107 protein-coding genes and 7 pseudogenes (1 of these 114 cut by a window edge) are annotated in these 112,822 nt (G+C 61.6%); 43 read left to right on the top strand and 71 right to left on the bottom strand.

Annotated features, from left to right (window positions below):
• A partial coding sequence (locus tag CIT26_RS21465) for an ATP-dependent DNA ligase (protein WP_483423509.1) occupies nt 1-285 on the bottom strand: 285 nt, incomplete at its 3' end.
• 1,726 nt (nt 286-2,011) lie between these two features.
• On the opposite strand from CIT26_RS21465, the pseudogene CIT26_RS21470 reads away from it, so the two are divergent.
• From CIT26_RS21470 to CIT26_RS21480, 4 genes and pseudogenes are all read left to right on the top strand, one after another.
• Nucleotides 2,012-2,221: pseudogene (locus tag CIT26_RS21470) on the top strand (VOC family protein); the annotation flags it as partial.
• A 158-nt stretch (nt 2,222-2,379) separates the two neighbouring features.
• A pseudogene (locus CIT26_RS36045) lies at nt 2,380-2,547 on the top strand (ribbon-helix-helix domain-containing protein); the annotation flags it as partial.
• Nucleotides 2,548-2,749: 202 nt separating this feature from the next.
• A complete protein-coding gene (locus CIT26_RS21475) occupies nt 2,750-3,223 on the top strand; it encodes a hypothetical protein (RefSeq protein WP_095494436.1) in 474 nt (157 codons plus the stop codon).
• A gap of 103 nt (nt 3,224-3,326) precedes the next feature.
• On the top strand, nt 3,327-5,408 hold the full coding sequence (locus tag CIT26_RS21480; RefSeq protein ID WP_095494437.1) for a sigma-54-dependent Fis family transcriptional regulator: 2,082 nt from the start codon (nt 3,327-3,329) through the stop codon (nt 5,406-5,408).
• Nucleotides 5,409-5,495: 87 nt separating this feature from the next.
• On the opposite strand, the gene CIT26_RS21485 is transcribed toward CIT26_RS21480, so the two are convergent.
• From CIT26_RS21485 to CIT26_RS21525, 9 genes are all read right to left on the bottom strand, one after another.
• Nucleotides 5,496-5,993: a DUF1097 domain-containing protein gene (locus CIT26_RS21485; RefSeq protein WP_167391500.1), complete on the bottom strand. Its 498-nt coding sequence runs from the start codon at nt 5,991-5,993 to the stop codon at nt 5,496-5,498.
• Nucleotides 5,994-6,173: 180 nt separating this feature from the next.
• A complete protein-coding gene (locus CIT26_RS21490) occupies nt 6,174-7,217 on the bottom strand; it encodes an NAD(P)-dependent alcohol dehydrogenase (RefSeq protein ID WP_095494439.1) in 1,044 nt (347 codons plus the stop codon).
• Between the two features lie 49 nt (nt 7,218-7,266).
• Nucleotides 7,267-8,898 carry a molecular chaperone GroEL gene (gene groEL / locus CIT26_RS21495; protein WP_095494440.1) on the bottom strand — a complete coding sequence of 544 codons (1,632 nt, stop codon included), beginning with the start codon at nt 8,896-8,898 and terminating at the stop codon, nt 7,267-7,269.
• Between the two features lie 76 nt (nt 8,899-8,974).
• Entirely contained in the window at nt 8,975-9,769 is a 795-nt protein-coding gene (locus CIT26_RS21500) for an iron-sulfur cluster assembly protein (RefSeq protein WP_095494441.1), read from the bottom strand.
• 5 nt (nt 9,770-9,774) lie between these two features.
• Nucleotides 9,775-10,797, bottom strand: a complete 1,023-nt coding sequence (locus CIT26_RS21505; RefSeq protein WP_095494442.1) for an amidohydrolase family protein — start codon at nt 10,795-10,797, stop codon at nt 9,775-9,777.
• Nucleotides 10,798-10,872: 75 nt separating this feature from the next.
• Complete coding sequence (locus CIT26_RS21510; RefSeq protein WP_006206781.1) at nt 10,873-11,244, bottom strand: MmoB/DmpM family protein; 372 nt, start codon at nt 11,242-11,244, stop codon at nt 10,873-10,875.
• Nucleotides 11,245-11,260: 16 nt separating this feature from the next.
• Entirely contained in the window at nt 11,261-12,319 is a 1,059-nt protein-coding gene (locus tag CIT26_RS21515) for an aromatic/alkene monooxygenase hydroxylase subunit beta (RefSeq protein ID WP_095494443.1), read from the bottom strand.
• Nucleotides 12,320-12,369: 50 nt separating this feature from the next.
• Nucleotides 12,370-13,431 carry an NADH:ubiquinone reductase (Na(+)-transporting) subunit F gene (locus CIT26_RS21520; protein WP_095494444.1) on the bottom strand — a complete coding sequence of 354 codons (1,062 nt, stop codon included), beginning with the start codon at nt 13,429-13,431 and terminating at the stop codon, nt 12,370-12,372.
• A gap of 51 nt (nt 13,432-13,482) precedes the next feature.
• Entirely contained in the window at nt 13,483-15,156 is a 1,674-nt protein-coding gene (locus CIT26_RS21525) for an aromatic/alkene/methane monooxygenase hydroxylase/oxygenase subunit alpha (protein WP_206072795.1), read from the bottom strand.
• A gap of 571 nt (nt 15,157-15,727) precedes the next feature.
• Here CIT26_RS21525 and CIT26_RS21530 point away from each other — a divergent pair.
• The 5 genes from CIT26_RS21530 to CIT26_RS21550 all read left to right on the top strand — a co-directional run bounded on the left by CIT26_RS21530 (nt 15,728) and on the right by CIT26_RS21550 (nt 18,822).
• Nucleotides 15,728-16,204 (top strand): hypothetical protein, encoded by a 477-nt coding sequence (locus CIT26_RS21530; protein WP_095494445.1) that lies wholly within the window; start codon nt 15,728-15,730, stop codon nt 16,202-16,204.
• Nucleotides 16,205-16,216: 12 nt separating this feature from the next.
• Nucleotides 16,217-16,546, top strand: a complete 330-nt coding sequence (locus CIT26_RS21535) for a hypothetical protein (protein ID WP_095494446.1) — start codon at nt 16,217-16,219, stop codon at nt 16,544-16,546.
• Nucleotides 16,543-17,670: a WD40 repeat domain-containing protein gene (locus CIT26_RS21540; RefSeq protein ID WP_095494447.1), complete on the top strand. Its 1,128-nt coding sequence runs from the start codon at nt 16,543-16,545 to the stop codon at nt 17,668-17,670. Before CIT26_RS21535 ends, CIT26_RS21540 begins: the two co-directional genes overlap by 4 nt.
• A gap of 25 nt (nt 17,671-17,695) precedes the next feature.
• On the top strand, nt 17,696-17,869 hold the full coding sequence (locus CIT26_RS36735) for a hypothetical protein (protein WP_167391501.1): 174 nt from the start codon (nt 17,696-17,698) through the stop codon (nt 17,867-17,869).
• Between the two features lie 773 nt (nt 17,870-18,642).
• Nucleotides 18,643-18,822 carry a hypothetical protein gene (locus CIT26_RS21550; protein WP_095494448.1) on the top strand — a complete coding sequence of 60 codons (180 nt, stop codon included), beginning with the start codon at nt 18,643-18,645 and terminating at the stop codon, nt 18,820-18,822.
• Nucleotides 18,823-18,862: 40 nt separating this feature from the next.
• On the opposite strand, the gene CIT26_RS37835 is transcribed toward CIT26_RS21550, so the two are convergent.
• Nucleotides 18,863-19,345 carry a hypothetical protein gene (locus CIT26_RS37835; RefSeq protein ID WP_245319512.1) on the bottom strand — a complete coding sequence of 161 codons (483 nt, stop codon included), beginning with the start codon at nt 19,343-19,345 and terminating at the stop codon, nt 18,863-18,865.
• A 204-nt stretch (nt 19,346-19,549) separates the two neighbouring features.
• Between CIT26_RS37835 and CIT26_RS21565 the strand changes: the two genes are divergently transcribed.
• Complete coding sequence (locus CIT26_RS21565) at nt 19,550-19,891, top strand: low affinity iron permease family protein (RefSeq protein WP_095494451.1); 342 nt, start codon at nt 19,550-19,552, stop codon at nt 19,889-19,891.
• 37 nt (nt 19,892-19,928) lie between these two features.
• On the opposite strand, the gene CIT26_RS21570 is transcribed toward CIT26_RS21565, so the two are convergent.
• Nucleotides 19,929-20,162, bottom strand: coding sequence for a KTSC domain-containing protein (locus tag CIT26_RS21570; RefSeq protein WP_095494452.1), 234 nt, complete (start codon nt 20,160-20,162; stop codon nt 19,929-19,931).
• Between the two features lie 845 nt (nt 20,163-21,007).
• Between CIT26_RS21570 and CIT26_RS21585 the strand changes: the two genes are divergently transcribed.
• A complete protein-coding gene (locus CIT26_RS21585; RefSeq protein WP_095494453.1) occupies nt 21,008-21,244 on the top strand; it encodes a hypothetical protein in 237 nt (78 codons plus the stop codon).
• Between the two features lie 524 nt (nt 21,245-21,768).
• Here CIT26_RS21585 and CIT26_RS21595 read toward each other — a convergent pair.
• Nucleotides 21,769-22,071 (bottom strand): DUF982 domain-containing protein, encoded by a 303-nt coding sequence (locus tag CIT26_RS21595; RefSeq protein WP_095494454.1) that lies wholly within the window; start codon nt 22,069-22,071, stop codon nt 21,769-21,771.
• A 1,068-nt stretch (nt 22,072-23,139) separates the two neighbouring features.
• Between CIT26_RS21595 and CIT26_RS21600 the strand changes: the two genes are divergently transcribed.
• Both CIT26_RS21600 and CIT26_RS37840 read left to right on the top strand, forming a co-directional pair.
• Complete coding sequence (locus CIT26_RS21600) at nt 23,140-23,790, top strand: DUF1236 domain-containing protein (protein WP_095494455.1); 651 nt, start codon at nt 23,140-23,142, stop codon at nt 23,788-23,790.
• Between the two features lie 1,135 nt (nt 23,791-24,925).
• Nucleotides 24,926-25,081, top strand: a complete 156-nt coding sequence (locus CIT26_RS37840) for a hypothetical protein (RefSeq protein WP_245319513.1) — start codon at nt 24,926-24,928, stop codon at nt 25,079-25,081.
• Between the two features lie 33 nt (nt 25,082-25,114).
• On the opposite strand, the gene CIT26_RS21610 is transcribed toward CIT26_RS37840, so the two are convergent.
• The 3 genes from CIT26_RS21610 to CIT26_RS21620 all read right to left on the bottom strand — a co-directional run bounded on the left by CIT26_RS21610 (nt 25,115) and on the right by CIT26_RS21620 (nt 27,684).
• Nucleotides 25,115-25,789, bottom strand: a complete 675-nt coding sequence (locus CIT26_RS21610; RefSeq protein WP_095494456.1) for a LuxR C-terminal-related transcriptional regulator — start codon at nt 25,787-25,789, stop codon at nt 25,115-25,117.
• The gene (locus tag CIT26_RS21615; protein ID WP_342587028.1) at nt 25,789-27,285 is read right to left on the bottom strand and encodes a sensor histidine kinase; all 1,497 of its coding nucleotides are present in this window, start codon (nt 27,283-27,285) and stop codon (nt 25,789-25,791) included. Before CIT26_RS21615 ends, CIT26_RS21610 begins: the two co-directional genes overlap by 1 nt.
• 207 nt (nt 27,286-27,492) lie before the next feature.
• Nucleotides 27,493-27,684: a DUF3606 domain-containing protein gene (locus CIT26_RS21620; protein WP_095494457.1), complete on the bottom strand. Its 192-nt coding sequence runs from the start codon at nt 27,682-27,684 to the stop codon at nt 27,493-27,495.
• Between the two features lie 312 nt (nt 27,685-27,996).
• Between CIT26_RS21620 and CIT26_RS21625 the strand changes: the two genes are divergently transcribed.
• The gene (locus CIT26_RS21625; RefSeq protein ID WP_095494458.1) at nt 27,997-28,296 is read left to right on the top strand and encodes a DUF1236 domain-containing protein; all 300 of its coding nucleotides are present in this window, start codon (nt 27,997-27,999) and stop codon (nt 28,294-28,296) included.
• Between the two features lie 253 nt (nt 28,297-28,549).
• On the opposite strand, the gene CIT26_RS36745 is transcribed toward CIT26_RS21625, so the two are convergent.
• Nucleotides 28,550-28,786 (bottom strand): hypothetical protein, encoded by a 237-nt coding sequence (locus CIT26_RS36745; protein ID WP_167391502.1) that lies wholly within the window; start codon nt 28,784-28,786, stop codon nt 28,550-28,552.
• Between the two features lie 135 nt (nt 28,787-28,921).
• Nucleotides 28,922-30,094: an amidohydrolase gene (locus tag CIT26_RS21635; RefSeq protein ID WP_095494460.1), complete on the bottom strand. Its 1,173-nt coding sequence runs from the start codon at nt 30,092-30,094 to the stop codon at nt 28,922-28,924.
• Between the two features lie 106 nt (nt 30,095-30,200).
• On the opposite strand from CIT26_RS21635, the gene CIT26_RS21640 reads away from it, so the two are divergent.
• Both CIT26_RS21640 and CIT26_RS21645 read left to right on the top strand, forming a co-directional pair.
• Nucleotides 30,201-31,019: an AraC family transcriptional regulator gene (locus CIT26_RS21640; RefSeq protein WP_095494461.1), complete on the top strand. Its 819-nt coding sequence runs from the start codon at nt 30,201-30,203 to the stop codon at nt 31,017-31,019.
• Nucleotides 31,020-31,090: 71 nt separating this feature from the next.
• Complete coding sequence (locus CIT26_RS21645; RefSeq protein ID WP_095494780.1) at nt 31,091-31,525, top strand: cupin domain-containing protein; 435 nt, start codon at nt 31,091-31,093, stop codon at nt 31,523-31,525.
• 31 nt (nt 31,526-31,556) lie between these two features.
• Here the strand turns inward: CIT26_RS21645 and CIT26_RS21650 are convergent, their stop codons facing one another.
• The 3 genes from CIT26_RS21650 to CIT26_RS21660 all read right to left on the bottom strand — a co-directional run bounded on the left by CIT26_RS21650 (nt 31,557) and on the right by CIT26_RS21660 (nt 33,660).
• Nucleotides 31,557-32,117 (bottom strand): nuclear transport factor 2 family protein, encoded by a 561-nt coding sequence (locus CIT26_RS21650; protein WP_095494462.1) that lies wholly within the window; start codon nt 32,115-32,117, stop codon nt 31,557-31,559.
• Nucleotides 32,114-33,094: an alpha/beta hydrolase gene (locus CIT26_RS21655; RefSeq protein ID WP_095494463.1), complete on the bottom strand. Its 981-nt coding sequence runs from the start codon at nt 33,092-33,094 to the stop codon at nt 32,114-32,116. The genes CIT26_RS21650 and CIT26_RS21655 overlap by 4 nt, the downstream gene beginning before the upstream one ends.
• Before the next feature lie 62 nt (nt 33,095-33,156).
• Complete coding sequence (locus CIT26_RS21660) at nt 33,157-33,660, bottom strand: nuclear transport factor 2 family protein (RefSeq protein ID WP_095494781.1); 504 nt, start codon at nt 33,658-33,660, stop codon at nt 33,157-33,159.
• Between the two features lie 127 nt (nt 33,661-33,787).
• On the opposite strand from CIT26_RS21660, the gene CIT26_RS21665 reads away from it, so the two are divergent.
• Nucleotides 33,788-34,696 carry a LysR family transcriptional regulator gene (locus CIT26_RS21665; protein WP_095494464.1) on the top strand — a complete coding sequence of 303 codons (909 nt, stop codon included), beginning with the start codon at nt 33,788-33,790 and terminating at the stop codon, nt 34,694-34,696.
• Between the two features lie 51 nt (nt 34,697-34,747).
• Here CIT26_RS21665 and CIT26_RS21670 read toward each other — a convergent pair whose 3' ends face one another.
• Nucleotides 34,748-35,203 (bottom strand): carboxymuconolactone decarboxylase family protein, encoded by a 456-nt coding sequence (locus tag CIT26_RS21670; RefSeq protein ID WP_095494782.1) that lies wholly within the window; start codon nt 35,201-35,203, stop codon nt 34,748-34,750.
• 307 nt (nt 35,204-35,510) lie between these two features.
• On the opposite strand from CIT26_RS21670, the gene CIT26_RS21675 reads away from it, so the two are divergent.
• The gene (locus tag CIT26_RS21675; RefSeq protein WP_095494465.1) at nt 35,511-36,275 is read left to right on the top strand and encodes a copper homeostasis protein CutC; all 765 of its coding nucleotides are present in this window, start codon (nt 35,511-35,513) and stop codon (nt 36,273-36,275) included.
• A gap of 19 nt (nt 36,276-36,294) precedes the next feature.
• Nucleotides 36,295-36,792 (top strand): GNAT family N-acetyltransferase, encoded by a 498-nt coding sequence (locus tag CIT26_RS21680; RefSeq protein ID WP_095494466.1) that lies wholly within the window; start codon nt 36,295-36,297, stop codon nt 36,790-36,792.
• 64 nt (nt 36,793-36,856) lie between these two features.
• On the opposite strand, the gene CIT26_RS21685 is transcribed toward CIT26_RS21680, so the two are convergent.
• The 4 genes from CIT26_RS21685 to CIT26_RS21700 all read right to left on the bottom strand — a co-directional run bounded on the left by CIT26_RS21685 (nt 36,857) and on the right by CIT26_RS21700 (nt 41,436).
• Nucleotides 36,857-37,654 (bottom strand): FAD binding domain-containing protein, encoded by a 798-nt coding sequence (locus CIT26_RS21685; protein WP_095494467.1) that lies wholly within the window; start codon nt 37,652-37,654, stop codon nt 36,857-36,859.
• Nucleotides 37,655-37,778: 124 nt separating this feature from the next.
• On the bottom strand, nt 37,779-40,127 hold the full coding sequence (locus tag CIT26_RS21690; RefSeq protein WP_095494468.1) for a xanthine dehydrogenase family protein molybdopterin-binding subunit: 2,349 nt from the start codon (nt 40,125-40,127) through the stop codon (nt 37,779-37,781).
• 118 nt (nt 40,128-40,245) lie between these two features.
• Nucleotides 40,246-40,746: a (2Fe-2S)-binding protein gene (locus tag CIT26_RS21695; protein WP_095494469.1), complete on the bottom strand. Its 501-nt coding sequence runs from the start codon at nt 40,744-40,746 to the stop codon at nt 40,246-40,248.
• A gap of 258 nt (nt 40,747-41,004) precedes the next feature.
• Nucleotides 41,005-41,436, bottom strand: a complete 432-nt coding sequence (locus CIT26_RS21700) for a hypothetical protein (RefSeq protein WP_095494470.1) — start codon at nt 41,434-41,436, stop codon at nt 41,005-41,007.
• Nucleotides 41,437-41,559: 123 nt separating this feature from the next.
• Here CIT26_RS21700 and CIT26_RS21705 point away from each other — a divergent pair, with 123 nt between their 5' ends.
• Both CIT26_RS21705 and CIT26_RS21710 read left to right on the top strand, forming a co-directional pair.
• Entirely contained in the window at nt 41,560-42,795 is a 1,236-nt protein-coding gene (locus CIT26_RS21705; RefSeq protein ID WP_095494471.1) for an FIST signal transduction protein, read from the top strand.
• Nucleotides 42,796-42,804: 9 nt separating this feature from the next.
• Complete coding sequence (locus CIT26_RS21710) at nt 42,805-44,145, top strand: ATP-binding response regulator (RefSeq protein ID WP_095494472.1); 1,341 nt, start codon at nt 42,805-42,807, stop codon at nt 44,143-44,145.
• A 113-nt stretch (nt 44,146-44,258) separates the two neighbouring features.
• Here the strand turns inward: CIT26_RS21710 and CIT26_RS21715 are convergent, their stop codons facing one another.
• From CIT26_RS21715 to CIT26_RS21725, 3 genes are all read right to left on the bottom strand, one after another.
• On the bottom strand, nt 44,259-44,804 hold the full coding sequence (locus tag CIT26_RS21715; RefSeq protein WP_095494473.1) for a hypothetical protein: 546 nt from the start codon (nt 44,802-44,804) through the stop codon (nt 44,259-44,261).
• A gap of 358 nt (nt 44,805-45,162) precedes the next feature.
• On the bottom strand, nt 45,163-45,429 hold the full coding sequence (locus tag CIT26_RS21720) for a hypothetical protein (RefSeq protein ID WP_095494474.1): 267 nt from the start codon (nt 45,427-45,429) through the stop codon (nt 45,163-45,165).
• Nucleotides 45,430-45,590: 161 nt separating this feature from the next.
• The gene (locus CIT26_RS21725; RefSeq protein ID WP_095494475.1) at nt 45,591-46,274 is read right to left on the bottom strand and encodes a response regulator; all 684 of its coding nucleotides are present in this window, start codon (nt 46,272-46,274) and stop codon (nt 45,591-45,593) included.
• Nucleotides 46,275-46,430: 156 nt separating this feature from the next.
• Between CIT26_RS21725 and maiA the strand changes: the two genes are divergently transcribed.
• Nucleotides 46,431-47,081 (top strand): maleylacetoacetate isomerase, encoded by a 651-nt coding sequence (maiA, locus tag CIT26_RS21730; protein ID WP_095494783.1) that lies wholly within the window; start codon nt 46,431-46,433, stop codon nt 47,079-47,081.
• Between the two features lie 32 nt (nt 47,082-47,113).
• Entirely contained in the window at nt 47,114-48,154 is a 1,041-nt protein-coding gene (locus tag CIT26_RS21735; RefSeq protein ID WP_095494476.1) for a zinc-dependent alcohol dehydrogenase family protein, read from the top strand.
• A 169-nt stretch (nt 48,155-48,323) separates the two neighbouring features.
• On the opposite strand, the gene CIT26_RS38895 is transcribed toward CIT26_RS21735, so the two are convergent.
• From CIT26_RS38895 to CIT26_RS21745, 3 genes are all read right to left on the bottom strand, one after another.
• Nucleotides 48,324-48,425, bottom strand: coding sequence for a hypothetical protein (locus CIT26_RS38895; protein ID WP_425350372.1), 102 nt, complete (start codon nt 48,423-48,425; stop codon nt 48,324-48,326).
• A gap of 83 nt (nt 48,426-48,508) precedes the next feature.
• Complete coding sequence (locus CIT26_RS37850) at nt 48,509-48,796, bottom strand: DUF559 domain-containing protein (RefSeq protein ID WP_167391503.1); 288 nt, start codon at nt 48,794-48,796, stop codon at nt 48,509-48,511.
• Nucleotides 48,797-49,055: 259 nt separating this feature from the next.
• Entirely contained in the window at nt 49,056-49,919 is an 864-nt protein-coding gene (locus CIT26_RS21745; RefSeq protein WP_095494477.1) for a DMT family transporter, read from the bottom strand.
• Nucleotides 49,920-50,025: 106 nt separating this feature from the next.
• Between CIT26_RS21745 and CIT26_RS21750 the strand changes: the two genes are divergently transcribed.
• Complete coding sequence (locus CIT26_RS21750; protein WP_095494478.1) at nt 50,026-51,429, top strand: aminotransferase-like domain-containing protein; 1,404 nt, start codon at nt 50,026-50,028, stop codon at nt 51,427-51,429.
• 41 nt (nt 51,430-51,470) lie between these two features.
• Here the strand turns inward: CIT26_RS21750 and CIT26_RS21755 are convergent, their stop codons facing one another.
• The 4 genes and pseudogenes from CIT26_RS21755 to CIT26_RS21770 all read right to left on the bottom strand — a co-directional run bounded on the left by CIT26_RS21755 (nt 51,471) and on the right by CIT26_RS21770 (nt 53,531).
• On the bottom strand, nt 51,471-51,971 hold the full coding sequence (locus CIT26_RS21755; RefSeq protein WP_095494479.1) for a MaoC family dehydratase: 501 nt from the start codon (nt 51,969-51,971) through the stop codon (nt 51,471-51,473).
• Nucleotides 51,972-52,217: 246 nt separating this feature from the next.
• Nucleotides 52,218-52,646: a phasin family protein gene (locus CIT26_RS21760; RefSeq protein WP_095494480.1), complete on the bottom strand. Its 429-nt coding sequence runs from the start codon at nt 52,644-52,646 to the stop codon at nt 52,218-52,220.
• A gap of 96 nt (nt 52,647-52,742) precedes the next feature.
• Nucleotides 52,743-52,901: pseudogene (locus tag CIT26_RS21765) on the bottom strand (DUF445 family protein); the annotation flags it as partial.
• Nucleotides 52,902-52,907: 6 nt separating this feature from the next.
• The gene (locus CIT26_RS21770) at nt 52,908-53,531 is read right to left on the bottom strand and encodes a hypothetical protein (protein WP_095494481.1); all 624 of its coding nucleotides are present in this window, start codon (nt 53,529-53,531) and stop codon (nt 52,908-52,910) included.
• A 143-nt stretch (nt 53,532-53,674) separates the two neighbouring features.
• On the opposite strand from CIT26_RS21770, the gene CIT26_RS21775 reads away from it, so the two are divergent.
• Both CIT26_RS21775 and CIT26_RS21780 read left to right on the top strand, forming a co-directional pair.
• Entirely contained in the window at nt 53,675-54,967 is a 1,293-nt protein-coding gene (locus CIT26_RS21775) for a DUF445 domain-containing protein (protein ID WP_095494482.1), read from the top strand.
• 45 nt (nt 54,968-55,012) lie between these two features.
• The gene (locus CIT26_RS21780) at nt 55,013-55,564 is read left to right on the top strand and encodes a hypothetical protein (RefSeq protein ID WP_095494483.1); all 552 of its coding nucleotides are present in this window, start codon (nt 55,013-55,015) and stop codon (nt 55,562-55,564) included.
• A gap of 13 nt (nt 55,565-55,577) precedes the next feature.
• Here the strand turns inward: CIT26_RS21780 and CIT26_RS21785 are convergent, their stop codons facing one another.
• The 4 genes from CIT26_RS21785 to CIT26_RS21800 form a co-directional block, all read right to left on the bottom strand.
• Nucleotides 55,578-58,412 carry a cation-translocating P-type ATPase gene (locus CIT26_RS21785; protein ID WP_167391505.1) on the bottom strand — a complete coding sequence of 945 codons (2,835 nt, stop codon included), beginning with the start codon at nt 58,410-58,412 and terminating at the stop codon, nt 55,578-55,580.
• 333 nt (nt 58,413-58,745) lie between these two features.
• Nucleotides 58,746-59,066 carry a DUF5132 domain-containing protein gene (locus CIT26_RS21790; RefSeq protein ID WP_095494485.1) on the bottom strand — a complete coding sequence of 107 codons (321 nt, stop codon included), beginning with the start codon at nt 59,064-59,066 and terminating at the stop codon, nt 58,746-58,748.
• Between the two features lie 118 nt (nt 59,067-59,184).
• Nucleotides 59,185-59,448 carry a DUF5132 domain-containing protein gene (locus CIT26_RS21795; RefSeq protein WP_095494486.1) on the bottom strand — a complete coding sequence of 88 codons (264 nt, stop codon included), beginning with the start codon at nt 59,446-59,448 and terminating at the stop codon, nt 59,185-59,187.
• Between the two features lie 127 nt (nt 59,449-59,575).
• Entirely contained in the window at nt 59,576-59,791 is a 216-nt protein-coding gene (locus tag CIT26_RS21800; protein ID WP_425350367.1) for a hypothetical protein, read from the bottom strand.
• Between the two features lie 198 nt (nt 59,792-59,989).
• Here CIT26_RS21800 and rirA point away from each other — a divergent pair, with 198 nt between their 5' ends.
• Entirely contained in the window at nt 59,990-60,451 is a 462-nt protein-coding gene (rirA, locus tag CIT26_RS21805) for an iron-responsive transcriptional regulator RirA (RefSeq protein WP_027156154.1), read from the top strand.
• A gap of 226 nt (nt 60,452-60,677) precedes the next feature.
• Here rirA and CIT26_RS21815 read toward each other — a convergent pair whose 3' ends face one another.
• Genes CIT26_RS21815 through hemP form a run of 5 tightly spaced genes read right to left on the bottom strand, consistent with a single transcriptional unit; the run spans nt 60,678 to nt 64,819 of the window.
• Nucleotides 60,678-61,466: a heme ABC transporter ATP-binding protein gene (locus CIT26_RS21815; protein WP_095494487.1), complete on the bottom strand. Its 789-nt coding sequence runs from the start codon at nt 61,464-61,466 to the stop codon at nt 60,678-60,680.
• 27 nt (nt 61,467-61,493) lie between these two features.
• Nucleotides 61,494-62,591 carry a FecCD family ABC transporter permease gene (locus tag CIT26_RS21820; protein WP_095494488.1) on the bottom strand — a complete coding sequence of 366 codons (1,098 nt, stop codon included), beginning with the start codon at nt 62,589-62,591 and terminating at the stop codon, nt 61,494-61,496.
• A gap of 11 nt (nt 62,592-62,602) precedes the next feature.
• On the bottom strand, nt 62,603-63,511 hold the full coding sequence (locus CIT26_RS21825) for a heme/hemin ABC transporter substrate-binding protein (RefSeq protein ID WP_095494489.1): 909 nt from the start codon (nt 63,509-63,511) through the stop codon (nt 62,603-62,605).
• A gap of 11 nt (nt 63,512-63,522) precedes the next feature.
• On the bottom strand, nt 63,523-64,602 hold the full coding sequence (locus CIT26_RS21830; RefSeq protein WP_095494490.1) for a hemin-degrading factor: 1,080 nt from the start codon (nt 64,600-64,602) through the stop codon (nt 63,523-63,525).
• 10 nt (nt 64,603-64,612) lie between these two features.
• On the bottom strand, nt 64,613-64,819 hold the full coding sequence (hemP, locus tag CIT26_RS21835; RefSeq protein ID WP_095494491.1) for a hemin uptake protein HemP: 207 nt from the start codon (nt 64,817-64,819) through the stop codon (nt 64,613-64,615).
• 201 nt (nt 64,820-65,020) lie between these two features.
• On the opposite strand from hemP, the gene CIT26_RS21840 reads away from it, so the two are divergent.
• The 4 genes from CIT26_RS21840 (at nt 65,021) to hmuQ (ending at nt 69,191) form a co-directional block, all read left to right on the top strand.
• Nucleotides 65,021-67,261, top strand: coding sequence for a TonB-dependent hemoglobin/transferrin/lactoferrin family receptor (locus CIT26_RS21840; protein ID WP_095494492.1), 2,241 nt, complete (start codon nt 65,021-65,023; stop codon nt 67,259-67,261).
• A 5-nt stretch (nt 67,262-67,266) separates the two neighbouring features.
• On the top strand, nt 67,267-67,710 hold the full coding sequence (locus CIT26_RS21845; protein WP_095494493.1) for a hypothetical protein: 444 nt from the start codon (nt 67,267-67,269) through the stop codon (nt 67,708-67,710).
• Between the two features lie 145 nt (nt 67,711-67,855).
• Complete coding sequence (locus tag CIT26_RS21850) at nt 67,856-68,815, top strand: energy transducer TonB family protein (RefSeq protein WP_245319515.1); 960 nt, start codon at nt 67,856-67,858, stop codon at nt 68,813-68,815.
• A gap of 61 nt (nt 68,816-68,876) precedes the next feature.
• Complete coding sequence (gene hmuQ, locus CIT26_RS21855; RefSeq protein WP_095494495.1) at nt 68,877-69,191, top strand: heme-degrading protein HmuQ; 315 nt, start codon at nt 68,877-68,879, stop codon at nt 69,189-69,191.
• Between the two features lie 240 nt (nt 69,192-69,431).
• On the opposite strand, the gene putA is transcribed toward hmuQ, so the two are convergent.
• Nucleotides 69,432-73,043 (bottom strand): bifunctional proline dehydrogenase/L-glutamate gamma-semialdehyde dehydrogenase PutA, encoded by a 3,612-nt coding sequence (gene putA / locus CIT26_RS21860; RefSeq protein ID WP_095494784.1) that lies wholly within the window; start codon nt 73,041-73,043, stop codon nt 69,432-69,434.
• A 164-nt stretch (nt 73,044-73,207) separates the two neighbouring features.
• Between putA and CIT26_RS21865 the strand changes: the two genes are divergently transcribed.
• On the top strand, nt 73,208-73,660 hold the full coding sequence (locus CIT26_RS21865) for an Lrp/AsnC family transcriptional regulator (protein WP_095494496.1): 453 nt from the start codon (nt 73,208-73,210) through the stop codon (nt 73,658-73,660).
• A 21-nt stretch (nt 73,661-73,681) separates the two neighbouring features.
• Here the strand turns inward: CIT26_RS21865 and CIT26_RS21870 are convergent.
• The 3 genes and pseudogenes from CIT26_RS21870 to CIT26_RS21880 all read right to left on the bottom strand — a co-directional run bounded on the left by CIT26_RS21870 (nt 73,682) and on the right by CIT26_RS21880 (nt 76,215).
• Nucleotides 73,682-74,411 (bottom strand): annotated as a pseudogene (locus tag CIT26_RS21870) (cysteine hydrolase family protein).
• Between the two features lie 144 nt (nt 74,412-74,555).
• Nucleotides 74,556-75,758, bottom strand: a complete 1,203-nt coding sequence (locus CIT26_RS21875) for a cytochrome-c peroxidase (RefSeq protein ID WP_095494497.1) — start codon at nt 75,756-75,758, stop codon at nt 74,556-74,558.
• Nucleotides 75,759-75,771: 13 nt separating this feature from the next.
• A complete protein-coding gene (locus CIT26_RS21880; protein WP_095494498.1) occupies nt 75,772-76,215 on the bottom strand; it encodes a FixH family protein in 444 nt (147 codons plus the stop codon).
• A 209-nt stretch (nt 76,216-76,424) separates the two neighbouring features.
• Here CIT26_RS21880 and CIT26_RS21885 point away from each other — a divergent pair, with 209 nt between their 5' ends.
• Nucleotides 76,425-77,345 carry a sugar kinase gene (locus tag CIT26_RS21885; protein ID WP_095494499.1) on the top strand — a complete coding sequence of 307 codons (921 nt, stop codon included), beginning with the start codon at nt 76,425-76,427 and terminating at the stop codon, nt 77,343-77,345.
• A 63-nt stretch (nt 77,346-77,408) separates the two neighbouring features.
• On the opposite strand, the gene CIT26_RS21890 is transcribed toward CIT26_RS21885, so the two are convergent.
• Nucleotides 77,409-78,443, bottom strand: coding sequence for a class I SAM-dependent methyltransferase (locus CIT26_RS21890; RefSeq protein ID WP_095494500.1), 1,035 nt, complete (start codon nt 78,441-78,443; stop codon nt 77,409-77,411).
• A 287-nt stretch (nt 78,444-78,730) separates the two neighbouring features.
• Between CIT26_RS21890 and CIT26_RS21895 the strand changes: the two genes are divergently transcribed.
• Nucleotides 78,731-80,752 (top strand): putative bifunctional diguanylate cyclase/phosphodiesterase, encoded by a 2,022-nt coding sequence (locus CIT26_RS21895; RefSeq protein ID WP_095494501.1) that lies wholly within the window; start codon nt 78,731-78,733, stop codon nt 80,750-80,752.
• Between the two features lie 21 nt (nt 80,753-80,773).
• Here CIT26_RS21895 and CIT26_RS21900 read toward each other — a convergent pair whose 3' ends face one another.
• Nucleotides 80,774-81,802, bottom strand: coding sequence for a helix-turn-helix domain-containing protein (locus tag CIT26_RS21900; protein WP_095494785.1), 1,029 nt, complete (start codon nt 81,800-81,802; stop codon nt 80,774-80,776).
• 141 nt (nt 81,803-81,943) lie between these two features.
• Here CIT26_RS21900 and CIT26_RS21905 point away from each other — a divergent pair, with 141 nt between their 5' ends.
• Nucleotides 81,944-83,011 carry an alpha/beta hydrolase family protein gene (locus CIT26_RS21905; protein ID WP_095494502.1) on the top strand — a complete coding sequence of 356 codons (1,068 nt, stop codon included), beginning with the start codon at nt 81,944-81,946 and terminating at the stop codon, nt 83,009-83,011.
• Nucleotides 83,012-83,120: 109 nt separating this feature from the next.
• On the opposite strand, the gene CIT26_RS21910 is transcribed toward CIT26_RS21905, so the two are convergent.
• The 11 genes and pseudogenes from CIT26_RS21910 to CIT26_RS21960 all read right to left on the bottom strand — a co-directional run.
• Nucleotides 83,121-83,909: a DUF899 domain-containing protein gene (locus tag CIT26_RS21910; RefSeq protein ID WP_167391506.1), complete on the bottom strand. Its 789-nt coding sequence runs from the start codon at nt 83,907-83,909 to the stop codon at nt 83,121-83,123.
• Nucleotides 83,910-84,395: 486 nt separating this feature from the next.
• Complete coding sequence (locus CIT26_RS21915; protein WP_095494504.1) at nt 84,396-86,375, bottom strand: D-apionate lactonase family protein; 1,980 nt, start codon at nt 86,373-86,375, stop codon at nt 84,396-84,398.
• Nucleotides 86,372-87,466, bottom strand: a complete 1,095-nt coding sequence (locus tag CIT26_RS21920; protein ID WP_095494505.1) for an ABC transporter ATP-binding protein — start codon at nt 87,464-87,466, stop codon at nt 86,372-86,374. Before CIT26_RS21920 ends, CIT26_RS21915 begins: the two co-directional genes overlap by 4 nt.
• Before the next feature lie 11 nt (nt 87,467-87,477).
• Nucleotides 87,478-88,326 carry a carbohydrate ABC transporter permease gene (locus CIT26_RS21925; protein WP_029351805.1) on the bottom strand — a complete coding sequence of 283 codons (849 nt, stop codon included), beginning with the start codon at nt 88,324-88,326 and terminating at the stop codon, nt 87,478-87,480.
• Nucleotides 88,326-89,267, bottom strand: a complete 942-nt coding sequence (locus CIT26_RS21930; RefSeq protein ID WP_095494506.1) for a carbohydrate ABC transporter permease — start codon at nt 89,265-89,267, stop codon at nt 88,326-88,328. Before CIT26_RS21930 ends, CIT26_RS21925 begins: the two co-directional genes overlap by 1 nt.
• Before the next feature lie 112 nt (nt 89,268-89,379).
• On the bottom strand, nt 89,380-91,035 hold the full coding sequence (locus CIT26_RS21935) for an extracellular solute-binding protein (RefSeq protein WP_095494507.1): 1,656 nt from the start codon (nt 91,033-91,035) through the stop codon (nt 89,380-89,382).
• 113 nt (nt 91,036-91,148) lie between these two features.
• A complete protein-coding gene (locus CIT26_RS21940) occupies nt 91,149-92,201 on the bottom strand; it encodes an NAD(P)-dependent oxidoreductase (RefSeq protein ID WP_095494508.1) in 1,053 nt (350 codons plus the stop codon).
• A gap of 13 nt (nt 92,202-92,214) precedes the next feature.
• Nucleotides 92,215-92,991, bottom strand: a complete 777-nt coding sequence (locus CIT26_RS21945; RefSeq protein ID WP_095494509.1) for an HpcH/HpaI aldolase family protein — start codon at nt 92,989-92,991, stop codon at nt 92,215-92,217.
• A gap of 47 nt (nt 92,992-93,038) precedes the next feature.
• A complete protein-coding gene (locus CIT26_RS21950) occupies nt 93,039-93,344 on the bottom strand; it encodes a putative quinol monooxygenase (RefSeq protein ID WP_095494510.1) in 306 nt (101 codons plus the stop codon).
• Nucleotides 93,344-94,051: a transcriptional regulator NanR gene (nanR, locus tag CIT26_RS21955; protein ID WP_095494511.1), complete on the bottom strand. Its 708-nt coding sequence runs from the start codon at nt 94,049-94,051 to the stop codon at nt 93,344-93,346. The genes CIT26_RS21950 and nanR overlap by 1 nt, the downstream gene beginning before the upstream one ends.
• Nucleotides 94,052-94,548: 497 nt before the next feature.
• Nucleotides 94,549-94,864, bottom strand: a pseudogene (locus CIT26_RS21960) (aldose epimerase family protein); the annotation flags it as partial.
• A gap of 544 nt (nt 94,865-95,408) precedes the next feature.
• Between CIT26_RS21960 and CIT26_RS21965 the strand changes: the two are divergent.
• Entirely contained in the window at nt 95,409-95,990 is a 582-nt protein-coding gene (locus CIT26_RS21965) for a glutathione S-transferase N-terminal domain-containing protein (protein WP_095494512.1), read from the top strand.
• Nucleotides 95,987-96,850, top strand: coding sequence for an alpha/beta fold hydrolase (locus tag CIT26_RS21970; RefSeq protein ID WP_095494513.1), 864 nt, complete (start codon nt 95,987-95,989; stop codon nt 96,848-96,850). Before CIT26_RS21965 ends, CIT26_RS21970 begins: the two co-directional genes overlap by 4 nt.
• 375 nt (nt 96,851-97,225) lie before the next feature.
• Here CIT26_RS21970 and CIT26_RS21975 read toward each other — a convergent pair whose 3' ends face one another.
• The 6 genes and pseudogenes from CIT26_RS21975 to CIT26_RS22000 form a co-directional block, all read right to left on the bottom strand.
• Nucleotides 97,226-98,944 carry an adenylate/guanylate cyclase domain-containing protein gene (locus CIT26_RS21975; RefSeq protein ID WP_167391507.1) on the bottom strand — a complete coding sequence of 573 codons (1,719 nt, stop codon included), beginning with the start codon at nt 98,942-98,944 and terminating at the stop codon, nt 97,226-97,228.
• 212 nt (nt 98,945-99,156) lie between these two features.
• A pseudogene (locus tag CIT26_RS21980) lies at nt 99,157-99,700 on the bottom strand (IS91 family transposase); the annotation flags it as partial.
• A gap of 12 nt (nt 99,701-99,712) precedes the next feature.
• Nucleotides 99,713-100,595 (bottom strand): annotated as a pseudogene (locus CIT26_RS21985) (tyrosine-type recombinase/integrase).
• Between the two features lie 396 nt (nt 100,596-100,991).
• Entirely contained in the window at nt 100,992-102,023 is a 1,032-nt protein-coding gene (locus CIT26_RS21990) for an aldose epimerase family protein (protein WP_095494515.1), read from the bottom strand.
• Between the two features lie 85 nt (nt 102,024-102,108).
• Nucleotides 102,109-103,566, bottom strand: a complete 1,458-nt coding sequence (locus CIT26_RS21995; RefSeq protein ID WP_095494516.1) for an NAD-dependent succinate-semialdehyde dehydrogenase — start codon at nt 103,564-103,566, stop codon at nt 102,109-102,111.
• Between the two features lie 328 nt (nt 103,567-103,894).
• On the bottom strand, nt 103,895-104,842 hold the full coding sequence (locus CIT26_RS22000) for an AEC family transporter (RefSeq protein ID WP_095494517.1): 948 nt from the start codon (nt 104,840-104,842) through the stop codon (nt 103,895-103,897).
• Nucleotides 104,843-105,008: 166 nt separating this feature from the next.
• Between CIT26_RS22000 and CIT26_RS22005 the strand changes: the two genes are divergently transcribed.
• Entirely contained in the window at nt 105,009-105,557 is a 549-nt protein-coding gene (locus tag CIT26_RS22005) for a histidine phosphatase family protein (protein ID WP_095494518.1), read from the top strand.
• 804 nt (nt 105,558-106,361) lie between these two features.
• On the opposite strand, the gene CIT26_RS22010 is transcribed toward CIT26_RS22005, so the two are convergent.
• A complete protein-coding gene (locus CIT26_RS22010; protein WP_095494519.1) occupies nt 106,362-106,805 on the bottom strand; it encodes a hypothetical protein in 444 nt (147 codons plus the stop codon).
• Nucleotides 106,789-107,055, bottom strand: coding sequence for a hypothetical protein (locus CIT26_RS22015; protein WP_206072797.1), 267 nt, complete (start codon nt 107,053-107,055; stop codon nt 106,789-106,791). The genes CIT26_RS22010 and CIT26_RS22015 overlap by 17 nt, the downstream gene beginning before the upstream one ends.
• Before the next feature lie 216 nt (nt 107,056-107,271).
• Here CIT26_RS22015 and CIT26_RS22020 point away from each other — a divergent pair, with 216 nt between their 5' ends.
• The 5 genes from CIT26_RS22020 to CIT26_RS22040 are packed head-to-tail and all read left to right on the top strand — an operon-like array spanning nt 107,272 to nt 112,184.
• Nucleotides 107,272-107,553 carry an acyl carrier protein gene (locus CIT26_RS22020; RefSeq protein WP_095494520.1) on the top strand — a complete coding sequence of 94 codons (282 nt, stop codon included), beginning with the start codon at nt 107,272-107,274 and terminating at the stop codon, nt 107,551-107,553.
• Between the two features lie 53 nt (nt 107,554-107,606).
• The gene (locus CIT26_RS22025) at nt 107,607-108,794 is read left to right on the top strand and encodes a beta-ketoacyl-ACP synthase (RefSeq protein WP_095494521.1); all 1,188 of its coding nucleotides are present in this window, start codon (nt 107,607-107,609) and stop codon (nt 108,792-108,794) included.
• A gap of 19 nt (nt 108,795-108,813) precedes the next feature.
• Nucleotides 108,814-110,085, top strand: coding sequence for a beta-ketoacyl-ACP synthase (locus tag CIT26_RS22030; protein WP_095494522.1), 1,272 nt, complete (start codon nt 108,814-108,816; stop codon nt 110,083-110,085).
• Nucleotides 110,086-110,122: 37 nt separating this feature from the next.
• Nucleotides 110,123-111,151 (top strand): zinc-binding dehydrogenase, encoded by a 1,029-nt coding sequence (locus tag CIT26_RS22035; protein WP_095494523.1) that lies wholly within the window; start codon nt 110,123-110,125, stop codon nt 111,149-111,151.
• A 37-nt stretch (nt 111,152-111,188) separates the two neighbouring features.
• Nucleotides 111,189-112,184: a lipid A biosynthesis lauroyl acyltransferase gene (locus CIT26_RS22040; RefSeq protein WP_095494524.1), complete on the top strand. Its 996-nt coding sequence runs from the start codon at nt 111,189-111,191 to the stop codon at nt 112,182-112,184.
• A gap of 220 nt (nt 112,185-112,404) precedes the next feature.
• Here the strand turns inward: CIT26_RS22040 and CIT26_RS22045 are convergent, their stop codons facing one another.
• Nucleotides 112,405-112,822: the 3' portion of an SMP-30/gluconolactonase/LRE family protein gene (locus tag CIT26_RS22045; protein ID WP_167391508.1), read on the bottom strand. Its footprint extends 449 nt past the window's final position; 418 of the gene's 867 nt are visible here — the last part of the coding sequence; its start codon lies off the right edge, out of view; it ends in the stop codon at nt 112,405-112,407.

Below are 112,822 nucleotides of genomic sequence, written 5' to 3' on the forward strand. Positions count from 1 at the left end.
CAGGTCGTGGCCGTTGAGGTGCAGCAGATCGAAGGCAACAAAGTAGAGATCGTGCTGGCGCCGCGTGAAGGCCTTACGCAAAGCCGTGAAATCCGACAGGCCGGCATCATTGAGCACGATGATCTCACCGTCGATGATGGCGCCGTCCACATCGAGCGACTTCGATGCGGCGGCCAGGTCGCGGTATTTCGCCGTCCAGTCCAAGCCACGGCGGGTGAAAATGCGCGTTCCGCTTTCGTCAACGCCGGTAGCCGTCGAACTTGACCTCGTGAATCCAGTTGTCACCCTCGGGAGGCTTCTCAACCAAAGTCGGCATTGGTGGCGGGACAAACTTCAAACGCATGCATTGACTCGCAAAACCGCGATTCAATTAGCATGCTCTTAATTAGTTCCGGAACATTTTAACGAATCGTTGACCGTGCTGTCCCAGAATAGGACGGCGCGGTCTAACCCCAAACGGGCTGCGCTGGCGGCTCCGGCAATTCGCCTTCCCGCGCCACTGTCGGAGCCGCTACCACACTCCTCCAAAATACCAGTAATGGTTGAATCAACTGTTACCGCACGTGCTTTACAGTGCGCTTTCCCAGTCGTTAGACTTTGATGGAACAGGGCCNCCTCCAAAATACCAGTAATGGTTGAATCAACTGTTACCGCACGTGCTTTACAGTGCGCTTTCCCAGTCGTTAGACTTTGATGGAACAGGGCCCCGCCTACACGGTTGACGCTGAGACAGTCCATCTCAGCGAGGAACCAGGAAGCCCAAGAGAACATCAGCAACGCCTGGGCCGCCCTCAAATCGAGGTGGGAAGGTCGCGCATCTTTTTCCGCCCGAAGACGGTGAGTAGGTGAGGAATCGACCGTCTGGCGACCGAAGAAGTCGCAGCCCATAGATTCGGATGTCTGGCGTCAGCTCCGCGTCGAACCTAGCGACGCATGGAAATCGCCCGTCACCCGCATGGGCGGCCGGCTCAATAGAAAGGATACGCATTGATCGTGTCCCAGGGAGTGGTGTAGCTGACGGCTTGGTCGCCGCGCTCTCCGGCATGGGGGCCGGGCTGATCAGCGTGCCANTCGCCTCGTCCGGGCCCCCCTGCCTTTACGGTTGACGCTGAGACAGTCCACCTGGTGAAAAGTTCCGCCGACCGAAAGGACTGCGCCGTTGATCAACGAGCTTGGCCGAGGGCTCCTAGTCCTCTATCGGAGCAGGCACACCCGCTTCTGGCACATCAGTTCCAACACTGGGGAGCGCATCTATCACCTTCCCGACCATGAGCCGCTGCCGACCTTACAATAGGGCTCCCTCAGCCCATCGACATCGGGCGCGAAGTGCGGTTGTTCGTAACGCTGGCCTCCCCGCTACGATAGATATGGGACCCACTGGTGACGGTCGACATCGACAAGCTCAGGCTGGTCGAGAAGTACAGGCCGCCAAACGCAAGAAGCCGCTGCGTGACATGGTGGACTAGGCTGGGCGATCATCGCCCGTCGTTTGCGTTGCCATGCTTGATGGGTCGGGACATGAAAAAAGCCACCTTCCCGTATGCGGCTCCCTCTAGGCCGGCAAGTGTATGGGTCATGTCGTCCGCATGGCCAAGTTTAAGCTCGAAGTTTCCTGACTAGCATGCATCAGGAGATCGGAACCACGGCCGTTGCGCCACGCACGACCAGGCCGACGCCATGACAATGGGCAGCATGATTGTGTTCATGAACGGCGGCAAGATCCAGTAAGCGGCGGCGCCGCTTGAAGTCTACAACCGGCCAGCCAACCAGTGAAACGCTTCGCAGAACGCGTCGCCTGCCCGGTCGTATCTACGACTCGTGTTGCCAACGGCGGCATCCTCATGATGACTTCTTCCGTTGCCGCTACATGCGCGCAACGCTGGGGTGGATCGTCATCAGGCCATGCCCGATGAACTTCGTCCTAGCCGGGCAGAAGACACCGCGCAAATCGTCAAGTCGATAATTTCGGGTGGCACGACTTCAGCGCCGTTTGCCGTGGCGCGCTCACATTCCCTACGCGCTTGGCGACGGCTATGGCCACATGGCTCTTTGCGTTGATGATCTCGAGGCAGAACACGAGCGCTTGGCGGTAGCAGGTTTCAATCCGCGGAAAATTGTCGAGTTCAATCACCAAGGCGCGTTGCTTGCGCGTTTCTTTTTCGTGGCCGACCCCGACGGCTATCAGATCGAGGTGCTGCAGCGCCACGGACGCTACACGTAGGCTTTGCGCGCCTCAATGGCGGTCGATGACGCAAACGTTCGATGGTGCGCCCTCACGGATCTTGCCCGAAGCTCGATTCCGAACCAGCTGAGTTGTTGTCCGGCGCCGCAATGATGTACGTATCTGTCCAGCACTGACAACTACGCAACGAGTAATCCTCGCTGTTGGATGAGATCGCCCATGGACAGGGGATGACGGCGCCTAAGTTCCTATCGACGTTTTACGACGAAGCGCTGGAGATCAACGGCCATATCCCAAACTTTGCCTCCATGCTGCGCACTACCTGCGCGACAGGCGACCACTCGACGGCGAAGCCGCGGAATTGAAGAGCAAGGCAGCCTGATCCGCGGGCATTGCTCAAACGCGCCCAGTACCGGAAAAACCCGTGTAGCAGCCGCCTGCTACCAGCGACCTGAATTTTAGCGCTATGTGATATCAATGGCGAACTTTGCGGAGGCGGTGTAAGGTTCACTTCAAGAGAAGAATGAGCCGTATCGACGGCGACGCTGAGCGAATCTGGGAGGATTCATGGTCGAAATCATCTCGAAGCGGGATGACCCGCGGCGCGAGGACATGCAGGTCAAACGACTGATTGAGCAGAACCGCTCGACAATCGTCCGCCTTGCCGACCAGATCAGCGGCGGCGGCTATTCAGCTTCGCGAAAGCCACGCCAGCAACCGAAGGCGGAAGGCCTGATCATCCATGTCGGTGGCGGCGCGGCACCGGTGGCCGAGGCCAAGCCGTCCATCCAGGTCACCATGAACGGCCGCGTAATTTCGAAGGATCAGAACACAGGGCGTCAACTTCATCACATCGGCGATATCCGCTACCGCGGCGGCGACGAGGTCTTCGTGCTGGCAACAAAGCAGAATGGCTTCTTCTCGCCGGTCGACGAAACCGTTGCCGAGGCGCTTGCGGACCTGGACGGGTCCCGCCTCGCTGCCACCTATACCGAAGAACAGCTTGCCTTCGACATCGGCGCGAAACTCGGCATCAACTGATCAGGCAGACGCCTGGGCCTGCTTCTTCACGTCCAACTCGCGGCAGCATACGAACGCGACAGCATACAGAAATGGCATACCTCAAAGGTTCTGTGATGACTGAATGAAACGCGAGATAGGCCCCAATCAGATGAAGATCGATGCCCTTCCGGCGCGTGCCTCGCTGGCCACCGGCCAAATGGCTTTGAGCAACATCGACTATGACGAGCGTGCCACCATGCGCGCCTGGGAAAGTTTTCTGGCTGACGAGCCCAAATGCGCCCGCGATCCTGTCCACCCAAGCCACGTTCGCTCCCTCATTCACGATTCCTGGTATCGCAGTGCCACCGGCGGCATCAACGCTCAAGGCATTGAAGCGCCGCTGAGCAGTGATCGCGACGAAATCGAATATCTGACCCGGGCCAATGCAGAACTGCTTTCGGCGGCACGGCGGTCGTTCGCCTCCCTTGGCCAGTTATTGGACGGGACCGGCGCGATGCTGGTTTTGGCCGACAGCGATGGCGTGCTGATCGACGCCATCGGCGACAAGAAGACGCTGCATGACGGCATGGATATTCACCTCGCCATCGGCGGCAAATGGAACGAGGATGCCGTCGGGACGAACGGCATCGGTACGGCGCTGTGGACCGGTGAGCCGACTTTCGTGCATGCGGCCGAGCATTTCTGCGCCGGGATCAAATCCTGGACCTGCGCCGGCGCGCCGATCCGCGACCCGCTGGACGGCAAGATCATCGGTGTCGTCGACCTGTCAGGCTATTCGCCGATCTTCAGGCCGCACAACACCGCGCTCGTCGCCGCCACAGCCCGGCAGATCGAAAAGGCATTGGCCGAACAGCAGCAGGAACAGCGCACGCGCCTGCTCGAAGCTTTCATTTCATCGGCTCCCAGCTACCGCCGAAAAGACGGGCTGGTAATCGTCGACCATCGTGGCCGCGCCATCTTCTGCAACAATGTGCCTGACGGCGAGACCACCGAGATGATGGACGGCCCGATGGAGCCAGGCCGTGGCCGCTGGCTGATGAACCTTCCGTCCTCCGGCTCCGAAGCCGATCTTGCCAGAGCGCTGCCGGCCCATCTGCGATCCTGCCACATCACGCCGCTCAAGCTCGACGGCGACCTCCGCGGCGCGGCGCTGGTGTTCCCCTCCGTGCCGGCAGTCTCCAGCGCGGCGGTGCTCCACCGGGAAGTGAACAAGCATCTTCAGGATGCTGTCGCCATGATCGTCGGCGAAAGCGAAGCGCTGCAGGCCGCCATCGACGTCGCCTGCCGCGTCGCCCGGTCGGGCAGCGTACCATCGCTGTTGGTCGAAGGTGAGACAGGGGTCGGGAAAGAGCTGTTTGCGCGGCTTGTCCATGCCGGCAGCCGGCGCACGGCAAACGATCCGTTCATTGCGATGAATTGCGGGGCGATTAGCAGAGACCTGTTCGGCAGCGAATTGTTCGGCCATGTCGCCGGCGCCTTTACCGGCGCCTCGCGGGAAGGCAAACCGGGCGTTTTCGAGCTCGCCAATGGTGGCGTCCTCAGTCTCGACGAGATCGGCGAATTGCCCCTTGAGATCCAGCCGTTCCTGCTGCGTGTGCTGGAAGAGCGTGTGGTCCACCGCATTGGCGACAGCCGGGGTCGCCCGGTGGATGTACGCCTGGTCGCCTCGACCAATCGCGATCTCAAGCAGGAAATTGCCGCAGGCCGCTTCCGCCGCGATCTCTACTATCGAATTGGCGCGGTCTCGATCACCGTTCCACCGCTGCGCGAGCGCGGCGAAGATGTGCTGCTGCTGATCGAGCATTTCAACCGGCAGATCGCCACCGCAGCGGGCGAGGAGCCGCTGGAATTCTCGCACGAAGCACTCGAGGCCCTGCTCGCCTATGGTTGGCCAGGCAATGTACGCGAACTGAAGAACCTCATCGGGCGGCTGCATGTCCTGACGCGCGGCCGCGATGTCAGGCTTCACGACCTTCCCGAGGAGATCACCGCGTCCGGCTCTGGATCGGAAGCCGGATCGAACAGCAGTGCAGCGACCCCGCAGGACGGAGGCACGCTCGTCGAGGCGGAACGCCAGGCGATGAAGAAGGCCTTGGCCGCGGAAGGCGGCAACCTCAGCCGGGTCGCGCGACGGCTCGGCATCTCCCGGCCAACGCTCTACCGCAAGCTCGAGCAATACGGCATCCGCCGCGGTTTCCTCTAGAGCCTGTCACCGGCACGAAAGAAGCCCGCGGCATTCGCGCCACGGGGTTGGAATAAGTCAATCACTGAAGCGGTAGCGGGGGTTAGATCAGCTCTTCACGACAGCAGCTGTCACTTTCTCGGAGACGTAGCCGAGACTGTTGCCAATGATCAGCGAAATCACCACAGCTGCCGCGACTTTGCTGATGCCGCTTGGACCCTCGCCATAGGCGGCAGCGCCAAGCAGAAAAAGTGCCGCAGTCGTTGCGTAGCCATAGACCGCTGATGGAATCGCACTCAGCAATGGCAGCTTGGCAGCGAGAATCAGGACTACGATTGAAACGCCGACGCAAATGCCGGCCGTGAGAGCCGTAACACCAATAGACGTCAGTGCTATCAATGCGCCGGCGGCGCAGATCGCTCCCCAAAGGTTTGCAAGCGCCGAATTCTTGAACCCGGCTTCCTTGCCGCCACAGTGATAGAAACTCCCCCAGCCCACAAATACCGCCCAGATCAGCAGATAGGGGTTGCCGATCGTGATCGCTGCCCACGTTGCAATGCCGCCCATAATGCCGATGACGACGGCCAGTCCTGTAATAAGATCCATATTGTCCTCCCATTTTTCCAAACTGTGAAGCAAAGAACTCGTTTCAGGGCCACGCTTCGCTGACGTCCCGATACGGAAAAGCCATGGCATCAGCCGCGGCGCCCAAGAAAGAAAGGCTTGCCGGGACCGGCAAGCGAACCAAAACGTCGGGCTCGCTCCGTGCAGGCCCGACCAGATGCTTCAGGGCACGATGACGCCGCGGCCGGTGAACCGCCGGTTCTTGAAATCGTCGAGTGCGGTGTTGATGCTGGCGAGGTTGTATTCGGTGTAGTGCATCTTCACCTTGCCGTCGGCGTTGAGCTCCATCAGTTCGACAAGCTCGGTAAAATTGCCGACCAGGCTGCCGCCGATGTTGATCTCCTCGATGACGAGATGGGCAGTCGGCACATTGATATTGCCGCCATAGCCGACGACGAATAGCTGGCCGCCCTTGCGCACCATCTTCCAGCAGATGTTCTCGACGCCGAGTTCGCCGACGAAATCGATCACCACATGGGCGCCGCCGCCGGTGATCTGGCTGACCTCCTCGACGATGTTCGGCCCGCCATCAAGGACGTAGTCGGCGCCAAGATCCTTGGCCAGCACCTGTGCCGCCGGTTCGCGATCGACGGCGATGATGCGGCAACCCGAAATCGCATGCAGCGACTGCAGTGCGATGTGGCCGAGCCCGCCTATGCCGAGCAGGACGCAGTAACTCCCCGGCCTTAGCAGCTTGGCCGCCCGCTTGGCGGCGCGGTAGGCGGTGATGCCGGCGTCAGCCAAGGGCGCCACTTCGATCGGCGTGACATTGGCGTTCAGCTTGATCAGCGAGCGCTCGCTGGTGATGAAATATTCGGCGAAGCCGCCATTCATGCCAAGGCCGGGAAACTGGCCGTTGTCGCAGTACATGTCCTCGCCATGCCGGCAGTTGAGGCAGATCCCGCACGAGCGGAAGGGATGGCAGATCACGGCGTCGCCGCGCTTGACCGACTTGACGCCGCTGCCAACTTCCTCGACCCAGCCAGCATTCTCGTGACCCATGATGTAGGGCAACAGCGTGCCTTCGGGATCCATGGTCGGCTTCCACACACCCTCGATGATATGCAGGTCGGTGCGGCAAAGGCCGGCAGCACCGACCCGCACGATCACTTCGTCGGGGGCGGTGATTGTCGGCGCCTTGACCTCTTCGATCCTGAGCTGGACATTCATTTGCGGATCGTATTCGTACAGTCTGGCAGCTTTCATCGTCGTATCCTTTCAACGTCGAGATTTGTTCGGATCGCTTTCGGATTGCTTAGGCGCGGCCGAGCTTTTCGGAGCCGCCGCCGCGAGCCGGTCCGGCCGTCGGATCCTCGTCCTCGGCGAGATGGCCAATCAGCGTTTCAGTGGTCAGGATCAGCGTGGCCACCGAAGCCGCATTGGCGAGTGCTGTGTAGGTGACACGAACCGGATCGATGATCCCTGCCTCGAACATGTTTTGATAGCTGCCGGCAGACGCGTTGTAGCCGTAGCCGCCATTGATGCGCGTAACTTCCGCCACAACTGCTTCGGGATCGGCGCCGGCATTGGCGGCGATGCGCCAGAGTGGCCGCGACAGCACCGACCGCACCAGGCGCACGCCTTCGGCGACATCGCCGTCGACGCCGGCCGACACCTTGTCGAGCAGCGGCGCGATCTGGGCAAGCGCCGAACCGCCGCCGGCGACCACGCCCTCTTCGGATGCGGCGCGTACTGCATTCAGCGAATCCTCGATGAGCTGAATGGTTCGCTTCTGCTCGACGGGTGTGACACCGCCGGCATAAAGGATCGCGGTGCCGCCAGAAAGCTTGGCCAGACGTTCGCGCAGCTTGTCCTGGTCGATGTTCGGCGGCGAAGCTTCATACTGCCGCTGCACCTGGGCGCGACGCGACGCGATTGCCGCATGATCGCCACCACCGCGGATGATCGAGGTGTAGGACGAACTGGTCTTGACCCGGTCGGCTGTTCCGAGATCGTCGGCGGTGATGTCCTCCAGCCGGCCGCCGAGGTCGCGCGCGATCACCTTGCCGCCGGTGATGATCGCCAGATCCTCCATCATCGCCTTGCGCCAATGGCCATATTCCGGCGGATGGACGACGAGGTATTTTCCAGGTCCCTGCTTGCCGAGCAGCGTCACCACAACTTCCGGCGACATTTCCTCGGACACAATAAGCAGCGGCCGACCATCCTCGTCGGCAATGCGGCGAACCGCATTCAGCGCCTCAGGCTCCTTGATCTTGAGATCGGTCATCAGGATGTAGGGCCGTTCGAGAACCGCCTCCATCTTCTCTTGGTCAGTCACCATGTGATGAGAAAGATAGCCGCGTTCGAAGGACATGCCCTCGACCACATCGAGCGTGGTCTCGGTGGTGACGCTGAAGTCCGTGGTGATGACACCTTCGGCTCCCACGCGCTGATGGGCTTCGGCAACCAGCGCGCCAAGCTTCGTGTTTGTCGCAGCGATATTGGCGACCGAAGCCAGGATGCCGTTCCCCTTTGCCAGCTTGGCCGAGGCTTTGAGCGCGGCCACCACCGCCGCAACGGCAAGGTCGATGCCCTTGCACAGATCGACGGATTTCACGCCGCGTTCATTCGCCTCTACACCGCCTTGGATGAGAGCGTTGGCGAGCACGATGGCAGTCGTGGTGCCGTCGCCGGCGACCTCGTTGGTCTGCATCGACACCTCGCGGACCACCTGCGCGCCCATGTTTTCGAAACGATCATGCAGCTCGATTTCTGAGGCGATGCTGACACCGTCACGGGTCACCATCGGCGTGCCGATCGGCCGGTCGATCATGGCGTTCATACCCTTGGGGCCGAGCGTCGGCTCGACGGCAGCGGCCAGGCGAAAGACACCACGGGCGAGAGCACGGCGGGCTTCCGAGTTGTGAAGCATTATTTTGGGCATGATTCCTCCTTCCGCCTTACGGGCGGGTTGTTGGTTAGGGGCCTCGTGCGAGGGAGGCCGTTGTTTCAGCTCTGCTTCAGGCGGTCGGCGCGGCTCGTGCCGGCACGCGGTTCATGATGAAATCGACCAGCGTCGGTTCGCCGTCGACCACATCCAGTTCCTTGTATCTCGTCTGCTTGAGTCCACGGCACAGCGCGCCGTTGAACTCCATGTTGACGCGCACACCGCGCAGTTCGGCGAGATGGGCCCCGAGTGCGGCGGGCGGAATGCGTTGCCCTTCCCATGTCACGAAGACAGGATCATCCGTGCGGCGGTCGGGGTAGCGCTCGAGCAAAGCCGCCCTGTACCTCGGCTTCTGGTTGGCCGCCTCGCCCGGTTCGAACCGGGCGACGTCGTATGCCGGAAGGTCCATGGCGAGGATTTCCCGATCTGTCAGACCGTGCTGCCTGAGGCCGCGCAAGACTGCCTCCTGGCGGCGCTTGAATGCCTTCATCCTGAAGGTTTCGCGCAAAGCGCCGAGATCCTGATCCTCGGCAAGCTCGGCGAATATATCGCCGAATGTCTTGCCGGCTTCCATGCCACGATTGACCTCTTCCGCGAACATGTGATCGTGCAGCTTGACGCGATAGGCTGGTGACCACGATAGCTGGTCGAGCGCCTTGCGGACGCCGTCCAGCATGAGGAACGCGAAGTTGGGCGAGCACCAGTAGGTCGGCAGGCGGAAGTCTATCTCCACGCTGCCATCGCTCGTAACCTCGGCCCGCTCGACAAAGCCCATCTCGGTCACCGGTTCGTCGAGTTCCGGGTCATTGACCTCAGTTAGCCGCCGCCATACTTCTGCTTGGCGGCTAGGTATTCTGGCGGCGCCCATCGTGGCTACTCCGCTGCTATGCTGAAGGGGGAGCCCGCGAGTGCCTTCTTCTTGGAATCGACATCGATGTCGTAAAGACGCGCGGCGTTGAGGCCGAGGATCTTCTCCTTGATCTCGTCGGTGAGTTGCACTCCGCGTTCGGCAGCGATGTCGTCGGGGATCTGATAGGCCCAGAATTTCTCGACCAGCCAGCGCGGCGTCCAAATCGCGTAGTCGGAACCGAACAGGATCTTCTCCGGCCCGAGCCAGAAGAGCAGTTCGGCGATGACTTCGCCGAAATAGCGCGGGCGGGAATGGATGAAGGGCAGCGCTACCGCAAGTCCACCATAGACGTTGGTTTCCTGCGTCGCGATCCAGCAGAAATCGTCGAGGCGTGGCAGGCCGCAATGCTCGATGATCCAGTTGAGGCCTTGGAAATCCGTCGCCGCGTGGTCCACGTCATGCACGTCGAACGCATCCTTCGAGAGCGGCAGGATCGTCGGGCCCTTGTGGACGTGGATGTTGCTGATGCCGAGTTTGTCGCAGAGCTCGAAGCACTTGTAGGCATCGGGATCGGTGAGCTTCCAGCCCTTGGAAGCGCCGTTCCATTCGGCCGTGTACATCTTCACGCCCTTGACGTTGTAGGTCTCCTTGAGGAAGTGGATGTATTCGAGAGCCTTCTCACCGTCGCGGGGGTCAAAGGCGCCGTTGACGATGAAACGCTCCGGATAGCGCTTGGCCACTTCGGCGTTGCGCTCGATCGTGTTGAAGCCGTTCTTGTAGAAGTCCTTGAGATAGGTCGACTGGACGATCGCCACATCATCGGGACCGTCGATGAACAGGTCGCGATAGAGATCGTCGGCGCTGTATTTCTCGAATTTGCTCTTCTCCCAAAGCTGGTCCTTGGGGCTCAGCCCGGTGTGATAGGCGTAGAAGCAATCGATGAACTGCTTGCCGTGGACATTTTTCTGGTTGTCCGGGCTGCCGTCCCAGAAATGGGTGTGGCCGTCGACCACGAAGATATCCTTGCCTTCCGGTGTCCTAAACATTCTTCCCTCCGCGAGATGGGCGTTGATCGGTTCGGCACGCCGCAACCAGGGCGGCGCGCCCGGTTTTTTTGGCGGCTATTCGATGTATTCGAACATCTCATCCATGTTGCCGAACAGGATCACGGTGTTGTCGTCGACGCGAACCATGCGGCCGTAGTGGGTGGAGGTGTTGACCTCGAAGGTCTCCGCTGAAATCTCACGGCCGAGATATTCACCGATCGCGTCCATCTTGAAGATCAGCTTGCCGTCACCGTCGATGCGGATCAGTGCCGGCTGGTAGGTGATGGTCACCCCCGGCTTCTGGCCCATGAATTCGGCGATGGCCCTGGCCTCGACCGAGTCATTCATGGTGACGCCGCATTGATGCGAAATCGTCTGTTCGAAGGTGATGTCCTTCATCTCCTTGAAGATGTTGGAATGCGTTGCGTCGCGTGCTGCTAGTGACATGGCATTTCTCCCTGTGTCAGCGCTTGAGGCCGAGTTCGCCGAGGATCTGGCCAATCCGTTCCTCGGATTTGGCGCGGACATCCGCGAACGCGACTGGCTTGGAATGCGGCATCGACCAGATCGGCTGCAGGCCGATGGCTGCCTTGTCGGCGAGCGCGCCGTGTTTCTTGACCCAGCCCTGGAAGAGCTTCTTGTTCGTCGCGCCGTGTTTCTCATCGTTGGCGAGCAAGTGCATGAGGTCGATCGTGTTGGCGAGGTTGCGCTCGTAGTCGGCCTCGGCCGCCGAGATCACTGCAGGCGTGATGAAGTCATGGTTGGCGGCTGCGATCTGCATCAGGAACCCTGAGCGGAATGCTTCCCCGACCAGCGGTTCGAAGACGATGTTGATGGCGAAATACTGTTCGAGATAGTCGGTCGCGCCCATGATGGTCTCGACCGCTTCGCGGGTGCCTTGCCAGTTCTTGTCTTCGAGCCAGGTCTTCTTGCCGAGTTCGTCGTCCCAGCCGGAAAGGTCCATGCCGATCTCGGCAAGGTAGAGCGTAATGTCCTGCGCAAGCCGGAGCTTGTAGGACGAGTTGGTCAACGTCGCGTTGTTGATCATCTGGGTATAGCCGTAGCGCTGTGCCTGCATCAGCGAGGTGCCGAGCCCGAATTCGGCATGTTTCCACGCGCCGAGCTGCGTCTGCAGGATCTTGACCCAGGCTTTGTCGAAAGTCTTGGGCGCGCCCGATTTGCGGGCATTGTTGATGACGCTCTGCACCATCGTCTCGATCTTCGACTGACGCTGGTAGTGCGTACGCTCCCATTCCTGGTCCGGAGCGCGGAAGGCATGCCAGTTGGAGCTCTGCGCGGCGGTGTTCTGCTTGACATAGGCGCCCTTGCCGTCGGCAAAGGAGATGATCCAGTCCTGGATCAGGTAACGCTCGGGATCGGGCTGCACGTCGACCGTCATGTCCTCGTAGTGGGTCGCACGCTGGCCCTTCGGGTCGAAATACCGGTACTTCCGGCTGTCGGAGTCGGCAAAAAGCGCCGCGCCGGCGGCTCCGGATCCGACTGAACTCGAGGTAGCTGGCATAGTCTTCACTCCCTTGTTGCAGTTGTGGTTACAGTTGCGCGGCCGCCCTCTTAGTGGGCCGGCGTTGCACCTGCCGATGTGGTGAACTTGTCGAAGAAGATCCGCTCCGTCTCGAACCCATTCATGAACAGAACCGGCTGAAGCGCATCGATCATTGGCGGCGGACCACAGGCATGAACATCGCCCTGCCCGTCGACCGCCAGTTGCTTGAGCTTGGCGTCGACACTCTGGTGGACGAAACCGCGCTCGCCTTGCCATTCAGCGTCGTCATTCGCGTGCGACAGCACGGGAATGAAGGTGACGTCGGAATGATTGCCGACGAGTTCAGCGATCCTGTCGAGATAGAACAGGTCGTTGCGGGTGCGGGCGCCGTAGAAGAAGTAGACCGGACGTTTCTCGCCGCTCTTCAGATGGTCGTTGAGGATAGACCAGATCGGTGACATGCCCGATCCGGCCCCGACCAGGATCAGGGGTCCTTGCCGTTCGTCCCGGCGGAAACAGGTTCCGTAGGGTCCGACGACAGTGACCTCTGCTCCGACCTTGATTCCTCCGGAATCGAGTTCTCCGGAGAACTTTCCCTCAGGGTATTTTTTGATGATGAAGCAGAGTTTTTCGGTTTGGTCCGGCGTATTTGCCATGGAGAACGAGCGCGTAATCGTCTCCCCTTTTTGCGTGATAACCGTGATGTCGACATATTGTCCCGCCCAGAACTTTATCGGCGAGCCGAGTTCGATCTCGATGCCGCGAATGTCGTGGGTCAGGTGCTCGATCCGAGCAATCCGGCCCTTGAACGTCTTCACAGCGATCGCTTTCGCCAAAATCTCCTCGTCGTAGTTGAGAAGCTCGACTTCCAGATCGGAGTAGGCGATGCAGCGGCACAAAAGGACGTGGCCGCTCTCCTTCTCCATGTCGTTCAGCGCGAAGGTCGAGTATTTGAGCATGTCGACTTCGCCGTCGAGCAACACGCTCTTGCAGGCTGAGCATTGCCCTTCCTTGCAGCCGTGCGGCAGCGCGATGCCCTGGCGGAACGCGGCGTTGAGCACCGTTTCGCCATTTTCGACATCGAATTCGACGCCGACCGGGCTAAGCCTGACCGTGTGGGTTTCCGACATACGGACCTCCAGTAAAGAGAAGGGGCGGGACGAACCCGCCCCTTGGCCTGATCAGTTGCAGGGATTGATCGTGAAGCCGGCCCGGTATTCCGCCAGGTGCTTCTCACGGTCCGCGGGCGACATGGCACGCAGCGCGTTGAGCGGCGACCCGAGCTTGTTGCCTCGCACGTCGTCCAGCGTCCACATCTCCGTGTCGTCGAAGCGCATATGCGGCTGCGGGACGAGCGTCTTGCCGTCAGAGCGGACGAAGTTCAGGTCCTTGATCGCATCGGCCAGATCCCAGCCGTCATAGAGCGTCTCCCACTCGCGCTTGCCGCTGAAGCGGCCCATCGCGGGCGTCGGCCGGCCCTGATACTCGTCGGCGAACGCCACGGTGGCAGTCCACTTGTCGAGTTCGTGGGCGAAGGTGTGCAGCTGGCCGTCGATCTCGCCGACAACCATATCCTCACGGATCAGGCAGGGAACGAGGCAGGACCAGCAGCGGTGCGGATAGACGTAACCGACGTCGCTGTTGAACAGCAACACCTTCTCGCCCTTGTGGCTGAGCTTGGCGTACCATTTCCAGAAGTCGCCGAATTCGGCGTACCAGCCCGGATACTTGTGCTCGAACCACTCGAAGTCCTTGTCGGTCTGGGCTTCGATGCGCCAGAAGTTGACCGGCCAGCCGACCGCGAAGAACTGTCCGACCTTGTGGACGTAATTCTTCTTGGTAATGCGTTCCCAGGCCGCCTGGACGTCGTCGTGATGGACCTTGATGCCGTATTTCTCGAGCGGCAGCATGTAGGTGCGGTAGTAGTCCTCGTAGATCCAGCGGTGCCACATTTCCGCGTAGGACTCCTTGTTCTTGTCGCGGTTGGTGGTGCCGTATTCGATGAAGGTGCCGATGGCCGCGTCGACGATCGCGTGGTTCTGCCAGAAGGCGTAGCGAAGGTCGCGCTCGAGCAAGAGGTGATTTTCCGGCTCCTTGAGCGCCGCCATCAGCAGCGAATGGCCATTGCCGATATGCCGGCTCTCATCGGACTGCACCGACAGGAAGACGGTGGGCAGCGCATAGTCACCATTGCGGGCGGCTTCCGATGGCATGGCGACGAACAGCGTGTTGGTGAAGGCGGTCTCGGCGACCACGGTCAGGTACATGCAGGCGGCGGTCATCGTGTCGCCGGTGATGAAGCCTTCCGCGAACTGCCGACCGATGGTCGTGGCGTAGCATTTTCCGAAGGCTTCCTCGGTGATGTCGAAGCCGGCCGGATCGATGTAGTTCTCCATGTACCATTTCTTCAAATTCATCTGAATCGTCGAGTGACGGAACTCGTCGATCATCTGCATGGTGAAGCCGGTCCTGAGCTCCTCGCCGGGCGCGATGCGGGCGACCATCGCCATCGAGCGAGCGGCGGAGATTTCCGGGAAGGGAATGATGGCCAGGAAGAGCTTCATCCACTCGACCCAGCGCGGCTCGACGTTGCGGAACATGTCGCCGCGCAATGCCGCATCCAGCGCACCGTAGACGCGGTTGTCCTTCTCTTCCTGCATGGGGAAATAGGACCGCAGAACCTGCTTCATCGGGTCGCGCGGCGTCTTGTTGATCTTATAGTCCGTCGGAAACGTCATCGCTTCCTGCACGTAGGAAGGATTCCAGCCGAGATCGGCAATCTTCTTGGTCGCCTCGCCGACGGAGATTCCGCGTTGCGAGGTAATCTTGTTGAGCGTCAGAGACGTCATGGTCATAAGCCTCCACCAGGTTTGAGCCGCAGGTCCCTCGACCCCGGCATGAAGCGGCGCACAGCACCGCCAGTGAGAGTGCGAACGGCACGACAAAGGGTTGCGCATTCAGGCGCGACTCATGGTCCGGCCATTCAAGTGGATCGCGGCAAAGGTTTTAGAGGCGTCTGGCAGGGATCCTCGGAGCCAACCGCATGTGCGATAGGCGTGTCGAGGCGGACGTGACTAGTTCCCTGCTCCTCCATTCCTTCGTTCTTTTGGCACCGCGTCAAAAAGCGCGATGGGCTTCTTATGGAAGTGTACAAGCAAGCGCCGTGCCAATTTGAAAACAGCACCCATGGCTGGCGCTCAAAAACAAAATCGCCGCTCTTTCGGCATATGAGCTGATAGCCAACTGTAACGTTCTTTTACAGTTGTAACGTACGCCTGTAATATTTAGCATCTATTCGCAATTGCAACATACTTAGTTAGCAAGTGCAGCAAATCCGACAAAAAATATTATCTATTCATTTGTTACTCTTTCTCTACTATTTGACGGCGATGGCCCCATGGACGGGCGTCGCGCCGGAGAGAGACCATGCCGAACAACAAAGACAGCCGAGGGCCGCACGAGCCGATGCCCAGCCAGGCCGATGGCGTCACCGGCGATCTTGTCAGGCTGATGCCCCGCGATCTGGTCTTTGTCATGCGCTTCATGGGCGAGAGCCAACATCGCCTCCAGAGCCACTTCCAGGATTTCATCCGGGCCGAGCTTGCCGCCGGCGGCGTCACCACGGAAACCCATCCGATGATCCATCTGTTCATCGAGAACCACGCGATCCTGTTGCGCGACTTCGTGTTTTCCGGCGTTTCGCTGTCGCGTCAGTTCCGCGTCGACGAGATCGAGCACCTCACCGGCGATACGACATCGATGATCCGCGTCGACATCTGGGATCAGCTCAAGAGCCACATCGAAACGGCTGAAAAACAGTTCCATTCGCAGGCGGGCACGTTGCCCAGGTTGCTGTCAGCTTTTGAAAAACCGCACGGACCGATGGCTGGAAGCGAAAAATGACAGGAGGATCCGATGGGGCAACCTGACAGGCGTGACGCGCTGCTCGCTCGCCGGCTCGATCTGATCGCCAATGTCTCCGCGCTTACTGCCGAGGCGCTGCGGCTAAATCAGAAGCGCGCCGGCATCGAGATGGATGTGTTGCGCCTGGAACTCGAAATCGGCAGGAGCGGCGCGAACGCGCAACTGGTGCAGGACTTGCATGAAGCGGAGGAGAGAGCCGCGGCAATCATGCTCGCATGTGCGGCGTGCGAGGGGCGCATCGTCGCCGCGGAAGCCGACGTCGAGGACGTCGACCGCAGCCTCGCGGCACCGGATGAGAATTACGATGGGAGCCAGCCATGAACCAGCACGCGATACAGAACCTGACCTTGTTCGACCTGCTGGCGCGGAGCTGGCGTCGCCCGTCGGCGATCGCCGATCTGCGCTTCAGCACCGATGACTCGACAGTCGCCTTCACGTGCATGGACGGAACGGTCGCAATAGCCGCGGTCGCGGACCAGGAGTCGCCGGAGTCGCGGATCAGAGTGAGCGGCGATCTCGGCCAGACGACGATCCGCCCAAGGGAAAAGTTACCAGCGCCATTGATTGCCACTGCTGCATTAGGAGATGGCGATATCCCGCTCGCCAGCTATCTTCGGTCCAGCTTCCTCGTCGGAACAGCGACCGGCGAGGCGGTGCATCTGACCGCGGACGGCAGCGTGATGGAGACGCTGGTGAAGATCGACGGACCGATCGTCGCTATCGACCACAGCCGCCAGCCGGCAATGACAGCCGTCAGCAACGGGCAGGATGTCTTTCTGTCACGCGGCCACGGCGACGCGGTGAGACTGCGACATGGTGCGGCACCGTCCACGGACGCGCTTGCCTTTTCGCCGGGTGGACGGCGCCTCGCTTATGGTCTGGAGGACGGATTGTCGATTTGGATTGTCGAAGGCGACGCGACCTTGATAAGCGATATCAGTTTTTCAGCGCGCCCCGTGTCGATCCGCTGGAGTGGCGACGGCACCTGGCTGGCCTGCGGGCTCGAAACCGGAGGCTTTGCTTTGGTCAGCGTGACCGATGGCCGAGCTGACATCGTCGAAGGATTTCCATCGCCGGTCCGGACAGTATGCTGGAGCCTGCCGGAGAATGCGCTGTTCACATCGGGCGCATTCCGGATCGCCGGCTGGTCAATGACCGCCCCGCCGCTTCACGGCGATGCCTCCGGCGCGTTGGAGACTGGCCGCGCCGGGCTGGTGCCGGTCAAGACGGTGGCTGCGCACCCGGAAAAGAAACTGATTGCAGCCGGCTATACCAATGGCCGGATCGCCATAGCCCAGATCGGCGCGCGGGACGAACTGCTGGTCAGACCGTTGGGCGGTGAGATCGCGGCGCTTGCCTGGTCGGGCGACGGACGGCACTTGGCGGTAGGTTCGGTAGACGGCACCGCCGCGATCGTCACTTTTCCCGCGCAGATGTTCAAATAGTGGTTGCATGCAACAGGAGGAAAAGATGCAAACGGAACCCACACCCGAGGACGAGAGCAAGGACGAATTTTTCGAACGGCTCGCCAACCTGTCGGAAGAAATGGTGGCCAAGCATGGCAAGGATTTCAGTATGGGCGCATTGGTGCTCGCCGCCCGCTGGATCGCCGAAAACCGCGTCGGCCAGTTGAAAACGAACTAGGGTTCGGATCGCAGGCAGGTGCTTCATAGAACGGCAAGGCGTTCGAAGGAACTTACACTGCGACACGCTCTTGAATCGCCAGGCGCTTCCGCCGTGGGTCCGGATGTCGATTGCTAGGGCGTCACCCGCTTTGCTGCGCATGAAAGATCAGTAGCGCGGCATACGGCGGATCGTGGATACACCGACGAAGGCCGGTTGGGGTAGCCAGCCGACATGGATCTCATGGCCGCGTCGCCGATTCCTCGCCAAAGTTTCCATTCGCGCGATCGAACCGCTGCAGACATTGCCATTCTCCGGGGATTGGCCAAGATCGGATCATACCGCCTCTTGTTCGGTGGCTCGATAAATGCCCGTAGCCGACCTTGATGAGCAGAGCCTCGTCGCACATGCGGGCCAGATAACAGCGGGAATTCCAATGTCAGTTAGGTCGCACGTTCGTACTTCACCATTTTCGCGGGCGAGTGCGACAGCGCGTTCTCTGAGGCTGGCTTCGGCCCGCCGGCCAATCGGATGCGCTCGGCGCGCTCACGATCGCGCTTTCGAATCTTGATGGCTGTGGCGTAGTTTCGAGGGGGATCGGCACACATCGTTCGCTGGTTCGAATCCGGCCCGGGGAGCCAATATTTTCAAACGCTTAGGTACCGATGCAGGGTACGCCAATCGGCGTATGCTCACTGCTGGGTTACATACCGGGCGACAGATGCTGAGTCAGGAGAAGTCGCAGATGTCGACGACAAGATCGCCGCGTCCCCCCACCGCCCCTGGGAAAACTCTTGCGATTCACACGCAAAGAAGCGGCTTTAAACCAAATCAATCTCGCGATCAGACTTTTTCATGAGGGGGAATTCGCTGGCGGGGCGACGATCCTATTCATGGCCAGCTCAATCGTGCCGCTGTCGGTCTCCAGCAGTTCGATCAACGGCACGGCCGATAGCAGTGTGGTGTCGGCGTAAGGCTGCGGAAGATTAGCGTCTAGCGCCGTTGTTGCTCCGGCTACCGGCCCAAAGTGATTATCTGGGAAAGCTCGGCGATGTCGCCATAGATCATCGAACCCTTGACGAGAAAACACTTGTCACCGAGGACTTCGAAGAGTGAGCTCGACGCGGTGCAAACCGGCAGGTTCTTCGAATTGGCGTACGTCCCGAGGGGCGCGGTTTCGACCTTACGGTCCGCGGCTTCGGCATAGCCGACGCTGATCGCGATAGCGATAGCAATGAGAGTCGTCTTGCTCATATTTAGCCCGTAGAGCCAGCGGGCTTCTTGCCCTTGGCCTTGCCATGCGCAGGGGTAAGTCGCGCCATGCATCAAAGTAGCACCGGGCCATATGGGCTTCATCCATCGATTGGATGAAGCGGGCTCATCTATATTAGCCAACGCTTGACGATGCCGCTTGCGCTCCAAAATCTTCTGCATGGCGCGGGGAATTGGCATTGGTGACGAGGTGGTGATAACGGCCACGGCGCGAAGGCGGGTCACCGAGGATCGCGTCCGCGTCGCCATTCCGGCGAAGCCACTGGATGCCCGGGCAGAGGTCACGATCGGCCGATCAAGCCCGATGCAGAGCACTTTTAGAGTGCCCCATATGCGGCCAGGACTTCGACATGCGCGATCTTGACCAGGTATCACTACTCCCCGGACCACCAGCCGCTATCCTATGGAGATACATAGGAGGCCTTGCACATGGCAAACCACCAGGTCCGAAGCACTATCACACACATTGGCACGCTGACGTCGCGCCCGCAGGCATTTCTGATCTTTTTTGCCTATGCCGGCCTCTGGCTAATTTTCGATCGGGATAGCCTCGATTGGCACGCCATTGCGACACTGGCGACGTGGGCGATGACGCTGTTCATCCAGCGCGCCGAGCATCGCGATACGCAGGCGCTGCACGCCAAACTGGACGAACTGCTTCGCGCGGCCAGTGAGGCCGACAGCGAGACCGCGACAGTCGACAAGAAAGAACCAGAGGAAATCGAGGTCCAACGCGAGTGGAAACAGCAAGGCGATTCACCAAAGCGTTGAACACGATGAATACCGATCGGCAGGTCACGCAGCATCGTTATCGGTCGCAACCAAATGATACCGGAAGTGATTGCGGGATGTGCTCGTTGAAATATTGGCCCTTGGCAAACGCGGCTTTGAACTCGGCGAAGGTCTCCGCCGGCACATCCTCAACTCGTACCGTTTGTTGCTGGCGACGAACCATACCGAGATCTCGATAGCTGGAGGCGGCAACCGAGGGCGCACTCAACTCCATTGCTGGTGAAATAAAGATCGGCCGATCGGACCTCATTCAGATCGTGCTGCGCGAGTGGCTGGACACCAATGCCCTATCTGCCGGTCCGGGCGACCAATGAGGAAAGCGAGACCGACGGCAGTGCACAGGGACTTCCGCGATCGCGGAATTACTTGAATCGCCAAATTCGGCAGTATCCAACGGCGGCGGACCCCCAAAGCCGCCGGCCGGCGCCCTACAGGCAATCTACCCCAACGCCCCCCAAGTGGCGCCGGCCACCCCGCAAGCGACTGACAATCGCTCACCAAATCAAAGCGGGGCTGTAGGTTGCGGACCTTTCCCCTGAAGGCGTCCTTCAGCCGCCGTCAGCAGGTGCTGCCGGAGCGGGCGCGGCTGGCGCAGGTGCGGCTGGGGCAGGTGCGGCCGGCTCTGCCGGAGCGGGCGCGGCTGGCGCTTCGACCTTCGGCGCTTCGCCCGTGGGTGCCTCAACCTTGGGCGCTTCAACCTTTACATCGAGGTCCTTTCCGTCGCCCCCGCCTTGGATGTTGATAACGCCGGTGAACAACAGCAGGATCACGATTGCGATAATTTCCGCCTGAGTTAACAACCGTTGGACCGTCAGCCATGGCTACCTCTCCTATCTCTGAATTATCACTGGTCGGCAAATGGGACCGGCGGTACTTAGTTCCGCCGCAGGCTATGGTCCCACATGCGGTAAGACCGAAGTCTTTGCGTCAAAGACAGAGGGCTGAGGGCCGCAACCAAGACCTTACCAATGCATTGGTATGGTGCATTGGTATGGGCTGCCGAGCAAAGTCCCTTCATCGGTGGTCACCGGGGTGGCCGCTGTTTGTCCCCATCGGCGGGCACCCGATATGAGATCCCTAACAGCGGAAAGAACTGTGACCCTTATCCAGAGCAGACAGAATGTCGATGAGGTCGCAAGCCGACCCGCAAATGACAATCAAACTCCTAACCCAACAGATTTCTCGGTGGTTGATCTCATTTCGTCGAGCGACGATGAGGTCGCTGCCATTGTCAGGCGAGCAGAGAACCTGGCCCTTACCGTTATTATAGTAATGGCGATCTTCCTGATCCTTGCACCGGTGGTCTTCATTGCCATGAGGTATGGGGTCTGAGATGTCCCGCTTTAGCCCTCGTCCCAGTAATCCTGCAGCGAAGCGTGCCGAAGATCGTCCTCGCCCCTGAGATACTTCACACGGGCTTTGATTCCTGGTTTGACCCGCTGCGTCGCCGGCCGCTTTGGCATGTCCTTGGGCGGTGGGCCGGCATGTTCCTGGACTCCAAAGCCGCTCCCGACGCCAAGGGGGGAGCGTGCTGGAGGTAAAGCCCATCGAAGCAAATAACGTCGGAAGGGAAAGCCTCGGAGGCATAGAGGAGCGCCGCTATCGGCAGGCCCGGCCAACTTCCGCGATCACGCCATAATCAATCCGGCGAACTTCTTCCTTCGTGGCGAACCCCAACGCCGCTTGGCTGGCGCCAATCTAGGCAACCCCACCTCCCCCGCTCCCTGCGGCGCTGGCCATCTTTTCGCTAATGCATGTCGCGCAAAAGTGCGCGGCGGTTTTGCGATAACGACATGCATAAAAACAAGAACCTAAAGCGCGTCGCAAACGCGACGCGCTTTAGGTAACTACATCGGTCATGCCGTCACGCCACCGCGACCGGTTTTCGGTGCCGTCATCCAGGGCATAGCTGCAGAGACGTCCTCGAGGATCTTGGCCGATCTGGCGAAGCCGGCGAAAGCCTCGCGTGCAACTGAAATGGGAACTTGGCCATCATAGGCGCGCTGGCAAGCTCGGAGCGCCGTGTCGAAGATTGGCCCTCTGCGATTCTTCGGCCATTCCTGCAGGAACTCGAAAGCATCAGCCAAGCATTCGACTTCCTCCACCATGAACTCCCCTTTCCTGACGAAAACAGGCCGGTCGAAAGTCCTGTCGTTCATTACAACCTCCATTCAACTGAACGAGTGTTTGAGCTTCCACGAGAGCCGTGAGCGACGGCTGCGGGAAAATATGTGAAGAGCACTTTTTGCTGTCAAGGAGGGACCAATTCGGGACTGAAGCAAAACTCATCGCAGGACCGAGACCGCAGCGGAATGTCGCTGTGTACCGCTGCAACCTGCAGCCGAGGGCGCTTTGAACTCCATTGCTCCCGATGAAAACCGAACACTCGCAAAGACCGCCCGGCGGCACCATAGGCGGCCCGGAAAGACCGTGACAACAGCAGAAAGCCCGCGGCCTCGGGGAGAGGACGCGGGCTAATCGGGGCCACCGATCTCGCAGCATTTGTATGTGGGACAATACTACGCTGCTGGCACTAAACTTTCGTCGCAGGACAGTGTTCCATCCTCAAAGGAAAAAAACCGCAGGTTTGTGTTCGCCGCTATAGAAACTCCTCCGAACGAAGGACCGCGTACACTGCCCCGCCCACTATCGAGAGTACAGAAAGAACCAGGAGCAAGGCGACCGTGTATGGCTCGCTGACGACGGCGTCTCGTTCAAATTCTCGTTTCGATCGCCCTTCCTGATGACGCTGCGGCCAAGCCCAGTTTTGCCCTGGGCCTCTGTCGAAATCTTGGTAGCGATATCCCATGCGATCACCGGATCATCGGGCAGATGCCTCTGAAGCCATTCAGGGAGACTGCGGCCAGTGTTTTTAAGCAAGATGGCCCGGTCCGACCATTTTCGGCTGCTTTCGGTTTCAAGGCTCAGTAGCAACGCCCTGGTCCTTGGACCGCTTCAGCAGCGCGCGCGACGCCTGCACCAAGCGTTGTGACAGGGCCAGTGTGTAGCGAAGGTCCTCGCGCCCCTGCCGAAACAAAGGCACGAGCCTGTTCGGAGCCATTGGCTGAGCATGCACCATGGCTCAGCACGCGCCCGGAAGGCGGCTGGATGCGGAGGTTGTTCCAATAGGCTCCGATCGCTTCCGCCCGGTCAATTCGCCTGGAACAAAACATTCCAGAGGTGGTTTTTCCCTGTGAAGGGACAGACTTTTCGAAGGAGATTATCTCATGAAAAAAGTTCTGATCACCAGTATGCTGGCCATCGGCGTTGGCTGTGGATCAGCGCTCGCTCAGGAACAGCAGCCGGCCGAAAGCCAACCGGGCGCCGGCACCGCTTGCGAACCGGGCACGGCTAATTGCCCGGACGGTTCGAAGATGGGCGAACAAGCCGAGGGCGAGGCCGGCACCACCACTGACGAGCAGGCTCAAGGCAAGGCGAAGATGAAGACCGATGAGCAAGCCCAGGGCAAGGCCGGTGTAACCACCGACCAGCAGGCCGAGGGCAAGGCCAAGGTCCAGACAGAGCAGCAGACCCAGGGCGAGGCCGGTGCCACAACCGAGCAGCAAACTCAGGGCACGACCTCTGATCAGCCACAGGACGAGACTTCGACCGGCGCGATCAGCAATGTGACGGTTGAACAGAAAACGGAAATCACCCAGATACTCAAGCAGGAAAAGGTCGAACCGGTTGTCGACGTCGATTTTGACATCTCCGTGGGCGTCGAGGTCCCGCGGCAGAAGGTCAGATTGCGTCGTCTGCCACCGCGAATCATCGAGATCGTCCCAGCTTACGAATCCTACGAGTATTTCGTATTGGCTGATGGCCGAATCGTCATCGTCGACCCGGATACGCTCACGATCGTGCTTATCCTGACCTAAACGCCCCTGCTCGGCGTGAAGGGTCCGCCGCAGCCAAGGCGGGCCCCTCAACATGCTCGGACAGCAATCTCCTGCGTCCTCCAGCCGATACCCTCATGGCCCCCTCGACGAGTGCCCCTCATGTTCGAAAAGGGGCCCGAGATTAGGACTTCAGTCTGCCCGCTAGCCGACCATTGGCTGGCGCAAGCAGTGCTTTGGTCCGGGACTGCTATCGCAAAAGCCCAGATGGGAGAGTTTTCAGGAACCGAGCTCCTGCAGGCGTCGTTGCGGTGCCAACCCGTGACAGGAGGCTGCTATGGACCCCAGCATTCACCAGGCACGTTGGCTGCTTTTTCCGGTATTTGGCTTGGTATTCGGGGTCGCAGCCGTCGGGCTTATTGTCGGCTGATGGGGTCGACCAATGAAGGCAACACACTTGCGCAGTAATGAGTCCCTTCCTGCGCCAGCGAGACCCACCGGTTTCTCCCCTTGAGACTGGTGGGTCTTGACACCGCTTGATGATGGCAAAAGCGTGATATGGTGAAGAGCACAGAGGATTGGCTCGGGCGAATTCGAAACAGGTAGAAATGCAACGCAGACCAAGACGGTCAGAGGATATTCTAGCGTGCTATTGGCAAATTCATTGATCACAGACGCGATACGGCCGCAACGCCTGAGGCTCCGTGAGACAAGAGTGATCGCCAGGATGAATGCGCGGCCTGCGTGCCCTCAATCGCAGCGCAGGCTCAAATCTCTTCGAAGGCTTCGCGTCGCCATCTGCCTCACCGCATCGACCTTGGTTCTCGTCGTGAGCCCCTACCGTGTGGCACAGGACGGCCTGTCCCTGACGCTTAGCCCGCAGGCCGCCCAGGCACAAGGGAACTCTGGGAATGCTGGGAACTCCGGAAACTCTGGGAACTCCGGAAACTCCGGGAACGCTGGAAACTCCGGGGACGCTGGAAGCCCCGGGAACGCTGGAAGCCCCGGGAACTCTGGAAACGCTGGAACTCCCGGGAGCTCGAACTCCAATGCCAACGCGGGCAAGGGCAAATCAAAATCACCGAAAGGCAATCCCCCGGCAAATCCAGTTGCCGCGATAAACCCCGGCAACAAGCCAAAAGTTTATGTCAACGCGACCACTGGAGACCGGATCGAAGTGCGCGGGCCAAGTGTGGGTGTGGTGCATTCCAACGGGCTCAGCGAGCGCATCGACGGTGGCCATTATGAAATGCGGGATGCCATGGGCCGCACCATCATTCGGCGGCAGGCAACGAACTCCGATCGGGCAAGACTGCTCGCCATGATCGAGTGATGGCGAGTTCACAGGCCGCAAGGCTACCTTGCTTCACGCAGGATGGCGGGCGGGCGGATGCTGATGCTCGGTCGCGTCGCGCAGTGTCATCGCGGCTTCGGTTCGGTTGCTCACATTGAGCTTGGCGAGAATTCGCGTCATGTGATGCTTTATGGTTTTCTCGTGCAGGTTCAGCTGAAGACCGATCCGCTTGTTGCTCAATCCCGCGGCAACGAGCGTCAGGATCTCTCTTTCGCGACTGGTGAGTTCGGCCAGCACGTCGGCTTTCGCGGTCGCGGTTGATTGGGTAGACAAGTCGACCAATACGCGCGCCGACAATTGCGGGCAAACATACCGTTCGCCCATCGCCACCGTGCGCAGTATGGCGGCCAGGGTTCGCGACCCGACACCCTTCAGGACATAGCCTCTTGCCCCGCTCTGCAATGCGGTCATGACGTGCTGGTTTTCCTCCGAAACGGTCAGCATCACGATTTTCAGATCCGGATGCCGCTCCAGAGCCGGTTCGATCGCGCTAAGGCCCCCTCCAGGCACCGAGATGTCCATCAGGAGAATATCGAGCTGCTGGTCTTCCGATATCCGCAAGGCGTCATCTCTACTGCTGCCTTGGGCAACGATCTCGAACCCGCCGATCTGCTCGAGAGTGCGCACGACGCCCTCCCTGAACAGCGGATGGTCGTCGATGACGGCGAGCTTTATGGCGGCTGCCATCACGCCTGTCCTATTTCAACTATGTTGAGAACCATTTTCACCACCGTGCCATTCTGTGAAGATGTTACAGCAAATTGGCCGCCGATGCTTTCTACCCGCTCACGCAGCCCGATGAGCCCCAGCCGTTCAGGGTGGATGATCTTCGGGTCGAAACCTGGGCCGGTGTCGGAAACATCGATAGAAACGCGCTCCCCGTCGAAATGTTTCGCGACCGATTGACCGGCACCCCCGGCGTGGCGGAAGCCGTTGTTCAGCGCCTCCTGAATGAAGCGAAAGATGCAGATCTTGGCCGCTGGTGACAAGGGTGCGTGCCCCCCCGTCATGGACAGCATCACTTTGACGCCGGTTCGCTCTTCGTGCGCTCGCACGGCAAGCTCGAGGATTTCCGTCAACTCGGCATTCTCGACATGCGGCAGCATAAGGCCCTTGCTGACATTCCTGATTTCTCGCATCGCATCGTCCAAATTGGCTTTGACTGCCTGCAATTCCCGTGCGCGCGCCGCAGCCGGCGTGGCAGAATCGGCAAGCACGGGGCTGTCGATCCCCAGCGCCGCGAGGGCAACCAGTTGCGCCGGCCCGTCGTGCAGGTCCGCGCCGATCCGCCTGAGGTAACGTTCGTTAAGCGCCGTGGCGCGTTGCGAAGCACGCTGCACCCGCAGTCTCAACATTCTGTTTTGAGCAACCAGGTCGGAAAGCTCGGCAATGCGCCGCTTCAACGAGTGGCTCTGGGAACGAATCGTGCGGCTGCCACGAAAAACGATTGCCGAAAGCCCAAGGAAAAAAATTGCGGTAACGGCAGCGACATCGAACCAGGTTCGAACGAGTGCCTGCCGCAGGTCCTTTTCAAAATCGGTGGCGATCTCGTCGAATTGCAAAACAGCCACGACTTCGCCCGACCACGGCTGAAGCATCGGATTAAAGATTTCAAGAAGACGCAAGCCGCTGTCCCTCTCAGCCTGGTTATCATAGTGCCTGTCCAATTCAGCAACTATGTCGCCTGCGAATGCGGCCCGCAGATTGTCGCTGAGTGGAAAGCGCTTCCCGACCAAATTTTTATTGGTTGAATAGAGGATGGTGCCGTCGCGGCGCCAGAGCTTGAAGGATTCGAGCCTTGTGCCGAGTGCGCCTTGTCCCAGCGTTTCATCCAGCGCGTGGGCAACGCTCTCGTCGAGCACTTCGCTCCTGCGCATGTCGGGGAGCAGCGGCGCGATAACGCTGTCGACGTAAAGAGCGGTCGCAGAAGCCGAGTTCCGGGTGACCGCGGCTTCTATCTGGCTTGTCACGGAAATTCCCACCACGATCATCGCCGACAGCGAGAATAACCCGCCGGCGAGCAGAAACTGAGTGGCCAGCGACAGTGCATTCCATCGATCGATCAGTCTTGTCGCTCTGTATGGCGCCATATCCCCAACGGCCTGGTCGGCGGCGCGTCGCGCCAGCGGCATGATTCGAGAGAACCGGCCAATCTGTCGTCGAACGACGCTAAGCGACGCCATCTTTGATCTGCAACTGATCAATCGCTAGGGAACTTAGGGCTTTATGGGCTGGACGGAAACCGCACCGGCGGGTTTTTTCGCATAAACTCCACTGCCCTCGTTGAGCGAGGCAGCAAGCCATGACGCGCCAACTCCGACGCTTTCGATCCTTCGGCACAGATGGTGCAACGCCTGATCGCCCGCGCGGCAGACGATGCGGCGGGTTTTTCACTTCCGTTCGCGCAAGGCTCTCACTGCTTGAGTAAGGGTCATCCGATCGTTGCCGTTCTTTTTGATCAGCTTACTGACCTGGCTGGGCGAAACGCCATTTTCTCGTGCGAAATGTTCCACCTCGTAATACTCGTCCACTGACAGGCGGTCGTGGTCGAGGAAGTCTCGATTGCACTTGTTGTCGGCCATTTCCTTTCTCCTGGCGAAGCCTAACAGTGGTCTGAATGTCGGTTAGAAACAGGCTGGATGAGGGTGGTGGACACTCCTCTCCATGAGATCCTCCCGTAAACTTGCGGCGAACGAATGCGAGCGGTCGCGGTTCCGGGCGGATCGATAGCCGGACCCATGCGCGCGGCAGGTCAGACTTAAGTCCAATGGCAAGGTCTCTCGGATCGGACTGAAGCCCAGCCAAGGAACATTTGCAGCGGCCTGATGTTTCGATGAGTCTGGCGCGAAGATGATGCCAAAAGAGCTCAGCTAAAGTCACATAAGGAGGCAACTATGAAAATGCGACTTTCCACTGTAGCCGCGGGATTTCTGCTATTGGCAGGTGTCGGCGACGCTGCCGCTCAGGACGTGATCATCGCGCCTGAGCAGGAGACCGTCATCAGGGAATATGTGGAAAAGCAGCCGCTCGCATCGGTGGAACTCCCTGGGGTGGAGCTCAATATCGGCTCAACGCTGCCCGACACGGTCGAGCTTCATGAAGTTCCCGACGTCGAATACCGCTACGTCGTCGTCGACAATCAGACCGTTATCGTTGATCCAGGCACACGCAAGATCGTCAAAATCATTCGGTGACCTGAACGACTTGGGGAGGAGACGCCCGCCGCTTCGAAATTGAGCGGCGGGCGACTGTGCTATAGGCAGTGTCAAAATGCGAACAATCAGCAAACTTTTCGATTCTCACGACCAGGCAGCGCGTGCCGTTGCCGCGCTTCAGGCGGCAGGAGTTTCTCACGAACAGATCAGCGTCATCGGACCTTACGACGACGAAATCGGCGCTGTCTTGCGCGGTCCGGGCGGTGCCGCCCTTGGCGCGGCAGCTGGACTGTTAATCGGCCTGAGTGCCTTTGGAACCACCGGCATTGATCCTGTCGGATCGGTGGCTGGCATGGTCCTCGTCGGTGGAGCCTGCGGCGGCTTTGCTGGTGGGCTTCTCCAGGCATTCGCCGATGTTGCCAAGAAACCGGGTGAGCCGAACGTTGTACAAGGCGTCATTTTGGTGATGGCGCATGTCGATGAAAAGCAGGCCGATACCGCGCAGGCAGTGCTCGAAAATCCCGTTCACGTAACGCAACTCGTGGCCACAGCCGGGTGAGCTGCGTCGGGTTGGTGTCGCGCAAGACTGTTTCCCGGCTTATGGCCCACGAATCGCATTCAGATCGGCACTTCTCGCTGAACCATCAGTTTTCCCTCTGATGGTTCACGAGGCGGGAAGCGTCTGCTCGACCAGATTGACGTAGTAGCGCAACACTATCGGCACGATCTCGTCATTGAAGACGTAGCGATCGCCATGCAGCCCCTCGCCGGGACCGACATCGCCGACGCCAATCCACGCGTAGCAGCCGCCTGCCTCGCGGATCATGAAGGCGAAATCCTCGCAGCCGAGGCTCGGGCTGAACTCGGTCGTGACGTTCTCCCTCCCGACGGCGGCGGCGGCCGCCTCGACCGCGCGGGCCGTGGCAATCGCCGTGTTGATGAGCGGCGGATAGCCCTTCTTGTAGTCGAGCGTGGCCTTGAGCGAATGGGCTGCGGCAATGCCCCCGGCGATCTCGCCGATCAGCTTCTCGCAATGATCGGAATGACCGGGCTCGAAAAAGCGGCAGGTGCCTTGCAGCCAGACCTTGCCAGGCACGATGTTGCCGACATTGCCGCCATGGATCTGAGTGAGGCTGACGACCAGCGCGCTTTGCGGATCGACCGAGCGGCTGACAATGCGCTGGACGGCCTGGACAAAGGCGCCCGCGGCCAGGATCGGGTCGTCGCCGAGCTGCGGCATGGCGGCATGCGCGCCAATGCCCTCGAAGGTCAGCTCGAAATTGTCGACGGCGGCCATCTGCGCTCCAACGCGAGCCGCGATCGCCCCCAGTCTGACGCCCGGCCAGTTGTGGACGGCATACATCGCCTCGACTGGGAAACGCCTCAACAGGCCGTCTTCGATCATGCGCAAGCTGCCGCCTTCGTTTTCTTCGGCTGGCTGGAAGATGAAGTAGACGATGCCGTCGAAGGCGCGGGATTGGCTGAGCAGCCTGGCGGCGCCGAGCAGCATGGCGGTGTGGCCGTCATGGCCGCAGGCGTGCATCACGCCCTCATTCCTGGACGCATAGGGCAAGCCGGTCCTCTCCACGACCGGAAGCGCGTCCAGCTCGGCGCGGAGACCGATGGCGCGCACCCCCGTGCCGCTGCGCAGGACGCCGACAACCCCAGTGCCGCCGATCCCCTCATGCACCTCATCGAAGCCGAAGGCGCGCAGTTTCTCGGCAACGAAACGTGCCGTTTCGTTCTCATCGAATCCGAGTTCGGGATTGGAATGGATGTGGTGGCGCCAGGCTATCACCTCTGGCGTCAAGGCGGCGATGGGGTCATTATGCAGCACGACGCTCTCCTTCCATGCCGGCAACGGGCGGTTTGATCCGGAATCACGATTAGAAGGTCGCACAAGCGGCGTCTTGAACCAGATTGACCGCAGCAGAGAGAAAGACGTGGACGCGACCGAGACCAGGAAATACTGGCGCCATCCCTGCTTCCCGGACCTTGGCCTGTTCAAGGCGCGCTTCACGCGGCACCGCTACGAGTTGCACACCCATCCAACCTATGTGATCGCCTTGATCACAGCTGGTTGCGAACGCATCCGCATCGGACGCCACAGCGTTCTTGCTCCGGCAGGCACCATTGCCATTGTGAATCCCGAGGAGTGGCATGACGGGGAACAAGGTGCGGATGGAGGCTGGGCCTACCGGACGTTTTATCCCTCGGTGCCGCTGATGGCGGGGCTCGCGCGCGAGTTGGGCGGAGATGTCGATCCGGTCTTCTTGCACGCGATCATCGAGGACAGCGATCTCGCCGAAGCATTGGTGGCGGCGCATGAAGGTTCTACGTCCCAGGACGCAACGAAAGCCGAGGCGTCGCTGCTCGTCGCCCTGAGGCATCTCATCGTTCGGCACGGCGATTGGAGCGGGCGATCCGAAGCGATCGAAAGCTCGGGATCGCGACAGAGGTTCTCGCTCTACGAGGATCTTGTCGAAAGCCAACTTGGCTCGCAACTTGACCTGCAGCGGCTTGCCGACGCCGCGCGCGTCACCCGGTTCCAGGTCATCCGGGATTTCAAGAAAGCGATTGGCCTGACGCCCGCGGCCTATATCCGCGACCGGAGACTGCGTCGCGCCAGTTCCTTGATCGAACAAGGGCTCGGCCTCGCCGATGCCGCGATTGCGGCAGGTTTCGCCGACCAGAGCCATCTTTCCCGCTCGTTCCGGGCGACGCGCGGCATGACACCTGGCATGTATAGGAGAGGAGGCTGAGTGCTCCCAAAAGGAGACGCTTGCGCGCGGAAATTTGCTGCGCGATGGTGAAGTTGGGCTTGGGGGGAATCATGCGAAAAATCCTGGTATCGACGACGCTGCTGCTCGCGGCAGCCCTGTCCGCAACCGCCGCGTACGCGCTGGACGCCAGCGGCACCCCGGTTGTCGTGACCCCGCTTGCCTCGCGCACCGAGACGGCGTCCGGCCAGCCGATCACGCTGCCGCAGAAAAACGTGCAGGTCCTGGTTTCGTCCTTTGAGATTGCGCCGGGCGCGACCTTGCCGGTCCACAAGCACCCGTTTCCCCGCTATGCCTATGTCCAGGGTGGAACGCTTCAGGTCACCAATGTCGAGACCGGCAAGAGCACCACATACAAGTCAGGCGATTTCATCATCGAAATGATCGGGCAGTGGCATCAGGCCACCAATGTCGGCGCCGATCCGGTCAAGCTGCTGGTCATCGACCAGGTCGAAGAAGGCACCAAGAACACAGTGTTGCGCCAGTAGCTGGCAACAGTCGTGGCTGCCAGCCGGCTGCTCACTTCGCCACCGCGCTCACCCGGTCCGCGGCAGCGGCCAGCACGGCGCGGTCGCCCTCCTCGTACAGGCGGCGGATGGCGATGGCGCTGACGCGCCAGCCTTCGGGCGTCCGCACCAGCCGGTGGAGATAGCTGGCGCCGACCGTCCAGAACCGGGCGTCGATCCAGTGGCTGGCGCGGACATGGCTGCGCGCAACCGCATCGTTGCCCGCGCCTTCGACAACGATGTTGGTGATGAGGTGCTGGGTGGCGTCGAAGCCCGGCAGCAGATCTTGCCACTGAGCCATCAACGAGTCGCGATCGCTGGTCGCCACCTCGCCACCGAAAAGGCTCGTATAGTCGGTCGTGACGCGGGCCGCGAGATAGGATTTGACCCGGTTCCATTCGCGCAAATCGGCATAAAGGCCGATCCCCGCCACTGCCTCGGCGATGGCGGTCCTGTCTTCTACCGTCAGCGCAGCCGTCGACTGCGTGGTGCTCAGGGCCGGCGCACAGGTGGCGGTAGACGTCGCGGCAAAAACTGCCGAGGCCAAGACGTGCCGGCGGGTGACGGGGCTCATTGTCCTGCCTCCCCTGCACTGCCCAGCGTGGTGCGGAAATGCGCGGCGACGGCGTCGGTCGCCGCCTCCACCGGCACGGCGCCGTCGTAGAAATCGAACTGGGTCACATTGTCGAGCCACAGTTCCTGCTTCGGCCCGGTCAGTCGCGCGTAAAATTTGTGCGCACCCTGCGGGATGGCAGCCGCCTCGCTATGCACCATCAGGAAGGGCCGATGCAGGCGCGGAGCAGCCTGGATCGCGTCGAATGTCAGCCAGCCGCGCCAGAAGGCCGGATCGGCCTCGTTGCGCCAGGCCGGGATCATCCCGCGATCGGCCTCGGTGTAGTAAGGCACCTTGAACATGATCGCCCGCTGGTCGGTCAGGCTGGCGGCGGGCAGGAATGCCTGCTTGCCGGTGCGGCGATAGGCGGCCTCGGCCGCATTGCCCGCGGCTTCAAGCCTGGCGACCCCGTCCTTGCCGCGATAGGTCTGCTCGACCACCTCGGCATCGTGCAGCCAGGGCGCGACGAGGGCGACCGACTTGATCGCGGCATCTTTAGCGGCGGCAGTGACCATGTAGCCGGAGCTGGCGCAAATGCCGAGCCCGCCGATGCGGTCCTTGCTGACCTCGGGCCGGGTTGCGAGATAGGCGACCGCCGCTTCGATGTCGGCGATCTTGGCGCCGGGATCCTCGTATTGGCGACGTGCGCCGCCGCTTTCGCCCCAGCCGCGGAAGTCGAAGGTCAAGGCGACGAACCCGCGGTCGGCCATCTCGCGGGCGTAGCGGGCGGCCATCTGTTCCTTCACCGTCATCCATGCGCCGGTCACGACCAGCGCGGGCTGAGCTTTCGCCGGGTCCATATCCTCGGGCAGATAGAGATCGCCGACGATCTGCTCGCCGTGCGAGGCGAAAGTGACGCGCTCGACGCGCGGTGCGGCGAAGGCACTGGAGCCGAGCGCGACGGCGGTGGCCGCGGCTAGCGTCAGGATTTTCAACATCGCAAGTCTCCTTTGGCTTGGAGCGAGAAACGCGGCGCGACGGATTTAGGAAGGCCGGCGTCTCAGCGGTCGTGCGCCAGTCGGCCGGGCAGTGGCTTCAGCGGGTAATGCGTCCAGTAGAAGGCGTCCGACTGGTACATGTCGGTCAAGAAATTCTGTGCCTCGGCGATCTTGCCGTCCTTGATGCGAAACATCAGGGCGTAGAGCTGGTCGATCTCGGGACCTGAGCCGACGTTCGACCAGCCGCGATGGATGTCGACGACGAGATCGCCTTGCGCCTGGAAGAAGATCGGCTCAGCCTTGAATTTGCCGTCGGCCAGGCCACGAAAGAAGGCGACCACTTCCTCCGGCCCGCGCTTGTCGCCGGCCAGCGGATGATGGCCGGGAATGCGCCACACGATGTCGGGCGCGAGGAAGGGCCGGACGGCCTCCGGGTTCCCGGTCGCGTAAGCTGCGTAATAGTCCTTGATCAGCTGGATGTTGCGGTCTTCCTGAGGACCGCCGCTCGCGGGGGCGGCGGATACCGCCAGGAGAGCGCCGGCGGCGAGCGAAGCGAGCCTGGTCATCAGTCCTGTCTCCTTGCCTGTTCGAGCCGTCGCAACAGCGATGCCCATTCGTCGGACCCAACATGAGGCTTTTTGTTCACCGGAAAAACCCGTATAGTTCGACAAGGCTATTTGGAATATCCTCACAATGCGCCTCGACCAGTTCAGTGGGATCGTCGCCTTCGTGAAGGTCGCTGAGGCCAAGAGCTTCACCCGCGCCGCGGCCGAACTCGGCGTCGCCCCGGCCTCTTTGAGCGAGGCGGTCAAAGGGCTTGAGGAGCGTCTGGGGGTGCGGCTCCTCAACCGCACGACCCGCAGCGTTGGCTTGACCGAAGCCGGCGCCCACTATTTCGACCACGTGCGCCCAGCGGCCGAAGAGATCCGGGCGGCTGGCGCGGCGCTGCGCGAGACCCGCGATCGCCCCGCCGGCACGCTGCGCCTGAGCCTGCCGTGGATCGCCGCGCCGCTGCTGATCGAGCCGCTGATGGGGCCGTTCATGGACGCTTACCCGGAAGTGCGGCTTAGCCTGATCTTCGACGACAGCTTCGTCGATATCGCCGCTCAGGGCTTCGATGCCGGTCTGCGGATTGGCGAGCTTCTCGAGAAGGATATGGTCGGCGCGCGTCTGGGCGGGCCGCTGCAGACGGTCGTGTTGGGCAGCCCGGACTATCTGGCGCGTAACGGCACGCCGAAGCGACCCGCCGACCTCGCCGCCCACCGCTGCATCGCCTTCGCCTTCACCCGCACCCGCGCCATCTCGCCCTGGGAGTTCGTCGTGGACGGACGCCAAGTCGAGTTGACGCCCGACGCACGTCTGATCGTGAACACACTTCCGCTCTGCATCACCGCCGCCGCGCAAGGGCTTGGCCTAGCCTTTGCCGTCGAAGGCCTCGCTGCGCCGCTTCTCGCCTCAGGCGCGCTGGTCAAGGTGCTGGAGCCTTTCTGTCCCACCTACGAACCGCTCCACCTCTATTATCCCAGCCGCCGTCTCGTCCCGCCCAAGCTGCGGGCCTTCATCGACTTCGTGCGCGCGAACGCCCACAATTTGCGGATCTGATGCGCCGCCGCGAAAGCCGACATGTGCCACGGCGCATATCGGCGAACCGGCTCATCCCCAGGCGCCGACCATCTGCCTGGTGGCGGCGTTGAGGCGGTTGAAGGCGTTGATCAAGGCAATCTGGACCACCAGTGCGGCAAGCGCCTTCTCGTCATAATGCCGGGCGGCCTCGTCCCAGATCGCGTCCGGCACCGGGTCCGGCCGGTCGCAGAGCCGGGTTGTTGCCTCGGCAAGCGCAAGAGCCGCGCGTTCGGCGTCGATGAAGTAAGGCGTCTCCCGCCAGGCGGACACGGTGAAGACGCGTTCGTCCTTTTCGCCGGCCCTCTTCAATTCGCGTGCATGCATGTCGATACAGACGCTGCATCCGTTGATCTGGCTGGCGCGCAAATGGACGAGCTTGCGCGTCACATAGGGCAGTTCAGCCGTTTCCGTCGACTTGTCCAGCGCGAGCAGCGCCTGCAGGGCGCCGGGAATGAGAAGCACAGGGTTTTTCAGTCTTGCTTGCATGGTGGTCTCCTTGTTTTGCCGATCCCGGATGCCAATCATCCGGGTTTTTGGTTTTACTGTTTCGTTCGTCCTGCGGGCCGGATCGGAGAGGGTTCGGAAGAAATCATCGGCCGCGCTGTCCATGCCAAAACCCATAACCCGTTAGCTATGTATTTTACTCATAACTCAGTGGTTATGAGTGTGTCAAGCGGGAATTGGCGGCAAAGCAAACGGCAGGGACCCGTCGCGTTGGGCCAATAATTCCGGCTTTCGCGGCAAGGAGCCTGATGCTAGGGCTGCACGTCTTGAATCCGCAACGGATCGCCCTGTGACCGATACCGAACGCCCTCGCCTGCCGCGGTTCGAAATCTGTGTCGAAGGCATAGATGGCCTGCTGGCCGCGCAAGCCGCCGGCGCCGACCGGGTCGAGCTGTGCGCCAGCCTGGTCGAGGGCGGCATCACGCCGAGTCTTGGGACGGTGCGCGCAGCTCTCGAACTGGCGACGATCCCGTTCCACGTCATCGTGCGGCCGCGCGGCGGCGACTTTCTCTACAGTGAAGCCGAGTACCGCTCGATACTCACCGATGTGCGCGCGCTGAGCGAGCTTGGCGTGGCCGGTGTCGCCGTCGGCTGCCTGAATGCCGACGGTACCATCGACGAAAAGCGCATGAGCGAATTGGTGCAGGCGGCAGGGCCTTTGAACGTCACCTGCCACCGTGCCTTCGACATGACGCGCGATCCGGCCGAAGCGCTGGAAGCGCTGATCCGCAGCAAGGTCGGCCGCGTGCTGACCAGCGGCCAGCGTGACACCGCATTGGAGGGCGTGGCCCTGCTGGCGGAACTCGTCCGGCAGGCGGGGAAGCGCATCATCATTCTCGGTTGCGGCGGGCTCGACCCCACGAACATCGCCGAGGTGCGGGAAAGATCCGGACTGACCGAAATGCACTTCGCCGCACTCAAGGACGTGCCGAGCGCCATGCGCTACCGCAATCCGCAGGTTGGGATGGGCGGCACCGACCTCGACCGCGAATACCGCAACACCGTGACCGACGAGGCGCTTGTGGCGGCGACGATGGCGGCGGCGAGAGCATGATCCCGAAAGAAGAAAACACGTGACGCAAGCACGCCTGCCGATCGACCGGGTCTCGCCGCAGGACGAGCCCACCGTCCTCGCCCTCAACAACGAACACGCGGCCGAATTGTCGTGGCTTGAGCCAGAACGCTTGTCCTTCCTGCTCGGCGAAGCGTTCTATGCGCGCCGCATCGGCGCGCTCGAAGCCTTCATCATGACCTTCGACCAGGACGCCCGCTACGACAGCCCGAATTTCCTGTGGTTCCGCCAGCGCTATCCGCGTTTCGTCTATGTCGACCGCGTCGTCGTTGCAGGAGAAGCGCGTGGCCGCGGCCATGCCCGACGGCTCTATGAGGATCTGTTCGACCATGCATTGCGTGCCGGCCAGACGATCGTCAGTTGCGAGGTGAATGCCGAACCGCCCAACCCGGCGTCGGATGCCTTTCACGCAGCGCTCGGCTTTGTCGAGGTCGGCGACGCGGTGATCCACGGCGGCAAGAAGGCGGTCCGCTACTATATCAGGCAGATCACCGGCTGAGGCGACAGCCCTACCAGTTGCGGTTCAGCCAAGCACGGGCCGGCTTTTCGATGAACCGGCAGATTCAGGCGTTGGCGGCAGCCACTGCGCGCTTGGCCATCACCGCGATCAGATTGGCCCGGTAGTCGGCCGAGGCGTGGATGTCGCTCATCAAATTCTTCGCCGAAATCTTCATGCCGTCGAGCGCGGCTGCCGTGAAACTCTTGGTCAGCGCCGCCTCGATTTCCTTCGAACGGAAGACGCCGTCATCCCCGGCCCCGGTGACGGCGACCCTGACGCCGTCCTTGCCCTTGGCCACGAACACCCCGACGATCGCATAGCGCGAAGCGGGATTGCGGAACTTTTCATAGGCCGCCTTGGCCGGCGCGGTGAAGGTCACGGCGGTGATGATCTCGCCGTCTTTCAGCGCCGTCTCGAACAGGCCCGTGAAGAACTTGCCGGCCGCGACCTCGCGCTTGTTGGTGACGATGGTAGCGTCGAGCGCAAGAAGTGCTGCCGGATAGTCGGCCGCCGGATCGTTGTTGGCGATCGAGCCACCGATCGTGCCCTTGTAGCGTACCGCCGGATCGCCGATCCGGGACGCCATATGGGCGAGCGCCGGACACGCCTTCTTCAGCTTCTCGTCGCTGGCGACATCGTGATGCGTGGTGGCGGCGCCGATGGTGACGGTCTTGCCCGACACCTTGACGCCTTGCAGTTCCTTGATCCGCGAAAGGTCGACCAGGTCGGAAGGCGCGGCAAGCCGCGTCTTCATCGCGGGGATCAGCGTCATGCCGCCCGACAAGAGCTTTGCATCGCCGCTCTTGAGCAGCTTGGCGGCGTCGGCGACGGAGGCGGCGCGGTGATAGTTGACTGAGTACATGGGATTCTCCCGTGAAATAAATGCTTGGTAGTGAGTAGTGAGTAGTGAGTAGTGATGAAGGTTACACGCTGGCCGTCTTGCCTCAATCGCAACTATTCACTACTGACTGCTCACTATTCCTCTCTCAGTGTTTCGTCGCCCGGATCGCTGCCCAGACCGTGGACGGCGATGCGGGCATGGCGATATCGGTGATGCCGATGGCGTCGGTGATGGCGTTGATCACCGCCGGCGGCGAACCTATGGCACCGGCCTCACCGCAGCCCTTGATGCCGAGCGGATTGCCCGGGCACGGCGTGTTCGAGGTCGAGACCTTGAACGACGGCAGGTCGTCGGCGCGCGGCATGGTGTAGTCCATATAGCTCGCCGTCAAAAGCTGTCCGCTGGCGTCGTAGCGAGTGCCCTCCAGCAAGGCCTGGCCGATGCCTTGGGCAACGCCGCCATGCACCTGGCCTTCGACGATCATCGGGTTGATGATGTTGCCGAAATCGTCGGCCGCGACGAACTGGACGATCTCGGTCACGCCGGTTTCCGGATCGATCTCGACCTCGCAGACATAGCAGCCGGCCGGGAAGGTGAAGTTCGACGGATCGTAGAACGAGGTCTCCTTCAGCCCCGGCTCCATGCCGCCTGGCAGGTTGTGGGCCGTGTAGGCGGCAAGCGCCATCTGGAACCATGGGACGCTCTTATCGGTGCCGGTGACCTTCAACGCGCCGTTTTCGATGACGATGTCGCCCTCGTCGGCCTCGAGCAGATGGGCGGCGATCTTCTTGGCCTTGGCCTCGACCTTGTCGAGCGCCTTGGCGACGGCCGACATGCCGACGGCGCCCGAGCGCGAACCGTAGCTTCCCATACCCATCTGCACCTTGTCGGTATCGCCATGGACGATCGAGACGCTGTCTATCGGCACGCCAAAGCGCTGGCTGACCAGCTGCGCGAAGGTCGTCTCATGGCCCTGGCCGTGGCTGTGCGAGCCGGTCAGCACCTCGATGGTGCCAACGGCGTTGACGCGCACCTCGGCCGATTCCCACAGGCCGACGCCGGCGCCGAGCGAGCCCACCGCCGCCGACGGCGCGAGACCGCAGGCCTCGATGTAACTGCTCATGCCGATGCCGCGCAGCTTGCCTCTGTCGGCGGCAGCGGCCTTGCGCTTGGCAAACCCGGCATAGTCGGATGCCGCCATCGCCGCGTCGAGCGAAGCGGCATAATCGCCGGCGTCATAATTCATGATGACCGGTGTCTGGTGCGGGAAAGAGGTGATGAAGTTCTTTCGGCGAAGTTCCGCCGGCGACACGCCCAGCTCGCGAGCGGCGGTCTCCATGGTGCGTTCGAGCAGATAGGTGGCCTCCGGCCGCCCTGCCCCGCGATAGGCGTCGACCGGTGCGGTGTTGGTGTAGACAGCGCGCACATTGGCGTGGATCGCCGGAATATCGTACTGGCCCGACAACAGCGTCGCGTACAGATAGGTCGGCACGCAGGACGAGAACAGCGACATGTAGGCGCCGAGATTGGCGATGGTGTCGACCTTCAGCCCGGTGATCCTGTGGTCCTTGTCGAAGGCCATTTCGACCGTCGAGACATGGTCACGGCCATGGGCGTCGGTGAGAAAGCTCTCGGTGCGGTCGGCGACCCATTTGACCGGCACGCCGGTCTTCTTCGAGGCCCACAGGCAGATGATTTCTTCCGGATAGATGTAGATCTTCGAGCCGAAGCCGCCGCCGACATCCGGCGCGATGACGCGCAGCTTGTTTTCGGGCGCGACATTGTAGAAGGCGCTCATCACCAGGCGCGCAAGATGCGGGTTCTGCGAGGTCGTCCAGCACGTGTAGTGGTCCTCGGCCTTGTCGTAATAGCCTAGTGCCGCACGCGGCTCCATGGCGTTGGGCACAAGCCGGTTGTTGACGATCTTCATCCGGGTGACGTGGGCAGCGGCCTTGATCGCCGCGTTGGTCGCCGTGCTGTCGCCGAGCTCCCAGTCGAAAATCAGGTTGTTATCGGCTTCCGGATGGATCTGTGGTGCGCTCCTTTCGAGCGCCTTCGGAGCATCGACGACTGCCTTCAGTTCTTTGTAAGTGATGTCGACCGCCTCGGCGGCGTCGCGCGCCTGGCCCTTGGTTTCGGCAACCACGATGACCACCGCGTCGCCGACATAGCGGACCCTGTCGAAGGCCAGCGGCGACCACGCCCCCATCTTCATCGGCGAGCCGTCCTTGGAATGGATCATCCAGCCGCAGATGAGATTGCCGATGCCGTCGGCCTTGAGCTCCTTGCCGGTCAGCACGCCGATGACACCCGGCATGGCCTGGGCCTTTTTGACATCGATCTTCTTGATCTCAGCATGCGCATGCGGGCTGCGCACGAAGGCCGCATGCTTCATGCCGGGAACCACCATGTCGTCGACATAGCGCCCGGCGCCGGTAATGAACCGCTTGTCTTCCTTGCGCGCTACACGAGCGCCAACACCTTCAATGCCCATCGCAGAAATTCCTCCCGAAAAAGTAGGGGAATAGGGGAGTAAGGGAGTAGGGCAGTAGGGAATTAAGAGCCAAATCGCTTACTCCCCTACTCCCCTATTCCCCTACTCACTTCATCCCTCACGCAGCCTGCTTCGCTTTCCTCCTCGCCCCCTTGGCCATCGTCTCCGATGCGGCGAGGATCGCTTTCACGATGTTGTGGTAGCCGGTGCAGCGGCAGATGTTGCCTTCGAGCTCGGCGCGCACCGTGGCTTCGTCGAGGCCTTCGGGGTGACGGTTGATCATGTCGGTCGCCGCCATGATCATGCCCGGCGTGCAGAAACCGCACTGCAGCCCGTGATGCTCCTTGAACGCCGCCTGCACCGGATGCAGATCGGCGCCGTCCGCCAGCCCTTCGATCGTCACGACGTTGGACCCGGAGGCTTGCACCGCAAGCATCGTGCAGGATTTTACCGCCTTGCCGTCGACATGGATCACACAGGCGCCGCATTGCGAGGTGTCGCAGCCGACATGCGTCCCGGTCAGGCCGAGATTTTCCCTCAAGAAATGAACCAGAAGCGTACGGTCTTCGGCAGTGCCGCTGACCCGCTTTCCGTTCACCGTCAACGATATGTCCGACATGAAACCTCCCTGGGTGCTACCTTGGTCGTTCTGGCGTCGGTGGTGCCCGAGCCCTCCATCTGTCCGCTATTCTTATACCGCATAAAGCCGGGGAAAAAGTGCCGCGGAATGCCGAGATTCGAGAATGCAGTTCGGCCGAAAATCCGCCTATTGTACTTTCGGTCACGCAAAGGCGGGAAATGGCGCAACGAAGCGAACCACGATCGCCGTGCGATGCCGCCTTCCGGCCATCAGCGGCTGAGGCTGGCCAAGCCGATTTCAGCCGACGCCGTGTTTTCTAAGAACCTCCTGCTCGTCGCCTGACACCCACCCAAATATTTTAGGCTCTCCGCCCAGCTTCTGCACGAGGTAGTGGACGTCGAAATCGATCGTGACGTCCGGTTGGCCTTTGCGGGTATAGGTCGACGTCCAGGCGACGTGGGCAACGCAATGATACCCGTCAAACGGCGAGATGCGAACATCGCGTATTCGCATCGCCTTCGTGCCGATCGCTCGATAGTGAGCATAGCCTTGTTCCATAACCTGCTTGAGCTGGTCGTCGTTCTTCCCGACCATGACGCCGGCAGGCGACGCCGCAATGAAGGCGGCGGCATAGACGGATGTGACTTCGTCCATGTCGGCATCGCCGGCGAGGGATTTCTCGAAAAGCTGCTCGTACCTTTCGAATAGCTTCCTGACCTGCGCTTCCATGGATCACGCTCCCTTCCGGTGCGGTTTTGGATTCGAAGTTTCTCAGCGCTGATGCCGTGAAAATAGCAGAAACTTCAAATCCATCATGTTGGCTCATTGCCAAAGTAGCACTTGAAGACAACAATGACTTCGACGCCGGCGCGCCAGACGCGCACAAAAAGAGCGTCGGAGGAATCGAGGAGGAAGCCGCTGGCCAGTTCACGGACGCGCTATGCATGCGGCCTATCGGTGCTCACCACGGATGAGCCCGACGCCGATGCGTTCACCCGGGCGGTCGCGGCCGAAGCCGCAGCCATCGATGCCGGGTTCGCCCTGCTGTTTTTCTCCCAGAGCCTCGTGGATGCGGCGGCCCTGTCGGATGCGCTGAAGATCAACGCGCCGGCACTTGCCTATGCCGGCTGCTCCACCGCCGGCGAAATCACGCCGCGCGGTCTGGAGGAAGGCCAGATCCTCGCCTTGCTGCTTCCGTCAGCATCGTTTTCGGTCGCAAGCACCATGGTCGACAGTCTCTCTTCGTCGGGCATGGACAGGATCACCGGTGAAGTCGGGGCGCTGCGGCGCTCGCTGCACGGCCGCGTCGGGTACGAACGGACCAACTCCACCTTCGCGCTTTGCTTCATCGACGGACTGTCCTATGCCGAAGAGGCGGTAACTTCCGCCATCCATTGGGGGCTCGACGACATTCCTTTGATCGGCGGTTCGGCGGGCGATGATCTGAAATTCGAGACGACGCGGCTGATCTCGAACGGCAAGGTTGCCTCCGACAGTGCCATCATCGTGCTGATCACCACGGAAATTCCTTTCCACGTGTTCAAGACCGACAATTTCATCCCCACCGACGAGAAGCTGGTGGTGACCGCGTCGGATCCCGATCACCGCACCGTGCGCGAATTCAACGCCACCAATGCCGCCGAGGAATATGCCGCCTCGGTCGGCGTCATCCCGCAGATGCTGACGCCACTGAGTTTCGCTTCGCACCCGGTGGTGGTGAAAGTGGGCGGCGAATTTTACTGCCGCTCGATCCAGAAGATGCACGCGGACGGCTCGCTGTCGTTCTTCTGCGCCATCGACGATGGCGTCGTCCTTTCCATCGCCCGACCCAAGAACATGGTTGAATCGACGCGTGCCGCCTTTAGGGATGTCGAGGAAAGGCTTGGCGGCATCGACATGATCCTCGCTTTCGACTGCGTGCTGCGCAGGCTCGATGCGCTCAACCGGCAGGTCTTTCGAGAGATTTCGGAACTCTACAAGGTCAACAATGTCATCGGCTTCGGCACCTATGGCGAACAGTACCGGTCGATGCATCTGAACCAGACTTTCACCGGCATCGCCTTCGGAGAGCGGCAGGCGGCGGAGTAGGAGGTTCTTATGCCGCTCAGGAACATCAACGACCTGGAGAAGCTGAAGAAGATCAACGCAGCCCTTGTCAGCCGCGTCGAGCGCTCGATGGACCAGCAGGCCAACGCGTTCTCGCTGTTCCAGACCGCGATTTCGCTCGAGAATCGAGTGCGTACGCGCACCGAGGAACTGCATTCGACACTGCGTAGATTGGAACAATCCAACATCGATCTCAGCGCGGCCAAGGAAAACGCCGAACTGGCGAACCTGTCCAAGACCAGGTTCCTGGCAGCCGCCAGCCACGACGTGCTGCAACCGCTGAACGCCGCCCATCTCTCCGTCTCGGCGCTGGCCGAAGTTCAGACCAGCGACGAGGGCAAAAAACTGGTCCGGCAGGTCGAGCGGTCGCTGGAGACGATGGAGGATCTGCTTCGCACCCTGCTCGACATTTCCAAGCTCGACGCCGGCGTCGTGCAGCCCGATATCGGCGACGTCAGCCTGGAGATGCTGTTTTCGTCGCTGCGCTCGGATTTCCTGCCGGTCGCCGAGATGAAAGGCCTGACGCTAAAATTCCGGCCGGTCAACGCCGTCGTGCGGTCGGACCGCACCTTGTTGCGCCGCATCCTGCAGAACATCCTTTCCAACGCGCTGCGCTACACCCGCTCCGGCGGCGTGCTGGTCGGCACCAGGCATCGCGGCGACACGATCCGCATCGATGTCGCCGATACCGGCTGCGGTATTCCCGACGACCAGCGCGAGGCGGTGTTCGAGGAATTCCACCGCGGCACGATCCCGACCGATGCCGGGCTTGCAGGCGGCGGGCTGGGATTGGGCCTGGCCATCGTGCGCCGCATCGCCGCCGCACTCGGCCATCCCGTGACGTTCTCGTCGAAGGTCGGGCACGGCACGATTTTCCATATCGACGTTCCGGTCGGGATCGGCGCCAGCGTCGATGCCATTGCCAGCACCGCCGACATGGAGCGGCCGCGCGGCTACGGTCTGTTCGGCACAAAGGTGCTGCTGGTCGAGAACGACGTCGAGGTGCTGCAGGCGATGACATCCCTGCTCGAGCGCTGGCAATGCCTGGTGCGCCCCGCCACCTCGACCGATGCTGCGCTCGACATGCTTGGCGATACGGACTGGGTGCCGGACATCGTCATAGCCGACCAGCATCTCGACGGCGGCGACCTCGGCACCACGACCATCGCCGAGGTCCGCAATTATCTCGGCCGCGCCGTGCCGGCGCTGATCGTCACCGCCGACGGTTCGGACGGTGTTGCGATGGCCGCCCGCGCGGCCGGCATCGAACTGATGCGCAAGCCGCTGAAACCGGCACAACTGCGCGCGCTGCTGGCGCATTTGCTGGCTTGATCCCTTGCCCCCGAAGACACGGGCAGAAGACCGCGAGCGACAAGAAAATGGTGCACTGTCACCGTATTCAAATAGGGAAAGCACTTTTGCAATTTCTATTTATTTGCTTCTGTCTACTTCGGCAGCGTCAGGTCAAATTCAGGAGGTGATTGTTCCGCAGTTGTCGTCAACCTCTTACCTGCCTTGAGCATTGCAAGAGCTTCCCTGCCAAGCCACCAGTCTCGGACTTTGGTGAAACCCTCCTGTTTCAAGGCGGATTGAAACCATTTCATCAGCTGTTGCGCTACCGGCGTTTCATGAAGCGTAGCCATGTTGCCAGGCAGCAAGGTGCCTGTCCTTCCAAGACCAGCCATTATAAGAATTACAGTTTCTTCGTTATCGCTGTTGTCGAGACTCCAGCGTTTCTCGCCTTTCCTACCAACGAACGAATCCATGTTATTCTTGGTGTCTCGATGCGACACCATGTACCCTTGCGAGAGGCTGCCTGTTTCATGGGTCGCGATTCCGGGATTGGGAATTTCCGATGAGTTCAGATAAATTGCCCTATTTGGCGTGGCCAGATTTCCCATTTCCACGAATTTCAACGGCGCGTTCGCTTCGAACCGCTTGAGAACCGGAACGATATCAACCGGGGTGGCGAAGAAGAGAATGCGTTTCATGGCTAGCGCTTCGGCACGAGTAGGAGCTTGTCATTCGGGAAAGCAGCCCTGATACGGGCTGCGGCGGCAGCTTCGCTTGCAGTTGGTGTTACACCGTCTGAATTCTTAACGTTCTACCATTTGGGGCCGTCGACGTGATGTCGACAAAAGTTCCTCCTTGCGTGCGGGGGCCGCGCCAGGAATATACTCCTCAGGGCCAATGCCGCCTCCATTCGTTACCGAGTAGCCGGGCCCTGTTCAGTTTTTGCGATACGTCATAATTCTGCTGTCGGGTAGTCGTTCCGCCCCAACGTCAGCCCGGCTCTATCAAATACTGTTGCGTAAATGGGGCAAGAGCTTCGCTCTCTGCGACAACAGATCAAGTGAGAAGTATTTCTCTAACAGTCACCTGATCCGACGCGCGACTTTGACCAATCCAATAAAAAACCATTGCCTTTCGAACATCATCATCCTGCCTAAGGACAGTTTTAGCGTACGTGAGAATTTTGGGATTGGCTTCGCCTGCTTCGACCAATTCCTCGATCGAGGCGATCGTCAGCAAAGCCAAGGGACACTTCTCATCATAATTTAGATCGCTAATTGAAGCAGCTTTCAGCATCTCCTCGATGCGATTTAAGATCAGCAAACTCGATCTCCCAATCCTGCTCCCGGCCAGAAGCCGGAAGCGACAAGAGTTTGTTTATTGAGCGCTGCGCTTCCACTGTCGCCCCATAAAATTCCCGCGTCATCTCAAAACTCCGGATGCTGCGTCACCGCAATTCCGCACCGTAATTCCGCAGCCGGCGGCTAAAACCCCGCCTGGCCGCGAAACAGCTCGGCACTGTCGAGCTTCGAAACCTCGATGACGGCTTGCGTCCGGCTGTAGACGTTGAGCTTGCGCAGGATCTCGGAAACATGCGCCTTGACGGTGGTTTCGCCGACCTGCAGCTCGTAGGCGATCTGCTTGTTGAGCAAGCCCTGGCGCAGCATCTGCAGCACCCGCAATTGCTGCGGCGTCAGTTTGGCAAGACGCTGCACCATCTCGGCGCGGTCGGCGCTGTCGGCGTCCGGCGGCTGGCCTTCATAGGTTTCGGGCACGTAGATTGCGCCTTCCATCACCGAGCGGATGGCGGCGGCCAGATCGCTCTTGCGCGCCGATTTCGGTATGAAGCCGGCCGCCCCGTAGGACAGCGCCTCGGAAATGATCTTGGGCTCCTCATGCCCCGAAACGATGACCACCGGCAGGCGCGGATAACGGGTCCGAAGCTGCAGCAGTCCGTCGAAGCCATGCACATCAGGCATGCTGAGGTCGAGCAGCGCGAGATCGAATGGCTTCGCATCCGCCAGAAGCTCAAATGCCTCGGTGATCGAACGCGCCTCGACAGTGTCGACGTCCGGATAGGCCATTTGCACAGCGCTGTGCAGCGCCTCGCGAAACAGCGGGTGGTCGTCGATGATCAGAAACCGGGCGCGATCGTTGACTGCGGTCATGGCGTTTCGTTTCATTCAGGCAGGATAGAATAGCCCAGTGACCATGGCCAGATTATTGGCAAATAGTACATCGCCATCCCCGGCCGAAGGGCGGAGATGGCAATTTCCGAAGCACCATGGCTTGCCCGGCCGCCCAAATCGGTCGAATGTGCAAGAATGAGCGACCTCGTCCTTCATAACTACTACCGCTCCTCCACCTCCTACCGGGTGCGGATCGCGCTGGAGATGAAGGGACTGACCTACCAATATGTGCCTCATCATCTGCGGCACGGCGAGCATCTCGAGCCCGCCTATCTCGCGGTCAATCCGCAGGGACTGGTGCCGGCGCTGATCCTGGACGACGGCACGCTGCTGACGCAATCGCTGGCAATCATCGAGTTTCTCGACGAGACCAGGCCCGAACCGCCGCTTTTGCCGCAGGACGCGCTTGGCCGGGCCCGCGTCAGGATGCTGGCGCAGATGATCGCCTGCGATATCCATCCGGTGAACAATCTGCGCGTGCTGACCTCGCTGCGCACCCTGTTCGGCGCCGGCGACGAGGACGTCGTCAACTGGTTCCGGCACTGGGTGAACGAAGGCTTCCAGCCACTTGAAAAGATTCTGGCTTCGTCGTCCGAAACCGGGACATTCTGCCATGGCGAAACGCCGGGGCTGGCCGACATCTGCCTGGTCGCACAGGTCACCAGCAACGCCCGGTTCGGCGTCGACATGGCGCCCTACCCGACGATCACACGCATCCACGCCGCCTGCATGGCGCTGCCGGCCTTCCAAAAGGCGGCCCCGGAGAACCAGATCGATGCCGAGTAGAGCGAGTTGGATTAAAGCATGAGGAATTGCCGATGAAAGCCGTTGTCTTCGAAAAATTCGGCGAGGTGCCGACGATCCAGACCGTTGCCGATCCGGAGCCGGCACTGGGCGGCGTTGTCATCAAGGTCGAAGCGACCGGGCTCTGCCGCAGCGACTGGCATGGCTGGATGGGCCATGACGATGGTATCCGCCTGCCGCATGTGCCTGGCCACGAGCTTGCCGGCGTCGTCGTGGCCGCCGGTAGCCAAGTGACCCGCTGGAAGGCCGGTGAGCGCGTCACCGTGCCGTTCGCCGTCGGCTGCGGCCGCTGCTTCGAATGCAGCTCGGGCAACCATCAGGTCTGCGAGCACCAGTCCCAGCCCGGCTTCACCGCCTGGGGCTCGTTCGCCGAATACGTCGCCATCGACCATGCCGACACCAATCTGGTCCGCTTGCCGGACGAGATGGAATTCGCCACCGCCGCCAGTCTCGGCTGCCGCTTCGTCACCTCGTTCCGCGCCATTGTCGACCAGGGCCGGGTGACGCCCGGCGAATGGGTGGCCGTGCATGGCTGCGGCGGCGTCGGCCTGTCGGCGATCATGATCGCCAGCGCCATGGGCGCCAACGTGATTGCGATCGACCTGACCGACGAGAAGCTGGACTTCGCCAGCAAGATCGGCGCGGTAGCGACGATCAACGCCGCGAAGACGCCGAACGTGGTCAAGGCGGTCAAGCAGATCACCAATGGCGGCGCGCACATGTCGATGGACGCGCTCGGCCATCCGACGACCTCGTTCAACTCGATCGCGAACCTGCGCCGGCGCGGCCGCCATGTGCAGGTCGGGCTGATGCTCGGCGATCACGCCAGGCCGCAGATCCCGATGGACAAGGTGATCGCCTTCGAGCTCGAAATCCGTGGCAGCCACGGCATGCAGGCCCACCGCTATCAGGCGATGATGGAGATGATCCGCACCGGCAAGCTGAAGCCCGAGCTGCTGGTCGGCAAGAAAATCAGCCTCGACGAGGCGCCAGCCGCATTGATGGCGATGGGCGGCTTCGAAGGCATCGGCATCGGCGTGGTGACGAAGTTCTAGCCAAGTCGGCTCTCCCCTCTCCCCCTGTGGGAGAAGGTGGCCGCGAAGCGGTCGGATGAGGGGTGTTCCAGCTTGGCACGGATGGCGATCCTTCCAACACCCCTCAACCGTCTTGGCGCTGCGCGCCAATCCACCTTCTCCCACAAGGGGAGAAGGCAAGACCGCGCCATCACCGCCACGGTCGCAAACTCTCATCGCGGACATAAGCGATGATGGTGTCGCAGACGGCGTTCAAATCCCGCAGCACGTCGTCGTTCCAGAAGCGCAGCACACAAAAGCCCCTCGCCTTCAATTCGGCGTCTCGCTCCCGATCGTAGTTCGGACCCGCATGTTGGCTGCCGTCGATCTCGACGATCAGCNGAAGCGCAGCACACAAAAGCCCCTCGCCTTCAATTCGGCGTCTCGCTCCCGATCGTAGTTCGGACCCGCATGTTGGCTGCCGTCGATCTCGACGATCAGCCTGGCCTCGACGCAAACGAAATCGGCGATGAATTTGCCGACAGGAGCCTGACGCCGGAATTTGATGCGATCGAGCCTGCGTCCGCGCAGTTCGTGCCACAGGCGGTCCTCCGCCTCTGTTGGCTCGCGGCGCATCGAGGGGGCGAAACGACGTTTGGTCGGAGCGACGGGCTGATGCGGCATCGGGCGAGATTACCCAGCCTCAGCGCTCCGTCCAACACCATCGTCACGCAAATCGCCGACATTCGAGATTAGCCAAAGCGCGGAATGCCCGGCGCCATCCTTCTCCCCTTGTGGGAGAAGGTGGCCGAGCGAAGCTCGGTCGGATGAGGGGTGTTCCAGCTTGGCACCGACAGCACTCCGGCCAGCACCCCTCAACCGTCTTGGCGCTGCGCGCCAATCCACCTTCTCCCACAAGGGGAGAAGGAAGAAGGGCCGGCGCCTACCGCGCATATCTCTTCGCACCGACCACGCAAAGCACGACGGCAGCAGTGACCGCGATCATGGCAGGACTGACCTGCTCGTGCAGCAGCGTTGCCGCCAGCCCGAGACCGAAGAAAGGCTGGAGAAGCTGCAGTTGCCCGACCGCAGCGATGCCGCCTTGCGCCAGTCCGCGATACCAGAACACAAAACCGATCAGCATGCTGAACAGCGAGACATAGGCCAAGCCGATCCAGGCGGCCCTGCCGACGTTTTCGAGCGACGGTGGCATGGTGATGAGCGTCAGGGCCAGCATGACCGGCAGCGACAACACCAGCGCCCATGAGATCACCTGCCAGCCGCCAAGTCTGCGGGACAGCGTGGCGCCTTCCGCATAGCCCAGCCCGCACAGGATAATTGCGGCCAGCATCAGCATGTCGCCAAGCGGCGCGGCCGTCACACCTTGCGTCACCGCAAAACCGGCAACAAGGGCGCTGCCAAGGCACGAAAACAGCCAGAAAGCCGGTTTGGGGCGATCGCCGCCGCGGATGACGCCAAAGATCGCGGTCGCCAGCGGCAACAGGCCGACGAAGATGATGGAATGGGCCGAGGTGATGTGCTTGAGCGCCAACGCGGTCAGCAGCGGAAAGCCGACCACGACGCCGAGCGCCACGATGGCCAGCGACAACAGATCTCGCCGCTCCGGACGCTTCTGGCGAAAAACGAGCAGGAGCGCGAGGCCGAGGATGCCTGCCGTGGCGGCGCGGGCGACGGTTAGGAACGCCGGATCGAAATCCATCACCGCCACGCGCGTTGCCGGAAGCGATCCGCTGAAAATCAGCACGCCTACGAATCCACTGATCCAGCCGCCCGCCGTCTTGTCCATCGCATGCTCCTGATATTCTCGCCCTCTATCGGGCCGGACATATGGCGCCACCAGAGACAATGAGGTACAGTTCGATAAAACTGTCATGGTAGGTTGAGCAGTACGGATGGACGAGCAGGCGACGGCAAGTGAGGGCAGCGGGACGCTTGTCGAAAGCGTCATGGCGACGATCAGGCACAGGATCGCCGCGCGCAGCCTGACACCGGGAACACGACTGCCTTCGATCCGGGCTTTCGCGAAAACCATGCAGGTTTCGAAATCCACCGTGGTCGAGGCCTATGAGCGTCTTGCGGCGGAAGGCATCATCCGCTCGCGTCCAGGTTCGGGCTTTTATGCCGCCGGACCGCTGGCTCCCTTGTCACTGGCCGAGATCGGCCCCAGGGTTGACCGTGCTGTCGATCCGCTCTGGGTTTCGCGCCAGTCGCTGGAAGCCGGCGACGGCGTGCTCAAGCCCGGCTGCGGCTGGCTGCCTGCGTCGTGGATGCCGGAAGCTGGATTGCGCCGGGCCCTGCGGACAATGGCACGCGGCGATGATGTCACGCTGACGGATTACGGCACCCCGCTCGGGCTGCCGCCGCTGCGTCATCTGCTCGCACGGCGCATGGCAGGGCACGGCATCGAGGCATCTCCCGACCAGATCATGCTGACGGAATCGGGCACCCAGGCCATCGACCTCCTCTGCCGGTTCCTGCTCGAGCCGGGCGACACAGTGCTGGTGGACGATCCCTGCTATTTCAACTTCCATGCCCTGTTGCGCGCTCACCGGGCCAAGGTGGTCGGCGTTCCCTATACGCCTTCGGGACCGGATATCGAGCTGTTCGCGCAGGCGCTGATCGAGCACCGGCCGCGCCTCTACATCACCAATTCCGCGCTCCACAATCCAACGGGTGCAATTCTGTCGCCGGTCGTCGCCCATCGATTGCTCAAGCTCGCCGACCAATCGGATCTGACGATCATCGAAGACGATATCTTTGCCGACTTCGAACACACGCCTGCGCCCAGGCTGGCGGCGTTCGACGGTCTTGGTCGCGTCGTCCATATCGGCAGCTTCTCCAAGACGCTTTCGGCGTCGGTGCGCTGCGGCTTCATCGCGGCTCCGCGCGACTGGATGGAAGGGCTGACCGACCTCAAGATCGCCACGTCCTTCGGCAGCGGCAGGCTTGCCTCCGAACTGGTGCTGACGCTGCTGAAGGACGGCAGCTATCGCAAGCACGTGGATTTGCTGCGCACGCGGCTTTCACGCGCCATGGCTGAGACAAGCACTCGCCTGAAGGCGATCGGCATCACGCCTTGGATCGACCAGCCGGCCGGCATGTTCTTGTGGTGCAGCCTGCCGGAAGGCGTGGATGCAGCTGAAATGGCCCGCCGCGCCTTGTCGGCCAATGTCGTGCTGGCGCCCGGCAATGCGTTCAGCCTGTCCCAAACTGCCAGCCGTTTCCTGCGCTTCAACGTCGCGCAGTCGACAGACGAGAGAATTTTCAGGACGCTCGAAGAGGCGATGTCGCGTTGATTTTTGCTGTCACGAAAATGCAGGCCTTGGCGCTTCGCCCCTCACGCCCCTGCCCGCCTGCGCCGCCGCTCATAGAGCATAACCAGCGTTTCGGCGGTCAGCGCCGGCTTCTGCTCACCTTCGATCTCGACGATGTTGGCGGCCTTCATCAGATACTGGCCGGGGCCTTTGTCCTCCATGGACAAAAGCGTGATGCGCAGCCTGATGCGCGCACCGGCCCTGACCGGCGCCAGGAATCTCACCTTGTCGAAGCCATAGTTGAAGACGGCTTGCGTGTTTTCGGGCACGATGCCCATGTCGAGCGCCAGCGCGCCGATGATCGACAGCGTTAGATAGCCATGCGCGATGGTGGCGCGGAACGGGCTCTGCCGCTTCGCCCGCTCTGGATCGACATGGATCCATTGGCGGTCGCCCGTGCATTCGGCGAACTGGTCGATGCGGCTCTGGTCGACCGTCGTCCACTCCGACACGCCAAGCTCCTGCCCTGTCATCGTCCTGAGCTGCTCGTAGGTCGGCGGCGTCCTCAGCCGTGTTTGCGTCATTCCTGCTTTCCCGATCGCTTGCCCTGCCTCCGGACCACGAACCGGCCGCCTCTGTCAATTCGCTCCGCACCTTCCGCTGCGGTATCCCAGACCGGATCGCGTCGGTGCCTGTGTCCAGCGCCGGAAACTGGTTCATCCGAGCCAGAGAAACTTTGTGCGCCTCGCCAGGGCCAAGGACCAACAATACGGCTTTCAGGAGCCGGAAATGACGGGAGAAAAGTCCGCCTGCTTTGGCTTGGGAACAGCTTACTTCTTATCGTAGCTGCTGCGGATTTCCTCCATCGCCTCCTTGATGCGGTCGCGCAGGATCTCGACCGATTCGGTGCCGGATTTCCTGGTCAGTTCGGCCACCTCGCCGGCATTCTTCAAGGCGGTCTCGAAGGATTTCCTGGCGAACGCGGCTTGCTTGGCCATCAACTCCCGAGGATCGCCCGGCGCCCTGTAGCTCTGCGCCATATCGGCGATTTCGTGCAGCGTGTCCTGCAGCATCTCGCGTTGCCTGGATAGCAGCGACGACGCTCCGGCGGCGCTCGCCCTGGCCGACTTTTCCAGTGCCTCGAGGTTCTTGCGATGGTGGTTGAGGATCGCCTCGACATCGACGTTCGGCAGCTTCAGGTCGCGGCCGAACCTGCCGAAAATGTCCATGAAGGTGTCGGATTCCGGTCGCTTTGCCATGGTGGCGTCTCCCCTGTTGCTGCGAATGCGGCAGCTGAAGAGAACAATAGGGCACTGGAGCCTCACGGTCCAATCGGAGGCGCAATACATCGCGCCTCAGCCGACGAGGAACAGCCGTTCCGCGGTATGGAGCACGACGCCGGCAATGCCGCCGATGACCATGCCGTTGAAGCGAATATATTGCAGGTCTCTGCCGATGTTCATCTCGATCAGCCTGGTGAGCTGGGCAAGGTCCCAGCGCTTGACCTGATCGGCGGCGTGTCAGTCGCTAGAGGGTCTTCGGATTCGATTCGTCCGATTGGCTGGCGCTTGCATTTCGGGGCTGGAGCCGGACAGCTGCCTGACGACGAACGCGTAGAAGAGGAGGGATGAGGCCGATCCCGCCCATCGGCCCCTTGTCAATTGCAGAATTCCAAGGCCGCCAAAGACGAGCGCAATAAATGGATTCTTGAGAATTCGTAGCGCACCGAACGCATTCCAGAAGTTTTCGGTGGCGGGACCCAATCCATGGCCTCGCGTCGCCCGATAGGCGGCCAGACCCAACAGGCCGACTACGGTCGCTCTGCCCCCCTCCAACGCGGGGTTCCTGTCGTCCGCCTTGTTTCTACTCGGAGCGGGCGGCCCTCGGCGAGGCGGCGGCGAAAATGTCTCCTGCAGGTCGAACACTTCGCCATCGGCCGCAATTTTGCGAATCGAGGGCAAATCCGTCTTGTGCTCGATGATAAAGCTTCCGGTCATCGGGTTCGCCCTCAAACCGGCAATCTCCGGATAGTTCGAGAGCTTCTCGATTGCCGAGCGGAAATAGGAGATGTCGCCGCGGAAATCGGAAACTTTCACCCGAAGGCGCCCCGACATGGTGTGTTCGACTGTCGCTTTGGGAAGCATGACTCGCCTGCTCGTTGGAACCCTGTTTGCGCCCCGATGCCAGCTGGTCTTTTCGCCGCACTCCTTTGTATTGCCTTCAGCCTCGCATATCGAGGAGTCTTGCACCAGAGCACTCTGCTCACTGATTATACAGGAGTCTCGGTATGCCGGCAGATTCGTCCTCTCCGCTTTCAATCTCCGAACAAGCTACTGACGCGAGCGCCGGGGACGACCAAATCGCCATCCGGCGCCAGCGTCGCAACCGCGCCTTCGCTAACGGTCTCCTTGGCTCAATGGCAGCAATCGTGGTAGGCACGCATTGGGTCGATAATCCGGGCTTCGCCACATTGCTGCTGCGGTCAGGCGCCGAGGCTGGCCTGGTCGGGGGGCTGGCGGACTGGTTTGCCGTCACAGCGCTGTTTCGCCACCCTTTAGGTGTCCCGATTCCGCATACCGCTATCATCCCGAATAGCAGGGATCGCATTGCCACAACACTTGGGCGCTTCATCGAGCGGCATTTCCTCACGGCGGACACTGTCCTTGCCAAGTTGCGCAGTGTTGGTGTCGGGCACCGCTTCGCCACCTGGATTGCTCTTCCTTCCAGTGCCGATGCGATCGCCGATACGATCGTGGACGCACTACCATACCTGATCCGATCCGCGGGAAGCCCGGACCTGCTGAATTTCGCCCATCGCACGCTTGGCGAGCAGCTTCGGCAAGCCGACTTTACGCCTGTCCTCGGCCGCGTTCTTCATGCGCTGACGGTCAGCGGAGAAGCCGACGTCGTATTCGACCGCGCCATCCAAGTTGCCGAAAAATTACTCCAGGAGAACAGCGGCCAGATCGAAAAACTTGTGCAGGAACGCAGTCGCTGGTGGATTCCGAAAGCCATAGACCGTCGGATAGCTGCTGCGCTTATTTCAGGTGTGATCGAAGTATTGCACAAGCTGCAGGAACCTGAAGGTGACGCGCGGCTGAAATTCCGGAAAGCAATTTTGGACCTTATTCACACCCTGCAAACGTCTCCCGAGCAGCGGGAGCAGATAAATGCAGCCAAAAACCGTTTGCTCGAGCATCCCGGCATTCAGGCATGGCTCGGTTCAATCTGGACCGACCTGTCAGAGCTTGCTCTACAGGATTTGCAAACGCCCTCGTCGAAGACGCGCGCCAGCCTTCAGCGTGGGCTTTCCCTGTTCGGACAGGCGCTTGCAACCGATGAGGCAATGCAGAAACACCTCGACTCTGCGCTGGAACGCTTGGCGCTTTATGTCGTCACGTGGCGCGGCGAGATCAGCTCCTTCTTCAGCGACGTCGTCAGGAACTGGGACACGAAAGCTCTATCGGACCGCCTCGAACTGGTTGTCGGGAGCGATCTCCAATACATCCGCATGAATGGAACCATCGTAGGCGCGCTCGTCGGATGCCTCCTCTATCTCGGAACATGGGCGATTTCCTAAGAAATCGCGCCGCCCAGCAAAGCCTGCGACTGTCATCAAGCTTTTGTGAAAATCTCCTATCTCGCTCGCGAATGGTCGCCTTGGCGGCACGAAAGTGAGCGAATCGAGATGCATCTTCAAAAAACCGCCCGTGTTGTTCACCGCACAGCGGGCCGTCTACGGATCAAAATTCCGGCTGCGCGCTATCAGGTCGCGTTTTTCGCCAATCTGCAGCGAGAGCTTCTCGGCGCGGAGGGCATATCTAGCGTCACCGTCAATCCCACGGCCGCAAGCCTGGTGATCGTGCACGATAGTAGTATCGATCCGTTGGCTGCCTGCCGCGGCATTCCGTATCTGACGGTCGAATCGACTCTCTATCCGCTCGTCGTGACGAATGGTCGGGCTGAGGGTATGAGCGGGCGCGAACTGGACCTGGTGTTCCTGCTGGCAAAGTTTCTGCCTCTCGTCTTCGCGAGGCATCCTGCTGCCCAACTGGCAGAGGTCCTGGCCGAACCGGTACTTCGTGCGGTTGTCGGCACCATGATGCGGCCTCAGTCGCATCGATCGTCGACTGTGGCGCATGAGCAAGCCGAAGAACCTATGCCGATTGCAGCGTAAGGCCGGGGTGCAATTACACCGGTGCCGGAAGGTTCGTCTGCTCCTTCGCGCGCGTCCAGACCAACTCGCCATCGACGGTTTCATGTCGCGATTTCATCCATTCCATTGCCAGGAAGGGAAGAGTTCCGCCGGCGAGGGTAATGATGGCGTCTGTTCCGGTAATCGGTGCTATCCCGAGAAGCCTTCTGAAAAACGGTATTAAGAGGCAGCCGGCCTGAACGGCCATCGACCCCCCAATGATCAGGGAGAGCGCGCGATTGGGCGGTCGCGGGCTGCGATCAAAGATGCTGTGCCTATCGGAACGCGATGTGATGGCATGAAGAAGCTGGGCCATCACCAGGCTTTCGAAAGTCATGGTCCTCGTGATTGGAGAATCCAATCCATAACGCGTGGCGCCGAGAAGGCTCACCGCCATCGCTCCACCGCTTATGATCGCAGATTGAGCGGCAAGCCGCCCGATTTCACCACGCCGCAATATCGCCGTGTGGTCTTCTTTCGGTGCCTGCCGAAGAATGTCGGGTTCAGGCGCTTCCATCGCCAGTCCGATGCCAGGCAGCACGTCCGAGATCAGGTTTATCCAGAGGAGCTGCATCGGCGAGAGCGGTGCTCCGATGCCGACCGAAATACCCGCCAGAACCAGCAGCACCTCGCTGAGGTTAGTGCTGACCAGGTAGCGAATGGTCTTCCGAATGTTGCGGTGGGTCGTGCGGCCTGTTTCGATGGCGGTGGCGAGACCGCCGAGACCACCGGTGTGGATGATGACATCCGCGATTTCCCTCGCGGCATTCAAGCTCTGCTGCTGGCCGATCGCAACGCCCACGTCTGCAGCCTTCAACGCCGGGCCGTCATTCACTCCGTCACCAACCATTGCTACGGTTACACCTGCTTCCTGAAGGGAGCGAACGATTTGCAGCTTTTGCGCCGGGCTGACCCGACTGAACGCATGCGCGCGCCGAGCGGTCTGGGCAAGCTCGCCCGACGACATTTCTTCGAGGTCCGCGCCATCGACAATCTCCACCTCGCCTCGACCGTTCAGCCCGATAAGCTCGCTGACGGCAGCTGCCGTTGCCTTCTGATCGCCCGTGAGCATAATCGTCTGAATGCCGGCCTCGTGCAGTTGGCTCATCAGTTCGCTGCTACCCGGACGCACCTGATCAGCCATCCCAACCAGCCCGAGCCAGGCAAGATCCCGACCATCATGCCCATTCGGCTTGGAACCTGTGGCCTGTCCACGCGCGACGCCCAGTACGCGAAGAGCCTGAGATGCCATTTCGAGATTTACTTTCCCGATGGCGGCGCGCCGCTCCGGAGTGAGTTCTCGCTCGGTACCGTCCGGCAAGATTTCGATGCGGCAACGCGCCAGGACCTCCTTCGGGCTCCCTTTCATGGCGGTCAGCGTCCCATCTTCCATTGCATGTTGCGTTACCATGAAGCGATACGTTTCGCTCCTGCGCTGAACCGATATCCGTGCAAAGCGCTTACGCAGAGATGCAACGTCCACGCCACCGTCGAGAGCGGCCTGGACGAGGCAGCCGTCGGTAGGCGAGCCGTTCAAACGCAATCCTTCTTCCGTCTGAACAATCTCGGCATCGTTGCACAGGCAGCACACTTCCAGCAGATTGCGCAACGCGTTCTGCTCGCGCCCATCCCTATTGATCAAGTAGGCATTGTCGCCAATCCTGATCGTATCGACATCGATGTGGCCGAGGGTCAGCGTTCCCGTCTTGTCGAAGCAAACAACCCGCGCTGCCGCAAGCGTCTCGACGGCATCCAGCTTGCGGATCAGAACACCTTCACGACGCAGTTTCTCGATGCCAAGAGCAAAGGTGGTCGTCGCCACCATCGGCAGACCTTCAGGGACTGCTGCGACGGCAACGGACATCGCCGAGCGGCCCATCTGGAGAAGACCGATGCCGCGCAGCCAGCCTAGAGAGAAAAGGAATGCGCAAGTGCCCAATGTCAGCCAGCCGAGCCGCTGTCCGAGGTTCTTGAGCTCCTTTTGGAGCGGCGTTTCAGGGACGAACGTTGCACCGACCAGCCGCTGTATTCGTCCCGCTTGCGTGAGCGAACCTGTTGCCACCACGATCGCCCGCCCGCTGCCTCCAGTCACGATTGTTCCGCGATAGATCATGTTTGAACGGGACCCAAGAGGCACGTTCACCCGTTCGATAGCACCCACAGTCTTCTGAATGGGTGCGCTTTCGCCCGTCAGCAGGGCTTCACTAATGGTCAAAGCCTCCTCACTCAGTAGACGCGCATCGGCCGGGACAACGTCTCCGCGTTGCACCGTAAGAACGTCCCCAGGAACGACCTCCCGAACTGGGACAGTGGCAATGACGCCTTCGCGCATAATCTGGGCGGTTTGGGGCCCCTTCGCTCCCAAACTTTGGATCGTCCGTTCCGCACGGCTTTCGGTTTGGTAGCCGATGACAGCGTTCAAGCCGACAACTGCGAGAATCACGGCGGCTTCGAATGCGCCGCCAGTGAGAATGGAGACCGATGCGGCACCAAGAAGCATCGCGACCGGCAAGCTTTGAAATTGGTCCGCAAGAATGCTCGCGCGCGACCGTGGCTGAATGTTTTCGAGGATGTTGGGGCCGGTGCTTGCCAACCGCCGCAGAGCTTCACCTCCTGGCAGGCCGGCGTCTGCCGAAGCCTCCAGCTTGAAACACGATTGATTTGGCGAAAGCGTATGCCACTCCGGCCCGGCATCGGGCATCTCGCCCGGTGCGATGATCTCACCTCGCAATAAAGCTGCGAGATAGTCGATGATGGAATCAAGGCCTGACGTCACGTCAAATTGGACGACGACATTTCCGGTCAGATCGCTGGCGGTGATGCTGGACACGCCAGGCGCCGCGTAGCCTCCCCGCTCCAGCAGAGTCTTGACTGAACTTGAGCCTTGCAATCCGCCGATTTTCAGCCTGGCCCGACCCGGGACTGATGTATGGATCCGGGTAATGGACACGGCGCTGCGACTATTGGACGCCTCGGGATTCCCCGACTCGGCATGCATCCCACGGCACCCTTAAGCTGACTGTTGTACCGAACTCCACCGCAAGAGCTTGCTGGGCAAAACGACTGTGCCCGCGGTGGATTTCCTCTGAGGCAACGAGTAGATGACCTGGCGTATTGCAAAGCCTCACGCCGGCCATGACACGTTTCAGACGAGTGTTGGCGCCTAGGTGCTAGGAGACTTTTCTGCAGCTTCGCTCTTACGGGCGCGACGCGCGCCGGTTTCGCTGCGGCCTCCATTGTCCGTTTCCTTGGTCGCTTCGGCCATCTCTGTTCTGGCTTCAGCAACCAAGTCGGACGTCATTTCATTCATCTCAGCAACGGCAACTCGGCCTTGGTCGTAAGCAATCAGACCAGCCTTGAGGACCGCTTTCGAAACAGGACGCAGCACGGATACGGCAAGCGGGGCCAAGAAGGCCGCTCCAACTCCGAAGGCCAGACCCGTTGCTAAGTTGCCGCCTTTAAATGCGTCTTCGAGTATCGCCATTGAACTTGCTCCTTGTTGGTGCCCCATTCTTCTTACAGGTACAAACGAACCTCCCAAGACTCGCGAACCTCCCAAGACTCGACCCCCAAGACTTCAATTCGACAGCCGCATGTGGATGTCAGGATTGGTCCGCGGATTTCGGTTGCTCAGCCGCGGCTTTACGCGCTTCTTCCACTTCAGCCCGAGCCTCGGCCATGACGTCGCCGGTTCTCTCATTGAGTTCGGCGAAGGCAACTCGTGCTTGATCGTAAGCCACCAATCCAGCCTTGATGGCCGATTTGGCAAATGGCTTGAGGATAGGCGCAAGCATGGGGGCAATGACACCTGCTCCAATGCCAATCGCCAAACCCGTGACGATATTGCCACCCTTCAACAAGGCCATGGCCCTACTCCTTGGAGCTTTGTCTCGACGCGACTGGAGCGCGTAAGGTTGGTCCAACGATTTGCCACCGGGATGGTTCCGCGTGAATATCGAAAATTGTCATTAATTTGTCACCCTCCTTTTACATTCAATACGGTCTCTGCAAAACGGTCTCTGCGGCGAGGGCGACGACGAAACCCAGCCACGCATGGCGGCCCTCGAAAGACTTGGCGAGGGCAAAAATGAGGACGCAGAGCGCGAGCGCTGCGGTGGCGACGAACTTGGTGCGCCGAAGCGCCGAAAGCTTGGCGTCCGCGTCGGCGTCGAACCGGGCGGATGCCAAAGCCGGTGCTGATTGTGACATGGATGAACTGCTCCTGGTCGATCTCGCGGACTTAATTCAGTAATCCGCCCACCCGAATGCGCGCCATATTAGGATTATGGTTTGCACGACCGCCCACACAAACCTGATAAAAATATTCATCTATTATGCGGTGCTTGTCTGGAATTATTCCAAGGTATAGGCCATATTAGGCCTGAGCTACTGCTTCGTGAGGACAAAATGCGGCTGACGCGCCAGACCAACTACGCCATGCGCATCCTGATGTATTGCGCCGCTAATACCGATCGGTTGAGCCGCATCCCGGAGATCGCGGCCGCCTACTCGGTGTCTGAACTTTTTCTCTTCAAGATCCTGCAGCCTTTGGTCGAGCATGGTCTGGTCGAGACGGTGCGCGGCAGGAACGGCGGTGTCAGGCTCGGCCGCCCGGCCGAATCGATCACCCTGTTCGACGTCGTGCGCGTGACCGAAGAGAGCTTCGCCATGGCCGAATGCTTCGAGAACGACGCCGCCGAATGTCCGCTGGTCGACAGTTGCGCACTGAATTCGGCGCTGCGCGAGGCGCTCAATGCGTTCTTCGCCGTGCTCGAGCGCTATACGATCGCCGACATGGTGGCGGCGCGCCCGAATGTGCGCCACCTGCTCGGCATCGACATGCTGGTGCAAAGAGCGCCCGCCGCCTGAATTTGCCCTTACCCTCTCCGAGCGTTTGCGCTGCCCCTCACCTGCCTGCCGGCATCCTCTCCCCGTATAGTGACGGGGAGAGGGACAATGTCATCGACGGTTTCGCCAATCTCCATCGTCGCATGAAGGACGCCGAGGCTGCGGCCAGCCCCTTCTCCCCGTCACTATACGGGGAGAAGTGCCCGGCAGGGCGATGAGGGGCAGCGCCGACCTTGCAAGTTGGAACTTACGCCGCTGACTGCGGCAATACGAACGGCATGTCTCCGGCCGGCAGCACGCCGACCCTCAGCCGGCAATCGAACACCTTTTCGATCAGATCGTCGCTCAGCACGTCCTGCGGTGAGCCGGTGGCCGCTAGCCTGCCGCGGTGCATGACGAAGATCCGGTCGGCATACATCGCCGTCAAATTGAGGTCGTGCAGGATGGCGACCACGCCGCCGCCCCTTCTGGCGAAATCGCGGGCGATGTTCATGATGATCAATTGGTGCTTGATGTCGAGGCTGGAAACCGGCTCGTCGAGGAAGAGATAGCGCGGTTTGCCGTCGAGGACCGGCGCCCAGACCTGGCAGAGCACACGTGCCAACTGCACGCGCTGCTGCTCGCCGCCCGAAAGCTCCTGGTAGAAACGGCCGGCAAAGCCATCGAGATCGACCCGCGCCAGCGCCCGTTCGGGCAGGCGCTCGTCCTCGCCGGGCAGCGCGCCCGAGCGCCCGCCGAGCAGGCCGAGCCTGACGATCTCGCGCACCGTGAAGGGAAAGGACAGCGTCGTCGCCTGCGGCAGCACGGCGCGCAGCATGGCTGCCTCGACCGGCTTCATCACCGACAGGTCACGGCCGTTGATGGTGACCTCTCCCGAATAGGCTAGGTCGCCGGACAGCGCCCTCAGGAAGGTCGTCTTGCCTGAACCGTTGGGGCCGACGATGGCGGCGATTTCGCCAGGCCGTATGTCGAAATCGACATTGGCGACGATGCCCTTGCCGCCGATCGCCACCGAGACATCCCGCGCTTCGATCATGCCTGCACTTCGATCATGAAAAACCTCTCACAGGTCGACGACGCCACGCTTACGCAGCAGGATCCAGAGGAAGAAGGGAGCGCCGGCGATCGCGGTGACGATGCCGATCGGCAGCTCGGCCGGCGCCACGATGGTGCGGGCGACGGCATCGGCCAGAAGCAGCAGGCAAGCGCCAAGCAGGGCCGAGGCCGGCAGCAAATAACGGTTGTCCGGGCCGATAGCCAAGCGCAGCAGATGCGGTACGACGATGCCGACAAAGCCGATGCCGCTGACGGCAATAGACGCCCCGACCGCCGCCGAAACGCCGACAATTGCAGTGTATTTCAGCCGCTGCACCGGGATGCCGAGATGGCCGGCGGTGGCTTCGCCCAGCGCCAGCGCGTTGAGGCCGCGCGCCAGGAACGGCATCGCCGCCAGTGCCAGCACGATCACAGGCCCGACGGAACCGATCTTTTGCCAGGTCGCGCCGGCGAGCGAGCCGAGTTGCCAGAAGGTCAGGTCGCGCAACTGCCGGTCGTCGGCCATGAAGATCAGGATACCGGTCAGCGCCATGGCAAGGGCCGCCAGCGCAATGCCGGCAAGCAGCATGGTGGCGACCGAGGTTCGGCCGTGCCTGGTGGCGACCTGATAGAGCACCAATGTCGTCGCCAGCCCGCCGCAGAACGCCGCCAGCGGCAGAGCGAGAGTTCCCAGCACCGAAGTTACCGGCGCCAGCACCGTGGCGCCAAGCACGATGACGGCCACCGCGCCGAGGCTCGACCCAGCCGAAACGCCGATGAGGCCGGGGTCTGCCAGCGGGTTGCGGAACAGCCCTTGCATGACCGCGCCGGAGACGGCAAGTGCGGCGCCGATCAGCACACCGAGGATGACGCGCGGCAGGCGGATGTCGTAGACGATCAGGCGGTCGCGCGCGCTCAGCGCCTCATTGCCGGGTGCTGCACCCAACAGCCAATCGCCAACGACGCTGACGGCCGAGGCATCGGATGCGCCTGAGGTCAGCGACAGCAGGACGGCAACGGCAAGCCCCAGGCACAAAAGCAGGATGACGATGCGCGCGCGCCCCGAACGGTCACCGTCGGATGCTGCCGCCATAGCGCCCGCACCAGCGATCGATTGATCCACCATTGGGTGCCCGCTCAGTCCGCGGCCTGCCCGCCATAAAGCGAGGCGGCAAGGTCGCGGATGACGTCGGCGGTGCGCGGCCCGAAGCCGAGCAGATAGCCGCCATCCATGCGGACCAACTTGCGCGCCGCACCCGCCGGTGTCGACAATATGGCCGGGTTCGCGAACAATTCGTCATCCGATGCGGCAGGACCGGCATTGTTCATCATCAGGATCACGTCGGGCCTGGCGGTGATAACAGCCTCGTCGGACAATTGCTTGTAGCCGGAGAAGCCGTCAACCGCGTTGACACCGCCGGAAAGCTTGATGATGCCGTCGGCGGCAGTGTCGCTGCCGGAAGCGAGGATCTTGCCGCCCTGCATCGACAGCACGAACAGGACGCGCTTGCGGTCCTTGATCGAAGCGGTCTGCTTTTCGGCGGCCTTCAGCTTGGCATCGATCTCGGCTGCCAGCGCATCGGCCTTGGCGTCGGCGCCAAGCGCCTTGCCGACGATGCGGATCTTTTCGAGAATGCCTTCATGGTCGTAACGCTCGGGCACCTCGATGAACGGGATGCTCGTTTTCTTCAGCACGTCGACGGCTTGCTTCGGCCCGCTGCCGTGCAGCGCCAGGATGCCCGACGGATTGACCGACAGCACACCTTCCGGCGACAGCTGGCGCATGTAGCCGACGTCAGGCAGCTTGAGCGCCGCCTCGGGATAACGGCTGGTCGAATCGCGAGCGACCAGCCGATCCTGCTCGCCGAGCGCAAAGACGATCTCAGTGATCGAACCGCCGATGGCCGCTATCTTCGACAGGTCCGCAAAGACCTGCGTGCCTTCGGTGGCCCGGGCCGGCAGCATTGCGGCAAAGGCCAGGGAAAGGCCGATCGCCGGCCCAAGCGCCATTCTGAAAACACGCGCCCGTTTAAGCAAAGGAGCCATTGTCGTTGTCCTCAGGCTGCGGTCGGGTTTGGAATGCGCGGCAGGTTCTCTGCCAGAAACCGCCAGTCCTCGCGCTCACTTTCGCCTTCATGGCGCTTGCCGAAGAACTGGATGATCATCTTGCCGTCGGCGCCATAGGCTTCGAGAGACGTGACGTGGCCGTCCTTAGTCGGTTTGCGCACGGCCCAGACCTCCTGGATGTGGTCGGTCCGCAGATGCAGGTGGAAGGTCTCGTCCAGCACGTTGATCCATGGTCCCATCGGCTTGATCGACTTGATCGGACCTGAATGGATCTGGATGCAGCCGCGATCGCCGACAAAACACATGATCGGCACCTCGCCCTCGGCGGCATGATGGAACATGGCGCTGACGGCATCGTTGTCGAGCAGCCAGGCGTAATCCTGGCCGACCATGCGCATCGCTTGGCGGCGATCGAGCTTCAGTGTCTTCAGCATGCCGAAGAACTGGTGCACGTCGGTCAGCCGGCTCCAGCGGTCGCGCAGATCATCGACATCAGCGGAAGCGTCGGAAGCCTCGGCCTCGTTTTCAAGCCCGCCTTCTGAAATCGCGCCCTCCTCTGAAATCGCAACGGTCGACTCCTGGTTCGGCGATTCGAGTTCGGCCACCAGCTTCTGATAGGCATAGAGGTTGGACGCCGGCCGCAGATGCACCTTGTGCACCGCCTCGCCTGACGCATCGAAGAACTGCAGGCTGCGCCTGATATCGCCGCCGTCGCGCTTTTCGACGGCAAAGCCGTGCGCCCAGACTTTCGGGAAAATGCGCAGGTCGATGTTCTCGCCAAGCACCATGGCATTGTGGTTGCCGGTGATGACTTTGTCGTAGACGCCGATCTTCTCGTGCACAGCGCTTTCGTTGCGCGTCAGCGCCATGACCTCGCCGACCGCCTCGAGGCCGGTCAGAAGATCGTTAACGCGCGGCTCGACACGGACGACGCCGTCGCCGCAATGCGCGGCGACCAGTTCGGCCTCCGAAATGCCAAGCTGGGCGGCGAGATCGCGCTCGCGCGTCTTCGGATTGTCTGCCCGCGCCCGCCGGATCTCGTGCGGAGCGGGCTTTACGCGCTGGTCCATAGCTTACTACCTACTTGTTGAGGATGAGCTTGCCCTGGCGGGTGATCTTCAGCCGGTAGAGCGCTCCGTGATGCTCGATGCCGATCTCGTGTTCGCCCTGGAACAGCGTGTTGCTGGACAGGGTCCTCACCGTCAACGGGACCCGATCGAAACGAGCCGAATTGTCGTCGGAACGGCGGACGCGATAGCGAAAGTCATTGGGATTGTGCGTGTTCATCTGGTTCGATCCCTTTCCTGGGCCGGGCGTCTGGCTAGGCGTTGCGTAGATGCCGATTCATTTCTTGACTTGAATAATCATGTTTATTAGTCAGTGCAATACCGGACTAAACGAGTCAAGATTTAAGACGCCGGAACACGATGAAAAAGCCAGCGAGCGTCAAGCCAGCCAGCATCGAACCAGGACTTTTGGAGTTGGGGCATGGGGTTGGCGACTTGGGGACGGCTGGGCCTGGCGAATAGCAGCTCAGGTCCGGCGCATCGATCTACGGCAAAGGGGATAGCCGTATTGCTGGCAGGCGCTGCGGTGATCGCGCTGCTCACCCCGTCGGCCAATGCTCAGTCGGCCAATGCTCAACAGGCCGCCCAACCTGCAACAGACCAGCAGCAGACCGAACAAGCGCAGACGCCTGAAGAGGCTGCGCCGGCCCCGGCAGGCGCAACGCTGCTCGACCAGATCCTGGTCATCAGCCGCACCGGCGAGACGGCGATCGATTCCCTGGCTTCGGTCAGCCATGTCGATCAGGAGCAATTGGAACGCCGTATGGCGACGACTCCTAACGAAATGCTGTTGGGTGTGCCGGGTGTAGCGGTCCAGGCAGACGCAAGGCGCGTCTCCTCCAGCATCAATATCCGCGGCTTGCAGGATTTCGGGCGCGTCGCAGTGATCGTCGACGGTGCGCGGCAAAATTTCCAGCGCTCCGACCACGGCACGCAATCCACCTTCTATATCGACCCGGAGCTCATCAAATCCGTCGACGTCATCCGCGGCCCGGTCGCCAACACCTACGGCTCGGGCGCCATCGGCGGCGTCGTCCTGTTCGAGACCAAGGACGCGGAAGACTATCTTCGCGACGGCGAGACATGGGCGGCGTCGGCGACCGGGCGTTATGAGAGCAATGGCGAAGGCTGGACGACCAGTGCTGCCGGCGCCTACCGTTTCAACGAAAACTGGGATGTCCTCGGCAACATCGTCTATCGCGACTATGACGACTACAAGGATGGCGGCGGCGATACGGTCAACGGCACCGGTTTCGACGTTTTGAGCGGCCTTCTCAAGACAACCATACGCCCCAGCGAAAACAGCGAACTGAAGCTGGGCTGGAATGGCACGAGCGACGGGTGGAACGAGGTCGGCGGCGGCACGCCGGTGAATGATGTCGACCTGGAGGCGAATACCTTCACGGCGCGCTACAACATCACCGATGACGACAAGAGCTGGCTCGATCTCCACGTCAACGCCTCCTACAACAAGACCAAGCTGGAGATGACAAGCCTCGTTCCGCAAAACCGGTTTGATCCAGTCACCGGTCTTCCCATCGTTCTGCCGGCGGGTTCAATGTCGACTTTCGATGTCGGCACTTCGGGCATCGACATTTGGAACACCTCGCGGTTCGAGACCGCCGGCATTGCGCATGAGCTGACCTATGGTGGCGACTGGGTTGGCGATGACGTCGAGACGGGTGGCGCCGCAGGAGGCGACAGTTTCTATACCCCGTCGGGCAAGCGAAACGTTTCCGGCGCTTACATCCAGGACAAGCTCACCTGGGACTGGCTCGAGATTATCGCTGGGCTGCGTTATGACAGCTACAAGCTGGAAAGCGATGTCGGCGAAACCTCCGGTGACCGGCTGTCGCCGCGCATCACCGTCGGCGTCTCGCCGTTCGAAACCGCCAGCCTTTCGGGGCTGCAACTCTACGGCACCTACGCGGAGGGATATCGCTCCCCGTCGCTGTCGGAAACCCTCATCAGCGGCAACCATCCGGCAGGCGTCAGCTTTCCGTTTCTCCCCAATCCCGATCTGAAACCTGAAACCGGCAAGACCGTCGAATTCGGTATCAACTACAAGCAGGACGACATCGTCGAAGCCGGCGACGCGTTTCGTTTCAAGGCGGCCTACTTCAACAACGACGTCGAAGACTACATCGACGGCGTCACCCTGTCGGCCTTCGATCCGACCAGCGGCTGCCCGTTCGGCCCCGGCATCCCGATCTGCTTCCAGTACCAGAATTTTGCAAAAGCCAAGATCCGCGGCTTCGAAATGGAAGGCATCTATGACGCCAGCTGGGGTTTCGCCGGGCTTTCGGCGTCGATCATCGATGGCCACACCATCTCCTATGACGGCGAGCGGGCAGACCTCGTCACCGTCCCCTCTTCCCAAGTCACCGGGCAACTCGGCTTCCGCTTTCTGGAGGACAAGCTGACCGTCGGCGGCGAGGTGCAGTACAATGGCAAGCCGAAGGGCAACCCTGTGGCTAAGGACTACACGCTGGTCAATGCCTTCGCCAGCTACCGGGCGACCGACAATTTCAAGATCGACTTCCGCGCCGACAATTTGTTCGACGTCAAATACACCAACCCGTTGAATGCATCGGCCACGAGTGTAGTTTACGAGCCTGGCGTCACGCTGAAGCTGGCGGCGACAATGCGATTTGGAGGCTGACGACAATGACAAGCTTGACGGCATCGCTTCGCCTGCTGACCTCGGTGCTGGCCATGCCGCTTGCGATGGGTCCGGCGTGGGCGCAACAGTCTGCGCCGGCCCCTGCTCTCACGCTTGAACTCAATGGCGCACAACCCTCCGACAAGGGCTGCCGTCTGACCTTCGTGGTCAACAACACGCTCGGCGCCGATCTCTCGAAGGCGGCGTTCGAGATCGCGCTGTTCAACGAGGCCGGCGTCGTCGACCGGCTGACCGTGCTCGACTTCAAGGACCTGCCGGCAGGCAAGACCAAGGTGACGCGTTTCGATCTTGCCGGCGCCGACTGCGCCAAGGTCAGCCGCGTGCTGATCAACAGCGCGACCGAATGCGCCGGCGCCGGCATCCAGCCGGACGCTTGCATGCGTGGACTGAAGACCGAGACCAAGACCGGCATCGCCTTCGGGGTCTGAGAACACAGTGCGGCTGGAGCCCGCACTCGCACGAAACATAGTGGCGTGGCCTCTGGCCACCTCTGCTCTGTCGCCGCTAGATGCCAACGATCTTGATTTGACAAGTCCGCGCCGGTCGCGGCAGGTCTCGTCGCGAGCCATGCAGATGATCAGTCCTCTCCCCCACGCCAATGGCGAACTGGCGATTGCGCCGACCGAACCGCTTGCGCCGGTCCGACCGTCAGCCATGAGCCGCAAATGGACGGCAGCGATCATCGCCTCCTGCCTGTTTCATGTCGCGGTGGCGGCCGCTTTTCTCATCGCACCTGGCGGCATGTCCGATTCCAAGGATGCAATCCAGATGGAAGGCACCGATCAAACCGGCGCCAACGTGGTCGGCAGCGACTTGGAAGGTCCGGCCCCGGGCGCGATGAGCGTTACCTTGGTGCCTGACCCGCAGCCGGCCAAGCCTGAGGTCAAGCCCGAGCCGCCTGCCGACCGACCCGCTAGGGAAATGGCCGAGCAGCCCCCCGCGCCCTTGCCGCAGATTGTCAAACAACCCACCGCCGCGCCAGACATACTGACGGCCGACACCCCGCGCCTCGACGAGCAGAGCGTGGCTCCGAAGATCGAAACGCCGGCAGAGCCGGCTGCTCCGGCCGAGAGCACCGAGGCGCCTCCTGCCGATATCGGACAGCCGCCGATCCCGACGCCAAGGCCGAGCGCGACACCAGGTCTTGGCGGAGCCGGCGAAACGAACGAGGCCCGCGGCGCGGCGGATGGCGAGGAACGCGACGCGGTGACGTCCAGCAAGGGCAAGAGGCAGGCAGCGGCAGGCAATGCGATAGAATCCCGCTACAGCGGTGAAGTTCAGAAGAGGCTTGCCCGCGCCAACCGTCGTGTTTCGAAATCGATACAAGCGAGCGCCCGCAACAATGCCAGGGTCGTTTTCGTTGTCATGGCCGACGGCAGCATCAGCGACATACAGCTTGCCGAAAGCTCAGGTTCTGCGGAGCTTGATCAATTCGCTTTGACGCTGGTGCGCAAGCAAGCACCGTTCCCTCCCATTCCAAGCGAAACTGGCAGGTCGAGTTGGGTGTTTAAAGCGCGGATCGGTCCATTTTGAGGATCTTCGCCTCGTCGTTTCCATCTACCGTCACAGTTCGCCAATCCCGAAAGGACAGCCAATGTACATCGCCATGAACCGCTTCAAGGTCCAGAACGGCTCGGAGGAGGCCTTCGAGGACATCTGGAAGAACCGTGATTCGAGCCTTTCGGAAATGAAGGGTTTCAAGGAATTTCATCTGTTGCGCGGTCCGGTCAACGAGGCTGAAGGCTACACGCTGTTCGCCTCGCACACGGTTTGGGCGAGCCATGAGGATTTTGTCGCCTGGACCAAGTCCGAGAACTTTCGCGCCGCGCACCGCAACGCCGGCTCCACCAAGTTGCACTATCTCGGCCATCCGCAGTTCGAGGGTTTTTCGGTCGTCGAGGGCGCGTGACATGGCCTCGCCCGCAGTCGACCGGGCGCGCAGCTGAAATTCGGCTGCGCGCCCGAAGAAGCGTGAAGCTTCCGCGCCGTCAATCGCGTCAAGCTAATTGCCGATCTCGGCGCCGCCCCTCAACCCCCTGCCGGGACCTTCTCCCCGTCACTATACGGGGAGAGGGTAAGGGTGAGGGGCAGCGCAAACCTGAAGCGATTGCCACGACGCCCAAGAGCAACGAAAAGCCCTGGCTAAGCCTCAGGCCGCGGCCAGCAGGCTGGCATTGCCGCCGGCAGCCGTGGTGTCGACGCAGACGGCGCGCTCATGTGCATAGGCCGCCGGGTTGAGCACTTCGCTGACCAGCGGCACGATCGGGCCGGCGCGGTCGGCGATCACCTTGCGCACGATACGCGCGGCCTCGGGCGTGCCGGAAAAGGCGACGACGTCGACACGCAGCGCGCGTGCCTCGACCGGGTCGGGCCGGCCGTCGATGGCCGCCAGCGGCAGGCCCTTGCCGGTCAGCGGCGACAGTGCCGCCGGCGCACCGGGCGCGACGGCCAGCACCGCATTGCCGGCCGCCAGCGCCTGGATGGTCTGGGCAAGCAGCGTGTCGGCGTCCGGTCCCAGACAGAGCACGCGGCCGCGCGGCGACAGCGATAGCGTGTTGGCCTCGCCGGTCGGGCCGGGCAAATCGACCTGGCCGAAATCGATGCTGGCGGCGGCACCGATGGCCGCAGCACCCTTGCCGCGCAAATGCTTCCTCAGCACCGCCACCCGGTCCGCCCGCGTCGACCAGCCGCCAAGCGTCGGGTCCGGCAGATTGTCGGCAAGTTCGATCGCCGTCACCTTGCGGCCGTCAAGAATAGGCGTGCCCGCCTGCGGCCCCTTGCGGAACCGCCTGAGATAGTGCGGCCCGCCGGCCTTCGGCCCGGTGCCGGAAAGCCCTTCGCCGCCGAACGGCTGCGAGCCGACCACGGCACCGATCTGGTTGCGGTTGACATAGATGTTTCCGGCATGGATGCCGTCGACGAAATGCTGGGCGCGGCCTTCGATGCGGGTGTGCAGGCCGAAGGTCAGGCCATAACCCTTGCGGTTGATCGCGGCGATGACCCCGTCGATATCGTCGGCGTCGAAGCTGGCGACATGCAGCACCGGCCCGAACACCTCGCGCTCCATGTCCTCGATGCCCTTGACCCGAAAGACATGCGGCGCGACGAAGCGGCCATCCTTCGGCGCTTCGAGTTTGGCGATCAGCCGGCCCTGCAGGCCCATGTCAGTGCAATAGTCGCGGATCGATTTTTGTGCCTCGTCGTCGATGACCGGGCCGACATCGGTCGATATCCGCCAGGGATCGCCGAGGCTGAGCGCTTCCATCGCGCCCTTCAGCATCTCCAGCATCTTCTTCTCGACGTCCTTCTGCACATAGAGCACGCGCAGCGCCGAGCAGCGCTGGCCGGCGCTCTGGAAGGCCGAGGCAAGAATGTCGCGCACCGCCTGCTCGGGCAGCGCGGTGGAATCGACGATCATCGCGTTCAACCCGCCGGTCTCGGCGATCAGCATGGCATCGGGCGCTGCAGTCTCGGCCAGTTGCTTCTCGATCAGCTTGGCGACCTCGGTCGAGCCGGTGAAGCAGACGCCGGCAATGCGCGGATCGGCGGTCAGCGGGCCGCCGACCGAGGGACCGTCGCCGGGCAGAAGCTGGATGACGTCTTCCGGCACGCCGGCTTCGCGCAGCAATTCGACGGCGCGGAAGGCGATCAGCGGCGTCTGTTCGGCCGGCTTGGCGATGACCGAATTGCCGGTCACGAGTGCTGCCGCAATCTGGCCGGTGAAGATGGCGAGCGGAAAATTCCACGGCGAGATGCAGGCGATCGCCCCGCGCGCTTCGGTGCCGATCTCGGCATTGGCCGCTTCGGCAGCGTAGTAGCGTAGGAAGTCGACCGCTTCGCGCACTTCGGCGACGCCGTCGGCCAGCGATTTGCCGGCCTCGCGGGCGGCGAGCGCGAAGAACTCGACGGCATTGGCCTCATAGAGGTCGGCGGCGCGGTTGAGGATGGCGGCGCGCTCGGCGACAGGGCGTTTTGCCCATGCCGGCTGTGCCTCCACCGCGATGCGCACGGCGATCGCGACCTGCTTGGCGCTGGCCTCGCTGACCGTGCCGACCACCTCGTCGGGCTTTGCCGGATTGGCCACCGGACGCTGCTTGCCGTAGCCGGCGGCCCGGGTGATCGGCTTGGCGTGCCAGCGGTCCGGTCCCGCGAATTCAGCCCTGGCCTTGTCGATCGCGGCCAGCGTCACCGGATCGGTGATGTCGAACCCCTTCGAGTTGCGGCGGGCAGCGCCGAAGATCGCCGACGGGCGGGGGATCGCCGGATTGGCGGCGGGACCCTGTTTCTCGACAGTTTCGAGCGGGTCGCGAGCAATATCCTCCGGCTCGACCTCCTCGTCGGTGAGCTGGTGGACGAAGGAAGAGTTGGCGCCGTTTTCGAGCAGCCGGCGGACCAAATAGGCAAGCAGGTCGGAATGCGCGCCGACCGGCGCATAGATGCGGCAGCGCGTGCCCTCGGCGCGCCGCACCGTCTCATGCAGCGCCTCGCCCATGCCGTGCAGGCGCTGGAACTCGAAGGAATCGCGATCCCCGGCCATCGACAGGATGGCGGCGACGGTGTGGGCGTTGTGGGTGGCGAATTGCGGATAGATGCGGTCGGTCATCGACAGCAGCTTTTTCGCGCAGGCGAGGTAGGACACGTCGGTGTTGGCCTTGCGGGTGAAGACCGGATAGCCGTCGAGCCCGAGCGCCTGCGCCCGCTTGATCTCGGTATCCCAATAAGCGCCCTTGACCAGCCGCACCATGATGGTGCGGTCGTATTTCTGCGCCAGCGCATAGAGCCAGTCGATGACGAAGGCGGCGCGCGGACCATAGGCCTGGACGACGACGCCAAAACCGTCCCAGCCGGCGAGTTCCGGCTCCGCCAGCACCCGCTCGATGATTTCGAGCGACAGGTCGAGGCGGTCGGCTTCCTCGGCGTCGACGTTGAGGCCCATGCGCGAATGGCGCGCCGCCAGCGCCAGCGACAAAAGCCGCTCGGCCATCACAGGCAGCATCTTTTCCTTCTGCGTCACTTCATAGCGCGGGTGCAGCGCCGAGAGCTTGACCGAGATGCCGTGGTTCTGGCGGATGTCGGGACCATTGGCGCCGGCATCGAGCGACGAGATGGCGTCGGCATAGGCCTTGAGATAGCGCAAGGCGTCGGCCTCGGTGCGAGCCGCTTCGCCCAGCATATCGAAGGAATAGAGATAGCCTTTCTGGGTCATCGGCCGGCCGCGCTTGACGGCCTCGGCAATCGTGCGGCCGAGCACGAACTGCTCCCCCATTTCGCGCATGGCGGCAGCGACCGCCCTGCGGATGACCGGCTCGCCCAGCCGGCGCACCATGGCGCGCAGCGTGCCTTCGATGCCGTCCTCGCCTTCCTCGAGCACTCGACCGGTCAGCATCAGCGCCCAGGTCGACGCATTGACGAAAATCGAGCTCGAGCCGCCCGAATGCGCCGACCAGTCATGCGGCGCGATCTTGTCGGCGATGAGATCGTCCATCGTCTCGGTGTCGGGTACCCGAAGCAGCGCTTCGGCAAGACACATCAGCGCCACGCCCTCCTTGGTGGAGAGGCCGTAGGCGGAGAGGAAGACCTCCATCAGCCGCGGATCGGACGAGCCGCGCACCGCCCGCACCAGATCGGCGGCGCGGGCCGAGATTGCCCTCCGCTCTTTCGTCGAAAGCCCTGTCGCCTCGGCCAGCCGCTTCACGGCCTCGTCTTCGTCAGGCAAATAATTGGCACGGATCTGCTGGCGGATGGCATCGAGCGCTGGCATGACGGTCCTGTAGAGAGCGAGCATCAGGAAGCGGTCCGGCGGTCACCGGACCGAATGGCGCAAGCTAGCACAAAGCTTGGTTTCGGTCGGTCCAAAGAAATCGACACGGCAGGTCGATTGAACTATCATGGGCCGGATTTTCCCCCAACTTGACCACAGAATCGATGAACGAAGACCAATTGGACCGCATCGACAGGAACATCCTGTCGGCGCTGGGCAGCGACGGCCGGCTTTCCATGTCGGAACTCGCGGCAAAGGTCGGCTTGTCGAAGACGCCGGTGCAGGCGCGGGTCAAGCGGCTGGAAAAGGCCGGCATCATCCGCGGCTATCAGGCGATCATCGATCGCGAGCGCATGGGCGAAGGCCATGTCGCCTTCGTCCAGGTGAAATTGTCCGACACCCGCTCGGCCGCGCTCGACGCCTTCAACCGCGCCGTGCAAACGGTGCCGGAGATCGAGCAATGCCACATGATGGCGTCGAGCTTCGATTATCTCCTGAAAGTCCGCACCACCGACATCGCCGCCTACCGCCGCGTGCTCGGCGAGCGCATCTCCGCCCTGCCCCACGTCGCCCAGACCTCGACCTTCGTGGCGATGGAGACGGTGAAGGATCGGTAGGCGTTCACTGAGCTCGTCAGTTCATCCGGCTCGTTCAAGACGCTCCTGAATTTGCCCCTCGATTGCCCTCAGGAAATGGTCGGACGTCGATGTCCATCCAAAGAGTATCTGCACGAGCGTAATCGAGGCGTCATGGTTGCTCCTTGGGGAGTCCAACGCGATGGGCTCGCTCGTGCAATCCGTCAGCAGGATGCAGTGATAGTCCCTAAAAAAGGCGTCCCGAATTGTCGACTCCACACACGCTGGTCGTGCATCCTGTCACGATGAGCTGTTTGATGCCTGCGGTCTTCAGAACAGCATCGAGTTCGGTCTCGTAGAAGCCGCTGAACCGGGTTTTGTAGAGGACAACATCCCCCGCCTCCGGCTTTAGGTCGCTGACGATATCCGTTCCCCAGGTGTCGCGGATCAGAATCCGGCTCTCGCTGCCATCCGGCGCTGTCATGTTCTCACCGACCCCAAAGATCTGGAGATGTCGGAGACGATTGGGGGCATCCGATGTCCCGAGATCCGAAAGGTCGGAATGATACCCCATCTTCAGATAAATGATGGGCAGTCTCAATTTGCGAGCGGCCGCTATTACGCTTGCAGTAGGGCCGACAGCCCGTTGAATCCCGGAGATATCGATGCCGGCTCTGTCGAACATCCCGCCTTTCGAGCCGAAGTCATTCTGCATGTCCACGACGAGAACTGCAGTCTTGGCGGGGTCAATTGAAACAGGTTGAGGCTTTGCGTCGATGACAAGTGGCTGCATTTTTATCCTCCCACAGCCTGAGGTATCGCACTTTGCGCCTTGGTTATCATGATCAGCGACCCTGCATCGTGTCAACAAAGGGGGCTACATCGGTGCTTGGCGGCCCAAGACAGGGGTCCGCTCTTATCGAAAACAAACCCGGCCTCACTCCGCCAGCGTCTTCAAAAACGCCACCAGCGCCGCGCGCTCGCGGTTCGAAAGCTGCAGCGGGTGGACCTCGGATACACCCTCGACACTGGCCGGCGCTTTCGAATAATGCGCCACCACCTCGTCGAGCGAGGAAAATTGCCCGGCATGCATGTAGGGCGCACGGGTGGCGGCACCGCGCAGCGACGGCGTCTTGTAGGCGCGGACGAGTTCCGGTCCGGCCTTGACCATGAAGCGCAGCTCGCCGCAGGCGCTGGCGTCGCCATCGCGAAAGGCGCCGAAGCAGTTGAACGGGTCGGCCTCGACCTGCGCCACCGCATCCATGCGGCCGCGATCCGGCGGCAGATTTGCAACCGGCGGCACGCCGGTGTTGTGAAAGCTGCCGTCGGTGAAACGCGGCCCGGTATGGCACGTCACGCAATTCGCCTTGCCGATGAACAGTTTCAGCCCGAGGATCTCCTCGGGCGACATCGCATCATCGCCTTGCGGCAGCTGTGTACCGGTAGCCAGGGCGGCGGCGAACCGGTCGAAGCGCGTCTGCGGCGGCGCGATCGACCGCTCGAAGGCGGCGATCGCCTTGCCGATATTGGCGAAGACGCGGTTGACGGCCTCGGCTTGTGCAGCGGGCATGGCGTTCCAGGCTGCCTTCTCGGCATCGCTGCCGAGCGGACTGGCGTTGGCCGGAACAGTCGAAAGGTCGGGCAGCGGCCCGAAGATGCGTTCGTAGCGCTCGCCGAATCGGGCCTTGATATAGTGCGCGTAGGCGGCGCGGTTGCCGGCCTGCTCCAGCGGATTTTCCAGCGGCGCCAGTGCCTGCGCCCAAAGACTGTCGCGCCGGCCGTCCCAGAACAACCATGCATCATGCGCGACGCCGGCCAGCGGCATGGTGCGCCGGTTGGTGCGTCCGGCGCCGACCGCTTGCGGCAGGTCGTCCTGGAACTGCCGGTCGATCTTGTGACAGGTCGAGCAGGAAACCTTGCCGTCGCCGCTCATCCCGACATCGAAAAACAGCGTCGCGCCGAGGGCGGCGGCGGCCGGCACGTCGGCGAAGCGGTTGCTGGTGTCGGCTTTCAGCGGCGGCAGCGCCGACAGCCCCAACGAGGCGATGGTCTTCTTTTCGGCATCGGAAAACGCCGGCTTGCCGCAGCCGGCAAGCACGGCCATCGCCAGCAGCGCGAAAAGACGCGAAAAGCGGTTCATCTTGCTCCAGCGCTCAGAGCAACACATTGAAGACCACCGTGTCGGATCCGGCCGCCGCGGAAATAGCAAAATGCAATTGCCACAATCCGCTCATCGTGAATTTCACCCCGTCGATGCGATAGCACCCGTCGCCCAGATAATCGGTCGCCTGCGGGCTGGTCGGCAGACCGTGCCTGTGCTGCGGCATGCCTCCGGAAATCGTGATCGCGGCGCCCTCCACCGGGGTTCCCGCACCAGTCCTCAGGGTCAGCAGCCAGGATTGCAGCTCGCCTTGCCTGATGACACCCCGCTCCGGCTCGAAACTGGCCACAAACAGCCCGTTCGTCGTCTTCTTCGAGCGGGCAATCTCGGCACGTTGCGGCGCTTGCAGCGCGGTCAGATAGACGGCGGCGAGAATGCCGGCCAGCAAGGCAGCCAGACCAAGACCTGCCAGAACATAACGCCATAACGATGCCAAACCGTTTCCTCTTCCGGAGATAACGTCTCGCTGCGCAGCTTGCGTCCCGCCGTCCGCGTGAGAAAACGCCGCTGGCGCAAAAATCCGCGATGGCCAAGCATGGCGCTGCCGCTCGCAAAAAGCTACAGCACCGGGTCTTGGTTTTGTGCATGTCGTTATCCCAAAACCGCTGCGCAAGCTTTGGGCGACATGCACCAGGAGAGAGATTCATGACAGGAAACGGCGTCGCCTCGATCGGTGAATGCATGCTCGAACTTTCAGGCCAGGCGGGGCCGAACTGGCGCATGGGTTTTGCCGGCGACACGTTCAATACGCTGTGGGCGCTGCATGCGCTGAGCGGCGACCGGCCGGCGACCTATGTGTCGGCCTTCGGCGACGACCCGTTCTCGCGCGACCAGATCGGTTTCTTTGCGCAAAACGGCATCGGCATCGGCGCCAGCCCGATCATAGCAGGCGCACGGCCCGGTCTCTATGCGATCACACTGACCGGCGCCGAACGCTCCTTCACCTACTGGCGCGGCGATGCGGCGGCAAGGCAGCTTGCCTCCGACGCGGCTGCCTTGGCGAAAAGCCTTGAAAATCAGGCGCTTGTTTACTTTTCCGGAATCACTTTGGCAATTCTGGATGACGCCGCGCGCAACACGCTGCTGACCGCGGTGGCCAAGGCGCGCGCCGCCGGCTCGCTCGTCGCCTTCGATCCCAACTACCGGCCGCGGCTGTGGCACCGGCGCGAGGAAGCACAGACCGCGATCCTCGATGCCCTCGCAGTCACCGACATCGCGCTGCCGACCTTTCCCGACGAGCAGATGCTGTTCGGCGACGCAGCGCCGCAAGCAACCGCGGAACGGCTGGGGAAGCTGGTCGGCGAAGTCGTCGTCAAGAACGGCGAGGAGCCGGCGCTGATCGCGGCAAACGGGACCCCGCAACCCGTTCCGGCCGTGCATGTCGCCGCCCCCGTCGACACGACCGGCGCCGGCGATTCCTTCAATGGCGCCTATCTCGCCGCCCGGCTTGCCGGCCATCTCCCGACCGAGGCGGTGCTGCGCGCGCATCGCGTCGCCGCAGCCGTCGTGCAGGTGCGCGGCGCGCTGGCGCCATTCGAGACGTTAAGGGCAGCGTTCGAAGGTTAGGATCAAAACGCAATCAGACTGGCTGCCGCCAACGGCTGACAAGCTTGCAGCCAAAGGCGGTCACTATCCGCGCTTTTCGATGACGCCGTACAGGACGTTGCGGTTCTCGCCAAAGAACACCTGCGCCTCGACGGTGTTGCGGTCGACGCTGGCATTGATGATGTTCCACATATCGACTTCCGACCGCAGCAGCAACACCCAGTTCATGAACGTCTCCCGGTAGCCGGCGTCAGGGTTGCCCTCTGCATAGTTCGCGAAAAGGAACGTCCCGTTCGGCTTCAGCATCTGCAAGCAAGTTTTCGTGAGCTTCACGGCGACGTTGTGCGCAAGGTAGTCGTAAAGGCCGGAGGCGTAGATGAAGTCGAACTTGCCAAGCTTGTGGCCCCGCGTGAGCATGGTTCGTACCGAGCCGTCAATGGCCTCTACCGCGGTGCCCTGGAAGTCGCGCGTGATCAATCCAACGCTCTGAGGATCCTGATCGAGCGCAACCCAGCGCTTGAGACGGCCCTCCTGCAAGGCGGTCGAGCGATTGGCCTCCCTTAAATGGCCGGCCGCAATCGCCAGGACCTCGGCTTCTGGTCCATTCCTGGTCGCAATCTCATCGACATATCGGGTTAAAAGATCGCGTCGTTCCCGGGCCGCGACGCACGACGGTACATCCTTGGTATGGCTATAGAGCGCCTTGCCGATTTCCGAGGCGTTTGCCACGCTCTCGGCCACGTGCGGATCGCAATAGATGTAGTCGAGCAACTGCGCGTCGCCAGAATAACCTCTGGGCTTGTCATGGGACCACCGCGTAAGCGGATCCTCAAGAAAGTACTCCAGGATCGGGTGGTTCCGCACTACCGGTATCAATGCTTGCCAAACGTCCGGATGGACCTTGGAACGCGTTGCATCGAGATACGACATCAGACGGCGAATGATCTCCGCGGGGTCCTTTCGTTGCTCGACTTGCTGGTGTGTCGTGTGGAGAATGAGCGCAAGCTCTACGCGAGCGGTTTCGAACGCTTCGCTGTGAGGCTCGAGCTTTCTTCGAGGGAGACTGGCGGCGATCATCTCGGCAGTAATCAGACTTTTGCCATCGAGGATGGTTGCCACCGCATAACTCCACAGTTACAATTAACTAGATATTAGCTAGATATTGCGTAAAATTTTATCTTTGCCAAGCCACATCTCCAGCATTTTAGCGATGTCGTTAATTTCCCGCCAACCATGCTGGTTCTTTGGACGCCTTGCGGGTCGGATTCCGGATACGAGTTAACGAAAACCTATTTGCGCGACTGCATATTGTTTGCGAGGCGCCGCAATCGCTGTCGCGCCCGAGGAGTCGGCCGGCATTGGGGGCAGAAGCTAGAAATGAGTTCGGAATACAAAGCCCCGTTCAAATGGGGTTTGTGGTGACGAACGAATGCGCGTCATCCGCATTGGCCGATATAGCCCATGCGGAACCGTTCGAACCGCGCTACGAGCCGCGGTCCGACGAGCTTCGCAACCTCTACCGAGAGGAAGGCCAAGCGAAGCGAAGAATGGACGCCAGGCCGGGGCTTTGGATCGCCGTTGCCATCTATCTGCTGTTTTCGGCAACGGATCTGCTGCTGATTCCGGATGTGGCACTCTATACGATCACGGCACGCTTCGCGGTCGGAGTGACTGCACTCTTGATCCTGGAAGCACAACTTCGCCAGGGAGTCGGAACGGAATGGATTGACGTGACTTGCGCTGGAGCCATCATCTTTGGCTATGTTGGGTGGCTGTGCCCAGCGGTCATGGGTGCGGACAAGGAAAGCGTCTCGTATTACATGGTCTTTGGCACCATCTTCATGATGAGCGCTAATCTCTTCTTCACGTTTAAATTCAGCCTGTCTATTGTAACTTCTGCAATAATTTTGGTAATACTGTATGTCGTAAACTATTTTGTGCCGTCTACATTAATGTACAAAATGGTATTTGGAGCTTTCTACATTTCATGCTTCACATTTACGTCTTACGTAAACTGGAAGCTGAACGAGGAACGCTACAACGTCTTCCTGAATGCCCTCGAAGCCAAAATCCAGCACAAGGAAGCCACCGAGCGCGGACAGGCGCTGTTGAATCTGTCGAGAACCGATCCGCTTACGGGTCTGGAGAATCGGCGGGCGATTGACGAGAAGCTGCGGGATTACTGGAGCGACTGGCAAAGGTCTGGCAGCAGTTTTGTGGCGATCCTCATCGACGTGGACTTCTTCAAAAGGTTTAATGACTATTACGGACATCAAGAAGGCGACCGCTGCCTGATTCTTGTCGCCAATGCCCTTGCCGATATGATTAAGCAGTACAATGGCTCAATCGGCCGCTACGGCGGTGAGGAATTCATTGTCCTGGCTCGCATGGAGAAAAGAGAACAGGTCGCAGATATTGCCGAAGCCATTCGAAGCACGGTGGAGAACCTCGCGCTTCCCCACGAGCAGCGCAGAGACGGTATCTCGCTTGTGACGGTGAGCGTTGGCGCTGCATTCACCAGGCCGCAGATCGGCGCCAAGTTGGAAAAAATCATCCACGAGGCCGATCGCGCACTCTATCTGGCAAAAGCAGGCGGTCGCAATTGTACCTGGCTGTTCGATCCAAACGACCCCCAGAGCAGCGACGAGAGCGAGAATATTGCGGCTTTGCTGAAGATCGCGATCGGCCAGGATCTCGTTTCACTCGTTTACCAGCCTATCCAGAATGTCGCGTCCGGCCGAGTTGAAGCCGTCGAGGCTCTGATGCGCCTTAAAATGCTGGACGGTACTTCGGTGCCACCGAGCCTATTCATTCCCGTCGCGGAACGAACTGGCGCGGTCCTGGCGCTTGGGCGCTGGGCAATAAGGACAGTGTGCACTGAGCTTCTGGCGGACGATCACGTCCGTGTCGTCAGCGTCAACGTCTCTCCGATTCAGCTCAAGACGCCCGGCTTCGCAACCTCTGTTGCGGCCATTTTGACCGAGACTGGCGTAGCCGGCAGCAGGCTGGCCCTCGAAATCACCGAAGGGCTGGAGATGGAGATGCACTCCGACGTTCTCCGCTGCATCAGCGACCTGAAGCTGCTAGGGATCAGGATATGGCTTGATGACTTCGGGACGGGCTTCGCTGGCCTCTCGTGGCTTCGTCTAATCGATTTCGATACGGTGAAGGTCGACCGCTCGTTTCTGCATGACTGCGGTACCCCGAGGGGCAAGGCGATGCTGCAAGACATTATTGCCCTGGTCCGAAATCGCGGCCATAAAATCCTGGTCGAGGGGGTCGAAACCGACGAGCAGATGGCCGTTGTACGCGAATTTGACATAGATAAAATCCAGGGCTTCCACGTCGGCCGCCCTGCTCCCGCCGCCAGTTTCCGGGCGAGACCGATCACCTACAAACGCCCATTTTCGGTCGTTAAGTCCGCATGAACAGCGGCGGAGCGATCTGAGCTAAGTGATCGCGGGGCGTCGGTTTCTCTCGCGCCAGGAAGCCGGGCTCAGGGAGGTAACTCGCCGGAATTCACGATTGAAGTTCGATTTCGTCTGAAAGCCGGCTTCGAACATCGCAGCGGTTACCGACATATCGGTCTCCCGGAGCAGCTGGCAGGCTTCTGCAATTCGGAAATCGTTGATGTATTGGGAGACATTCTTGCGCGCGAGCCGATTGACCGCACCGGATATCTGCCGGGCCGGGACGCCCGCGCGCCGCGCCAGGCGCGACAATGTCAGGTTTTCGTCGTGAGACAATTTCTGATCGACCAGCAGACGATTGATCCGGTCCAAGACTTCACGGTCTTGCGTCACCGTGGATGAAACTTGAGTCATATTCGAGGCAGCAGCGGGGAGCGCCTGCGCGCGAGCCGCGACGACGGCTGTAAGACCTATAAGAAGCAGACCCAGCAGGTTTGCATTGCTCACCATAAAAGCGACATTCGATCCCTTGCTCCATTCGAAGTCCATATGGACCGCGAAATCGAAAAAGGCCGACAGACAGAGCGATGCAGCAGCAATGACGAGAGCGCGATGTGCCGCAATGGCACGGTCGAAACGCGCCTCGTCCAGCGCGTCGGGACCGGTGCGGCCAAGATTCAGCACTGCCGATGCGTATCCGATGAAGAGCAAGATCAATGCTGCGTCGATCAGCTCCGGGGCCAACAGCAACAGCACGAGGATACCGACCGGTGGTGCGGCATGGAGCCAACGAGCACTGCCGCCCTCTGAATCATCGAGGTGAATCAAGCTGCGGAAACTTGCCAGCACCAGAGGCGGCAGGCAGCTCGCCAGCACTGGCAGCAAGTATCGCAGTTCCGCAATATCGTAACCCCAACGCAAGCCGACGGCGACCGATTGCAAGGCGCACAAACCGACCAAAGCAAGGAACGCCCGATTCCCTTTTGAGGACTCCTGGCTGCGCAGCACCGCAGCGAGGAGGATCAGAAGCAGCAATGCGACAACGAACGGCAGCGGAATGAAGATCAAGGCATGTCCCCAAGGATGGCGGTCAAACGGGCGATGATGACCCATATCACGATTCAGGACGACCTCGATCGTGATCGAGGAAGCGCCGGAGTGCAGCATCTGCAATCCATTGTCGGTCCCTTCTAACCGAGCGAGATTTCCATGAACCCCTTCCGCCTCCTCCCCGCCATAGTGCTCACCGTCGCGTTCACTGCTCCCTGTCAGGCCGCCGAGGTTGGCATACGCGAAACAACCGTCGCCGCCCCCGAGCGCGGGCGGGATCTCGCGGTAACTGTATGGTATCCGGCTGAGGCTGGCGGCAAACCCGTTCTCGTGGGTGACAACAAGCTATTCAAGGGAACGCTGGCGTCGATGGACGCGCCACTCCTTAAAGGGCGCTTCCCGTTGATTGTAATGTCGCATGGATCCGGCGGCCGCGTTCAAGGCATGAGCTGGCTTGCGACGGAATTGGCTAAGGCGGGCTTTGTCGTGGCGGGTCCCAATCATCCCGGCACGACCAGCGGCAACTCGACGCCGGCTGATACACCGAAACTGTGGGAGCGCACGCAAGATTTGTCCGCCGTGATCGACATGATGATAGCCGATCCGCTGTGGCGCGATATTACCGACCCGGTCAAGATCGGCGTTGTCGGTTTCTCTCTCGGAGGCGCGGCTGCCATGGAAATTGCCGGCGCCCGGGCAAATCTCGGTGCCTATGCCCGCTACTGCGACACGTATACGAAGTGGGATTGCGCTTGGTATGCAGGCGGCAAGGCGTACGTCAATGACGAAGCGATCGAGGTCGATAAGGTCGATCTGCGTAAAATCGACAGGGCGCGCTTCGAACAATCAAACCTTGATCGCCGCATCAAATCGGCTGTTCTGATCGATCCTGGCCTTGCGCAAGCCTATGAAGAGCAAAGCCTGAAAGAGATCGCGATCCCTCTGAGCTTCATCAATCTCGGCAGCACCCGGACTATCCCGGAGGCAGTGTTCGCCACCCAACTGGCGGTGTCAACGCCACAAGGAACCTATGTCTCTGTCGCCGGTGCCGTTCATTTCAGCTTTCTGCCGGAATGCAAGGAGGGTGGGGCCGAATTGCTGAAATCGATGGGGGAAGTTGACCCGATCTGCGAAGACGGCGGCAGCCGATCACGCGCCGATATTCATGCCGAGTTGATCAGCCTCGTGCTAGGGGCCCTGCAGCGAACCCTCAAAGACCGTTTTTGAGCAGATCACCCGCCTTCTGACATCCGCGTCGATCGTGACGTGAAACGCTGGATCGGGGGTCCTCAGACCGACCGTCGTCGCCCGTCGGACCCACCGGACCAGGTCTGGCTCATTGCTTCGTGCTCGCCTCCCGGAACGCCGCCTCTCCGGCGTCCGACACCTCGGCCCACTTCTTGTCAGCCGCTGGATCCGCGGCGTAGCTGTCATGCCAGTTCCACCACTTGTAGGTCGGGGTCTGGGGATAGCCCTCGGGCGAGTCCTCCCAGACCTCCTGCCGGCCCAGCGGGGTGATGTCGAGATAGTTCCAGGTGCTCCCCATCTGCTCGTCGCCGCGGTTGTTGATGAAATAGGTGCGGAACACGCGGTCGCCGTCGCGGATGAACACGTTGTGGCCGTGCCACTCGTCCACGCCGAAGTCGGCGTCGAAGCTGTCGGTGAGAGTGTACCACGGCATGTCCCAGCCCATCCGCGCCTTCAGCCGCGCGATATCAGCCTGAGGCGCACGCGAGACGAAGACAAGAGTGGTGTCACGGGCGTTCAGGTGGGCGACGTGGGCGACCTGGTCGGCCACCAGGGAGCAGCCGCGGCAGGCGTGGTCAGGCCAGCCGAACACTCCCGGCTCGAAGAAGGCGCGGTAGACGATCAGCTGCCGCCGACCGTCGAACAGGTCGAGCAGGCTGGCCTTCCCGTCGGGCCCCTCGAACGAATATGTCTTCTCCACCGCCATCCACGGCATCCGCCGGCGCTCGGCGGCCAGCGCGTCACGGGCGCGGGTCTGGGCCTTTTCCTTCACGAGCAGCTGCTCACGGGCCGCCTCCCACGCCTGCGGCGACACGACGGGTGGTGTGTGCATGGCAGTCCGTCCGCTTTTCCGTCCGCTCTCGGCTGATGAAGTCATGGCTTTGATACCTCCTGATCTGGGCGAATTCCCCCGCGCCTCATGGCTGAAGCGCGGTTCCATTCGCTGCTCATCGCTCGTTGTTGGGCATGAGACAGTTTGGCATCGGAAAGCGAACAGTGGGAGTAACAAGTGTGACGCTATTCCGATGGAGTCGCCGATTACAGCCGCGGCGTGCGCCCGAAGCGAGTGATCCCCTGGCGCTTTGAACCGCATTGCGCTACGCGACGGTGCTAACTGCCGGCCGGTGCGCTGACGCCATTCAAAACGTTGAGGGCAGCGTTCGAAGATTGGGCTCAAACTCAATCAGACTGGCTGCCGCCAATGGCCGAGAACCTTGCTGCTTGAATCCGTCGGCGGGAACTAGCAAAGAGCGCCATAACGGGATAACCGACCCTGAACGCCAGAGCGGACGTTGGCTCTGTTCTCCGCTACGATGCAGGCTGACGTCCCGTCATCAACCCCTCCAATCTACGGTCCACCGGGCTATGTCGAAGACGAACGGTGGAGATCGACTCGCGCCACGGCGTAGGCGTCAAGCGAGATGAATTGGTCGTCCAGCTGTCTTCCGGAACTTTCCATGAAGTTCGGATCGGCTGCCGCCCGCTCGAATTGGTCGGCAGCAAGAAGAGCAATGCGGGCGCTGATCGGCGTATCCGAAAGCTGCACTGGTTGCTTTTTGGCGGTGAGATTCGAGAGCCACAGCGTCGTGCGCCCGTCTTTTTCGGCCGCGATCGCCGCGATGCTGTCAGCTCCGGAAGTTCCTACGAACAGCAAGGTGGCGCCGTTGAGCTTTGAGAGGCCTGCCATGACATGGAAAGCGGGATACACCATTCGGCCATCCTGTTGGTCAAACCACGGCTGCACGAAATCGGCCTTCCTATAGACGTACCCGAATGGGCCGGTGAAGTCGCCGAATGCGACGGCCTCGATTCGCTCGCGCGCGCAGGCCGCGAAATAGCCGACTGTCCAAGCCGCATTGAACAGGCCGCGCTGCCGAGGATCGATGCGGCTCAGACAGACGCGACCGTTCGCTTCATTCGGCGCAGTGGACTTTCCGTAGGGGTTCTCGCGGCAGCCGAGCTGACTGGGACCTATACGCAGGGGCAAGCGCTCGCCCATGAAAGCACGGGTAGAGCGGATCAGATGGGGGATAGCCTGAAGCGTCTCCATCACGGAGACATCATCTGCTGCATGCACGTTTGGACAGGTGGTGAAGGTTGCGTAGTCGAGCGCTCCGGTTGGCGGACGCTTGCGGTTGAGCTCGGTGAAGTATGCCGCCATGCCGCCGCCCAGCGGCACCCTGGGGAAAGCCCGGCGAACGGCGGAGTAGTTTTGCTCGAAGGTGGGCATCGCCGGCCACGGTGCTCCCGGCTGCACCGACTTCATGTCCTGCGCCGGAAAGACGGAGACAGCTTCAAGATTGAGGCCGAGTCTTTGGACAGCATCCGCGAGCGGCGCCAATTCGCTGAAGGGATCGAGCGTGCCCTTGGTGATGATCTCAAGTACGACGCCAGCACCGGTCAACTGTGCCAGGGCGGCGCAACTTTCAAGTTCATCCTGGCCGTGCCCGAACCGGAGATCGACTTGGCAGACCATCCATTGCGGAGCCAATCGTCGAATGAGCTCGGGGACTTCAAGCGCGTGCTTCGCCTCGTCGGCAGCGACGCCGATGCCAATGCGGGGCACTCGGCCGATGGCTCCGCCGATCGTCAGGTTGATGGATGGATTGGGGTTTTTAGACGTCCCGGCAGGGAGCGTTCCCAACAGCTGAAGTCGGACGACCTGCGTGAATTTCTCGCCTTTTGGTAATCTGTAGGGCCACGGGCGACGCAGCGGACGGACATAGGTTTTGTAGGAGGCGTCGGACCAATTCCGCTGATCCTCCATCTCAAAAGCGTCACCTTCCATGGTGCATGTAGCCCAGATTCCAGGCACGATCTCGTGCGAAAGCGCGCGAATACCGGTGAACGGACATTTAGGATCGATGTAGTCCGGAAAAAGCGAGAGCTCTTCGCGACCGTCCTCGTGCAGCACCTTTACCGGCTTGCCGGCCAAACCCTCGATCGGATGCAGCACGACGAAGCCGGTTCTGTTGGTCAACACGTCAGTTTCAGGCTCTGCCTCCACCACAAACGACAGCGCACCGTCGCTCCCGCCTGCGATCCGCGCCTGGTAGACCAGCCGACCGGACGCACCGGCGCTTGTTCCACGGTAGGCGACGCTGAACGCATCCGGCTTTTCATCGATCTGGAGGTCATCGAGAACGGGCGTATCGGTTCCCCAGTTCTCGTCCCGTACGAGAAATGAAATCCCGCGCAAAACCTCGATCCCGCCGACACGGACATAGCGTAATGCCCCATTGTCCAATTCGACCGACAAGGGTCCCGCGCGCAGTGTCCGCAGCTGCGGATCGACCTGTTCGGTCCCACACAAGCGGATTGCTCGAGATGCTGTCGTGGTCAAATCGCTCTCTCGGTCTTGGCGTCGAAAATCGAGGCCCGGTTCATGTTGATGTCAATCGGCAGCCTCTCGCCGGGACGACTGACGTCATGCGCCTGCAGTTCCGCCATCACCGGCGCGCCGGCCAGGCGGAAGGTCGCATAGCTGCGCGAGCCAGTCGGCTGCAGCAGGTCGATCGTTGCGTCGTAGCGAAACGTGCCCTGCGCAGGTGTCGCAGCTTGCGCGCGCGTCAGATGTTCTGGCCGCAGCCCAAGCAGCACCGCCTGTCCGTCCGTGGCGCCATTCAGGCCTCGGCCGGGTGCGACCGGAAGCAGCGTATCGGAGAGCCGGATGGCGGCAGCGCTGCCGTCCAATGCCAGCGTACCCGGCAGGAAGCTCATGCGCGGCGAACCTAGAAAGCCAGCGACGAAGGTCGAGGCGGGGCGCTCGAACAGGTCGAGCGGCGCGCCCTGCTGCTCGATCACCCCGTCGCGCATCAGCACGATGCGATCAGCCAGCGTCATCGCCTCGATCTGGTCATGGGTGACGTAGATCATCGTGGTGGCGATCGCCTGGTGAAGGCGCTTGATTTCGCCGCGCATCTCGTCGCGAAGCTGCGCGTCGAGGTTGGACAGCGGCTCGTCGAACAGGAAAATGCGCGGGTTGCGGACGATGGCGCGGCCGATGGCGACGCGCTGGCGCTGCCCGCCGGACAATTGACGCGGAAAGCGCCCGAGCAGCGGGGTGATGCCAAGCATGCGCGCCGCCTCGGCGACGCGCGCCTCCACCTCCGGTTTCGGCATCTTGCGCGCCTTCAGGCCGAAGCCAATGTTCTTCGCCACGTTCATGTGCGGATAAAGCGCATAGTCCTGGAACACCATCGCCACGTCACGGTCGCGCGGTCGGAAATCATTGACCACTTCGCCGCCGATCTCGATCGTGCCTTCCGAACTCTCCTCCAGCCCTGCGATGGTCCTCAGCAGCGTACTCTTGCCACAGCCGGACGGGCCGACCAGCACAGTGAACTCGCCGTCGCGAATGTCGAGGTCTATGCCACGCACGGCATGGAAGGCGCCGTAGCGCTTGTGCAAGCCGGTGATCCTTACTTCGGCCATGCCGACCCTTTCTATCCGCGAACAGCGCCGAGCGTGAGCCCGCGCACGAGATGTCGTTGAGCAAGTACTCCCAGCGCGATCGACGGCACGAGGGAGACGATGGCCAGGGCTGCCGCCTCGCCATATTGCGCGCCCTGGAAACCGATGAAGGCGCGAAACACCGTTGGCAGCGTGAAAGCAGTGCGGCTGGTCAAAATCAGCGCGAAAAAGAACTCCGTCCAACAAGCGATGAAGGCGAAGACGGCCGCCGCGACAATGCCTGGCGCGGCGAGCGGCACGGCCACGCGCCAGAACGCCTCCCAGCGCGTGCAGCCGTCGACAAGGGCCGCCTCCTCCATCGATTTCGGCATGCCGCGGAAATAGGCGAACATCATCCATACCGACACCGGCAGCGTGAACACCGTATAGGCGATGATCAGGCCGATATGCGTGTCGTAGAGGCCGACGCCGCGGTAGATCAGGAACACCGGCAGCACGATGCCAATGGGCGGCAGGAAGCGCTGCGACAGCACCCAGAAGGACAGATGCTGGCCGCCGGTGTTGTAGCGCGCCAGGCTGTAGGCCATCAGCGTGCCGAACAGGGCCGAGAGCACCGTTGCCGACAGCGAGATGATCAGGCTGTTGATCAGCCCGTCGAGGCCGCGATAGGCGAACAGCGCAGCTTCATAGTGGACAAGGGTCGGTGCGGTGGGGAACCAGACTGGCGGCACGGTGAGGTAGTCGTCGCTCGGCTTGATCGATGTGTTGAACATCCAGTAGAGCGGCCACAGAACGAAGACCAGGAAGAAGCCGAGCAGCATGATGCGGCCGACGGGTATCGACCGGCGTTTCGGGCGACGGACAGGCGCAACGGCGGCCATCAGACCGGCTCCGTCTTCAAAAGCCGCCGCACCAGCAGCATCACCACGAGCGCGGTGAAGATCAGGAACAGCCAGCTTCCGGCGGTCGCCTGCGACAGATGGAACTGCGTGAAGCCGACGGTGTAGAGATAGTAGGACGCGGTGTAGGTCCGCGTGCCTGGCCCGCCGCCGGTCATGATGAAAATAGTATCGAACATGCGGATTGCATCGAGCAGCCGAAAGGTCAGCGCCAGCAGCATCATTGGCGCGAGGTGCGGCAGGGTGATCGCCCAGAACGCTTGCCAGGCATTGACCCCGTCGAGTTCCGCCGCCTCGTAAAGATTCGGCGGAACGGCGGTCAGCCCGGCGAGCAGGATGACGAACATGAACGGCGTCCACTGCCAGACATCGGCGATGATCAGCGAGGCATAGAGCCATGGAGATTCGGTCATCCAGCCGATCGTCACCTCCTGCCCCAACAGTTGCGTCAAAATGTAGTTGGTCGGCCCGAAAGGCCGCTGCAGCAGCAGCGTCCAGGCTTGGCCGACGATGACCGGGCTGATGAACAGCGGCACGATCAGGATCGACATGATCACGCCGCGGCCCGGAAAGTTGCGAACCATGGTCAGCGCCACCAGAAGGCCGAGGACGAATTCGATAGCGACGCTAATCCCCGACAGCCACGCTGTCAGCAACAGCGACCAGCGCGCGACGGGATCGAACACGACCCGCTCGAAGTTCTTCAATCCGACAAAGGCGTGGCCCGGCACCTGGAAATCGTAGTTGATGAAGGACACGACCAGCGAGAACAGCAGCGGATAGACCGACAGCGCCAGGATCAGCAGTACTGCTGGCGCCACCAGCAGCCATTTGAAGTGGCGGTCCGCCCATTGTGCGAAGCCCGACAGTCGTGGCGGGGCGCCAGCGGCCTTCATGCGACTGATGGTGGCGGTATGCTGCATCGATTACATCCCAAAGGCCGCCTGGCGGTTGCGACGAGGTGTTGCGGACCAAGCGCCCGCAACACCGATTTTGATCAAGAAACCCGGCCGGCGTCCGCGACGCAGGCCGAGCTCAGAGGGTGACCGCCATGCCAAGCTTCTCCACCGTGTTGTCGGCAGTAGCGCCCGGCAGTTTCAGGAACTCGGTGTAGAATGCCTTCTGCGAATCCACGCCGAGCCGATCGGTCGTCTCATTCCACTCGGCCGCCGCTGTTTCTAGCGACGCCTTCGGATCCGCACCGGCCCACACAGCCGTGCACATGCGGTCGATGCTCAGGAAATAGTCCTGCGCGCCGGGCATGATCGGGTCGAGGAGGCCGACATTGGCCGAGTTGTTAAGATTGCTCAGATACTCCTTGGCGCTCGGGAACAGCGCGCCGTAAAGCTCGGATTTGAAGTGGGAGATGCGGTAGGGATCGCGCAGGGCGTAGGGCAGCATGCAGCGCGCAAGCGAGACGGGCGGCGAGCAGGCCCATTGCATGAACAGGTAGGCCGCTTCGGGGTTCGCCGAATCCGCCGACAGCGCCTTGTTGTAGCCGGTCGCATGTTCAGGATTGCCGGGCACGACCGCGTAGCCGACCTTGCCGGCGATCTGTGATTGCGGGATGAAGTTGATTGCGGTGGCCGACTGCGAATAGTTCGCGGCCATGCGGCCAGACGGCGGCCAGGAGTAGATCATCGCTACCTTGCCGGTCAGGAAAGCCGCCCACAGCGAAACGGCGTCGAGTTCATTGTTGCCGGGGATCGACGCCGCATTGGCTGCAATCATGTTCTGCAGCGTCTTCACGCCTGCATCCGAAACCAAGCCGGCCTTCATGTCGTCGCCGAACAGTTTTCCACCGTTGGCGCGGTACTGCTGCAGAAAGTCGAACTGGTTGCCGGGACTGCCCGCTTTGCGGAAATGGCCTGCGCCATAAACGTTCGGCGCCATCTGGTCGGTGATGAACTGGGCGATCTGGGCATATTCCTCCCAGGTCTTCGGCGGCGCCAGCTTGGCGTTGAACTTGGCCTGGTAGGCCTCCACCATCTTCGGATCCTCGAAGATGTCCTTGCGGTAGTAGAGAGCGAATATGTCGCCATCATCGAAGAAGCCCCAGATCTTGCCCTTGTAGGTCGGCAGCGCCTTGTAGAGAGGATGATAGTCCTCAAGATCGGCCGGGTTCATGTATTTGGCGATGTAATCGTCGAGGGGTGCGATGACGCCGCCATCGGCTAGCGACGGCGTCCAGGCTGGCGAGATGTCGAGGACGTCATAGGCGCCTGAACCGGCAATGTGCTCGGCGACCGCTTTGGAGTACTGATCCGGGTTCGACAGTTCGACCACGTTCGACTTCATGCCCGTAAGCTGCTCCCACATCGGTCCACTGAAATTGCGCGGATCGAGAGCCTGTAGGCCTGCCTCGTAGGTCATGTTCAGCGTGACGCCCGAATGCGCCTTGGCGGCCTCGGCGGCGCGGAAGGCGGAACCATCCGCCGGGCCTTCCATCGACGCCTTCATGGCCGCCGCCTGCGCCTGGCCGAGCGGTGAAGCGGCGTCTGCCAGTTCGAGCTTCTGCTGCGCCAGCGCCCAATCCGTCATCATGCCGAGGATCGGTCCGGACGCCGCCAGCATGCCGGTCATCTGGCCGAAGCGGGTTATGAAAGTTCGGCGGGTGGTTTCGCCGCGCATGAAGGCGTCGACCTCTGCTTCGAGGCCTGCCTGAAAGTCACGTTTGTCATGATCGTTCATAGTGCTTGGTCCTCCCGTTTTCGTTTGCCTTCTCGTCCGCAGGCGCGACGGTCGAGCATTCCTCCCGTGAAGCCGCCGCGAAGCCTGTGGCGGCGCGCCGAATTTTCGTACTCCTACGTCCCAAAGCGGGCGGCAAAACCGGCTAGCCGATTCTTCCATGCCTCGCTTGAAAGCACCTCGCGATTGACCACGCCGCGCGGCTCTCGACCGTGCTGGACCTCGATGACCGCCTTGACGTCCGCAGCACCGTTGCCGGCAAAACACTGGTCGGTCCAACAGAGCGCGTGCGGCGTCAGGATAACGTTGTCGAGCTTGAGGATCGCGTCGTCGGCATCCGGCGGCTCCTGCTCCAGCACGTCGAGTCCTGCGCCGGCGATGCGGCGTTCCTGCAGCACTTTCGTCAGCGCCTTTTGGTTGACGATCGGACCGCGCGCGGTGTTGATCAGGTAAGCCGTCCGCTTCATCAGGGCGAGCCGCTCGGCATTGACGATGTGGCGGGTCTGAGGCGTCAGCGGACAGCTCACCGACAGCACGTCGGCACGGCGGAACAGATCCTCCAGTCCGACCAGTTCGATGCCCAGTTCGGCAGCGACCTTGCTGTCAGCGAATGGGTCATGGGCGATGAATTTCATGTCGAAGGGCTTGGCCATGCGAAACACCTCGGCGCCGATGTTGCCAAAACCGAGCGATCCCAGTGTCCGCCCGACGAGGCCGACGCCCATATGCTCCGAACGCCTGTCGAATCCATCGGGTCCCTTGCGGGTCAGCGCGTCCTTCGTGAGCAGTTTGCCGGTCAGTGCCAGCATGAAGGTAATGACGGATACGGCGACCGGCCGTCGCACGCCGTCGGGCGTGATGACCAGGGCGATGCCGGCGGCGGTACAGGCCTCGACGTCGACGGTATCGTAGCCGACCCCGAAACGGGCAACGACGGCCAGGCGGCCGCTCTTCGGGACACTGGTCGCATCGAATCGATGGGTGAGCAGGATCAGCGCATCGAAGTCCTCAAGCTGTTCGGCGCGCAGCGGATTGTTCGGCTCCAGGAACGCCGTCTCGACGCCGGGCGCATTGCGCAACGGCTCCAGGTCGAAGTCGGGATAGGTCGGCGAGCCGTCCGGCTTGCGGAAATCACCGGAGAGCGCCACCCTGAACGTTGCGTTGGCCATCGTCTCCTCCGCCTCACTCGCACCCGGCCCGGATCTTTGAGACCGCGTCGGCCATCGCATCGTGCAGGACCCAGACGTCGCCCGAATAGCAGATGAAATCGAAGCCTTGCGCGTAAAAGTCGTGACCTTGCTTGACATTGGGTACCAGGCGTCCAAGCGATTTGTTGTGCTTCTTTGCGGCCGCAACAATCTTGTCCATTGCGGTGGTGAAGGTGGGATGGGCGAAGTCGCCGGGAATGCCGAGTGAGACCGACAGATCGAAATGTCCGACCCATAGACAATCGACCCCGTCCAGTCCCGCGATGCCGTCGATGTTCTTGACGCCGTCGGCGGTCTCGATCAGGCAGATGAACACCGAGCGCTGGTTGGCAGCTTCGAATTTATCTTTGACCGAACCCGGACGGTAGCGGTCATGCGCGATCTGCAGCGCTACGCCGCGCGCGCCTGCAGGATGGTATTTCATCGAGTTGATGATGTGCAGCGCCTGTTCGACCGTACTCACCATCGGCGCGATCAGGCCTTCAGCGCCCACGTCCATGGCGCGGCCGAGGAAATGATAGTCCTGCGACGGCACACGCACCATAACCGGCAGGTCGGCCGCCTCGAAATAGCGGATCGCGCTCTTCACCGTTTCCAAGCTGAAGCCCGAATGCTCCATATCAAAGAAGACGAAGTCGCAGCCGGCGGACTTCAAAATGTGCCCGATTCCCGGCGTCGCGAACTCGGCGACGAGCGTGCCGAGCTTGACCCGCCGGTGCGCGGCCAACGCCTTGAGACCTGCCTCTGACATGCACTTCCTCCCCTTCGCCCAAAGAGCGCAATCCGACTATGCTTTCTTCAAGTCGTAGCCTCGAGAACGAGGTCGCAGATCGTCACCGACTTGGTGTCGACGAGCGGCGCGCTATGCGTGTTGAATTCCCCGAAATGAGCCGTCCGGCAGTGTTCGTCGAAGGCGGCCTCGCTATCGTAAATCTCGTAGAGCACGACCCGGTCCGGTTCGCCGCGCGCCTCCGTCACGTCAAAGCGGCGGCAGCCGACCTCGTTGCGCACCGACGCGCTCGCATTGGCGTCGACGAGCTTTCGGAAGCTGTCTCGGGCGCCCGGCTTGAGGCGGAAATCGACCCAGACAACGTAGCCGGTCATCACTTGGGCCTCGCGATTTCCAGATAGCGCTTAGACACATATTCCAGATGCCTGCGCATCGCCGCTTCGGACCGGTCCGGATCGCGCGCGGCGATCGCCTCGAATATTTCGCGATGGGCCTCGTAGGCTTTGCGGTCTTCACCTTCGGCCAAAGTCGTCCGCCGCTGTTCGAGCAGCCATTCGGCCAACGCCGCATGGATAGCCGTGAAGATTCGATTGCGGGTGATCACCGCCAGCACGTAGTGGAAGTCCACGTCCGTGCGTTCGAAGCGCGTGAGGTCGCCGATCGACTGCCGGTTCATTGCGAGCGCCTCCCTGAGGCTTTCAATGTCCTCTGGCGTGGCATTCACAGCGGCGTTGCGGGCAAGCCCGACCTCGAAAAATAAACGCGCACTCTGGAAGTCGTGAACCCCGCCCGGGGCCGAAATCATGTGCCGCGCCGGCCCTGAGAGGGCGTCGATTACGAACTGGGGCGTAGGGCGGGTGACCCGGGCACGCTCGCCGGATCTCACCTCGACAAGGCCCATCTTGCTCAGATGCAGCAGCGCCTCACGGATTGAAGGGCGCCCGACCCCGAACTGCCGCATGAGTTCCCGTTCCGACGGGAGCCGGTCGGCCTCGGCCAGTTCTCCCTTGCGGATCATCCGCTCGAGGTGCTCTGCAACCTCGTCCGAAAGCTTCCGCTGTTTGATCTGAACCCCAATCACTTGGCATACCTTTTATACCAGTCCGTCACGCTATTGCCATAGTGCCCCTGTGTCAAACACAACTCATATCGACAGACGCCCGTCTTCAAGCGCAAGCAAGCGAGCGAGGCTCTGGCTCTTCAATTCTTTTCCTATAAGGAACTTGCTCCCTAGCTGAGCGATCAGCCACAGCGCAGGGTGCCAACATTTGTCAGTTCGCGTCAGGTATCATTTCCGGTCGAACGAGATTTGGGCGCGGTCACTACCTCCCTTGAATGCCATCTTTGGAGCGGCAGGATAGGGATCCGAGTAACTGCTTCGGGTCAACCTGCGTCATCCCGGCTATCGGCCCTCAAATGTCCGAGAAGGGTCCGAACTCGATCTTCTGACAGTGATTGGGTTCCGATCCGAGAGCGTCGCGCGTCCAATGGAAGCGCAAAGGACGCTTTTTGAACTTTGCGCATAATCCTTTCCGAACTGAAGGTCAGCACAGCAAAAGCCGGTACCGGTTTCCCGCGTCAGGCGCCAGGCAGCCTGAACCGGTATTCCGTCACATGATGGTAGATTTGGCCCGGCCATAGCGCGGCCTGCGGGAAATACGGCCGGTTCGGCGCGTCCGGCCAGACCTGAGGTTCCAGGCAGAAGCCCGAATAAGCCTTGTAATGACGTCCCTCGAGTCCCGGCGACGGCGGTGCCAAATACTGGCCCGTATAAGAGCTGGACGCCCGGCTCCGTGGTCCAGAGCTCCATCTCGACGCCGGAATTCGCGCCTTGCGCCCATGATGCCAGCCTGAGCGGCCCGCGCGTCGAGGCAAGGCAGAAATTCTGGTCGTAGCCAGCAGCTTCCGATCGAGCGGGGGGAACCGTCATGTCCGCGCCACTTCAAGGATATGGGGTAGAACCGTACACCCATCGAGGCGCTGCGGCCAGCACGCCATCTTGGCCCCCTTGAGACGGATGCGCCCTCAGTCCCGGTTGGCTACCGGAGATGGGCTGTTCTGTCGTATAGGCCTCGCGGGCCGGAGTGAATGACCGCTCGTCAGCCGTTCCGGACTTTCAACTGGGTGCGGATGAACGGCGGAAACGGACCCAAAGCGGTCATCGTCGTGCCTGGCGTGCGCCCTGACAACCAGAGTCGAGGAAGATACTCGCGTCCCGTCCTGTGGGAGTCGAGGAAGATACTCGCGTCCCGTCCTGCGCCTCTGCGTGTGCGCGCGATCAGCGAGCAGCTGAGGGGGATCGTGGAACCGCGTTCCCCGCCGCTCGTTTCTTGGCCAAAACGAGGTGGGAGTATCCAATTGTCGGCACGCTTGTTGAGCAGACGACTTAGAATGTAACTGGTTGTGAATACCAAGCAGCAGCAGAAGGAGTCGGATCGATGAAGCTTTATTCTGCACCCGGGTTCACCAGCCTGGCCGACCATATCGCGATGCTGGAGGCTGGAATTCAGTTCGAGGTGGTCAAGGTCGATATCGCGACCAAGCAGATCGAAGGGGGTGGCCGCTATATCGATATCAATCCGAAGGGCTATGTGCCCGCTCTCGTGTTCGACGACGGGGAGGTGCTGACCGAGAATGTCGCTATCCTGGCCTGGGTCGCGGATCGCGCGCCGGAGCTCGCGCCGCAGGGTCATCTGGGCCGCTACCGCCTGCTTGAGATGCTGAGCTTCATCGCGACCGAGATTCACAAGCGCTTTCCCACCTACCTGACGCTTCCGGAAGACGTCAGGGAGCCGATCGCCCAGGAAATACTGCGATGGTTCCGCTTGGCCGCGCGCCGGCTGGAGCGGGGGTATCTGTTCGGAGAGACCTTCACCGTCGCGGATCCCTATCTCTTCCAGCTGGCGCGCGGCGCGGCGGAGCTCGGATTTCGACTGCCCGAGCCGCTTCGCGATTACATCGCGCGCATCGAAAAGCGGCCTGCCGTACAAGCGGCTCTGCGCCGCGAAGGCCTGGCATGAACGAGCTGGTGATCCGCGCCGATGGGGTCGAGCTCGCAACACAGAGCTTCGGCAATCCGGCCCAGCCGCCGATAATTCTCATCATGGGCGGGATGGCCTCCATGCTGTGGTGGCCCGAGGAATTCTGCCGCCGGCTCGCCGCACGGGGCCGCTTCGTCATCCGCTACGACCAGCGAGACTCCGGTCTTTCGACCAAGTATCCGCCCGGTCGGCCGGGCTATGGCTTTGACGATGCGGTCGATGACGTCTTTCGCGTGCTCGACGGCTACAGGATCACGGCGGCCAATATCGCCGGATTCTCCCTCGGCGGGATGGTCGGCCAGGGTGCGGCGCTCAAGTATCCGGAGCGGGTGCTTTCCCTGACGGCGATCAGCACCTCGCCGGTCGGGGTGGACAGGTCCAGCCTCCCCGAGAGCGGCAAGGCCTGGTTGGAACATATGGCCGTGGACGTGGACTGGTCGGACCGGGCGGAAGCGGTTGCTTACAGTGTCGAGGACGCGCGCCTGATTGCGGGAACGGCACACCCGTTCGACAAGGCCGAGACCAGAGCCTTCATCGAGCGGGACTTCGACCGCTCCGGCGGTTATCTCAGCGCCACCAACCACAGCGTCCTCTTCAAGATTGGCAAGGCCTGGCAGGGAAGGCTGCACGAGATCAAGGCACCGCTGCTCGTCATTCACGGCACCGCCGATCCGGTCTTTCCGGTCGAGCACGGGATGGCGCTTTCCGAGACCGTAACGGGTGCACGGCTCTTGAAGCTCGAAGGCGGTGGGCACGAGCTGCACCCCGGCCATTGGGACCGGATCGTCGAGGCGATCGCCGAACACACGGGTTCGAACCGAGCGGTCGACCGGCGCTGACAAGATTCCCTCCATGGTGCAAGCCGTGTGACGGCAGGGCTTGGGCGCAAGCGGCCTGTGGTCTGTGCATTAGCGATGTCCGCTTTTAGTGATCGACGGGACCGCAGTAATGACTGCCATGCGGCGCGAAGCGGACATCCAACGCGCACGCAGGGAAGACGGCAATGGGTCATCATCGTTGGTTGCGCCCAATGATAGCTATCGGGGAAGGAAATCGGCACATAAAGGTCCGGACCGGAGTCAATCCTTCGCGTTCGGCAAGGACTCGGATGCGCGCCAGAAGGAGCCTTCAGTGGAAGGCAATCACGCTCAGGATAACGCACGCCTCCAGACTAGGTAGTCGGGCCACGTCGGGGTCAGGGCTGCGAGACGGCGTCATATGGGCAGGCCTGCCTTGCGGTAGCCCTCAAGCCAGCGTTCGCGGTCTTCTTGATGAGCGATCATGCGCATCTGCGAAGCAATCATGGTCTTTGGGTCCGGCTTGGGGGCTGGACTTCGATGGAAAGCCGCGACAGCCGCTTTCGACTCCTCGATGCGACCCAGCTGTGCGTACGCTGCAGCTTCGATCAGGTGCATATAGGCCGGCACATCGTGCCTGTGCCTGAGGATCCCAATTACTGTCTCGTACTCTCCCAACATGAAGTGGCAGTCGCACAGCACCTCTGATCTGGCATCATCCGGCGCCAAAGGGTCGATCCTCTGCATTTGGGAGAAGATTTCGATCGCCTCGGATGGTCGACCCAGATGGGCGAGAACAAATCCGCGGCTGAAGAGAGCCGATGCATCATTCGGATTGCTCGCCGTTGCACGCGCGGAGTGAAGATCGGCAAGCTCATGCATGCCGCTCGTGATATAGGCGGAAGCGGCAGCCGCATTGACTTCGGTATCGCCGCCGTCGAGCGCCACTGCGCGCGCCGCATGTTGGCACGCGCGTTCGATCGCAATCTCCGGTTCAAGGCCCAACGCATAGATGCCATAGGCAAAGGCGGTGGCGATCTGCGCGTGCGCGGCCGCATAGTTCGGATCGGCCTCGATCGCTTTCTCCAGATGATCCAGGGCACTTTGCAGACCATCAGTGGAGTGAAACAGAGCCCAACGTCCCCGCAGCAAATGGTCGAAGGCCGTGAGGTTCGCCGGCGGCCTCCGGCGCGCGTGCTCGACTGCGATTCGACCAAGATGCCCCGGTATTGTACCGACGATTGCTTGCACGACCTCGTCCTGGACCTCGAAAATGGCGTCGAGCGTGCGGTCATAGCGTTCCGCCCACACGTGCGCCCCATTTGCGGCGTCGATGAGCTGGGCCGTTATGCGTACCCAGTTCCCGGCCTTGCGCACGCTGCCTTCGACGATCCAGCGCACGCCGAGTTCGCGCCCGACGTCCTGGATCCTCGGGGACCGCCCTTTGTAGTAAAATGAGGAATTGCGCGCGATGACCAAGAGGCTCTTGAAGCGCGCGAGTTCCGTGATGATGTCTTCGGTCATGCCGTCCGCGAAGTACTCCTGCTCGGGATCACTGCTCATGTTCACAAACGGCAAGACGGCGATGGCAGGCTTCTCGGCTGCGACTCTGGGCGTCACGACCGCAACAGCCGGTGTTCCGACGACCCGATAGATCCGAACCGGCTCGGCGATGTTCTTCAGGTTCTGCGTACCGAGATCGTCGAAGCCTACTTGGACTTTGTTCCTGATGTGGTCATGCGCGGTCCCGGAGACCAGGATGGAACCCGGTTCGGCGATGCTTTCGAGCCTCGCGGCGATGTTGACGCCGTCGCCATAGAGATCACTGCCTTCGACAATGACGTCACCCAGATTGACGCCGATGCGCAGCACGATCCGCCGCTCCTCAGGCTGACCGCTGTTTGCGGCGGCCATGCGCTCCTGGAGCTCGACCGCGCATTGCACGGCGTTAACAGCGCTGGCGAACTCCACCAGCACGCCATCGCCGGCGACCTTGAAGATGCGTCCGCGATGCTTGGCAACCAGGGGCCTCAGCACCTCCTTGCGGCGGATCTTGAGGGCAGCCAGCGTGCCGGCTTCGTCGACCTCCATCAGGCGGCTAAAACCGACTACATCCACTGCCAGAATCGCGGCCAAACGGCGTTCCATGCTTATCCCTGGAAAGGCTGACCAGACGGGCACCATACCACCTAACCGCCGTGCTGTGTGCACCGATCCGGTGGGCTCTCATTCTGTTTCGATCGCCACGTCCGCCTCAGGTCACGGCCTGCCGTCGGGCGGCCGCGAAGGGAAGTAGAGAAGCGTCATATCTTCTCTTTGGACTGGTTGTGATGGATGGCGACCCGGCACCCGGGGCGGCAGCCGATCCAGCGGGTGCCATCCGGCGATAGTTCACCTCCAGGTACGATAATGTGCACATGAGGGTGATGCGTCAGCGCCGATCCCCAGGTGTGCAGCACGCTGGCCATGCCGATGCGTGCGCCGAGGCGCTTGGGATCGGCCGCGATCGTGGTCAGCGTCTCGGCCGATGCCCGAAACAGCAGGTCATAGACAGCCTTCTTGTTCCAATAAGCGATCTGCGCGATCTCGGCAGGCAGGGTGAAAACCACGTGGAAATATTCCACGGGCAGCAGATCCGCGGCCTGCGCGGCCATCCAGTCCCGCGCCGCAGGTCCCTAGCACTTCGGACAGTGCCGGTTCTTGCAGGAATTATAAGCGACGTGGTTATGCCCGCACTTGCCGCCACATGCCCGCCGAGCGCCTCGGTTCGGCAGGCTTCAATCGCCGACATGACCTTGAGCTGGATCAGGCTGACATGCCCGGCATTGGCCCGCCGCCACGCGGGCCGTAGGTGCGAAAGATGTCAGCGATCTCCAGCGTGGCCCGGGCCACGTGACCCGGGCGCTACTCCAATCCGCGTCGGAGCGTTTGGTCCTGAAGTTTCTTCAATGTCTCGAACGGGCTGACCGTGCCGCGGATCGTCTTGGTAGCAACGTGGGCATAGATCGCGGTGGTATTGAGCCGGGCATGCCCGAGCAGGACCTGAATGACCCTGACATCGGTGTTCGCTTCCAGGAGATGCGTGGCGAAGCTGTGCCGCAGCGTGTGCAGCGTCGCGGGTTTGCCGATCCCGGCCATGTTTTTGGCCGAGGTGAAGGCGCGGTTGAGCTGCCGCGGCGAGATCGGATTGATCTTCGGTTTGCCGGGAAACAGCCAGCCCTGTGGCCGCGCTTCACGCCAATAGGCGCGCAAGAGCTCCAGCAGCCCGGGCGACAGCATGACCTTGCGGACTTTCTGCCCTTTGCCCAGTTCGACATGGATCAGCATGCGGTCGCTGTCGATGTCGCTGACCTTGAGATTGCACACCTCCGAGGCGCGCAGTCCGGCCCCATAGGAGATGCTGAGCACCGCGCGATACTTCAGGCCCGGCCCGGGCCGCCATCAGAAGGTCGGAAACCTCCTCGACGCTCAACACGGGCAGCTTCCGCGGCTGGCGGCGAAACTGCATATGCCGCTTCATGTCCTCGCCCCCGCAGGTGATGCCGAAAAAGAAGCGCGGCGCCACGATGCGGGCATTGAATGTCGTGGGTGTCACCCCGGCATTCGTCATGTCCAACTGGTAGGCGCGCAGATCATCCGGCGTCGCCGTATCCGGCGGACGCTTGAGAAACCGGGCAAAATCCTTGATGGCTCGGATATGAGCCTGCTGGGCTTTGTCGCCCATCCCGCGGATGCGCATGTCTTCGATCATCCGCTCGCGCAGCGGGGTGGTCCTCTCCTCCGTCATGGAAACCTCCTGTCTGATGATTGAGAAGACCTCAATCGTCAGCCAGGACCGCAAACCCACAAATGCACGGCGTTCAGATCATCGATCTACCCTCACCACGTGCGCCATTGCCGCGCGAGTGGCTTCGTCCATGGTGTCACGACCGCTGGTTCCGCTGAATGTCGACTTTCAAGACGCTATATCGCCGCCAGAATGACCGGATTGGGTCAACTTGCGTCATCCCGGCTATCGGCTACAAACGTCCGAGGAGGTCCGAACTCGATCGCTGAGAATATTTGGGTTCCGATCCGAGAGCGCCGCACGTCCAATGGAAGCGCAAAGGACGCTTTTTGAACTTTGCGCATGATCCTTTCCGAACCGACGGTAGCACCGTAAAATCCGGTGCCGGCTTCCGTGTCAGGCGCCAGGCAGCCTGAACCGGTATTCCGTCACATGATGGTAGATCTGGCCCGGCCATAGCGTGGCCTGCGGGAAATACGGCCGGTTCGGTGCGTCCGGCCAGACCTGAGGTTCCAGGCAGAAGCCCGAATAAGCCTTGTAATGACGTCGTTCGAGCCCCGGCGAAGGCGGCGCCAAATACTGGCCGGTATAGAGCTGGACGCCCGGTTCCGTGGTCCAGAGCTCCATCTCGACGCCGGAAGTCGCGCCTTGCGCCCATGATGCCAGCTTGAGCGGCCCGCGCGTCGAGGCAAGGCAGAAATTCTGGTCGTAGGGGAGCTGGCTGCCCTCGCTCTCCATGCGCAGCGGCCGCGCCTGGCGGAAATCGAACGGCGTGCCGTCGACCGGCTTCACGACGCCGGTGGGAATCAGGTCGCCATCGACCGGAAGATAGGCGCCGGCGTTCAGCATCAGCCGGTGGTCGAGGATGTCGCCGGCGCCGCCGTCATCCAGGTTGAAATAGGAATGCTGGGTGAGGTTGCACAGCGTCGGCTCCTCGCAGGTGGCGGTCAGCTCGATGCTGAGCGTGCCGGGGATTTTCAGCCTGTAGGTGCAGGTCACGTCGAGCGCGCCGGGAAAGCCCATCGTGCCGTCGGGATCATGCAGTGTCAGCGTGACAAAATCCCTGCCATGCAGCGAAACCTCCCATGGCCGGTGCGAAAAACCTTGCGAGCCGCCATGCAGCGTGTGTTTGTCGAGAAAGTTGCGCTCGGTCTGGTAGCGCTGGCCGGCGATGGTGAAACGGCCATCGCGGATGCGGTTGGCGTAGCGTCCGACGACGGCGCCGAAGAAGGCGGTATCCGTTTCATAGGGCTTGAAACTGCTATAGCCGAGCACAAGCGGCGCATCGTGGCCGGCCAGGCGCAGATCCTGGATGATGGCGCCCAGCCCGATGATGTTGGCGGTGAGGCCGCCGCCACGGATGCTGAAGCGGCGGATGGCCTCGCCCGCTTGCGTCGTGCCAAAAACCTCGCCGTTCTTCATCGCCATGTCCGAAACGCCAGTTGGTTGATCGATCCCGGCTGGCCGCCTTCGGCCGGCTTGGGTCTGTTGATAGTCAACAGGCCCTGCCCGATCAGAGGCCGAGGCCGCCGATGCAGACATATTTGGTGTCGAGATAGTCCTCGATGCCTTGATGTCCGCCTTCCTTGCCGAGGCCCGATTCCTTGACGCCGCCGAACGGCGCCTCAGGCGTGGTGATGAGCCCTTCATTGACGCCGACCATGCCGTATTTCAGCCCTTCCATGACCCGGAAGGCGCGACCGAGATCGCCGGTGTAGAAATAGCAGGCGAGGCCGAATTCGGTGTCGTTGGCGAGTGCCACGGCTTCCTCTTCGGTTTCGAACTTGAACACCGGCGCGACCGGGCCAAAGATCTCTTCTTTCATGAAGCGCATCTTCGGCGTCGCGTCGGCGATCACCGTCGGCTGGAAGAACGAACCGCCGAGCGCATGGCGCTTGCCGCCGGCGACGACCTTGCCGCCCTTGGCGGTAGCATCGGCGATCAGTTCCTCGACCTTTTCCACTGCCTTCTCGTCGATCAGCGGCCCCTGCTGCACGCCGTCATCGAGGCCGGAGCCGACCTTCAGCTCGTTGCTGGCGGCGGCGAGCTTTTCGACGAACTTGTCGTAGATGCCGGCCTGAACCAGGAAGCGGTTAGTGCAGACGCAGGTCTGGCCGGAATTGCGGTATTTGGCGGTGATCGCGCCGGCGACGGCACGCTCGATGTCGGCGTCGTCGAAGACGAGGAACGGGGCGTTGCCGCCGAGCTCCATCGACACCTTCTTGACGGTGACGGACGACTTCTGGATCAGGATCTTGCCGACCTCGGTCGAGCCGGTGAAGGTGATCTTCTTGACCAGCGGGTTGGCGCAGATCTCGTCGCCGATCTCGCCGGCGGCGCCGGTCAGGATATTGATGACGCCCTTGGGGAAGCCGACCTCCTCGGCGAGCGCGCCCCAGGCAAGGCCGGAATAGGGCGTCTGCGAGGCCGGCTTGACCACCGCGGTGCAGCCGGCGGCAAGTGCTGGGCCGAGCTTGCGGGCCAGCATCGAGGACGGGAAATTCCACGGCGTGATGGCGGCGATGACGCCGACCGGCTCCTTGGTCACCAGGATGCGGCGGTCCGCCCAGGGCGACGGCACGACATCGCCATAGGTGCGACGGCCTTCTTCGGCGAACCACAGGATGTAGGACGCGGCCGAACCGATCTCGCCCTTCGATTCGAACAGCGACTTGCCCTGCTCGATGGTCAGCAGCTCGGCCAGCACATCCTGATTGTCCATCATAGCGTCATGCAGCTTGCGCAACAGCTTCGAACGCTCGAGCGCGGTGGTCTTGCGCCATGTCTTGAAGGCGGCGTCGGCGGCTTCGATGGCGCGGCGCGTCTCGACCTTGCCCGACTTCGGCACGGTGCCGATCTTGAGGCCGGTGGCCGGATTGTTGACGTCGACCGTCTGGCCGCTATCGGCCTGCACCCACTCGCCATTGATGAGATTGGCCTGGCGCATGAAATGGCTGGTTTTCTGAAGCATGGTCTAGCCTCCGTTCGGCGCGCTGACGGGCCGCTATCTGGATTTCTTTGGTGGGCGTGCGCATTGACATCGATGCCTGCACGCCTGGAGCCACTGCTCTTTACCTAGGGCAAGCCCCGCAATCAATCGCAAGATGGCATATAGGGTTTGGGCCAGCGCAAGGCGAGGCCAAGTTGCGCTTCTGATGTTGTTTGAGGGTGTGTTGAGGTTCAGGTCAGGCCGCGCCGAGAAGGGTGCGTTCCGAGAATCGGAACGGAGCGTAACGTTTGGGTAAATGAGTACCGGAAGTACCAGGCCGTTCGCCGGCATTACCTAGATATCGACATGCCTATCCAAACACGTGGACAACCACCGTCAGCCAAAACGCCGTGGTGACGACCGCGCAGGCGGTGGCGATGGTCATCTGGTTCGATGCCAGTGCCTGGCCGGTGTTGAACTGCGTCGCGATCAGGTAGGAATTGACCCCGGATGGCAGCGCGGCGGCCACGACCGCGACCTTCGCTGACAGCGGCGGCAGGCCGAACAGCCAGACCAGGCCGAGCGCGACGGCCGGCATCAGCATCAGCTTCAGCGCCGACAGCGCCAGCGCCGGCCGCACATTGCCGGAGATGCCGAAACGGCACAGGCCAAGCCCCATCGCAAACAGCGCGACCGGTCCGGCGATGTTGGCCAACGCATCGACCAGCCGGACGGCCAGCGCCGGCAGTGGCAGGCCGGTGATACGCCATACCCATCCGGCCAGGATGCCGATGATCAGCGGATTGGAGAGCAGCTTTCGAAAGAAGCGCCGGATGATGCGCAGCGGATGCACATGCTCGTCACCGCGGCCAAAGATTTCAAACAGGATGATCGACGCCATGATCATCGTCGGCAGATGCACGGAAATCAGCAGCGACAGCACTTCGAACCCACTTGGCCCGAATGTGCCGAGGACGAACGGGATGCCGAGCAGGACGAGATTGGAAAAAGCCGACGACACGCCGCCAACGACCCCCGCACGCGCGTCGCGCCCGAACACCCGCGTGATGATCAGGTGGCCTGCCGCCCACGTCACTGCGGCGGCCGCGAAATAGGCTCCCCAGAACAACCAGGGCGCGGTGCCATGGAAATCGGCGTTGACCATGGTGCGGAACAGAAGCAGCGGCATCGCCACCCCGACGGCGAATTCGGCGATGGCCTCGCCCGCCTCGGCCTTCAGATAGCCGGTGAGCCCGGCCAGATAGCCGAGCGCGACAAGGCCGAAGACAAAAAGGACGGTTTCGATGAGTGGAGACATTTTTCTCCTGATAGGCGAGGCGGGATTGCAGCGCAATCGCCCCGCCTTTCGAAGCGGCCTGCCCTCGCCAACAACCGGGATTGGTCGTGCCTTGTTTTTCAGCCGGCTTTGCCGTCCCTATATGCGGTCACCGGAACCCACTTCGGTGACCGGAAAAGGACGCCTGATGCTTCGATCTGTGCTGGCTCTATTGCTGCTCGTCATTCCCGCCGCGGCCCATGCGACCGAAGCCGGCTGGGCGCTGTTGCGCGACGGCGGACATGTCGTGTTGCTTCGCCATGCCATGGTCACAGGCACCACCGATCCGGCGAATTTCGACATCGAGAAATGCGCCACCCAGGTCAATCTCTCGGTGCGCGGCAAGCAGCAGGCGCGCAAGATCGGCGCGCTGTTCGACGCCCGCGCGGCGCCGGTCGAGCGCGTGCTGTCCAGCCGCTATTGCCGCAGCCTCGACACGGCCCGCACGGCTTTCAGAGCAGAGCCCGAACCCTTCGCCCCGCTTGACCTGCTGAAGACCGACGCCAGCGAGAAAGCCGCCCAGCTCGAGGCGGTCATGAACGAGATCCGCGCCTATTCCGGCTCCGACAATGTGGTCATGGTCACCCATCTGGAAAACATAATGGCGCTCACCGGCATCTCGCCGCGCGAAGGCGAAGCCGTGATCGTCGAGCCGCAAGGCGACGGCCTGCGCGTGCTCGGCCGAGTCACCTTCTAATCAGCGCTGGGGCCGGTTGAAGCGCATTGGGGTCACGGCTTGCCCTTCAATTTTCTCCAAAGGAATGGCGAAGAAGGGTCGAACCCGGTATTCCGCTTAGGGTACCAGCGCTAGATTTTCACGACTCGCGAACGGCTTTCAGTTGCGAGCGTCGCTGCTGGAACTGCTTTAGCCAGTCGGAGGCTAATGGTATTTTTAATGGAACGCTAATATACATGGACGCTCGAACGAGCAGCGCCTGCCAAATGCTTGAGGAATGCCATGCGAAGATTAATCTTCACGGCAATGTGTATCGCCACCGCAACAGCCACTAACGCCCATGATTGGTACGAAGACAGGATTGACCCACAGACGAAATTCAAGTGTTGCGGTGGTTCTGATTGCCGCGCCATACCTCGGTCTTCGGTGCGGTCCAGGATAGACGGTGGTTACACCTATTTGCCGCATAATTTCACCATCCCACGGGACCGTGTACAGGAATCCCCGGACGGCCAATATCATATCTGTGAGAATACCTACGTCGTAACTAATCAGCTGTATTGGCGTTGCTTTTTCGCACCTCGTGTCAATGTCTCTCTACTTCTCCCACGTTAAGGTAAATACTGCGCGTCGCTGCCGGAATCGACATCGGCAAGGTGCGCAGCTGTGGCGAATTCGGTCGCGCCGCTCGCTTCCCTGAACGGACGTTCGCGTTCGCTACACGGGAAAGCATCCGATAGCGGATTGTCCGGTCCTGGCGCACCTGGCTCGTTCCAGCAACCAATGCGGATGACGGCTAACTGCCCGCTACCTAGCGTTAGATTTTCACACTTGCAGCCAAGCGTCGATGCGGAGCTTCCACGCCTCGATCATGTGCGCGAATGCATCCTCCGTCAGCTCGGACAGATACGATCGTCCTGCCGCGTTCAGGGCAGTGAGCGTGTAGGCAATCGACGCCTCGGTGGCTCCGTCAGCGGTCGGGCGGCAGGCCACTTCGACGAATCCGAAACGCGAATCCGGCGTCACCCGGACATAGCGAACACAATGCGTCAGCGGTTCCCAGTCCGTGCAGGCCCAGAGCGTGGTCTCATCACCGTGGGTGGTCCGGAAGACCATGCCCTGGCGCGTCTCCCCGTCTTGTGGATGCAGAAACTCCGGATCCCAGCCGTCCACCCAAAGGGTCTCTCCGATCGGCGTGAACAGCGGAAAGACGCGGTCGATCGGCCCCGAAAGCACGATGCTGTGGGTGCGCTCAAGATGGTTCGTCATCCCCCTCCCCGTCGATTTCCACCAGACGGTGGCTGTCCGCTGCGCCAAGCTCCATTCCGTAGATGCGCTTCAATTGTCCAATTGTTTCCAGGGTCGTCGGGGAAAACGGCGTCTGGCCTTCGAAGGCATGCAGCACGATGCCCTCGATGAGGTCACCCAGGCTCATGTCGCGATGCTCGGCCAAGGCCTTGAGCACCTTCACCAATCGTTTTTCCAGGCGCACCCCGGTCTGCACGCGTTCTATGGTCATAGATTTCCGTACCATGGTACATGGGTACATGCAACGACCAGAGATGGGATGGTTGCGGCATATCGCCGGGAGGGTCGCCAACGGCTCTTTCTTGCGTTTACGAAGTGGGTATCCCATCTGCGCCCGGCGTTCAGGCCTTTTCCTGCCCGGAAAAACCAATTAGACAGCGCCCAAACACATGCGGACAGATTCCGCCCGCAACCGAAGGAAAAGCCCTTGTCCACCACGTTCGCCAAAGTCGCCAAGATCATCGCCGACACCAGTGAGATCGATATCGACACGATCACCCCTGAAAGCCACACTATCGACGATCTCGGCATCGACAGCCTCGACTTCCTAGACATCGTCTTTGCCATCGACAAGGAATTCGGCATCAAGGTGCCGCTGGAAAAGTGGACGCAAGAGGTCAATGACGGCAAGGCCTCGACCGACGATTACTTCGTCATGAAGAACCTGTGCGCCAAGATCGACGCGCTGGTCATGGCCAAGAACGCCTGAAATGGTTCGTTTTCTAGCCTGACCCACAACAGCCGCCCCATGAACCCTCGCCCATGAGCCCCCACGACGTCGTCATATCAGGCATCGGCCTTGTCTCTTCGCTGGGAGAAGGCCCGGATGCGCATTGGCGCAAACTCGTCCAGCCCGGCCTGGAACCGGTGATCGAAGCTGCGCGCTTCTCGCCCTACACCGTCCACCCGCTGCCGGAGATCGACTGGAACCTGCAGATCGCCAAGCGCGGCGACCAGCGGCAGATGGAAACCTGGCAAAGGCTCGGCACCTACGCCGCCGGCATGGCGCTCGACGATGCCGGCATCAAGGGCAATGACGAACTCTGCACGACCATGGACATGGTGGTGGCTGCCGGCGGCGGCGAGCGCGACGAGGCGGTCGACGCCGACATTCTCGCCGCCTCGGAAAGCCGCAACGACCGCGACGTGCTGCTCAACGAGAAACTGACCACCGAGTTGCGGCCGACGCTGTTTCTCGCGCAGCTCTCCAACCTGCTCGCCGGCAACATCTCGATCGTCCACAAGGTGACCGGCTCGTCGCGCACCTTCATGGGCGAGGAAGGTGCCGGCGTCGCCGCCGTCGAGACGGCCGCCGCGCGCATCCGCTCCGGCCAGTCGACGCATATACTGGTCGGCGGCGCCTTCCAGACCGAACATTCCGACATGCTGCTTGGCTATGAATTGGCCGGCTACCTGCATCGCGGCCCCTGGAGACCGGTCTGGCAGAGACAGGGCCTGGAAGGCGGCGGCGTCGTGACTGGATCAGGCGGCGCGTTTCTCGTCCTGGAACAGCGCGAACATGCGATCAGCCGCGGGCGAAAGATCTATGCCGAACTCGGCCCGATCATATCCGGACGCGCCAGGCGCCGGCAGCGCGAGCTCGATGCCGAGATCGCCGCGCTGCTCAGGCAGGCAGCATTGCCGAACGGCGAGTTGCTGACGATTTCAGGCGCTTCCGGTGCCCATGCCGCTACTGCTGCCGAGAAATCGGCGCTCGACGCCAATCCGGCGATTGCCGCACGCGGCTTTTCGACGCTGACCGGCCACATGAAGGAAGCGCAGTTTCCCTTCGCCGTGGCGCTGGCGGCACTGGCTGTCGAGCGCAAGGCCGCCTACCCGGCTTTTGACGCCGCCACCGAGAAGCCGTTCAACGGCGTTCCCAGGACCGTCCTTGCAACGGCAATCGGCTATCACCAATTCGAAGGCTTGGCGTTGGTCAACGCCGCCTAGAGGGTGTCAGGATAAAAACATGGCCAATCTGAACGATCACATGGGCAAGCCGATCGTCGCCGTCACCGGCATCGGCGTGGTGACATCGCTGGGTGTCGGCAAGGCCGACAATTGGGCAGCGCTCACCGCGGGCAAGTCCGGCATCCATCCGATCACCCGCTTTCCGGTCGACCATCTGAATACCCGCATCTCCGGCATGGTCGATTTCCTGCCGTCGAGCTCCAAGGGCGCCAGCCTTCTTACCTACGATCTCGCCGAGATCGCCGCCCAGGAAGCCGTGGCCGAAGCCGGCCTTAAGTCGGGCGATTTCGGCGGGCCGCTTTTCCTCGCCTCGCCGCCGGTCGAACTCGACTGGAGCGAGCGCTTTTCGCTCTACAATTCCGACAAGCACGACATCGGCGCCGAACGGCTGCTTCGCGTGGCGCGCGGTTTGAAGGAACTCGATGTTTTCGAAACCACCCAGTTCGGTTCGATCGCCGACCGCCTCGCCGACCGTTTTGGGACACGCGGCCTGCCGATCACGCTGTCGACGGCCTGCGCCTCGGGTGCCACCTCGATCCAGCTCGGCGTCGAGGCGATCCGCCGCGGCGAATGCGACAGGGCGCTATCGATCGGCGCCGACGGCTCAGCAACTGCCGAGGCGCTGATCCGTTTTTCGCTGCTTTCGGCACTCTCCACCCACAACGACATCCCCGAAAAGGCGTCCAAGCCGTTCTCCAAGGACCGCGACGGCTTCGTGCTGGCCGAGGGCTCGGGCGCGCTTGTGCTGGAATCGCTGGAGGCCGCACTGACCCGTGGCGCGACCATTCTCGGCATCCTGCGCGGCTGCGGCGAGAAGGCCGACGATTTCCATCGCACCCGCTCGAAGCCGGACGGCTCACCGGCGATCGCGGCGGTTCGCGCCGCCCTCGCCGATGCCGGCTTGGGCGAGGACGAGATCGATTATGTCAACGCCCACGGCACCTCGACGCCGGAAAACGACAAGATGGAGCATCTGTCGCTGTCGACCGTGTTCGGCGAGCGGATCGGCTCGATGCCGATCTCGTCGAACAAGTCGATGATCGGCCACACGCTGTCGGCCGCCGGCGCCGTCGAGGCCGCATTTTCGCTGATGACCATGCGCGAAAGTGTCATCCCGCCGACCATCAATTACGACAATCCCGATCCGGCGATCGTGCTCGACGTGGTGCCGAACCAGAAGCGCAACGCCGAGGTCGGCACGGTGCTGTCGAACTCCTTCGGCTTCGGCGGCCAGAACACCTGCCTTGTCATGGCGCGGGAACCAGTCTAAGCGAGCCTTTTCCCGCTCAACAGAACCGACAGGCTCCATGCGCGCATTGCAACTTATCGAGGACCGCCGCCTTGAAACGGTGGACCTGCCGCTTCCGCCGCAGCCTGCGCTGGGCGAAGTGACGCTGCGCATCAAGGCCGTGGCGCTCAATCATATCGACGTCTGGGGCTGGCGCGGCATGGCCTTCGCCAAGCGCAAGCTGCCGCTGGTTGTCGGCGCCGAAGCTTCAGGCGAGGTCGAGGCGGTCGGCCCCGGCGTCTCCAGCCTTGTACCCGGGCAGCTTGTGTCGATCTACGGCGCGCGCACCTGCGGGCTTTGCCGCGCCTGCCGCGAAGGCCGCGACAACCTCTGCGAGCATGTCTCGGGCGTACACGGCTTCCATCTCGACGGCTTTGCGCAAGAGAAGATAAACCTTCCGGCGCGCCTGCTGGTCCCTGCCCCGCCCGGCGTGACGGATATCGGCGCCGCCGTCGCGCCCGTCACCTTCGGTACGGTCGAACACATGCTGTTCGACAATGCCAGGCTGCAGCCCGGCGAAACCATCCTGATCCATGCCGGCGGCTCGGGCATCGGCTCCGCCGCGATCCAGCTCGCGAAGAAAATGGGCTGCACCGTGATCACCACGGTTGGCTCGAACGACAAGGTCGACAAGGCGAAGGCGCTTGGCGCCGACCATGTCATCAACTATCGCGAGGACCGTTTCGAAGGCGTCGTGCGCAAGCTGACGAAGAAGAAGGGCGTCGACGTCGTCTTCGAGCATGTCGGCGCCGACACCTTTGCCGCCTCGATGCTGTGCCTGAAACGCGGCGGCCGCCTGGTGACCTGCGGCTCGACCTCGGGCGTGTCGACGCAGATCAACCTGATGCAATTGTTCCAGCAGCAGCTGAAGCTGCTCGGCTCGTTCGGCTGCCGCATGCAAAACATGGCCGACTCCATGCAGAAAATGGCGGCGGGGCTGGTTTCTCCGGTCATCGACACCGAAGTCGGCTTCGACGGCATCGAGACCGCACTGAAGCGCATGGAAGGCCGTGACGTGTTCGGCAAGATCATCCTGCGCGTCGGCTGACCATGATGTTGCTGTCTAAAAACATCATGGTCTAGGAATGGTCGGCAGCGCCTTCAAGAAGCTCCGCCGGGACTTGGCGTTCCGCCACGGCAGGCGGCTGCGCCAGTTCAACTACTGGCTGCTTGCGCGCGTCGCGATGACGATAATTTGGCTGCTGCGTCTGCTGCCGGTCGACAGCGCGCTTAATTTCGCCGACCGCGCCGCCCGTCGCATTGGCCCGTGGGTGGGACGCCACAACGTCGCCATCGCCAATCTGCGCAACGCCTATCCGGAAAAGAGCGACCGCGAGATCCAGGCCATCGCGTCCGACATGTGGGGCAACATGGCTCGGCTCGCCGCGGAATACATCTTTCTCGACGCCCTGTTCGACTACGATCCCGCCGCGACGAAACCGGGCCGCATCGAGGTCAAGGGGGTCGAGCACTTCGTGCATATCGCCGGCGAGCAAAAGCCGCATATCATCTTCACCGGGCATCTCGGCAATTTCGAACTGCTTCCGGTCGCGGCAGCCACTTTCGGCATGAACATCACGGCGCTGTTTCGCCCGCCCAACAACCCCTATCTTGCCGACTACATCCTCTCGACGCGCCGCTCGACCATGGGGTCGCTTCTGCCCTCCGCGACCGGCGCTTCATTCGCGCTTGCAGCAATCCTGGAGAAAGGCGGCAATATCGGCGTGCTCGTCGACCAGAAATTCTCGAGCGGGCTCGAAACGACATTCTTCGGCCGCCCGTGCGAGAGCAACCGGGTTCTGGGCACCCTGGCGCGGCACTATGATTGCGATGTCTATCCGGCGCGCTGCGTGCGCTTGCCGGGCAACCGCTTCCGGCTCGAAATCGAGGACAGACTGAACTTGCCGCGCACCGCCGGCGGCAGTGTCGACGTCCATGCCACCACCCAGTTGCTCAACGACGTGGTCGAACGCTGGGTGCGCGAGGATCCAGGCCAGTGGATGTGGTTCCACAAAAGATGGGAAATCAGCGGCCCGCGCGGAAAGCATCGCCAGGCGAGACAGCGCGGCGAAGCCGCCTGAGCGGCAGGACGATGAGAGGCAGCGCAAGCGCGAATCGATTGCCCTGCAACCGTGGGTAGTCTCGACTTGACAAGTGACGGCAGTTACGCTAGGAATTTAAGCACAATGTTGATCTGCGCCCCGCCCACTGAGGCGGGTTTTTTGTTTCGGCCGGATCGCTCGACCGCCGCCCTGTTCGGCCAATTGGGGAGAGGACAATGCGAGCCTCTTCTCAAGTTGCTCAATCCAATCGAATTGCGACCAGTTTGCCGTCCATCATCATCGGGATGATTGCCAGCTTCTTGTCTTCCAGAAATTCCAGATCGGCGCTGCCTTGATTGAGGTCCATCAGCTGCTCGACTTTTCCATCCGGATGAATGCGAAAGAGCGCCCCTGCGACCCAATCCGTGACCAGCCAATTCCCGGCTCCGTCCGATTCTAGACCATCTAGATTTCCAACAGGCTCGCCGGACCCGATGTCAGAGATAGCCTTCGTGTTCAGGTCAATCGCGATAAGGTGGCCGGGTGTCTTGGACGAAAAATCCGGCTGGATGTCGCGACCCCAGCCGGCGACGAGGAGGCGACCGTCTTCGACGCGCAGACCGTTCGGATGCAGGAGATCCTCGCTCTCGAGCCAGACGGAGAGAGCTTGATTGTCC

The sequence above is a fragment of the Mesorhizobium temperatum genome (assembly GCF_002284575.1).
In the GTDB taxonomy this organism is placed as follows: Bacteria; Pseudomonadota; Alphaproteobacteria; order Rhizobiales; family Rhizobiaceae; genus Mesorhizobium; species Mesorhizobium temperatum.

Excerpts from the sequence above, each read along its gene's own strand:
- CIT26_RS21825 (WP_095494489.1), bottom strand. The coding sequence starts at position 63,511 with ATGGCTCCTTTGCTTAAACGGGCGCGTGTTTTCAGAATGGCGCTTGGG.
- CIT26_RS21735 (WP_095494476.1), top strand. The coding sequence starts at position 47,114 with ATGAAAGCCGTTGTCTTCGAAAAATTCGGCGAGGTGCCGACGATCCAG.
- CIT26_RS21995 (WP_095494516.1), bottom strand. The coding sequence starts at position 103,566 with ATGCTTCAGAAAACCAGCCATTTCATGCGCCAGGCCAATCTCATCAAT.
- CIT26_RS21790 (WP_095494485.1), bottom strand. The coding sequence starts at position 59,066 with ATGGCGATACTCGAAGACGCATTTAAAGGCGGCAACTTAGCAACGGGT.
- CIT26_RS21690 (WP_095494468.1), bottom strand. The coding sequence starts at position 40,127 with ATGGGCATTGAAGGTGTTGGCGCTCGTGTAGCGCGCAAGGAAGACAAG.
- CIT26_RS21480 (WP_095494437.1), top strand. The coding sequence starts at position 3,327 with ATGAAACGCGAGATAGGCCCCAATCAGATGAAGATCGATGCCCTTCCG.
- CIT26_RS21655 (WP_095494463.1), bottom strand. The coding sequence starts at position 33,094 with ATGTTGAAAATCCTGACGCTAGCCGCGGCCACCGCCGTCGCGCTCGGC.
- CIT26_RS21535 (WP_095494446.1), top strand. The coding sequence starts at position 16,217 with ATGGGGCAACCTGACAGGCGTGACGCGCTGCTCGCTCGCCGGCTCGAT.
- CIT26_RS21665 (WP_095494464.1), top strand. The coding sequence starts at position 33,788 with ATGCGCCTCGACCAGTTCAGTGGGATCGTCGCCTTCGTGAAGGTCGCT.
- rirA (WP_027156154.1), top strand. The coding sequence starts at position 59,990 with ATGCGGCTGACGCGCCAGACCAACTACGCCATGCGCATCCTGATGTAT.
- CIT26_RS21565 (WP_095494451.1), top strand. The coding sequence starts at position 19,550 with ATGGCAAACCACCAGGTCCGAAGCACTATCACACACATTGGCACGCTG.
- CIT26_RS21885 (WP_095494499.1), top strand. The coding sequence starts at position 76,425 with ATGACAGGAAACGGCGTCGCCTCGATCGGTGAATGCATGCTCGAACTT.
- CIT26_RS21710 (WP_095494472.1), top strand. The coding sequence starts at position 42,805 with ATGCCGCTCAGGAACATCAACGACCTGGAGAAGCTGAAGAAGATCAAC.
- CIT26_RS21750 (WP_095494478.1), top strand. The coding sequence starts at position 50,026 with ATGGACGAGCAGGCGACGGCAAGTGAGGGCAGCGGGACGCTTGTCGAA.
- CIT26_RS36735 (WP_167391501.1), top strand. The coding sequence starts at position 17,696 with ATGCAAACGGAACCCACACCCGAGGACGAGAGCAAGGACGAATTTTTC.
- CIT26_RS21875 (WP_095494497.1), bottom strand. The coding sequence starts at position 75,758 with ATGAACCGCTTTTCGCGTCTTTTCGCGCTGCTGGCGATGGCCGTGCTT.
- CIT26_RS21670 (WP_095494782.1), bottom strand. The coding sequence starts at position 35,203 with ATGCAAGCAAGACTGAAAAACCCTGTGCTTCTCATTCCCGGCGCCCTG.
- CIT26_RS21895 (WP_095494501.1), top strand. The coding sequence starts at position 78,731 with ATGGGGTTTGTGGTGACGAACGAATGCGCGTCATCCGCATTGGCCGAT.
- CIT26_RS22005 (WP_095494518.1), top strand. The coding sequence starts at position 105,009 with ATGCTTCGATCTGTGCTGGCTCTATTGCTGCTCGTCATTCCCGCCGCG.
- CIT26_RS21950 (WP_095494510.1), bottom strand. The coding sequence starts at position 93,344 with ATGACCGGCTACGTTGTCTGGGTCGATTTCCGCCTCAAGCCGGGCGCC.
- CIT26_RS21595 (WP_095494454.1), bottom strand. The coding sequence starts at position 22,071 with ATGAACGACAGGACTTTCGACCGGCCTGTTTTCGTCAGGAAAGGGGAG.
- CIT26_RS22030 (WP_095494522.1), top strand. The coding sequence starts at position 108,814 with ATGGCCAATCTGAACGATCACATGGGCAAGCCGATCGTCGCCGTCACC.
- CIT26_RS21645 (WP_095494780.1), top strand. The coding sequence starts at position 31,091 with ATGCGAAAAATCCTGGTATCGACGACGCTGCTGCTCGCGGCAGCCCTG.
- CIT26_RS21620 (WP_095494457.1), bottom strand. The coding sequence starts at position 27,684 with ATGGCCGACAACAAGTGCAATCGAGACTTCCTCGACCACGACCGCCTG.
- CIT26_RS22035 (WP_095494523.1), top strand. The coding sequence starts at position 110,123 with ATGCGCGCATTGCAACTTATCGAGGACCGCCGCCTTGAAACGGTGGAC.
- CIT26_RS21770 (WP_095494481.1), bottom strand. The coding sequence starts at position 53,531 with ATGCTTCCCAAAGCGACAGTCGAACACACCATGTCGGGGCGCCTTCGG.
- CIT26_RS21800 (WP_425350367.1), bottom strand. The coding sequence starts at position 59,791 with ATGTCACAATCAGCACCGGCTTTGGCATCCGCCCGGTTCGACGCCGAC.
- CIT26_RS21520 (WP_095494444.1), bottom strand. The coding sequence starts at position 13,431 with ATGTCGGAAACCCACACGGTCAGGCTTAGCCCGGTCGGCGTCGAATTC.
- CIT26_RS22010 (WP_095494519.1), bottom strand. The coding sequence starts at position 106,805 with ATGACGAACCATCTTGAGCGCACCCACAGCATCGTGCTTTCGGGGCCG.
- CIT26_RS21845 (WP_095494493.1), top strand. The coding sequence starts at position 67,267 with ATGACAAGCTTGACGGCATCGCTTCGCCTGCTGACCTCGGTGCTGGCC.
- CIT26_RS21965 (WP_095494512.1), top strand. The coding sequence starts at position 95,409 with ATGAAGCTTTATTCTGCACCCGGGTTCACCAGCCTGGCCGACCATATC.
- CIT26_RS21490 (WP_095494439.1), bottom strand. The coding sequence starts at position 7,217 with ATGAAAGCTGCCAGACTGTACGAATACGATCCGCAAATGAATGTCCAG.
- CIT26_RS21700 (WP_095494470.1), bottom strand. The coding sequence starts at position 41,436 with ATGGAAGCGCAGGTCAGGAAGCTATTCGAAAGGTACGAGCAGCTTTTC.
- CIT26_RS21610 (WP_095494456.1), bottom strand. The coding sequence starts at position 25,789 with ATGGCAGCCGCCATAAAGCTCGCCGTCATCGACGACCATCCGCTGTTC.
- CIT26_RS21600 (WP_095494455.1), top strand. The coding sequence starts at position 23,140 with ATGAAAAAAGTTCTGATCACCAGTATGCTGGCCATCGGCGTTGGCTGT.
- CIT26_RS21725 (WP_095494475.1), bottom strand. The coding sequence starts at position 46,274 with ATGACCGCAGTCAACGATCGCGCCCGGTTTCTGATCATCGACGACCAC.
- CIT26_RS21530 (WP_095494445.1), top strand. The coding sequence starts at position 15,728 with ATGCCGAACAACAAAGACAGCCGAGGGCCGCACGAGCCGATGCCCAGC.
- CIT26_RS21705 (WP_095494471.1), top strand. The coding sequence starts at position 41,560 with ATGACTTCGACGCCGGCGCGCCAGACGCGCACAAAAAGAGCGTCGGAG.
- CIT26_RS21815 (WP_095494487.1), bottom strand. The coding sequence starts at position 61,466 with ATGATCGAAGCGCGGGATGTCTCGGTGGCGATCGGCGGCAAGGGCATC.
- CIT26_RS21795 (WP_095494486.1), bottom strand. The coding sequence starts at position 59,448 with ATGGCCTTGTTGAAGGGTGGCAATATCGTCACGGGTTTGGCGATTGGC.
- hmuQ (WP_095494495.1), top strand. The coding sequence starts at position 68,877 with ATGTACATCGCCATGAACCGCTTCAAGGTCCAGAACGGCTCGGAGGAG.
- CIT26_RS21695 (WP_095494469.1), bottom strand. The coding sequence starts at position 40,746 with ATGTCGGACATATCGTTGACGGTGAACGGAAAGCGGGTCAGCGGCACT.
- groEL (WP_095494440.1), bottom strand. The coding sequence starts at position 8,898 with ATGCCCAAAATAATGCTTCACAACTCGGAAGCCCGCCGTGCTCTCGCC.
- CIT26_RS21945 (WP_095494509.1), bottom strand. The coding sequence starts at position 92,991 with ATGTCAGAGGCAGGTCTCAAGGCGTTGGCCGCGCACCGGCGGGTCAAG.
- CIT26_RS21475 (WP_095494436.1), top strand. The coding sequence starts at position 2,750 with ATGGTCGAAATCATCTCGAAGCGGGATGACCCGCGGCGCGAGGACATG.
- CIT26_RS21525 (WP_206072795.1), bottom strand. The coding sequence starts at position 15,156 with ATGACCATGACGTCTCTGACGCTCAACAAGATTACCTCGCAACGCGGA.
- CIT26_RS21515 (WP_095494443.1), bottom strand. The coding sequence starts at position 12,319 with ATGCCAGCTACCTCGAGTTCAGTCGGATCCGGAGCCGCCGGCGCGGCG.
- CIT26_RS22015 (WP_206072797.1), bottom strand. The coding sequence starts at position 107,055 with ATGACCATAGAACGCGTGCAGACCGGGGTGCGCCTGGAAAAACGATTG.
- CIT26_RS21970 (WP_095494513.1), top strand. The coding sequence starts at position 95,987 with ATGAACGAGCTGGTGATCCGCGCCGATGGGGTCGAGCTCGCAACACAG.
- CIT26_RS21930 (WP_095494506.1), bottom strand. The coding sequence starts at position 89,267 with ATGCAGCATACCGCCACCATCAGTCGCATGAAGGCCGCTGGCGCCCCG.
- CIT26_RS21745 (WP_095494477.1), bottom strand. The coding sequence starts at position 49,919 with ATGGACAAGACGGCGGGCGGCTGGATCAGTGGATTCGTAGGCGTGCTG.
- CIT26_RS21505 (WP_095494442.1), bottom strand. The coding sequence starts at position 10,797 with ATGTTTAGGACACCGGAAGGCAAGGATATCTTCGTGGTCGACGGCCAC.
- hemP (WP_095494491.1), bottom strand. The coding sequence starts at position 64,819 with ATGAACACGCACAATCCCAATGACTTTCGCTATCGCGTCCGCCGTTCC.
- CIT26_RS21830 (WP_095494490.1), bottom strand. The coding sequence starts at position 64,602 with ATGGACCAGCGCGTAAAGCCCGCTCCGCACGAGATCCGGCGGGCGCGG.
- maiA (WP_095494783.1), top strand. The coding sequence starts at position 46,431 with ATGAGCGACCTCGTCCTTCATAACTACTACCGCTCCTCCACCTCCTAC.
- CIT26_RS21935 (WP_095494507.1), bottom strand. The coding sequence starts at position 91,035 with ATGAACGATCATGACAAACGTGACTTTCAGGCAGGCCTCGAAGCAGAG.
- CIT26_RS21905 (WP_095494502.1), top strand. The coding sequence starts at position 81,944 with ATGAACCCCTTCCGCCTCCTCCCCGCCATAGTGCTCACCGTCGCGTTC.
- CIT26_RS21865 (WP_095494496.1), top strand. The coding sequence starts at position 73,208 with ATGAACGAAGACCAATTGGACCGCATCGACAGGAACATCCTGTCGGCG.
- CIT26_RS21540 (WP_095494447.1), top strand. The coding sequence starts at position 16,543 with ATGAACCAGCACGCGATACAGAACCTGACCTTGTTCGACCTGCTGGCG.
- CIT26_RS21990 (WP_095494515.1), bottom strand. The coding sequence starts at position 102,023 with ATGGCGATGAAGAACGGCGAGGTTTTTGGCACGACGCAAGCGGGCGAG.
- putA (WP_095494784.1), bottom strand. The coding sequence starts at position 73,043 with ATGCCAGCGCTCGATGCCATCCGCCAGCAGATCCGTGCCAATTATTTG.
- CIT26_RS21650 (WP_095494462.1), bottom strand. The coding sequence starts at position 32,117 with ATGAGCCCCGTCACCCGCCGGCACGTCTTGGCCTCGGCAGTTTTTGCC.
- CIT26_RS21910 (WP_167391506.1), bottom strand. The coding sequence starts at position 83,909 with ATGACTTCATCAGCCGAGAGCGGACGGAAAAGCGGACGGACTGCCATG.
- CIT26_RS21760 (WP_095494480.1), bottom strand. The coding sequence starts at position 52,646 with ATGGCAAAGCGACCGGAATCCGACACCTTCATGGACATTTTCGGCAGG.
- CIT26_RS21850 (WP_245319515.1), top strand. The coding sequence starts at position 67,856 with ATGATCAGTCCTCTCCCCCACGCCAATGGCGAACTGGCGATTGCGCCG.
- CIT26_RS22000 (WP_095494517.1), bottom strand. The coding sequence starts at position 104,842 with ATGTCTCCACTCATCGAAACCGTCCTTTTTGTCTTCGGCCTTGTCGCG.
- CIT26_RS21500 (WP_095494441.1), bottom strand. The coding sequence starts at position 9,769 with ATGGGCGCCGCCAGAATACCTAGCCGCCAAGCAGAAGTATGGCGGCGG.
- CIT26_RS21660 (WP_095494781.1), bottom strand. The coding sequence starts at position 33,660 with ATGACCAGGCTCGCTTCGCTCGCCGCCGGCGCTCTCCTGGCGGTATCC.
- CIT26_RS21820 (WP_095494488.1), bottom strand. The coding sequence starts at position 62,591 with ATGGTGGATCAATCGATCGCTGGTGCGGGCGCTATGGCGGCAGCATCC.
- CIT26_RS21615 (WP_342587028.1), bottom strand. The coding sequence starts at position 27,285 with ATGGCGTCGCTTAGCGTCGTTCGACGACAGATTGGCCGGTTCTCTCGA.
- CIT26_RS21485 (WP_167391500.1), bottom strand. The coding sequence starts at position 5,993 with ATGGATCTTATTACAGGACTGGCCGTCGTCATCGGCATTATGGGCGGC.
- CIT26_RS21715 (WP_095494473.1), bottom strand. The coding sequence starts at position 44,804 with ATGAAACGCATTCTCTTCTTCGCCACCCCGGTTGATATCGTTCCGGTT.
- CIT26_RS21940 (WP_095494508.1), bottom strand. The coding sequence starts at position 92,201 with ATGGCCAACGCAACGTTCAGGGTGGCGCTCTCCGGTGATTTCCGCAAG.
- CIT26_RS21920 (WP_095494505.1), bottom strand. The coding sequence starts at position 87,466 with ATGGCCGAAGTAAGGATCACCGGCTTGCACAAGCGCTACGGCGCCTTC.
- CIT26_RS22040 (WP_095494524.1), top strand. The coding sequence starts at position 111,189 with ATGGTCGGCAGCGCCTTCAAGAAGCTCCGCCGGGACTTGGCGTTCCGC.
- CIT26_RS21840 (WP_095494492.1), top strand. The coding sequence starts at position 65,021 with ATGGGGTTGGCGACTTGGGGACGGCTGGGCCTGGCGAATAGCAGCTCA.
- CIT26_RS21570 (WP_095494452.1), bottom strand. The coding sequence starts at position 20,162 with ATGAGGTCCGATCGGCCGATCTTTATTTCACCAGCAATGGAGTTGAGT.
- CIT26_RS21510 (WP_006206781.1), bottom strand. The coding sequence starts at position 11,244 with ATGTCACTAGCAGCACGCGACGCAACGCATTCCAACATCTTCAAGGAG.
- CIT26_RS21625 (WP_095494458.1), top strand. The coding sequence starts at position 27,997 with ATGAAAATGCGACTTTCCACTGTAGCCGCGGGATTTCTGCTATTGGCA.
- CIT26_RS21925 (WP_029351805.1), bottom strand. The coding sequence starts at position 88,326 with ATGGCCGCCGTTGCGCCTGTCCGTCGCCCGAAACGCCGGTCGATACCC.
- CIT26_RS21685 (WP_095494467.1), bottom strand. The coding sequence starts at position 37,654 with ATGTACTCAGTCAACTATCACCGCGCCGCCTCCGTCGCCGACGCCGCC.
- CIT26_RS22025 (WP_095494521.1), top strand. The coding sequence starts at position 107,607 with ATGAGCCCCCACGACGTCGTCATATCAGGCATCGGCCTTGTCTCTTCG.
- CIT26_RS21775 (WP_095494482.1), top strand. The coding sequence starts at position 53,675 with ATGCCGGCAGATTCGTCCTCTCCGCTTTCAATCTCCGAACAAGCTACT.
- CIT26_RS21755 (WP_095494479.1), bottom strand. The coding sequence starts at position 51,971 with ATGACGCAAACACGGCTGAGGACGCCGCCGACCTACGAGCAGCTCAGG.